The organism is Streptococcus sp. 32226D021BW (assembly GCF_053545015.1).
In genome coordinates this window covers 1-107,364 of sequence record NZ_JBPPVC010000008.1, presented here as the reverse complement: position 1 = coordinate 107,364, position 107,364 = coordinate 1, and the positions used below count along the sequence as shown (strand labels likewise).

The following is a 107,364-nucleotide window of genomic DNA, read 5'->3' as shown; positions in this document are numbered from 1 at the left end:
TCAAATTGACCTGCTTCAGCTGGTAGACTGATTTGCTTCACAATTTCAGCTTTTGTTTCCTCACTACTGCTTGCCGGTAGGACACGGGCTTCCCCATTAACCTGAGGCTGGTAGCGATCCGCTTTAGGAAGAACACCTTCTGGCAAGCTGTGTTTGACAACTTCTCCATTTTTTATTGTGAGAATATGAAGGGGAACTACAAGCTCTTCATGGCTGAGGTCGTCATAGACCACACGAACAGTCATGGAGTGGTCACCACTAGACTGTGGGATAGGAGTGACTACTACAACATCAAATTGACCTGCTTCAGCTGGTAGACTGATTTGCTTCACAATTTCAGCTTTTGTTTCCTCACTACTGCTTGCCGGCAGGACACGGGCTTCCCCATTAACGTGAGGCTGGTAGCGACTTGCTTTTGATAGAACCAAGACTACTGGAATCTCAATCGTTTTACTGCTAGTGATAGCTGTCAACGCCCTTCTGTCAAAGTTTGGATCCAACTGATAGGTTCCCTCTGTTGCTATAGGCAAATCGTTCTCCACACCTGTGATTGATTGCCCATTTTCAACTTGCACCTGTTTCGCTTTTAACAACTGACCTGACTGGGTGAAGTGCAAAGTTACTGTATGAGTTTGAACAGGCTGTTTTAGCTCTACCAAGCGATAAACAATTTCATCTTTGACCAGGTCAAAACGATTATAGCCTTTCTCCAAGGTAATACGAGCTGTAGGAGATAACAGTCCCTCAACCCTCACATATTCCTTGTCTATATTCTTGGTCAGATCTTGTTCAAAGCCTCTGACAAGAACCTGAACACTACCTTGAATATCTCCTGTCACTTGCAAATTAGAGCTAGCGGGGATAATCAATTGACCATCACCAGACAACTCACCCACTTGAAGATTCTGGTCCATATCCAGATTGAGAAGGCTACCTGTTTCCACTTCTAGTCGGGTGGAGATACTAGAAACTCGATTAGATAGGGTAATATTTGCTTGATCTCGCAAGGCCAATTCCTGAACATCTACTAAATCTAGCCCATAGATACGAGTTGCTTTCAGACTCACTTGGTTATCTGAACTATTAGTCGCCATAACTTTCTTGATATTGCCGGAATTACTCTCTAGGCTAACCCGACCAAGTGTTTGGTTACCATCTACACCACCTAAGTCAATCCCTTGATCAACCTTGGCAAATTCTGAGTCTATGAAAATCTCAACCGGAATCAAACTAGTCCCTTGGGCATGGCCCCCAAAAATTTGCTGGAAGCGAGTGTCTGAGGAACCGCCAATAATCGAGATCCGAGCATGCCTTCCTGAAGGGGTGTCAGTTGGAGAACCTGCAATCAAGGTAGGACGAAGATCGACCTGGGCCTGACTGATGGTCGTTGACACGTTATTAAAGCTCAGATGGTTACCATCCGCATAAATCTTCGGTTGCTGACCACCATCAGGAATCATCTCGAGCTTGAGATTGCTTAGGGTCACATCTTTTGTCGTTAGCAAATTAAGACCACGAAGGTTTAATTTATACCCACGACCATCAATTGTCACCGCCTTATCGATGACAAAATTCGTTGAAAAATTTTGTCCATCACGATGGATGATATCACTCACCAATTTAATTGTATCACCATCTTTAGCTTGGGAAATAGCATAGGACAAACTTTGATATGGATGAGTTTCTGTTCCCTGTCCCTCTTTAGATGTTTCAGCACCTTTGGTGACATAGAGCTCACGCGCCTTCGGTTGACTGTAAATACTTGTACGGAAGTCATCTGTATCCTTCAAATAAGCCTGGAAGATGCTCTTTTTCAATTCTTGAACAGCTGAAACTCTAGTTGACAAGGCTACCCTGGTGGTTGCATTAAGTTTCATCTGTTGCAAATCTTTGGCAATGGCTACATCCATCAAACTCTGAATAGCAGCGAAATCGCTAGCTACACTAGTGGATTTTAGCTCAGTAACCTTGGCGATGCGACGGTCAAACATAGCCTTCTTAAAGGTTGCTAGGTCTCCTCCATATTCTGGCATAATGGCATTCAAAGCTGCCTGATCATTGGCATATTGGCCAGAAACATAGGCTACCATTCCTTTTTCATAACCATACTCACCAAGAATATCATAGGCATTTCTTCTAAAGCTAATGTCACCTACTGTTCCTGCATTGTTTTGCAGACCTGCATAGATAGGCTCAAAGAGAGGAATGGTGTAGTAAGAATTGGTCCGAGCTGTTCCTGTGGTATTGAGACCGTCAAACTTGTAGCGACCTGAAATCAATTGCTTATCTACAAAATCATGGACAGATTGCAAACCTGCTGCTAAATCACTCGAGATTGGTTGAGCTTGATCTGTCTGACCACCATTAGCACTTGCGACAAGGCTCAATTGATTGAGCAGAACAGCTCTTTCTTCCGGCGTCTTCTTCAAGATAGACTGGGCCTCTGCATAGTCCAGAGTGTAAATCACATCCAAGATACCTTGCATATAGGTCTTGAGATCCTCGCTCGTTTGAAAGCGTTCTGGACTAGCATTTTGTGTCCGATTGTCACCTATGCGATAGGCTGTATTGATAATAAAGCTTGGGTCTTGATAGGGTGTTTTAGCAACATCCATAGACTCAAACATTCCTCTGGCAAAAACTTCTTGTAACTGGCCAGCTCGTCTATCATAGCCATTTAACCAAACGTTTTTATCAAACATATGGGTCAATTCATGGGTATAGACAGACTGACCTGCCTCAGACAGGGATTTTTTCAAGAAAAGATTAATGGAAGTCTTTCCATTGGCCTGACCATCAGCTTGTAAAAAGTTGGCATAAAGGTTGAGCGGTCTGATAAATTTCTCGACCCCTTCTAAAACACCTGAACCATATTTTGGTGAATAGAGTTCTTGTACTCGCTGATTGGCTGTCCCTAGTTTCTGCGGACTATCAACCACAATAATGGGTTCGTGATTGGCTAGAATATCCCTGTTTTGACTGATGCGATGCCAGAATTTCAAAAAGCTTTCCTGGTCATCAGCATAGGATTGTAAATTAGCTTTAAAGGTTGCCAAGCCGGTCTGGTCACCTGGTCGGACATAGGATTCCGTCAAACCATAGTTGACTGTGTTTGAAGTGCTAATGGCATACACAAGATCACTAGACAGGCTCAAGAGGGGAATAAAGTGATTATTCAGACGTGCATTGCTCTTTAATTTCTGATAGAGCGAGGAATTTCCATAAGGAGATTGGGACTCTGCCAGATGAGCCTTGCTAGTCTCCTTAAACCATTGCTCTCCTGTTTTGCCTGGCTCAAAAAGGCCAACGCCCTTCTCCACAAAGGAGAAAATATCAGCTTGATTTGTAATTGGAGCTAGTTTAGTTTGGTAAGTGGTCGCTGACTGACCCAAAGTCAAATCACGATAGGTTAAAGTGTTCAAAATACTAAGTGTATTTAAAGGGGTGCCCCCACCGCCGAACACCTGGGGATAATGTAAAATCAAATCCTTTGCCTGATATTGACCAAATTCAAAGGAATATTGGCGATCCAGATAGGATAAACCTGCTAAGATTCTCTCTTTATTACGACGGATATCCTCTACATTGACCTGACTTGATTTCTCAAAAATACCTGTAAGCGTCGTTTCAATCTTAGCCTTTTCTCGCTCAAAATTCTCTCTCATATCCAGCATATCCATATAGGCTGTCTGCTTGAGAGTTTGTAGCTGGTCAGCTGGTAAATTACTTCCACCATTTTCCTGACGAATAGCCTTTTCCAAATCTAATTTTTCAAAAAAATTTTCTTGATGAGACAAATGAGGATAGAGTGATTCGTAGGTCACAGCTGCAAAGTCATCTTTCAGCGAAGCGACCTGTTGAGCAACTGTTTCACTGGTCTGGCTTGTAATTGGCTGAGTCGTCGCAGGGACTATCTGACTACTACCATCCGAATAAACCACTTGAAACTGCTGAACTGTTTTTCCAGTGACAGAGGTCATAAGCTCCCCTTGGTCATCTAGTGGCAATTTAGCAACTTCATTGGCAGCTACACTACGAGACATTCGAGCTGAACGCAACACAGGCTGAACAGCTTCTACTACCGCTTGGTCTGTCGGAGTAGCTTCTTCTACTAATGTTACGGATGGTTGAACCAATTGACTAGCCTGGTTCGGCGAAGTTGCTACCGGTTGTTCTACTTGACTTAGATCCATTTCTGCATCCCCAGTAGCTGAAGAAGTGCTTGCAGTTGGCTCAATCAACAGAGCGAGTTCTCCAGCAACTTGCCCACTCTGTTCTCCCCCTACCGTCTGATTTTGCACTAGTTCCGCTTGACTTGGCGCAACTGTTTGACTGACTGCTAGCTCCTGATTAGTCAAACTATCTTGTACTGCTGGTTCTATTTCTACCAGTCCACTACCTTGAGATTGCGTTACTTGAGGACTAGTCGTAACCGATTGAGAACTAGCTACTTCCTCTACTACCTCAATCTGCCCACTAACAGATTGTACTTGTATGGCTTCCTCTGTCACTTCCGAACTAGTTTGACTGGTTGCAAGGCTACTAATAGGAGCTTGGCTTGCCTCTTGGGCCGCCGCAACCTGCCCTCCAGCAACACTAAAGCTAATTGCTAAGGCAACAGATACGACACCGATGGAAAACTTACGTATGCCAAAATGCTGCTTTTTTTGTAAAAAATGTAAATTCATTAAAATATAATCTCCTTTTTGAGACGAATAAAAAATCCACTATAATTATATAAGTAAAAAGTATGAAATGCAAAGAATACGCTGTCAATTTTATCGCAACAAAAAAATTTCCCAACAATGGGTGTTAGGAAACTAAATATTATCGTAGTTTTATTGTATATTCTTCAAAATTTACTCCTTCACCGTTTCAATCCGCCATTCCGTCCAGCCTCTAAAGCGAATGGCTCCTTGCTGGTCTGTACGATAGACTTGGATATTCCGACTGCCAAAGCGGTCCAAGGTTTCTTGATGGGGATGCTTGTAACGATTATTTTCTCCAGCAGATACCAGAGCAATCTTGGCTCCGATATGGTCTAAAAATTCAGGATAGGAAGAACCTTTGGATCCGTGGTGACCGGATTTAAGTACATCGACAGGCAGGTTGGGATAGGCTTTTATCAAGTCCAACTCCCCCTGCTCCAAGTCCCCTGTAAAGAGAAAATTGGTTTCCAACAAGCGACCGTAAAGAACAACAGAGTCGTTATTGCCACCGTCTCCTGTCCCAGCTGGATAGAGGACTTCCAGATAGGAGTCAAAAATTGGCAAGCGGTCGCCCACTTTGACCACATGAACAGGCACATTGATTTCTTTCAAGGTGGCTACAAAGTCAGGCACCGTCAGGCTTCCCGGCGACACGACAATCCGACCAATTTGCATCTGCTTAACCACTTCCAACATATCACCCACATGGTCTGTGTCGGTATGGGTCAGAACCAAGCTATCAATCCTATCCACACCCCGACTATGCAGATAGGGAATCAAGGTCCGCTCTGCATTTGCCTGCGAAGACCGCTCCTGCCACGCTTCCTTGGCCGCGAAATCGACCCGACCGCCCACATCAATCAGAACCGTCCGCCCCCGCATATCCCGCAAAAAGATGCTATCCCCCTGCCCGATGTCCACTACCGTCACCTCGTTTTCCAGCGGGTGTTTGGTGATGAAAAATAGCAGAGCGAGGATCAGGCTCAGTCCCAGGAGCCAGTTTTTCTTCCTGTGGAAATCGTAGAGCAAGAAAAGGCTGACCAGCAAAAGCAAGAGGACCAGCTCAGACGGCTTGCCCAGTATCCAAGGCCGCAATCCCAAATCCGCCACCCAGACAATGATTTTTTCCATAAAGACAAAAAATCCGTTGACCCAGGTCATCTTGACCAAGGGTGAGAGGAGAAAAATGACCGACAAACCTGGCAAAAGCAGGACATCAAAGACAAAGGAAAAGACAAAGGTCAAGAGAATAGACAAGGGCTGGAAGGCATAGAAATAGGTCATGAGAATCGGCAAAATTCCCAGCGAAATACTGAGGCTCTCCACCGCAGCCTTTTTGACCTGCCCCAAGTCCTCAAAATCAAAAACCGTCAGCAAGAAAGCATAGGTAAAAGTCAGTACTCCTCCTGCTGTCAGTAAAAATCGGGGCAGAACCAGCAGACAGACAAAAACTGTCACCGCAAAGTTATCCAACTTCCGCAAGCCCATATTGCCCAGAATTTTCTGGACCAAGGACCGCACAACCGACACAGAAAAGCCTGTCAAGCCCGCATAGACAAGGGAAAAGGGAATTTGCAGCTTATCAACCGTTTCCTTGGTCAAGCCCAAACGCAGTAAAATCCAGCGAAACTTATCGATAAAAAATCCAACCTGCATGCCAGACAGGGCGAAGAGATGAATGATGCCCAGACTAGAATAGAGGTCGCTCATCTGGTCAAACTCACTATCCAATTCCCCAAACAAGAGTCCTGTCATGTAGTGGCTCATTGGTGCTGGAAAATTGGTTTTGACATAGACCAAGGCCTGCCTCCGCCAAGTTGACAGCCAGTCAAAAACATTCCAAGACTGGCCAGGGACAATCTTCTTAATCGCCGTTAGCTTGACAGTCCGATAGATGCCCTGTGTTTTCAGATAGGCCTGATAGTCAAAGCCCTTGAAATTCCGCTGACCAGCTGGCAGGCTGACCTCTGCTTCCACTTCTAGCTGGACCAAATCTGTCAACTTTTGAAAATAGACCTGCTCCTCCTGACTGGCTAATTTGTAGAACACTTGATAGGTTTGTCCGTCAGACCGACCACGAAAAGACAGACTGTCCCCGTTGACTTCAATGGTATCTGGAATGACCTGCACAGTTGTGACTTGCTCTGGGGCTGACTGGTCTGCCCGCTCCCATTGGACCTTTTGGCATCCGAAAAACAGACCGCACAGGGCTAAAAGCGGCAGCGTTTTGAGGAGAACCGTCTTACCTTGCCGAACACCAAAGACAGTTAACACCAAACTGAGTAGGCCTATTGTCAAGAGGGAAAAAGAGTGGACTACAAAGTAAGCCGCCACCGCCAAGATTGCCAGGTGGATGGGCTGGCAGGGGAGCTTACTCAACCGTGACATAAGGCCGGATGCTTTCCATAGTCTTGTCGCCGATGCCTGAAACATTGTTGAGGTCGTCCACCGACTTGAAGCCGCCGTTAGCCTCACGATAGGCGATAATGTCCGCCGCCCGCTTGGCACCGATGCCCGAAATAGTCTGCAGGTCAGCCTCGGTCGCTGTGTTGAGATTGACAAGAGTGGTATTTTTTTCGTCTTGGGACATAGCAGAGCTGGCGGTCGTGCTGGTCACCACCGAGATATTTTCGTCCTTGCTGGCCACATAGACCACCGCCTCGTCGCTGAGCTTCTGAGCCAGATTGATAGACTTGGGGTCTGCCTGGCTGGTCAAGCCACCAGCTGCCTCAACTGCGTCATTGACACGCGCACCAGCCTCTAAAGTATACAGCCCTGGTTTTTCCACCGCTCCTTTGACATCAACAACCAGCTGGCTGAGCTCCTCACTCTCTTCTGTACTGGTTTCCTCCGTCTGCTCCTGACTGCTTGAAGCTTGCTCTGTTTGAGGAAAATCTGTCAGTCCTGTCTGATCAGACTTGGTTGGTTGACTGAAGATTAAAAATGTCGCCATAAGCAAGCCAGCCGCTGCTGGCAAGGCAATCTGCCATTTGTATTCTTTAAGCATTTCTAAATAAGTTTTAATCGTATCCATAAATAACCTCCACCTATATAGTGCGCAAAAGATACAAAAAAACTCGCAAATTTACGAGTTTCATCATATTATTTTTTATCCAACTGAGTACTTGGTTGCCAGAAAAAGCTGGCGATATAGCTAAAGACATAGGTCAAGCCTAGGACAAGCGCAACTAGTAAGAGTACAGGAACACGGTAAATGTAAGTCAAGATATTGGGTTTTTTCTTGGTTTGGAAAGATGCCGCATGGTCATCTAAGCGTTTGAACTCAGCCTCAATTCGGCCAGTTACTTCTGCTGTACCTGCATCGTCCATTCGCTTGATGTCTGAAACATCGATAGGATTTCCAAAAGCAACATCAATCCGCTCTCCAGCCAAAAGCCCCTTAATGGTTAAAGGCCCGACATAGGTAGCTGGCATGAGTTTGACCTTGGCAGACTTGGCGATGACTGCTACTCCACCTTTTAGTTCAGATGAATGACGGCTACCAGACGGGAACATGACCAGCGAACGGTCACTTTTTTTCAACATATTGACAGGATACTTGATGGCTGCCATGCCAGGATTTTCACGGTCAATGGGAAAGGCACCACACTTGCTAATCCACCAACCAAAGCCACGATCCTTGAAGAGCTCTTTCTTCGCCATGAAGATAAACTGCTTTGGTGCAGCCGCATAGCCCAGAAAAACAGGATCCCAGAAGGTCTTATGTGGGGCGATGAGGATATAATTTTCTTCCTTTGGCAAAATATTTTCTCTGTCATGATAATGAATATTACCATTGATAGCCCACAGTAAGAAAGTCAATAGCGTTCGTAGATAAGAATAAAACATATACTTCTCCTTTTCAATCTCCCCCATTATAGCATAAATAGATGGATAACCCCAGACCAAAGTTGTCAGGCTTTTTCAAAATCTTTTTCTTACAAACTAGACAGCACACTCTTACTAGGCTCGGGTTAAAACAGTCTATTCCTAGACTGTACCTCGCTCTCACATTTCAAGGCTCCGGTTAAAACAGTCTATTCCCAGACTGTTTTAATCAACCGACTTCAGGGCTTCTAGCATATCCACCTTTCTTAGATGATGGTTGACATAGATGCCAAGGGCTGCCAGAATGCCAATAATAGCCACCACTGGAATGATATACACTTCCAGTCCGACAGCGGGATTAAATCGAATGCTATCCGACCCAATCATTTCAAGGAGTAGCCTGTGCAGATATATCCCACCTACTAGTCCGACCACAATTCCGATAATGGAAAGGACAATGGTTTCCCGATAGATATACATAGTCACTTCCCGATTATGGAAGCCTAGGACTTTTATAGTAGACAGTTCTCGAATCCGCTCAGACATATTGATAATAGTGAGATTATAGAGAATAACCAGACCAAGCAAGATTGACAGAAGGACCAGAATGGTCATAATAGTCTGAAGAGAGCCTGCAATAGTGGTCAGCATAGCCATAAGTGAGGTATTTTGCACCAGACTTTTGACTGCTGGCATGGCTAGAAGCTGGCTAGCGAGCTTCTGAACGTGACTAGACTTATCATTTTTTAGCTGCACCAGATAGGCATTGGCAGTCTTTTGCTTGCCCGTCACTTGTTCATAATAACTTCTAGTCATATAGATGAAGTGCCCGGCATACATATCAGCAATAGCTGCGACCCTGACCTGCACTTCCTTATCTTCCAGAGTAAGTCCTATTTTATCCCCGACACTAACACCGTAGATTTGGGCGAGTTTTTCCGTGAGGACAATGCCCCTGCCACTCAGTTGGATAGCTTTACCAGAAGAATTTTCAAGACTGACTAGATTTCCCACATCCTTACGGTCTGAAATATACAATCCAATGGTAATATTTTTTCTCTGGTCGCCATCTTGCACTGTTTGACTGAGCTGTTCAAAAGCCACTGGCAAGGATTGACCAACCTGATCCGACTGGAGAAAGGCTGTTAATTTGTCTAAGTCCTCCTCATCTGCTCTGCTATTTTCCACTACCAACAAATCATAATGAATGAGTTCCCCAAACTGCCGTTGGACAACCCCTGAGATAGAGGAGCGAATGCCTAAGCCGCCGAAAAGGAGGGCGACTGTCCCTGCAACACCGAAGATGGTCATGAGCATGCGGAGCTTGTAACGAAAGATATTGCGGGCAGTCACCTTGTGGGTAAAGCTCAGGCGGGACCAAATAGCTGGCCATTTTTCTAGCCAAATACTAGAACCTGCTGCTGGAGGTTTTGGAAGGAGAAGTTGGGCTGGCTTCTCTTTCAATTCTCTCTGTGCCACCAGATAGGCAGGCAAAACGGAAGAAATCAATGAAAGCAATAGGGCTAGGCCTGTCCAAAGTGGATAAAAGTGTAGCTTGGCAGGGCCAATCACCGTCGTCTGCGTGATAATGCTCGAAATGATGGGTGATAGAACAAGGTTTCCGGCAAGAATGCCGACAAGAGTACCAACTAGGCCAGCTGCTAGGCCATATAGAAGGAACTTGGCCATGATTTGCCTATTGGTATAGCCAAGGGCCTTGAAAATGCCTGACTGGGTCCGCTCCTCATCGACAAAACGAGCCATGGTGGTAAAGGTAACTAGAGCAGCGACCAGATAGAGAACTAGTGGAAAGACATTGCCTACTGCCGCGATGGACTTGGTCGCATTGCTATAGGTCGTGTAGCCATCCCCACCTGGCAAACTGGACCTGGTGTAAATCTGATAAGGTGATTTTTCCAACTTGCTCAAGTCAGATTTGGCCTGGGCAATATCTGTTTGGGCCTGACTGATTTCTTGATTGGCTTGGGCCTGTTTTTCTGATAATTGAGTTTGGGCCTGGGCTAATTCCTTGTCTGCCGCTTCCAAGCGCAACTCTTCTTGACGAAGTTTCAAGTCAGAAGATTCCAGTTGGCTGACACCCCATTCATAATCAGAAACACCCTTATGATAGGCCGCAAGTCCTTGCTCATATTGAGCAAAACCAGCTTGGTACTGAGCCAAGCCTGTCTGGTATTCCTGGTTCCAAATGTTGTAGTCAGCTAGTTCAGACTCATAGGCACTCACCTTGCCCTGATAATAGTCATAATTCTTGAGGTAGGTCTGATGAGCTTGGTCATAACTAGCTTCAAGTTGGTCGAGACGAGCTTTTTCAGTATCCAAAACTTCCTGCCTGGCCAGTAAATCTGGATAGTCAGATAAGGTCTGTCCTGCCTGGACCTGACTAGCAATTTGCTGGTTGAGTGCTTCTTTTCCTTGGTACCAATTGGAACGACCGGTTGATATTTCTGAGGCAGATTGACTGAGTTGGGTATTCTGCCTATCTAGTTCTTGTTTGGCGCTCTCCAATTGTTGCGCCCTTTGAAGCAGTTCGGTATGACTTCCGTCCAAGAAGGATTTGGTTTGGTCCAGTTTGGCTTTCTGGCTATCCAATTCTTTCTTGCTTTCTTCTAATTGAAATTTGGTTTGCAACAATTGGGCAAGGACGGCTCGTAATTCTTCCTCTGATTGTAAGAGCTTAGCCCGTCCACGCGCAAATTCACTGCGACCACTTGCGACTTGTTCCTGACCAGTCGCTAGGTCTTCTGCTGCTTGATCCAGCTGAGATTGGGCTTGGGCAATGTCTTCTTCACCTTTAGCAATCTCTGTTTGCCCTTCTGCTTGAATGGCTTCCAACCGCTGTTCATCATTATCTGCTAATAGCTTTTCTAGGTCTTCTTGGTGTTGGTCCAGTTTCTCCTGATAGGCTTGACTAGAATAAGGCAGGTCTTTCAAATCATCATAAGCAAGCCGGGCGATTGTGTAGACTTCTGATTGGAAGCTGTCCTTGCTCACCACCCCATAGCCAGCCAGTTGTCCATCACCACTTGTGGCCAGTCCCATGGTTTCATTGTCCCAAATTTCTGACGAAGCCACAAAACCAACAACTGTAAAAGTAGTTTGAGTCAGAATAGTCCCATCCTTATCTGGCTCAGTCACCTGAAAGGTGTCACCCAATTTATAACTTGCTTGTAGCGAAGGAGCGAGAGCTATCTGGTCCTTCTTGCTCGGGAGTTTACCTTCTAATAATTTATAGGTGGAAATAGATTTTGGCGCTGAAAATAGTCGAACGGCCGTTAGATTTTTCTTGTCTACTACATCCTTAAAATGGCCAGCCTCTACTGTCGCACCTTTAATAGATGCCAATTCGTCCAGGTCAGCCTGACTGATACCCAGACCTGAAATGACAGCCAAATCCATTGTCCTATGGTCAGCGATATAGGTTTGGGCCGTCTTTTCCATATTGGGAGCCGTCACCTTGAGACCAGTCAATGCTAGAGCTCCCAACATCATCAGGCTAAAAATGGACAAAAAACGCCCCTTGGAAGAAAGCAGAGATTGCCTCATATCCTTCCAGTAGATTTTCTTTTTCATCATATCACCCACTAATATTCTAGGCTAGCAATATCCTGCGGTTCTGCATTCAGCTCAACAGAATGCACACGGGCGTCCCGCATCCGAATGACCCTATCTGCAATAGGAGCCAGAGAGCTATTGTGGGTCACGATAATCACCGTTGCCCCTTGTTTGCGGGACATATCTTGCAGGATTTGCAAGACCTGCTTACCTGTTTGGTAGTCCAGAGCGCCAGTTGGTTCATCGCAAAGCAAAATTTTAGGCTTTTTGGCAACAGCACGGGCAATGGCAACCCGTTGCTGCTCACCACCTGAAAGCTGAGCAGGGAAATTATTGATTCGATGGCCAAGTCCGACCTGTTCCAAGACTTCCTCGGCATCCAAGGCATCCTTGACGATTTCCGCAGCCAGTTCCACATTTTCCTTGGCGGTCAGATTGGCAACCAAATTGTAAAACTGGAAGACAAAACCTACATCATCTCTACGATAATTGGTCAGTTCATGACTTGACAGCTTGGCGATATCCACACCGTCAATCCAAACCTCCCCCTCGTCATTGCTATCCATGCCACCTAAGATATTGAGCAGAGTGGATTTGCCCGCACCAGATGAACCCAGAATGATGACCAACTCACCCTGCTCAATCTCAAAGGACACACCGTCATTGGCCACAATGGTCGCATCCCCCATTTGGTAGTATTTTGACGAATTGATTACTTGGATATAGGACATGGCACACCTCGCTTTTCTTAGTAATATTATAACATAAAGAGAGGGTGCTTACCCCCTCTTAACATCTATTATACTTGGGCAATAGCAGAGCCGCCATAGAGTTTCAATTCTTCTCTGATCGTTTGGTAGTAATATCGGTCAAAGGCCCGCCAAGCCAGCCTGCTGGTTTCACTCAATCGCAGATCGCCCAGTCCAACCAAAAAACTGGTCGAACGATAAAATTTCTCAATCGCAATCAGCTCAGAATTGGTGACCGACTTGGCCTCCGACAATATGCCTGTCATCTCTGTCAGATTATGTTGCAATCGCTGTTCATCAGCTGTTCCTCGTTTGTCTGCTTGGAAGGCCCGATTCAAGTCTTGAATGAGGGCCAAAACATCCTGAATAATCCGTGTCTTTTCCATAAAAGACCCTCCTTGTTTTTGATAAATTTAGTATATCAAATTAGACAAAGATATTCAAGTTGTTTGTGCAATCTCTTGATTTATATTTATGTTAACATTATAATTATAGATAATAACACATTTATTCATCTATCCCTTCACCATTTCTCCCCTGGAGGTATCTATGTTTCAAATTGAAGGAAAGCTATTTTTCCGTAGCAAGAAAAACTTGTTCGCTATCTTGGTCATGCTGATTGTAATCCTAGCTAGTTCCCTGCTAGCAGGTTATCACAATCGGCAGGCCAAATTAAAGGTCATCCAACACTATGAACAGTCTATCCAAAATTTTGAAAACATCATTCAAGATTTAGAAACACAGTATCAGACTCAAACTCTCAGTGAAGAGGATTACCAGGCTGAAAAAACATTCTTTACAAACTATATTGCCAACTACCAAAAGGAGATTGAGGCGGTCAAGAAGGAGGACTGGACCTATTTTTATGAGAAAAATATCCAGCACTATCAGCAGGATGGTCAATACATCAGCCTTTCCTACCAAAGCTATGATTTTACCCCACAAACCATCGAAAATACCTTCTTGATGTCCAAGTATCTGCTTGAAAAGGAGATACCCTCAGCCTTTCCAACTGAGCTTTACCTAACAGCCTTTGAGAATCCCCAAACACCAACAGATAGAGAAATCGTCAAGAGCCTGGGCCAGCAGGCCTTAAAGGGAACCAGTCATGAAATCTGGCAGGGTCAAAAACAGCTAGGCCTGGTCATCACCCTTCCTCTCTTTCTCTTAACTTTCACCAATTTTTTCATCAAAGACCAGCAGGGAACTAGCCGGCAGATTCGGCTTTTACAGACCCTGGGGCTGACTAGAATTCGAATTACAACCAATAAATACCTATCCTTCCTAACACTATATACTGCCCTCTTTCTCACCCTCTATCTGAGCCATTTTCTCATCGCTTTTTTGCTAAATGGAAATAGTAGCTGGATCTATCCCGTTACCACCTATAGCAGTAAGGGACTGACTTACAGTTTTATCACCACAGCTATCAAACCTATTTACCAAGTCATCTTTCTGGCATGTGGTATGCACTATCTCTACCTTCTATTTCTGCTGGGAGTGGCACAGACCTTGGCTAGAGTCTTAAAAAATGAACTGGCTGGACTGGTTGTCACACTGGGACTTGTCATCTCTGCCAACTTCTATCCCCATATCTTCAATCCATTCAGCCTTTGGAATGCAGGCAATCTGGCAGACGGAAGTGCTATCATCTACCATCAATTAACAGGATACAGCATTCCAAAAGTCTTTACGGTTCTTCTCATCAGCAACCTGCTCATCTATTGCCTGCAATTCTATCTCCTGACAAGAAAAAGTGAGGTTTAACCATGCGATTATCCATTCACAAGCTATGTAAATCCTACGGGAAAAAGAAAATACTAGACCAGCTAAACCTAGAACTGGTGGAACCTGGGATCTGGGCCTTGATTGGACCAAACGGTTCTGGAAAGACTACCCTCCTAGACTGCATTGCCAACCTGCAAACCTTTGATTCGGGAGAGATTTCTATAAACGGCAAGAAGCACAATGATCCAACTATCTACCGAACCTTTGCCTACCTGCAGGACAACCGGGTCCTCTACCCTGAATTGACTGGGCTGGAGCATTTACGATTGGTCCAAACTATCCAAGATTTACCAAAAGAGCGGATTGAGGAAGTCATCCAAGAAATCGGTATCCGTGATTATGTGAAGATCCCTGTCAAAAATTATTCCCTGGGAATGAAGCAACATCTCCTGCTGGCTATCGGTATTATGAACAAGCCCCAGGTTATGCTCTTGGATGAACCCTTGAACGGCTTGGACCCGACCAGCTACATCCAGACTAGAAAATTGCTCCAGAAACTAGCCAAGAATGGGTCAACCATTATCGTGTCTTCCCACCAATTAAATGAAGTGGATCAACTAACCGACCAACTGCTCTTTCTCAAACAAGGAAAAATCATTGAGCGAAAACTGGAACAGGGTGGGCGACAATATGCCGTTCAGACTAGTGACAATCAGACCGTTTATCAGAAACTTGGGCAAGTGGAGGGCCTGACTTTGGTCAATGATAGCATTCAGTTAGATACCAGTGTTCATAGTCTGCATTTCTACCTAGACCAAGTCATGACGTGTCAGGTGGAAATTCTGGAAATTACACTTCAGGAACACCAGTCCGAAGAGATTTATAAAGAACTATTTGAATAGGGAGGTCTGACCATGAAGCTACTGTCCCTTTTCATCCTACGACTGAGACGCAATGCTATTTTTCTATCCCTGATAACCGCTATCGCCCTTATCCCACTTGCCCTGTCCTATCAGAATGTCCTAGAGTCCGAAAACCTGCGCTTTGAGGATCGAGCCCGTATCATACAGGTCAAAAAAGAAGCTGAAATGGCCTTGTACTCTGACGATAAGGAAGCCCAAACCTTAGACCAGGAAAGCATGGATTATTATAAAAAACTATTGGAACTGGCGACCGCCTACTTAGAAAAGGAACATATCCAAGGCAAAAGTCAGGAGGTCTTGAAAACGGAGTTAGAACTCTATCAGACCTTGCAAAACTGGGAGGCACAGGGAAATAGAGTCAATCATTTTACGAGTAGCGAACTGGCAGAACGTATCACAGTCTATAAAAAAGTTCTAGAGCAAGCTCTTACTTTTCACTACTCTACTGCTCCCAAAGACTTTTATCTGACCTTGTTACAAGTTCTTCCAGCTAGTATCTATATGATTCCTCTTGTCATCTGCTGTCTCCTAACTTGGCTCCTCATGACCGACCTTTCCAAACATCGTGGTCTCCTCTTTATCAATGGACTATCCCCTGGTCAATATGCCACTAGCCTGACCTTGCTTGCTCTTCTCCTACAAGTTGCTATCTATACCCTCATCCTGTTCATGCTACTTCTATTGGCACATCAGTTCCAATTTACCTTCCAGAAAGACTATCCTCTACTAGTCGACACAAATCCTCTCTCTACCATATCTATCAGGGAACAATTACAGAAACTCCTGCTGGTAATGGCTGGTGTGACAGGTTTCTATCTGACCTTTATCCGATTAGCAACAGCTAAAGTCCTACAAAGATATAAGCGAAAATAAGCCACCTCGAAAATGGTGGTTTTTTGAACGCAAAAAACGATGCCATTACAGCATCGTCTTCCTCTTTATTTTGCAGCTGCTAGGGCTGCTTCATAGTTGGGATGTTCGTTGACATTGTCCAAGTATTCTACGTAGACGATCTCATTGTCGGCATTAAGGACAAAGACCGCACGCGCCAGCAAGTTCCACTCTCGCATGAGTACACCATAGGATTTACCAAAGGCATGATCATAGTAATCAGACAGGGTAACGGCATCTTCCAAACCTGCGGCGCCACACCAGCGTTTTTGGGCAAATGGCAGATCAGCCGAAATGGTGATGACAACCGTATTGCCACGATCAGCCAGTTCCTGATTGAAGCGACGGGTCTGGGTATCGCAAATCCCTGTGTCAATAGAAGGCACAATACTGATGACCTTAGTCTGCTTGCCAAAGTCTTTCAGACTTTTCAAGCTCAAGTCATTGGCCATGAGGACAAAGTCAGGAGCCGTGTCTCCCACTCGCAACTTCGGACCTACCAAGGTCACCGGTTTTCCAATAAAAGTTGTCATAAATATCTCCCTTGCACTTAATATATCTATTGTAAGCGTTTATGTAAAAAAATACCAGTTTTTTGACTGGTATTTTAGTTTATGTTCACCCTTTTCAATCGCAGAGCGTTCAAGAGTACGGAGACTGAGCTCAGGCTCATTGCTGCTCCTGCAAACATAGGATTGAGCAGGGGGCCGCCAAATAAATGAAGAATCCCCATGGCAACTGGAATGCCCAATACATTGTAGGCAAAAGCCCAGAAGAGATTTTGTTTAATAGTTCGCATGGTTGCTCGGCTGAGCGTGAGGGCTCGCGGCACGTCCAACAAGTCACTCCGCATCAAGACTACATCTGCAGACTCGATAGCAACATCGGTACCCGATCCGATGGCTAGACCCAAATCTGCCTGTGCCAAAGCAGGTGCGTCGTTAATGCCGTCTCCGACCATGGCCACTCGTTTGCCCTCTGCCTGCAAGACCTGGATCTGACGAGCCTTGTCTTCTGGTAGGACATCGCTAATCACGCGGTCAATGCCGACTTCTTGTGCAATAGCCTGAGCAGTTTTCTCGTTATCTCCTGTCAGCATGACCACTTCCACTCCTTGCTGACGCAGTTTGGCGATGGCTTGACGACTGGTGGGTTTTACCGTGTCGGCTACGGCGATGAGGGCCAAAAGCTGACCTGCTTCTGCTAGATACATAGGGGTTTTGCCTTGACTGGCTAGTCGCTCTGCCTGCTGGCTAGCAAGTGCCGCATCAACACCTGCCTCCACCATTAGTTTGGCATTGCCAAAGAAAATGGTCTGCTCTGCTATGGTCACCGACAAGCCTCGACCTGCATGGGCCTGGAAGTTGGTCGTCGGTAAGAGCTCCAAATCTGCCTGCTTGGCCGCATCCAGAATGGCCTGGCCTAGAGGGTGCTCCGAGTTCTGCTCGCTGCTGGCTGCCAGCTGGAGTAGTTCCTGCTCTGTCCGATCCGAGAAGGTAATCAGATCTGTCACCTGCGGCTGACCTTGGGTGATAGTGCCTGTCTTGTCAAAGACCATGACCTCAATCTTGGGCAGGATTTCCAAGGCCTGACCGGACTTGAAGAGGACGCCGTTCTCCGCACCCTTGCCCGTACCGACCATGATTGCCGTTGGTGTCGCTAGTCCCAGTGCACAAGGACAGGCGATGACCAAGACCGAAATGGTGATAGACAGAGAGAAAATCCAGGAATGTTGCCCCAAGAGCAACCAAGCTAGGCCTGAGAGAACCGCAAGACCCATGACAATAGGCACAAAGACCGCCGACACCTGATCAGCCAACTTGGCAATGGGGGCCTTAGAGCCCTGTGCTGCCTCAACCAGCTGGATAATCTGAGCCAGACTGGTATCCTGACCGACGCGAGTTGCCCGAAAGCGAAAGGCACCGGTTTTATTAAGGGAGGCACCGACCACCTGATCTCCGACAGACTTGCTGACGGGTAGACTTTCTCCTGTCAACATGGACTCATCGACAGTCGATTGTCCCTCAACTACAACACCGTCCACCGCAATTTTTTCACCCGGCCGGACGATGACAATGTCACCCACGACCACCTCTTCTAATGTCACCTGCACTTCCTGCTCATTACGCAGGACCTGAGCCGTCTTGGGTGCCAAGTCCATGAGGTGCTTAATAGCCTCTGACGTTCTCCCCTTGGACACGGCCTCCAGATACTTGCCTAGGGTAATCAGAGTCAAGATAACCGCCCCCGACTCAAAATAGAGTTCTGGATGTCCACCATGTCCCATCTCGACCGCATCTTGGGCGATTAAGGCAATCATGATAAGGCCTTGGGCAATAGCAGAGCTGGTACCAATAGCAATCAGGGAGTCCATATTGGGATGACCTGCTAGCAGGGTCTGAAAACCCTTGGTAAAGAAGCTCCGCCCTAGATAGACAATCGGTAGTAGCAAGATGAACTGAGCCAAGGCAAAAGTCATGGGCTCATGTAACCATTGGGGCAGGGGCAAGTTAACCATGGGACCCATAGCAATATAAAGTAAGGGGAGGGTGAAAACTACTGACCAAATAAAACGAGTCCAGAGACTGGCAATCTGCTCCCCTTGTCTGTCTGTCAAATCTGTCTGTCCCTTTCTTACTGGCTTGATAGCCTTGTAACCAGCCTGCTCAACGGCAGACAAAATTGCAGCCGCATTCAAGCGGTCCTTGTCATATGTCATCGTTGCATTTTCCGTTGCCAGATTGACAGCCACTTCTTCCATACCTGCCAGTTTTCCCAGAGTCTTTTCTACCGTCATGGCACAGGAAGCACAGGTCATGCCCTCAATAGCATAGGTTTCTGTGATAAGATTGCGAACCAAACCGTAACCCGCCTTTTCGACTGCCTGACCAATGTCGCTCAGGCTCAAGAGGTTTTCATCAAAACTGACACTCAATTTTTCAGTTGCCAAATTGACACTGGCTTCTTCTACTCCCGCCAATTTCCCAACAGCTTTTTCCACTGTCATAGCACAGGAAGCACAGGTCATGTCTGCTATTCTGACACTTTCTTTTTGCATGTTTCTCTCCTTTGACTACATCTGTAATTATATTATACAAAATCTGACTACATTTGTAAACGAATTTGTTTTGAAAAAAGAGAGGTCGCCCTCTACTTCTTTTTAGCCAACATGGTCGCAAATCGCATCTTAAGGAAATTACCATTCTCATCACGCTTATGAAGTTGACCAAAATCTTCATTGTACTTGACCAATTCCCAGTCACGATAGTATTCCTTCAACTCCCCTGCTCCAAAGGTAAAGGAGAAATTCATAGGACAAGGGGCATCTTCCGTATCCATGGCCGCCACAATCAAGTTATAGCCACCAGGTCGTGTCTGCTCCTGCATATTTTGGATAATGGCTGGCACCCGATCCCGCTCCAAAAACATAAAGACTACTGTTGAGATAATCCAGTCGTAGTTCTGCTCCAGACTGGCTGAATTGATGTCATAGGTCCCAGCCTGCAAGTCCAAGTCCTCCACTTCCTTGACCTGCAAGAGTGTCTGAATGCTGGGCACATGTTTATCAACTGCCGTCACCTCAAATCCCTGCTGAGCCAAGTAGAGACTGTTCCTGCCATGACCACAGCCCAAGTCCAAGACCTTGCAAGGCTCGATGATTTTCAAAGCCTCCAAGACCTCTGAATGCGTCCGCGTGTAGTCGTACTTTTTAGCAAAGTAATCCTCTGGCTGACAGAAAAATTCCAAGAAAAACTCCGTATCCTCTGTCAACAAGGTCACCCGATGCCAAGCCTGTGGCTCCACAAAAGGAATATCGTCTGTCGGACCATAGACAAATTCTCCCAAAATCTCATTATCATCTGAAATCGGCTCAAATTTGAGCTGACCTTTCAAGACCTTGATTTTGGCCCAAGTACCTACCTTGGTATTGTGCTTGGTCAAAAAATGCTGGGGAACCGTCTCCTGATTCCAAATGGGCATGCGTTTGTAAGGAACTAAAACTATCATTATCTCTCCTTTTTGTCAATAGTAGTTATAGTCTATCACAAAGAAAAATGGAATTCAAACTGCTTTTTTACTTGACTTGGAGTTGACTCCAAGGTGTATAATATAGAAAACTAGAAAGGTTGCTTACTAATAAATGTAGGTGTGTAGAAAATATGAAAACAGCTATTTATGAAAAATCCGGCAAGATGACCCTTGCCGAAGTCGAAAAACCAAGCCTTCAAGCCAAGGACGATGTCATTATCAAGGTCGTTAGGGCCTGTGTCTGTGGTTCTGACCTCTGGCGTTATGATGAGAGTGTTCCTCACGAACACGGTGATAGCAACTCCGGTCATGAGGCAATCGGGATTGTAGAGGAAGTTGGTGAGGACATTACGACACTTGTTCCTGGTGATTTCGTAATTGTACCCTTTACACACGGTTGCGGACACTGTGATGCCTGCCGTGCTGGTTTCGACGGTACCTGTGACAACCATCCAGGTGTACAAAATTTTGGCAATAATTACCAGTCACAATACATCCGTTTCCACTACGGGAATTGGGCCTTGATCAAGGTGCCTGGTCAGCCGAGTGATTATTCAGAAGGGATGATTAAATCCCTCTTGACCTTGGCAGATGTGATGCCAACTGGCTACCACGCAGCTCGCGTAGCAGATGTCAAACCTGGTGATAAGGTGGTTGTCATCGGTGACGGAGCAGTGGGACAATGTGCTGTCATTGCTGCAAAAATGCGCGGTGCTTCTCAGATTGTCATGATGAGCCGCCATGCAGACCGCCAGCAAATGGCTCTGGAATCAGGTGCCACCGCTGTTGTTGCTGAACGGGGCGAGGAAGGAATTGCCAAAGTCCGTGAAATTCTTGGCGGTGGTGCTGATGCTGCCCTTGAATGTGTCGGAACAGAAGCCTCTATTGACCAAGCCCTCGGCGTCCTTCACAATGGTGGTCGAATCGGCTTTGTCGGTATTCCACATTACAACAACCATGCCCTCGGTTCCACCTTCTCCACCAACATTATCATCGGTGGCGGGGCAGCTTCCGTTACAACCTATGTCAAAGATATTCTACTAGAGGCCATCCTCAAAGGCCACATCAATCCAGGTCGAGTTTTCACCCAAACATACAGACTAGACAATATCGACCAAGCCTACAAAGACATGGCCAACCGCAAAACTATTAAAGCAATGGTGACGGTGGATTAATACTCTTCGAAAATCAAAGTCAGACCTTGTTGAGTTGATTTGATGAGTGTAAAGTACCTATGGAGCTTTGCAGCCTACCACTTGAAAATGTGAAAGTAGTAGAGTTCTATCTGCTCTTGGAGATAGGCGAATTCTGATTTTAATTAAGTAAAATACAAAAAGCAACCTCTAGAAATCCTAGTACTCCTGGAGGTTCATATTTTATATACTACTCAACTGCCAACTCCCCCCACCAGTCAACTCTAATTGCTGATTACAAATCTCTAAAATTTTCTTTCGATGTGTAATGGCAATAAAAATAGCAGGGTTTTCATCTAGGTAGGATGCAATCGTGGCAACGACCGAGTCTTCAGTTGCTTGGTCCAAGGCTGAGGTCGGTTCATCGTAAATCAGTACATCAACTGATCGATTTAAACTTCTAGCGATTCCAATACGCTGTCTTTCTCCACCTGATAGAGAGTGTTTGCTGTCAACTTCTCGCCCCAACAAATCTTCCAGATGCAAGCCTGCAATGACCTGTTCTGAGAGTTCCCATCCTTGATCAAACTGAATATTCTCGCGTACCCCAGCCGCAAATAAAAAGACATCTTGAGGTAAATAGGATATACGAACCAAGAAATCTTCTGTCTCAAAATCGAATAGATTTTGTCCATTCACTAAAATATGACCACTAGTTGGATGAAGAATTCCTAGCAACAATTTTGACAAGGTTGACTTACCACTGCCTGTCTGTCCAACAACTGCCAAACGACTACCGACTTCTAACCTCAAATCTAACTCTTGAATCATATTCTGATTGGACTCATAAGCAAAGCAAACCTTCTGAAGTTCCAAGGTCTGAATTCTGCTTAATTCCTGCTTCAATACAGGCCTTTCTACTGACTCCTCATGCTTAAAAAATTCCTGTAATCGTGGCAAAGCGACATCAGCTTGTTGTTTTAACCGATTCAGCGTTGCGATACTAAAAACAGGATCTAAAATCCAATGTGTATAGGACTGCAAGGTAAATAAACTGCCTAAAGTCAACTTCCCTTGTAATACTAGATAGACACCAACTCCTAGAATCGTGATGGGAATAATGGAATAAAAGAAATTCATAAATGCACTATCTAAGGATGACACTCGCAATACTTGTGTTTTTGAAACCAGATAGCAATTTAAAGAATCTTGAAAACGTCTCTTAAAAAATATATCTTTCAGACCGAGTTTAATAGTTTCTCGACCTTGCAATAATTCGACTGTATCCTCCATTACCTTAGAATAAGATTCGCTTTCAATCTGAATTCTGGGCTTAATACTCTTATTGAGAGCTAAATAGATACAAGTATAAGCTACAAAAATACCAAAGATAATGACTGTCAGTTCAAAACTAGTTATAAAGAAAATACTATAGATGATCAGCAGGCGCGTCATAAAAATAATGATCTCTGGAATCAAATAGACCAAGTATTTTGCATAAGTCTCACTATCATTCAGAATTTTATTGAGTTTATCACCATTTTCCTGATGACTGAAGGAAGATAGAGGTTCTCCCAAAGCAGCTGACATGACATGATAACGCATGAGCATAATCCCTTTTGCCAGAGTCTGTTGAAAGAAGAAATCTTTTATATAATAGATTAGAAAATCTAAGATAGAAACTAGTACTAGCAGAAAGATTGTATGATAGATGGCATCCATTCTCCCCCCTTGATTGATTTGACTAATTTGGTCAATCAAGTAGCCAATCAAGACAGGTTGGCTAAGGGAAAAGAGAATCGATAGTAATTGAAAAAATAAGGTTACCAATCTCTGTATCCGAATCGGCTTTAAAGTCTGTTTAAAAGTAGTCATCGCTTCCTCCTTTTGGCTCTCTAATTTAATATATCAAAATCCACTATACATTTCTACCCCATTACTCCATGAAAAAATACTGAGACTTCTCCCAGTTTTAGCGACTATTGATAGCGGCAGGTGGGCATGACCTAGCTCGCTCTGTTTTGCGCTGGCGGAATCAACTCTGGGCTTTATCCCGCTCTATTTTCCTATAGATTGCCCTTAACAAGAAAAATAGTTGTCCAAATAGATAAAAAATAAACAGGATCGCCCCAATCCAAAATACCCATACCAAACCTAAAATATAAAAGCGTTCTATATTTTCTGAGAAATATCAAAAAGACCAGGATTTCTCCCAGTCTTAGCGACTATTAATCGCCTTCATGGTCCGTTTGATATCCCGGTCTTGTTCACGGCGTTTAATTGACTCCCGCTTGTCGTAGTCGTGCTTCCCTTTGGCAAGCCCAATCAAGACCTTGGCAAAGCCGTCCTTGATATAGACCTTGAGGGGCACCAGAGTCATCCCAGTTCCCTTGACTTCATTCCCCAAATCTACAATCTGCTTCTTCCGCAAGAGCAACTTGCGGGTCCGCGTTGGCTCCTGGTTCCAGATATTGCCCTCATCATAGGGAGCGATATGGACATTGACCAACCAAGCCTCTCCCTGCTTGATCTGGGCAAAGCCGTCCTTGAGGTTAATCCGCCCCGCACGAATAGACTTAATCTCCGTCCCCGTCAGGACCATCCCCGCCTCCACTGTATCGACAATGGTATAGTCGTGGCGGGCTTTTTTATTCTGTGCAATCACATTGCCCTCACCCTTGGCCATGCCTATCTCCTTTTCTTCTTGTTCTTTTTAGCTACTTCTTTGTAAAATGGTTTCTTTTTCTTGTCTTTTTTCCCACTTTTTGACTTGTGGTCTTTTCCAGACTTGTGATGTTTGCTGTCGCGACCAGCAGCTTCTTGTTTGTGGTGCTTGCCCCTTCCTCGCCCTGACCGATCATCACGGTCACGGTTGGAGTGACTAGCAGTTCTCCGCTTGGCTTTCAAAGCTTTTTCCACAATATCCAGCTCGGACGGCACGTGGGCAAAATCGATTTCCCCTGTCATCTTGTCCGCCCGCGTTAGCTTGATACGAATTGGCTGACCGACACGGAAGACTCGACCAGATTTCTCACCCTGCAAGGTCAGAGTCCGCTCGTGGAACTGGTAGTATTCGTTGAGGTTGGTGATATGAATCAGACCTTCAACCGTGTTTGGTAACTCGACAAAGAGACCAAACTTGACCACGCTAGACACGACACCATCAAACTCTTGCCCAACAAATTCTTGCATGAACTCTGCCTTCTTCATGGCTTCGACTTCCCGCTCTGCCTCAATGGCACGGCGTTCTAAACTGGACGAAGACTTGGCAAGCTCAGGAATAACCTGCTCAAAATGCTCTGCTTTTTCCGCAGGATTGTGACCATATTCCCGTACCATCCGGTGAACCAGCAGGTCGGGATAGCGGCGGATAGGGCTGGTGAAGTGGGTGTAGAACTCGGCACCCAGACCGTAGTGGCCGTGGTTGTGCTCTGAGTAACGTGCCTGCTGCATGGAGCGAAGCAACATCATGTTGAGGACGTCCGCATAGGGTTCATCCTTGACCCGCTCCATAAGATCTTGAAGGGCATCCTGACTGATAGAGCTGGCTGTACCATAGACCGTCAGACCAAAGCTAGTCGCATAGTCGATGAACTTCTGCAGCTTGTCCGACTTAGGCTCCTCGTGGATCCGATAGATGAAAGGCAGGTCTATCTTGGCAAAATGCTCAGCAACGCACTCGTTGGCAGCCAGCATGAAGGACTCAATCATCCGCTCGGCAATGCCCCGCTGACGCAGCTGGATATCGACTGGCAGACCGTCCTTGTTGACGATGATTTTGGCTTCAGCTGTATCAAAGTTGAGAGCCCCACGCTTGTAGCGCATGGTTTCCAGCGTCTCATGGAGTTTGACCATGAGCTCAACACTCGGCACGATTGCCTTGTATTTGTCCAGCTTTTCCTTGTTACCTGCAATCATATCATTGACATCGGAATAGGTCATACGGAAGGTGGTTTTGATGACCGTTTGGCCAATCCAGTGCTTGACAACCTTGCCCTTGCGGTTAATTTCCATAATGGCTGACTGGGTCAGGCGATCCACATTTGGATTGAGGGAGCAAATGCCGTTTGACAGGCGTTCTGGCAGCATTGGCACCACACGGTCGGTCACATAGACAGAGGTTCCACGTTTGACAGCTTCCTGATCCAAGGCTGAGCCTTCGGTCACATAGTAGCTGACATCGGCGATATGGACACCCAGTTCCAGATTGCCATTCTTGAGTTGCTTGATATGGACCGCATCATCCAAGTCCTTGGCATCCGCACCGTCGATAGTAAAGATGATTTCATCCCGCAGGTCCAAACGTCCTGCAAAGTCCTGTTCTGATGGACTTTCTGGTACCCGATTGGCCTCCGCCAAGACTTCATCTGGGAACTCCGACACGATGTCCATGGATTCCAAGACTTCTAAGACATCGATGCCCACATCGTCCTTATGGCCCACCACATCCCGAATGGTCGCAACAAAGTGGTCACGTTTCTTGTTAGGATAAGCTTCAATGTCGACTTTTAGGATTTCTGTTCCGGTCAATACCAAAGGTGATTTCTTGATGTAAATCTTCTGAGCGATTTTCTGGTTTTTAGACTTGATGTAGCCTGCATACTCAGGCCTGTCTTCGTCAAAAACAATCAAGCCCACCGCTGTTTTCAGGCTATGTTCCAAAATATCAATGACTTCCGCTTCCGCAGCCGTCCCCTTGAGTCTGTCCGCCACTTTCTTGATAGCAACTTCCACTCGATCGCCTTCAATAGCGAAGTTGACATCGTCACGGCTGACAAAGAGGTCATCTTCCTCTTCATCAATGGTCACAAAGCCAAAGCCTGACTTGTGGGCACGAAAAATACCCTGTAAGGTCACCTTGTTTTTGGATAATTTGGGTGCTGGCAGAGCAATTCGACCCGCATTGTCAAAGACAAGTTGACGACTGCCTTCCATGCTAGAAACCAGCTTGACCAAGTCTGTAAAGCTCTTAGCAGAACTAGCTCCAAACTGATCTGCCAGCTGGTCCATGGTCACAGGACCAACTTCTTTTATATAGTTAATAATATCGTTTTTCATTTTAATGTTTACCAAGTGCTAGATAAATTCCTAGCACAATTTCTCTTAACGTTACTTGTTTTTTCTTTTATTGGTTAGACAAGCGGAGAAACTGCATTTCCCAATGTCAACTATCAACCGTCGCCGCTATTTTAGCATTTCACAGTTCTGGTCTACTCCTAAAAAAATAGACTAAGAACAAGTCCCAGTCTGATTTATCTATTTACTTGAAATGATAACAAGTGCCAGCGCATCCAACATCCATAGGAAAATCAGAATAGCCGTAATACGTTGCATCACAGCCTCAAAACCACGCGCCTTAGTACGCTCAAACAAGGCTCCGCTCGTTGAATCAAAAACGTTGCTCGACTGGTTCTTGGCTGGTTGGATAAAAATCACCGCAATCAAAATAACAGATAAAATCAAAAGAATGGTTAATAATAGTTGATACATATGATTTCACTTTCTACAATAACTTAGCATATTATACCACAATACCTATTTGGTTTCAAGGTGAAGGGTTACTTTTCTTTCTTTTGGACAGTATTTCAAAACCTCGATCTTATCTGGATGGGTCTTGGAATTTTTACTGGTCAGATAATTCTTACTCCCGCATTCTGTACACTGTAAATTGATTTTAACTCTCACGAAACATCCCTTACTTTCAAGTAATTTCTAAAATTGGTCAAGGACCAAAGTAAATTGAACAAGACCAGGCCACTGGATAAGTAAAATACCCCGTCATAGCCCAGTTGAGCAGCCACCGCTGACCCCATCATTGGCCCCACAACAGAACCAAGATTATTAAATAGTTGGTTATAGGAAAAGATTCTGGAAATCCCTTCCTTGGGCGTCAGCTTGGTCAAGAGCGAATTGACTGAAGGCAAGAGGGCTCCAGTCCCAAAGCCATAGAGGAACCGTAAGAGACCCAGCTGAAATGGATTTTGGGCAAAAACACAGAGAACGTTGATTAGCAAGCTGTAAGCCAGAGCCATCAGCAAGAGCCTGTGGTTGCCAATCTTATCCCCCAACTTCCCTAAGGGGCCGGAGGTCACCAAGGAGGCCATACCGGGTAGAGAGATAATAAAACCAGCTACAAAGAGCAGATTATCCGTCTGACCCAAATGCCGTACATAAAGAGTCAAAATCGGCACCACTGCCTGAGCAGCCGCAATGATAATCATGGAAGTTATAAATAGCCCTACCAACATCTGCTTGTCCCTGACCTGACCAAAGACCTCTTGAACAGACATAGCATCACCTTTTTTGACAGGGACAAAATCTTCACGAATATAGAATACTGTCAGTACAACCACCAGAGCATAGAGCAAACCAACCAGCAGAAAGACATTGTGGACACCAAACATCTCTGCCAGAATACCGCCTAGCGTTGGCCCAATCAAGTTTCCCGCTACTGCCCCTGTTGACAAGGTCCCCAGAGCATAGCCTGTTTTGTCCTTGGGCACCTGACTAGCAATCAAGGCCGTCGCATTTGGAATGTAACCTGTAAACATCCCGTTCAAGACCCGCAGGACAATCAGCCAAAAGACATTAGGCACAAAGGCCATACCACCCATAGTAAAAATCATGGCAAAGGCTGCTCGCACCATCATGGGCTTGCGACCGTAGCGGTCTGCCAAACTCCCCCAGATAGGAGCCATAACCGCCGCCGAAAAGGCATTGGCCGACACCGCCAAGCCCGCATAGTATTCTACCTGACCAGCTCCCACTCCCAGCTCCTCCACGAAGACCGAGATAAAGGGCATGACCAGGGTAAAGCTAACTCCCGTCAAAAAGTTACCCAGCCAAGCCACTTTCATATTTCGCTGCCAGTAATGACTACCTTCGTCCATCCTTCATTTCCTCCAAACCTTTGGCCACCTGCATCAAGGTCGCCTCCACTGCTCCGCTATTGTCAATCACAAACTGGGCCTTGCTCCGCTTTTCCTCTAAAGAAAGCTGAGCAGCCAGTCGATTTTCTGCATCTTGAGCTGAATAACCATTGCGCTTCATCAGCCGATCCAACTGCTGCGCTCTATCGACATAAACTAGCCAAACTTCATCTACTTCCCCGCTATAATCCGCCTCGTAGAGCAAAGGAATATCCATGAAAATTACATCCTCAGTCTGCTTGAGCGCATCCCTTCTAGCCAACAATTCTTGCCTGATAATTTGGTCCTGCAAGACAGACAAACGAGCTCGCAACTTGCTATCCGCAAAAACAGCCTGACCCAGCTTGACCCTGTCTAAATTTCCATCTGCCGACAAGATGTCTTGACCAAACTCTTTCAGCAAAACCTGATAGAGCTTGCCACCCTTAGCCTGCAATTCATGAACAACCGCATCCGCATCAATGACTGGATAGCCTTGTTCTCTCAGAAAAGCTGTAACGGTTGATTTTCCAGAGGCGATGCCACCTGTTATTCCGATCACTTTAGCCATTTTTCACCTGACACTGAGGACAGAAATGTGTCCCCCGTCCGCCCAGCTGGATTTTGACAATCTCTGTCTGGCAACGGGGACAGGCCTGCCCTGTCTTTCCGTAAACTTGTAAATAATCCTGCATAGTCCCATCCATGCCCAAGGCATTTTTATAGGTCCGAATGGTTGAGCCGCCTTTTTCGATTCCCAGTTGCAGAACTGCTATGGTGGCTTGACGGAGGTCCGCCACCTGCTCTGCCGACAGCAGGTTACTCGTTTGAGCAGGATGGACGTGGGCCTTGAACAAGACCTCATCGACATAGATATTGCCCAAACCAGCCACTAAAGACTGGTCCAAAAGATGCGACTTAATGGGCTTTTTTGACTTGGCCAACTTAGCAGCAAAGGCTTCTAGGTCAAAATCTGCCTCCGTCGGCTCAGGACCAATTTTTCGACTGAGAAAATAGGCATCCACATCCGCCTTGCCCAGCAGCTCCATGGTCCCAAACTTGCGAACATCTTGGTAGACCAAGGTTGAACCGTCCGTAAAGGTGAAAAAGGCATGAAAGTGCTTGTTGGCAGGCACCTGGTCTGGAAAGAAATTGTACTTGCCCTCCATGCGTAAATGGGAAATGAGGACTTGGTCCGTCAGGTAAATCAAGAGATACTTGCCACGACGGTCCACATCTAAAATCTCCTGACCAAGCAAGTCTTGGCAGAAAGCATCAGCACCAGTCTTAATCATAGGAGCATAGGTTACTTCTACCTTGGAAATAACCTTACCTCTGACTAGCCGATTTAAACCACGACGAACCGTCTCAACCTCAGGCAATTCGGGCAATGTACGATACCAAGAGCGTAAAAAGCGACTGAAAATTAGGAGAGCGACGCTGTGTGGCTTGCACACAAGGAGCTCTATCTATTTTCCGAGCTTTTAGCTCGGGTTCAAGTACGCAAACACTCGTCCTTTCTAACAAAATTACAAAATAAAAGAAAAATAGGAACCTGACCGATGGTGCTTCGGAACCTAGGTCACAGTTGTGATTTTCAAAGAGGCCTAGGCGAATTCAAGACAACGCCTAATCGGCTTTCCTTTCTTAACTAAATTTTTGATAGACATACTTTTATTCACTATTCAAATCTCGAACATAGTGAACGGTTCGGCTAACTTCTCGGAAGCCATGTTTGATATGAAAATTCTGGCTCAGTAGATTATCCAGTTCCGCATCAGATCCTAGTTGGCATATCCCTTGACTTTTAGCCCAATGCTCAGCAAAATTCAACAGTTCTTTCGCAATCCCTTGACTACGGTAATTCGGGCTAATAAAAATCCCTTCTAAATAGGCAACTGGACTCACCTGGCATCCTTCTACATAGTCGTGGCGAAGCGACAAACTAATCCACGCTATCGGCTCCTCACTTTGAGAGTAATACAAAAACTCAAAAGGAAACCAATTATTTGAAAATTTTTCTATCAAAACTTGCTCTTTTGTCTGCCAAACCTGACTTGCAAAAGAAACCCAGATAGAAAGAGTCTGTTCATTAACTGCTCTAATCGTCATAATATCTCACCGTAACGACGGAAAACACCACAAAAGTGGTGCTTCACGCTTGAAATTAATTCATTTCTATTCTGGCGAGACAAGTCACACCAGGCTACCTCGCCCTCTGCTTTTCAAGCTCGGGTTTTCACATGGTCACTTTCGCATTTTTAGGTGACCAGCTGAAACAGTCTATTCCAGACTGTTTCACTCCCCGAACCTTCCTCGCTTTCCCATTTTCAAGCTCGGGTTAAAAACGTCCCCCGGACGTTTTTAATACTCTTTCTCATTATAGCCAAAATCGGCGAGGTCGAGTTTTTTGTCACGCCAGTTTTTCTTGACCTTGACCCAGGTTTCGAGGAAGACCTTGTCACCCAACATCAATTCAATATCACGACGGGCCATGGAGCCGATTTTCTTGAGCATGGCTCCTTGCTTGCCGATGATGATGCCTTTCTGGCTATCACGCTCCACCATAATCGTCGCTCGAATGTGAACCTTGTCGGTAAATTCATCACGTTTCATGGACTCGATGACAACGGCCACAGAGTGCGGAATTTCCTCACGAGTCAGGTGTAGAACCTTCTCCCGAATCATCTCAGATACCAAGAAACGTTCTGGGTGGTCAGTGATCTGATCCGCTGGGAAATATTGGAAACCTTCGTCCAGATTTTCTTTTAGAATTTCCATGAGTCGGTTGACATTGTTCCCTTGGGTAGCAGAAATAGGCACAATTTCCTTGAACTCCATCTGTTGACGGAAATCATCAATCTGTTCCAAAAGCTGTTCTGGATGAACCTTGTCAATCTTGTTGACAACGAGGATAACGGGAACCTTGGCCTGTTTAAGGCGTTCCATAATCATGTCGTCACCCTTGCCTCGTTTTTCATCGGCTGGCACCATAAAGAGGACCGTGTCCACTTCACGAAGGGTACTATAAGCAGACTCCACCATAAAATCGCCCAAAGCCGTCTTTGGCTTGTGAATTCCTGGTGTGTCAATGAAGACAATCTGCTCTTCTTCTGTCGTATAAATGCCCATAATCTTGTTACGGGTTGTTTGAGCCTTGTCGCTCATAATGGCAATTTTTTGCCCCATTACATAGTTGAGAAAGGTTGATTTCCCAACGTTTGGACGACCTAAAATCGCCACAAAACCTGACTTAAATGTCATGTATTCTCCTTATATTCTAAAAAATAAAGTCCCAAATTTTCGGCACAAAGATAATCAAACCTGTCAACAAGGCAAAGCCTGACACAAACAAGACTGCTCCTGCTGCCATATCTTTTGCATTCTTTGCCAACATAGAAAAATGATAGTCAGACGCCAAATCCACCACATTCTCAATAGCAGAATTCACAATTTCAAAAGCGATAACTAGACTAATACTGAGTAAGAGGAAGAGCCATTCTGTCACAGATACTTGGAAAATAAGTCCCGCAAGCACTACAAGAATAGCTGAAGCCAGGTGCTTCTTCATATTGCGTTCTTCCTTGAAAGCCGTCAACAAACCCGTTACTGCAAATTCTAGACTAGCAATCAATTCTCGGTTTTTCCAGCGATTTTTTGAATTATTCTCTTGTAAGTCCATAGGCCGTCAAAATTTCTTCTTGTAAACCAAACATTTCTGCCTCTTCTTCTGGCGTATAGTGATCATAGCCATTGATATGCAGAAAACCATGTACTGCCAAAAAGCCCATTTCGCGCTCGTAGCTATGACCATAATCTTCAGCTTGCTCACGCGCCTTATCGATAGAAATATACAATTCTCCGATATAGGCATCAAAATCTTCCATCATTTCAGCCAATTCTGGATTGTCCAGTAAGTCTTCCTCATCAAAAACAATCTCCGACTCTGGCTTATACTCTAGGCTAACGACATCTGTTGGACGGTCAATTCCTCGATACTCCAAGTTAACCTCATGGACACGCTTATTGTCCACAAAGGTCACAGCCATTTCCTTATTCTGCTTGCCAATTTTTTCGGCAGCAAACTGAAGCAATTCCGTAATCTGCTCCTGCATTTGAGCAGAAACTTGCCCTGTTTCATCTATCATTTCAATATACATAATATTACGTTCCTTTTACAGTACCATTATAACACAAAACCTATCAATGAGGAGTTTTAAGTGGTATAATATCCTCAGAAGCTATCAGAGGAATGAAGATGTTAGAAACAACCAAAAACATAACAGCAATTATTGAATCACATTTGGAACAGATGACAAGGCTCGAAAAACAGATTGCCAGCTACTTTACCCAACTGGACCCTGCCAGTGCTGATTTCAGCCTTGAAAACACCACTCAAACCCTGCATATTTCCCCTTCAGCTCTGACCAGATTTGCTAAAAAATGTGGATTTTCTGGCTACAGGGAATTTGTTTTCGCTTTTCAAAATAACCAGCAGTATTTGGATAAACATTTTGAAAAATTACAACGGAGCCTAACAAAAAAAGTCTTGGTAGACTATGAGGAAATCCTAACCGCCACTAATAATCTGGTAGATGAGGAAAAATTGGAAGAAATTGCCAAGCTCATTGACAGTAGCAAGCGTGTCTATTTCTACGGAATCGGCAGTTCTGGTTTAGTGGCCATGGAAATCAAGTCCCGTTTTATGCGACTGGGAGTCGTTTGTGATGCTATTACAGATAAAAACAACCTCATTTGGACAACCAATATCCTAGATCAGACCTGCTTGGTTATCGGTCTTTCTCTGTCTGGTCAGACAGAAGAGGTCATGGAGCATCTCCACCTGGCTGCTCAAAAGGGGATTCCTACCGCCCTGTTAACAACTAAGAGTTTTTCCCATCCGACTTTTGACCAAGTCATTCCAGTCGCCTCTGTCCGACACCTTAATTATGGCAACCGTATTTCCCCTCAAATTCCCCTCCTCATCATGCTTGATGTTATCTACGCCTATTTTTTGTCCATCGACAAGGACAGAAAAGAAAGTATTTTCAAACAAACCATCAAGGAATAAGCAGAAAAGGCACTACTGTATTTCAAGTAGTGCCTTTAATTAGTTAGCCGAAAAACGTGTCCCGATTAAATAATCATAGACATAGTCATTAACCTTTACATGCATGGCATCGTGGGCATATTCTGGTAAGATTTTCATTTCTTTTTCAACTTCCAGTCGATTGTAGATGGCAAATTGGGTTGATGGAGGACAAACGCCATCTTCTAAGCCCGTCACCAAAGCTACCGGGCATGAAATCAAGTGAGCCAGATTTTTTACATCAATATAGGATAGGGTTCGAAGAACCTCCTCTTCCCTTTCATGAAACGGATCTGAAAATTTGAAATAACGAAACAATTCGTCGTAGGCTTCACTGTTGTTGCCAAGTTCCAAGACCCGTTTAAAGTCAGATAGGAATGGATAGATGGCTACCGTTTTACTGATGTGGGGACTGAGAGCAGCAGCTACTAAAGCCAAGGCTCCTCCCTGTGAGGCACCGTAAGATACCAGGCGCTTCTGGTCAACAAAGTCCAAGCTGGCAATAATCTCAATCAGCTGATAGACATCCAGATAGACATCCTTATAAAACAAGTGGTCTGGTCCTTGAAGCATCCCTCGAATAACCTGCCCCTTAACAGTTATCCCATCAAATTGCCCCAAATCCTGAGAACGCCCCGCCTGACCACGGACATCCATAGCTACTACCCCATAACCAGCTGCTAAAAATTTCAAGTTCTCCGACCAATCTGGACCCTGACCCTGGTAACCATGAAAATAAAAGAGGACAGGAACTGGTTTGTCAGACTTGGGAAAGAGGCACTTGGCAAAAACCTTGGAGCCATTTGTACCCGTAAAGGTCAGTTCGTAGCAAGCTACATGAGGCAAGCCACATGCTTTTTCAAGTAATACATGGTCTGCTAGACCTGTCAGCTGATTTTTTTCATTCTGCCAGAAAGCATCAAAATCTGCAGGGACTTCCTGCCGACCACGATAGGTCAGCATATCCTGCAAGGTCATATTATCAATCATCATTCAACCTCTCTACAACTAGAAAAAAGACGGAAAGCTTCCAAATCTAAAGGAGAAGAGAAAGGGAAGGAAGCTCTCCATCTTATCGTATATTATAGTAGCCTCTGCTTCTGTTGGAAGTGATAGAAGGCTCCCAGCATACCAGCAGCATTCTCATGCTCTGCAAAGGCCAGCTTGGTCTTGTCTGCTAGACTTGAAACCAGGTTTGCCTTCAGAGCTGCTTGGATTTTCTCATAAAGATAATCTTTTTGCGCCATAATACCACCGCCAAGAATAACCACTTCTGGGTTGGCTACATAGCAGATATTGGCAATACCTTGACCAAGATAGTTGACCATTCGGTCAATGGCAGCAATACAGTGAGCATCTCCCGCCTTGGCTTCCTGGAAAATCTTATAGCCGTTCCAGTCTGCTGGATCCTGAGCATGTAAACGAGCCACCTCTTGGACAAGAGCCGTCGTTGAAGCCAGGTCTTGGAAAGCCCCATCTGAAAGGTGAAGATAGCCGACCTCACAGGCTGAATTACTAAAGCCATGGAAGATTTGACCGTCCACTAGCAAGCAACCACCGATACCCGTACCAATGGTCAAACAAATGGAAATCTGACTGCCCTGACCAGCACCTGAAATACCTTCTGCTAGGCCCGCACAATTCACATCATTTTCAATCTCGCAAGGAAGACCAAAAGCTGTTTCAATTTCAGACTTAAACTGGGTACCAGCATAGTTTGGAATTTGTGGTCCTGAGTAGAAAATCTCTCCCTTGTCAGGGTCAACCATCCCAGCTGATGAAATAGCTACACCTGAAAGGGGGGCTTGGGCATGAAAATCTTCCACAAGTTTTTTGACTGTCGCTAGGATATGGGGGCCGCCCTTGTAGGCTTCCGTATCCATCTTGTAACTTTCTAGGACCTGACCTGCTTCATCCAGACGACCATATTTAATCTGAGTTCCGCCAATATCAATAGCAAGATAGGTTTTCATAGACACCTCCTAGGCACCAAATCTTTCCTTAGCATCGCGAATGAGTTGGGCTGCTTCTTGAGCAATGACCAAGTCTGCTTCCGTCAAGGCTGTCAGAGGTTCACGAACAGAACCAATATCCAAGCCATCATTGATACGGATGACTTCCTTGATGACAGCGTACATATGACCATGACCGGATACCAGTTTACCAATAATAGTATTGATAGTCGCCTGCAATTGACGGGCTGTTTCCAAGTCCTTGTCCGCAATCAATTGGTTCAAACGCAGGAAGAGTTCTGGCATAGCACCATAGGTACCCCCAATTCCACCCTTAGCGCCCATGAGGCGACCACCTAAGAATTGCTCATCTGGACCATTGAATACCACATAGTCCTCGCCACCAAGGGTTACAAAAGTATCAATATCCTGAACTGGCATAGAGGAATTTTTCACACCGACCACGCGTGGATTTTTCAGCATTTCCTTATACAGACTTGGTGTCAAGGAAACACCAGCCAGTTGCGGAATATTGTAGATAATGAAATCAGTGTTTGGTGCAGCTGCACTAATACCGTTCCAGTAAGCAGCGATACTGTACTCTGGCAAACGGAAGTAAATAGGTGGGATGGCCGCAATAGCATCAACACCCAATTCTTCCGAATGACGAGCTAGCTCCACACTGTCCTTCAAATTGTTGCAGGCCACATGGTTGATGATGGTCAATTTGCCCTTGGCAACTTCCATGACCGCTTCAAGAATTTGCTTGCGGTCTTCTACACTTTGGTAAATACATTCACCAGACGAACCATTGACATATAGCCCTTGAACACCCTTGTCAATGAAATACTGAACCAGGGCTTTTACACGTTCTGAACTAATCTCACCAACCTCGTCATAACAAGCATAGAAGGCTGGGATAATTCCATGATATTTCGATAAATCTTTCATTCTAATTCCTTTTTAACTGTTTTTATTCTTGACCCAAATTCTCTAATGAATAGAAAGGATAGGCCCGCATAGGCAAAAAATAGTAGACAAACCAGACCGATCAAAAATGTCAGGTCTGAATAAAAGAGGATAGTAGCTACAAGTAGAAAGACCAGACCAACCATAGCGGTCAAGGACAACATATTCCCCAGGCATAAAATTCCTTTTAGGAATAAGTCTTTCAACTGCAAATCAAATCGACTGGCTAACGGGTAGATATAGACCCAAAGTAGCTGACTAAAGAGCAGGATGGCAATACAGCTTGCACGAAAACTATCAAATACCAGACCAGCCTGTCCCCAAATCAGATAAAGATCCAAGAGGCAAAATGTCGTTAGCCCAATTTCTACCAGCGACAAGACCAAGCCCTGTTTCCACTGGCGACCAAAATGACCCCAGTAGGTCGACCAGACCTTGACTTTCCCCACTTCATTCATGTCCCATAAACTCGCTTGGAGGGCTAGTTTGGCAATTCCCAAGGTAAAAAGAGGAAGACTTGCCAAAACAGTTAAGCCATTTAAGAGCATGAGATCAAAGAGTTTCTCTACCAGTTGCCATGCTGGATGATTGGCATCAAACAAGGACTGAACCAGTGTTCTACCACCCTTTCCTTTCATTTACACCTTCCCCTTTCTATTTTAGTTGAGAACTAATCGTCTAGTAAGACTTTAATGACAAACTTGCGGACAGTCTTTTGTCCACCTGCCCATTGGTTTGGCTGATGAACCTCACCAGGCAGGAAAATAGCAAAGTAATTCCCATCAAGTAGGCAATCCACCCATTTTTCACTCGGAACAAAACCGATATCACTTGCTGGATCAAAACCAGTATCTTCTCCAACCAGACGACAACCGTAAGAAATTTGTTCCTGTCCGCTGATAACAAAATGGATATCTGCGTAGGAACGATGGTATTCAAATTCCTCCTTGAACTCTTCAGATAGAGTATTTTCCTGAAGGAAATAATAGACAGCCTGACCAGCGATTTCATACCTACCTAGGTCCTGCTCGCGAAAATCACCCTTTTCCAGAACAGCCAAGGCAAGATCCAAGTTGGGATGTAGTCCCTTATATTGTGAACAATTGTCAATATGATCATAAATCATGTATCTTTCTCCACCAACTATCCGAATTCTTAGCCTTTAACCGCTCCCATGGTGATACCTTGAGTAAAGGATTTTTGGAAGACAAGGAAGACAGTAACGATTGGTACTGCAGCCATAGCAGCTCCCGCCATGATAACACCATAGTTGGTTGCCATTTCAGCCTGCATGGTCGCAACACCTAGCGAAATGGTCAAATTCTGACGAGAAGTCAGCATCACCAACTGCATGAAATAGTCATTCCAAGAGTTGATGAAGGTAAAGATAGCCAAGGCTGCAAAACCTGGTTTGACAATCGGAAAGGCAACATTCCAGAAGGTTGACAGCTCTCCACAACCATCAATCTTAGCAGATTCCAAGAGCTCTGTTGGAATATTTTCAGAGAATTGTTTCATCAAGAAAACACCGAATGGCCAGCCAACTAGCGGCAGAATCACCGCTGCTAAGGTATCATGAATACCCATAAAGTTGATAATCCGTACTAGAGGCACAAGGACAACCTGTTTAGGTAAAGCCATGGCTGCAATAAAGATTGAGAACAAAATCCGCTGTCCATAGAACCGTTTCTTAGCCAAGACATAACCCGCTAGAGAGGATGTTGAACAAACCAAAATCATGGTCGCCAAGGAAATAAAGACTGAGTTCCATAGCCACTGTAAGGCTGGGTTTTGGACTGTCAATTTAGTAAAGTTTTCCATGGTTGGCTGGGTTGGCCACCACTGAGGCGGAATCACAATGGTATGAGGTTGTGACTTAAATGCACCTGTCATAATCCAATAGAAAGGGAAAATGAAAAGGATGGTCAACAAGAGCAAGATGATCGTTGAAATAACACCAAAGGGTGTAATGGTTTTCTTTTTCATAAATTCCTCCTTTCTAGTATTCCACATCGTTACCCAAAATCTTGAATTGAGCAAAGGAAATCAGTGCAATCATAACTGCCAGGAAAACACCCATGGTGTTTGCATATCCATACTCAGACAACTTGAAGGCTTTTTCGTACAAGTAGTACATGAGGGTGGACGTTGAATAGTTAGGTCCACCTGAGGTCAAGAGCTGAATAAGGGCAAAACACTGGAAGGAGTTAATGGTTGTAATAACTGCGATGTAAAGAGTGGTTGGTAAGAGGCTTGGCCATTTGATTTGCCAGAAAACTTGATGTTCGTTGGCACCGTCCACACGCGCAGCTTCTACCAAGGAATTGTCAATATTTCCAAGAGCTGCAATGTAAAGAATAATTGGCTGACCAACTGAAGTTGTTAAGAGGATAATGATGATGGCTAACAAGGCCCACTGCTTATCCCCTAACCAACTGATGTTTTGTTCAATTAGGCCACCAGATTTCAAAACGAAGTTCAAAATACCTGATAGCGGATCATAAATCCATTTCCAAACAACCGTAACAGCAACCGATCCCGTTACAACAGGTAGGAAGAAAACTGCACGGTAGAAAGAACGTGCGATGACATTCTTTTCATAGGTCTGTGAAGCGACAAATACTGAAAAGAAAACAACAACTGGCACTGAGCCAACCACGATAATCAATGTGTTAATCAGAGATTTGATAAAGATCGGATCATTAAACATCCGTACATAGTTATCAAGTCCAACAAAGGTGAAATCTGTCATGGTATAGTTAAAGAAACTGGTGACAAATCCCATAATCATTGGAGCGAGTACAAAAATGGTGAAGAAAATGAGAATAGGAGCCAAGAAGGTATAGGATACAATGGTTTCCCGCATTCTAATCTTATTTATCTGCACTTAAAACACCTCCATTCAATTTGAAATTATTCTTTATGAAAATCAAAATACCTACTGAAAATATTTTTTTGATTTTCACAAAGCATGAAAGGAAGAGCTCCCTTTCCATATCTTTGTAGTAACTGACAGAGAAAAGGAGCCTCATTCAATTCATTTATTTAATCGTTGCGTTTGCTTGTTCAGTGAATTCTTTCAAAGCTGGTTCTGCTTCTTTTTCGCCATTTGACACAGCTTGAAGCATTGGGAACCAAAGAGTTCTCATTTCAGCAAATCCATCAATAGTGTTGTAGTATGGTGAGTAGTAGCCAGTCCACTTGTCAATCATAGCCATGCGTTCGTCATCATAGAGAGCACCAAATGAAGTACGAACTGGGAAGGCACCTGTACGAACAACGTTCTTAGGACCCCACTCTTTATCATCTGCGATGAACTGGATGAATTTCTTAGACGCTGCTACACGTGCTTCGTCGCCATTGTTGAAGACTGCAAAGCCGTTTACAAGGTATTCAAGAGCTGCTTTACCATCTTCAGATGGGAATGGTACTTCAAGAACTTCTACTTTAGATGCTTCTAGCAATTGTCCTTGGATACCATTTTGAGCAGGACCCCAAAGGATAGTGTAAGATGTTTGACCGTTTGCAAAGTTTTGAATATCATCGCCACCTGCGTATTGAGAGCCGTTCATCATGTAGCCGTCTTTAATCCAGCCAGCTGCCTTATCCAAGGCTTTGATCATTTGCTCTGAATCAGTTGTATACTTAGTTACGCCTTCGTCTGTGATGCTACCGCTGTAAAGGTTTGCCAAGAAGGCACGAGTACCTTGGTCACCACCTTGACCGTTAGAGAAGAGGGAACCTGGGTTGTAGCCTTTGTCTTTCAAAGCCTTGATAACTTTTTCAAAGTCGTCTGTAGTCCAGCCATCTTTGACAAGATCAAGCACACCTGCGTCTTCTAACATGGCTTTGTTGAAGGCCATATAGAATGGAGCAGAGCTGAGTGGGTACATGTAGGCAGTATCACCAGCCTTAGAGGCTTGAATGATGTTATCGTTGTTCACATCTTTGACAAATTCATCTGTGAAGAGATCATTCAACTCAGCCAATTTACCATTTTTTCCGTAGGTAATGATACGACCTGGTGCATCGAAGAGAACGTCTGGAGCAGTACCTGCTTCGATAGCAGTCGTGATTTTTTCTGGACCAGATGTAAAGTCAATGGTTTCCAGTTTGACAGTGATGTCTGGGTTAGCTTCCTCAAAAGCAGCAATAATTTTTTGCTCATAGGTACCAACACCGTCTTCTGTATTCTCTTGTGTGAATACTGGGAAGGCCCACCAAGTGATTTCTGTCTTACCAGAAGCACTTGATTCAGCTGTTTTTTCAGCAGTTGTATTACTGCTACCACCACTACATGCTGCGAGTGACAAAACTGCCACACCAGCTAACAATGAATGTATGATTTTTTTCATCATTCTTCTCCTTTATTTTTTTGCTTCCCCAGATGGGGTTATTAGACTATGTAACTATTTTTTCAGAGCCCGGATAAACCGCTCCGCTATTTCCTTAGGACGGGTAATGGCTCCGCCAACGACGATACCTGCCACACCTAAATCGTGAATGGTTCTAGCTTGATCTGGATAGTGGATTTTTCCTTCTGCGATGACATCAATCCCAGCACGGCAAAGTCGGTCAACCAACTCAATATCCGGTCCATCTTCTTGTCGGCTATAGGATGTATAGCCCGAAAGGGTCGTGCCAACAAAATCAATACCTGCCTCGTAGGCTGTCACACCTTCTTCATAGGTGGAAATATCTGCCATGAAGAGTTGATGTGGATATTTTTCCTTGATTTGTTTGATGAAATCAACGATGTCCAGACCATCATAACGCTCACGTTTGGTGCAATCCAGGGCAATAACTGCAATGTCTAGCTCAGCTAGCTCGTCCACCTCTCTCATCGTTGCCGTAATGAAAGGCTCCTGAGGAGGGTAATCTCTCTTGATAATTCCGATAATAGGTAAATCGGTTACTTCCTTGATTTCTTTAATATCTCGAACACTGTTTGCTCGAATACCTACAGCACCCGCTTCCTGGGCTGCCTTGACCAATAGAGGAATAACTCCGCCTTCTTCACTATATAAAGGCTCACCTGGTAAAGCTTGACAGGAAATAATAATGCCATCTTTAATTTGTTCTTTTAAGGCTTCTTTGCTGATGGTAGCCATTCATTTCTCCTTTCTATTACCGGATCCGAGTTAGCGCTTACATTATTATTATACAATATATTGACATCTTTTCAACAAACTTTTACATTTAAATTTTAATTTCTGTCTGAATAAAGAAAAGGGGATTTTTTGAAACTACTTTCTATTTTCTAACTTTTTTATAAAAATAGTTTCACTTGCTAAAATTGAAAAACCAGCCGGCTAGTTCGACTGGTTTTCAAATTCTATTCTTCATCTTTCAAAGCATAGGGCTGCAGTTCAGGATTGATTGGGGTGTTAATCAGGTTATTGGCATAATTACAGAGGGTCGCAAGGCTAACTCCCAGTACAACATCCAAAGCATTCTCTGCGGTATAGCCTGCTTGGAAAAATTCTTCTTGCAACTGGTCGCCTACTTTACCTTTTTCTTGGATGACTGCCAGAGTAAAACGAGCCAATGTATCCAATTTCGCATCTGCCTCAATAGGTGTCCCCTGACGAAGAGCCTGCAAAATCTCATCTGGCATCTTGATTTGTTTGATTGAAATGGCCGTATGACCAGCTACACAGAAGCCGCAACCATTAGCAACCGCTGCTGTAATTTATACTACTTCGCGTTCAGTCGGTGTCAGACTATTGCGACGGTTAATGCCTCCTACAGTTTGATAGGTTTCCAAGGCTGTTGGAGAGTTTGCTAAAAGTCCAATTAAATTAGGAATATAGCCCCCGTTATTTTTCTTGACCGTTTCCAAATTTTCTTTCAAATCAGGTCTAACAGTTTCCAAGGTATGAATAGTGAAAAAATCTTGTGTCATAGGATACTCCATTTCATGCTTTTTTTACATCAAGTCATCAATCCTGACTTCCATGATATAGCACTATCCTATCATACCTCTAAAAGGTTTGCTAATATATTTTAACTATCATTCCAATAAAGAAAAACTATAATTTATTGTTTCCTAAACCCTAGATTGAATGTCATGCATCTGGGCATAGACACCGCCCAAGGCAAGCAGCTCCTCATGTTTGCCACGTTCGATGATGCAACCTTGGTCCAAGACCAATATCTGATCTGCATTTTGAATGGTAGAGAGGCGGTGGGCGATGATAAAGGTGGTCCGCCCTTCCTTGACCACTTCCATAGCGTGCTGGATAATTTCTTCCGTTTCCGTATCGATGTGAGAAGTCGCCTCATCCAAAATCAAGATTTTGGGATTGGAGTAAAGGGTGCGGGCAAAAGCAATTAGCTGGCGTTCCCCACTAGAGAAGGTTGACCCCTTTTCAAATACTGGTTCATCGATACCTTGTTCCAAGCGAGCAAGCATGGGTCCTGCCCCAACTTTTTCCAGGGCCTCTATGACTGCCTGTCTATCCATCTTCTCCTTATCCATAGCCACGTTGCTAGCGATGGTCCCAGTGAAGAGATAGGGATCCTGAAGGACAATCCCCATGTGACTGCGCAGACTCTCACGAGAATATTCACGGATGTTTTTCCCATCAATCAAAACCCGTCCCTCCTGAGGATCATAGAAACGGTAGAGAAGGTTCATAATGGAGGACTTGCCTGATCCTGTGTGCCCCACCAGAGCAATGGTTTCTCCCTTGTCAGCCTGAATGGAGATATCCTTGAGAATAGGCTTGCCAACTTCGTAGGCAAAGGTCACTTGGTCAAAGACCACCTGGCCGTCTGTCATCGCCAATTCAGCACTACTATCGGGCTCCGTTTCTTCTTCCAGCAAGCCCATCAACCTCTTACCTGTTTCAATCGACCGAAGGAGATTGGGAAACTGCTTGACCAAGGCACCAAGGGACACAAAAATCCCTTCAATATAATCAATATAGACAAATAATTTACCCGGTGACAAGCTCGATTGACCTTGTAAAAATTGATAGCCAATAATGGTTAAAATCCCTGTCAAAACTAAAAATTTCAAAAACTCCAACAAGGTCCATGTCGAGCTGGATTGGGCCCAGATAATCTGGTTATCTGCACGGCGCATCTTATCTGCTGTCGCTTCAAACTCAGCTAGCACTCTCTCTTCCTGTCCATAGAGCTGGATCAAACTGGCACCATTCATGGTTTCATTGACCTGAGTATTGACCTCGCTTCGCGCATCGTAAAAATCCTTCATAGGCTTATCGGTCAACTTTTTATAGATAAATTGAATACCGATAAAGACTGGAATTAGTAGCAAGAGAGCAAAACCTAGACTAGGATTGATATAGAAAACAATCCCGTAGGTAAGAAGTAAGCGAACAAAACTATTAAAGACATTGACCAAGGTACCGTAAAACTGATTGCGCAAGGTTTCAGTATCGTTAACAATACGAGTGGCAATCTTTCCGGCAGGTTTGTCATCAAAATAAGAAATAGGCAGGCGCTGCATAACATCATAGGCCTGGTTGCGCAAATACTCTGCTATCCTATTGGCAGAGTGCATCAAAATCCGCATGGAAAGGTAATAACCAAGTGCACCCAAGAAAATCATGGCCACATATTGACTTGCCATCTGCAAGAAAAGGGATTCTTGGAAGGGTTGGCCTTCACTCAAGGCCCGTAAAGGTCCATCGATGGCTTTTTGAATAATAAGTGGGGCAAAACGCAAGAGGCTAGAAGCTGCTAAGTAACAGACTACAGCAAACGTAAAGAGCCACTTAACGCGACCAATTTGTTTCAATAAAAATCCTAAAACCTTCATTATTCTCCTCCTTCCTGACTTTGTTGGCGCTGGTATTGTTCATAGTACCAACCTTCTTGAGCTAGCAGGTCTGCCGGTCGTCCTTCTTCTACAATGCGACCTTCATCCAAGACTAGCACCCAGTCCGCATGGTTAACAGCAGACAGGCGGTGGGTCACAATGACATTGGTCTTGCCTGCACGTTCTTTCTGGATATTTTGGATAATCTGACCTTCTGTTCGAGCATCAACTGCTGACAGGGAATCATCTAAAATGAGCAAGTCTGGCTCTCGTAAAAAGGCACGCGCAATAGAAATCCGTTGTTTCTGACCACCAGAAATAGACACACCCCGCTCGCCAATCATGGTGTCCAGTCCATGACTCATCCGCTCCAAGTCCTGGCTAAAGGCTGCGGTTGCGATAGCCGCTTCAATTTCTTCCAAACTACTGTCACGCTTACCAAAGGCAATATTTTCCCCAACTGATTTTGAAAAGAGAATGTGTTCTTGGGGAACATAGCCGATTTTACGTTCTAGGCTAGAGCGTTTGAAGTCAAGGACAGACTGATGATTAACAAGAAATTCACCCTGACCTACTGGATACTGACGTAACAATTGTCTAACTAAGCTAGTCTTACCAGAACCCGTTTTCCCAACAATCCCGACTGTCTGACCGGCTTTCAAGGTCCAGTTAATCTCCTGCAAACTCGGACGGTCCGACTGAGGATAGCTAAAGCTGTAGTTCTTGAAAGAAATATTATCCAGCTCGGCGATTTCTACCGAGCCATCCACTTCCAAGTCATCACCTGTTTCAATCAGCTCCTGCAGTTTTTCAAATGAAGTTTTACCAGTCTGGTAAACCAGTATGAAATCCGCCAGGGTCCAGAAAGGCTCTAGGAGGGAACTGACATAGAGTTGGAGGGCGATGACCTGCCCCAGGCTGAGCTGACCAGACTTGACTGCCCCTGCTCCAAGCACCAAGACCAAGATAGTCGACAGACCCAGACCGACCGTAGCCAAGGGGTTATAAAGGGATTGTAGGGAGGTAATCCGGTCTCCACCATCCGCCAATTCCTTGGTTCGCTCCTGAAACTGAGCCTTTTGAGCTGCCTTTTTGCTATAGGCGCGGGTTACACGAATACCCTCGACAACTTCCAAAACCTCATTATTGAGCTGTGCAACTGCCTCACGGTTGGCATCAATAGCCAAATCCTGCTTACGACCAATGAAAAAGAAAGCAACTGCCATAAAAATCATCGGTAAAATAGCAAGGAAGGAAATCTTCCAGTCAATCAAAAGCATGGTAGGAATGATAAATGCTAACATACCCCCGGAATAGACCACAATCATGAGCCCGTATCCGACCATCTCCATCAGGCCATCAACATCCGTAGAAAAGCGGGTAATGACATCCCCAGATCGAAATTTTTCATAAAAAGGTGTCCGCATGGTCACCATCTTTTTAAAGGCTCGTTGTTGCATATCAAATTTGAAATTGACCGAGGCCTGAAAAAGCTTAAGATGCCAGATAAAGCCCATCCCATAATTGAGAAAGGTCACCAAAAGCAAGAGGACCATCTCTTGAACTAAAATCCGCTCAGTCAAGCCATTCTTGGTCAAAATATCCACCATCCGCTGAATGATTTGTGTAGGTATCAAGAGGGTGATATCGTAAATAATCAAGGTCACAACAACCACCAAGTAGAGCCACTTGTGTTGCTTGACGTAATCAAAAATCAATTTAAACATATTTCTCCTTTAAGTTAAAACTATTCCTTTCTAAGCACAAAAAAGCCTAGGTGTCTATCACTCCACCCAGGCATACCTCAGTCCACAAAAATAGACCAACCCTCGAATAGCCCTGAAAAGCCCACCTGACCATGATAAGACATGCTTGACTTTCCCACTATTCCAGAGTAGGGCCACGAAAACTTCAAAAGTCTTTCAATGAGCCCTGTTTTCCTGCTTAGAAAGGAGTGTATGATAAAAAATAGCTTGCTGAAATACAAGTTCCTTGTTCATTTAATTTACTCCTTTCTTTTTTCTAAGCCCTATTCTAACATAATAAACTGACAAGTCAAGATTTTTTTGATATCAGGGGAGAATTTGGGGCAGACATAACAAAAACCCTTGTGTTTCAAGGGTTTTTCAGCTTATTTATGCTAGTTGCCGGGATTGAACCGGCGACCTCATCCTTACCATGGATGCGCTCTACCGACTGAGCTAAACCAGCAGTACCTTATTAGTTTACCATATTTTACCTATTTGTCAACACTTATTTTAAAAAGTATCCCTCAATCCTGGAAGTTCTTCCTAGCTTTTAGTTAACAACACTACAGATGACCCGCGCCCACTAATAAAATATTCCTATAACTGCATAAGCAAGGAAGAAATGGATTTCCCTTCTCACCACTCGCACTCGTAATGACAAAAAAATATGGTCCGTCACTAGAACAAGTGCGGACCTTTTAATATCATTAAATTTTCAAATAACGGTTCATGGAAATAACTGAACCAAGCGAACCGATGAGGATACCAATGACAAATAGGGCACCAACCATACTTGGAATAAAAATATCCAAACTAATCAAGGACAAGTCTTGGCTAGCAAGACTAGCATTGACAGAATTATAAAACATCTGATACAAGAAATAGACCAAGGCAGATGGTAAAATAGCGCCAAGCAACCCTACCCAAGCACCTTCCCAAAGGAAAGGACCACGGATATAGCTATTTTTTGCACCAACCAATCGCATAATCTGAATTTCACGACTACGAGAAATGATGGTAATACGAATGGTATTAGAAATCAAGAATATAGCTGTAAACAAGAGCAATCCTGTCGCTGCAAGTCCCCACGTTCGTACTAAGGATGCCAACTTAAAGATTCGCTCGGTTTCTACCTCACCATCACGAACTTCCGTAACCCCATCAATTTTTGCAACTTCCGCCGCAACTGATTTTACGTACTGGGGATCAGTCGTATCAATGATATAGGCATCGTAAAGCGGGTTTGCATCTCCCTGAAATAAATTCCAAGTTTCACCAAGTGTATCAGTCAGCTTTTTCAACTGTTCATCCTTACTTGAATATGTAACAGATTGAACATTTGGCAGGGCTGTGATTTGGTTGTAAACTTTGTTGAAATCAGGGTTGGCTACTGTTTCACCTGCATCGTTTACAATCGTTTCTGCCTGATCTGTCGAATTGGCCCTCAAGTAAACATTAATACGAACATTGTGTTCCAAATCAGAAGCAAGCTTAGCGGTATTTAAAATTACAGATGTAAACAAACCAACCATAGCCAATGTAATCGTTACTGATGAAATAGCAGCGATTGTCATCCAACCATTTCGCTTCAAACTCTTGAGCGACTCAATAAAATGTCTAAAAAATCGTCTAATCATCGTATCCATACTCTCCTTGTTCTTCATCCCGTACCACTCGACCGTCTTCGATCGCAATAACGCGGTGGCGGAGGGTATTTACTATCTGGCTATTGTGGGTCGCCATCAAAACAGTTGTACCCTGTAAATTGATACGCTCTAAGAGGTTCATGATTTCCCAAGAGTTCTCTGGGTCCAAGTTACCAGTTGGCTCATCAGCAATCAATACCTTAGGATTGTTAACAATAGCACGGGCAATGGCGATACGTTGCTGCTCACCACCAGAAAGTTCATTTGGAAAAGAGCGAATCTTGTGCTTCAAACCAACTAAATCTAAAACTTCCATAACACGTTTTTTAATATTGCGTGGTTTTTCGCCGATAACTTCCATAGCATAGGCAATATTTTCATACACAGTCTTTTTCGGCAAGAGTTTATAATCTTGGAAGACCACTCCTACACTCCGACGTAGAAGAGGAACATCCCTTTTCTTAATTTTAGCCAGGTCAAACTTCCCAACTATCAAACTACCCTTATCAAGCTTTTCTTCACGGTATAACAGTTTGATAAAGGTTGACTTACCAGCACCCGAAGGTCCTACGATATAGGCAAATTCGCCAGCTTCAACAGATATAGACACTCCTCTAAGAGCAGTTGTCCCGTTCCCGTATTTTTTGGAAACATCTTTCATTTCAATAATTTTCATAAGATATTCTGTGCTAGACAGACCTTTCTTTAGATTTTAGCTAATTCGCCATTTTAAGTAAGCATCGATAAATCCGTCCAAATCCCCATCCATGACCTTATCTACCTGAGCCACTTCATGACCAGTACGATGGTCTTTTACCATTGTATAAGGTGTAAAGACATAAGAACGAATCTGACTTCCCCAAGTGATTTCTTTCTTGTCACCCTTGAGTGAGTCAACTTCTGCCGCTTTCTTCTCCTGCTCCAATTGATACAATTTAGCTTGCAAGAGTTTCATAGCTCGATCACGGTTACCATATTGGGTACGGTCAACGGTTGACTGAGTCACAATACCTGTCGGAATGTGCGTCAATCGAACACCCGTTGAAACCTTGTTGACGTTCTGTCCACCAGCACCTCCTGAACGGAAGGTATCCATCTTGACCTCATCATCTCTGATTTCAATCTCAATGGTATCGTCCAACTCAGGCATGACTTCTACAGATGTAAAGGAAGTATGACGACGTTTTGCTGAGTCAAATGGTGAGATACGCACCAAGCGATGAACACCCATTTCAGACTTGAGCAAGCCATAAGCATTTGGACCTGTAAAGCTTAGAGTCACGGACTTAATGCCAGCCTCATCTCCAGCTTGATAATCCAAAGTTTCTACTGTAAATCCTTTGGCATTCCCAAAACGCTGATACATCCGAAGGAGCATTTCTCCCCAGTCCTGAGCCTCTGTACCACCCGAACCTGGATGAATTTCCAAGATGGCATTATTGTGGTCATAAGGTTCTGACAAGAGCAAGGTCATTTCATAGGCAGTCATGGATTTGTCCAATTCTGCTAACTTTTCAACCAACTCATCCCGAACAGACTCGTCTTCTGCCAGGAAATCCAAAAGTATTTCAGATTCATCATATAAATCCAACATCTGATGGAAATTTCCATAAGTATTTTTTAATTCATTTAATTCTTGGGAAGTCTTTTGTGCCGCCAAATTATCATTCCAGAAATCTGGCTCCGTCATCTTATTCTCAAGAATGGCAATCTCTTCTTCCAGACCTTCTAAGTCAAAGAGACCCCCTAAAAGAAGTTAATTTTTTGCCAAGTTCTTCTATCTTTTGGCGAATTTCTGCTGTATCCATATACACCTCATTTTTTTATTTATCTTTGTATTATATCACATTTGCAGGCTATTTACCATGTTGAGAAATGCTCTCTGCTCCGCTAGGACATCCTCGTTATCCGATTTGATGCTCGCAATAAAGTCTACTATCTCCTCATTAGGCTGTTTGACCAATTGCCCCAAGGCCCAGATAGCCGTCGCCATGTGGACCGGATTTTGTTTTTTATCGATGATTTCTAAGAGTTTGGGAATGGCAGAGCGGTCATTGCTATTGGCTAAGGCAATGATGGCATTGCGTTGGAGAATATTTTTCCCCCGCCAAGAACCAGCAATCATACCAAATTTTTCCTTGAACTGCCCATTGGACAAGTCCAAGAATGGAATCAGCTCAGGCTCAGCCAAATCAGGGTCGATCTCCACCACTGGAGGACTGGAAATTCCCTTGTTATAAGGACAACAAATCTGGCAAATATCACAACCATAGATGACCGTCTTGATTTTCTTACGAAACTCCAAGTCCATCATACCCTTATCCTGTGTCTGAAAAGATAGACAGCGACGGGCGTTCATGGTCGTATCCCCTAACAAACAAGACGTCGGACAAGCTGCAACACAGCGATTGCAATCGCCACAGTCATAATCCACAGGCTGGTCCGGTTCAATTTCTAGGTTGGTCACCAACTCACCCAAAAACATATAGGAACCAAATTCCTTAGAAATGACCAGCCCATTCTTACCGATAAAGCCAATTCCAGCTCTTCTGGCAACAGCAGTATCCACCAAGGCTCCTGTATCCACCATGGCCTTATATTCCAAACCATCCATCAACTGCTCAATCCCACGAGCCAAACGTTCTAGCTTGTCCTGTATGACATAGTGGTAGTCCAAGCCCCAGGAATTCGGCGTTATTTTACCTCGTTTGAACTGAGTTTTCTGCGGTTTGACAGGTAAGTGACGAGGATAGGCTACCGCAATAGAAATAATGGTCTTGGCAGATGATAAAGACAGTTTAGGACGAATACGTTCTTCGATATTCTTATGTTCAAAGCCTGACGAACGCCCTTCTTCCTGACTAGCACGAAGTGATTTCTCCAAATAATCGAAATCATCCGCTGTGGTAAAGCCAATCTTGGAAATTCCTATTTCCTGAGATAATTTAATAATCTCTTCTTTGATATTCATTACATTCATTTTAGCAAAAAGATAATAGCTTTGGCAAGATTTACACAAAGAAATAAGTTGTTAACATAACAAATAAAGTGAATAATAGGCAAAAAACATTCATCCGAGCATAGGCCTTCTCATGCCAAATACTTGTCAATACATACATGATATTAATGCCGATTGCTCCTCCAAATCCATTTGCCAGAAGATCCGTTATGTCTGCAACACCAAGCAAAAGAGTGTATTGAGCGACTTCAAAAACCAAGCTAAGCAGCATGATGACAAATAGATTAACAATCCAGGAAGCCTTGCGAAATAAGATTTCCATGTAAATTCCAAAAGGAATGAAACTAATAATATTAAAGAAAATTTCTGGAAAGTTCAAAACTCCATTATAAACGGCTGTCCCTGCCAGAGGGATTAGATTGAACTGGGCTAAATCATACCGACCATACAAGATAGACATATCCATCTTAAAGACAATCATCCAGGTCAGTAAAAGGAGGTAGCTTAAGAATAAAAGAATACTCATTATTCTAGTCTGCATAAAAACTCCTCCTTTCCAGCATATTTTATCATTATATCACAAATAGGAACATGAAAAATGTCACTTTTGTGACAATACACAGGTCTTGTTACAAGTAGTTTACAAGGAGAGTGAAAAAAGAAGTTTTTTTGAAAACCTCCTCCCTCATTCTATTTGGAAAATGTTCGATTACCATACTGAAAGGCTTTGAATTGTTGGATTTGAGCCATGAGCCGTTGGTAATTGGCCTCCTTACAAGCCTTCATAATCAAAAAACAGTCAATGAATTTCCACACATATAAGCCCATAAATAATAAAATGCCTATTAAGATAAATAGCGTTACAAAAGAAATACCAAAGGTAATTAACTTGGCCGAGCCCATCCGCTTGTCCCCAATATAAAACCGGTCTATGCCAAACTCACCAAAAAAGATAGCTAAGATAAGGGCAATCACTGGCTGGCGCATTTCCACCATCATCAGCGCATTCAAAGCTCCCTCGTCCAAATCCTCTAGTTCTTTCTGAAGCAGAATTAACTTATCAGATGGTAAATAACTACTCTTACTAAACACATAATTTTGTAAATAATTCATATAAATCCCTCACTCACAGAAATTATAGCAGTTTCTTATTCTTCAAGCAAGCGTGTAGGGAAAAACAGCGGCGGAAATCGTTTACATTTTATATTTTTTTGCTATAATGAAACTAGATTACAAGGAGGTTCTTATGAGAGTTATTATTCATTATCCAAAACCTATCAAGCAAGTATCCTCCCAAAGACTTCCACTCCTGGTAGATGGAAAAATTGCTGGGACAATTACTCAAGTAAAAATTTTAAGCCTATCAATTACACAACCATCTGTTACACTAAGCGTTCGAGGGGATAAAAAGTCAGCCATTCAAGTTAAAGAAGGCGATAGAGTCTAAATAATATAGTCGAATGAATTAGCTTTCAGACAAGGAACTGAGGCGCAGGCTGTACTGAAGTACGGCAAGGCGAAAGTGACGATGTATCAAAGCTAATTCAGATGACTATGGAAAATAGCAGATACTTCACTCTCCACTATTTCAGCTTGGCAATCCTTCCAATTGTCTTTCTATTTGATTTACCAACTCTTATCAAAACCATCCTCCTCATACTAGCACTAGCCATCACTTTGTTGGGACAAGCAATCTTCCCAAAATACCTTATCAGTACAGAAAAAAGCTCAGACCACTAAATCTGAGCTTTTTCAAATGATATAGTCTTCAGTTTTCTTTTAGTACAAGGCAACGAGTCGCAGGCTGTACTGAAGTACGGCAAGGCGAGTTAACGAAGTAATAAAAGATAAGCTGAATAACTATATTAGATAGCTTTTTCATCCAATCCCATCTTACGTTGAACAAATTTAACAATTTCTACAACGACAACCATGAGGCCTGAACCAATAATTGCTACCAACCATTGAGTTGGTGTCAAGATTGAAACCTTGAAGAAGGTATTGAATCCTGGAATTACCAAAGTTGCCATCAAGAGCAAGAAGGCAGCTACGATAGACCAGTTAAAGAGTTTGTTCTTAAATGGACCAACTGTAAAGATAGATTGGTAAACAGACTTGACGTTGAAGGCATGCACCAACTGAATCAAACCAAGAGTCAAGTAAGACATAGTAAGAGCATCTGCGTGAATTTCTTCATAGGTGCTGTGTTCTGGGAATAACAAAGCATAGCCATAAACACCCAAAACAAGTGCAGTTTGAAGGATACCTTGGTAAACGATAGAGCTCAAGACACCACCTGAGAAGAAGCTTGAGTTACGTCCACGAGGTTTGTGGGTCATAACACCTGGTTCAGCCGGCTCGACACCAAGAGCGATAGCTGGAAGCGTATCTGTTACCAAGTTAATCCAAAGAAGATGAACTGGCTCCAATACATCCCAACCAAAGAGGGTTGCAAGGAAGATACACAATACCTCAGCCGTGTTAGCTGACAAGAGATACTGGATGGTTTTTTGGATGTTTGAGAAGACTTTACGTCCTTCTTCCACCGCCACGATAATAGTCGCAAAGTTGTCATCTGCAAGGACCATATCAGAAGCACCTTTCGAAACTTCCGTACCAGTAATACCCATACCGATACCAATGTCGGCAGTCTTAAGTGATGGCGCATCGTTAACACCGTCACCTGTCATGGCAACAACCTTGCCATCATTTTGCCAAGCCTTAACGATACGAACCTTGTGCTCTGGAGATACACGCGCATAAACTGAATATTGTTTGAAGACTTTTTGGAACTCTTCATCCGTCAATTCGTTGAGCTCTGCACCTGTAAATACATGGTCTTCTGTGTCATTTTCATCGATGATACCAAGACGTTTGGCAATAGCCTCAGCTGTATCCTGGTGGTCACCAGTAATCATGATTGGACGGATACCCGCTTCTTTGGCAACACGAACTGCTTCCGCCGCTTCAGGACGCTCAGGGTCAATCATACCAACCAAACCTGAGAAGATAAGATTATTTTCAACAATCTCAGACTCCAATTCAGGAATAGCATCCACATACTTGTAAGCCATCATGAGGACACGGAGGGCTTGTTTAGCCAACTCTTTGTTGGTTGCAAGGATAGCTTGCTTATCCGCATCAGTAATCGGACGAATTGTGCCGTTTTCTTCAATTTGCGTTACACGTTTGAGCAATTGGTCTGGAGCACCCTTAACAGCTACGAAGAAGTTTCCAGCAGCCTGCTGGTGAATAGTTGACATCAATTTACGTGTTGAGTCAAAAGGCAATTCAGCCACACGAGGCTCAGCTACCAAGACTTCACGAACGTCAAAGTTTTGATCCAAACCAAATTGAACAAGTGCCGTTTCAGTTGGATCACCGATCAATTTACCAGTTGGGTCAACTTTTGTATCGTTGGCAAAGTTCATAACACGAAGCGTCGTATTGCTTGCATCCAAAGCTACTTTAGCATCTACCAATTGACCGTTTGTATAAACTTTCTCAACCGTCATTTGGTTCATGGTCAAAGTACCAGTCTTATCGGATGCGATAATTTCAGTTGAGCCAAGTGTTTCAACCGCTGGCAACTTACGAATGATTGAGTTACGCTTAGCCAATACTTGAGTACCAAGTGAAAGAACAACTGTTACGATAGCTGGCAAACCTTCAGGAATTGCCGCAACGGCAAGTGCTACAGAAGTCATAAGAGCAGGCAAGATTCCTTCTCCACGAACAAAGACTGATACAGCCATTGTAATCACTGCGATAACCAATACTGCATAGGTCAAGACTTTAGACAACTGGTGCAAGTTCTGTTTCAATGGAGTATCTGTTTCATCTGCATTGGCAAGCATGCCTGCAATGTGACCTACTTCGGTAAACATACCAGTATTGGTAACTACACCAAGACCACGTCCGTAAGTAACGTTTGAGTTTTGGTAAGCCATGTTGACACGGTCACCGATTGGTGCATCCGCTTCAAGAACCTTGGAAAGATCCTTATCAACTGGTACAGACTCACCTGTAAGAGCTGCCTCTTCGATTTTGAGGGAGTTAGCTTCCAACAAGCGCATATCCGCAGGAACAACATCACCCGCTTCAAGCAAGACGATATCACCAGGAACCAAATCTTTTGAATCCACTTCCACAACGTGACTATCTCGAAGGGCCCGTGCAACAGGGCTCGACATGTTTTTCAGCGCCTCAATGGCTGCCTCAGCTTGACCTTCTTGATAAACACCAAAGGCAGCGTTCAAGACAACTACAGCCAAGATGATGATCGCATCTGTCAAACCATGAGAACCCTCAGTAATCACCGTCAAGATTGCTGCTGCAATCAAAATGATAATCATCAAGTCCTTAAACTGATCCAAGAATTTAGCCAAGAGTGTGCGTTTCTCACCCTCATCCAATTCATTACGACCATAGTCTGCCAGACGTTTGCTAGCTTCACTGCTAGACAAACCATCTAAAGAAGACTCCATGCTTGACAATACTTGCTCTTCGCTTTGTGTGTAAAACAAATCGCGTTTTTGTTCTTTTGACAATTTCCTTCTCCTTTTCGGCCTCTTTCCTACCTTTTACCAATAAAAAAGAGACCTGTTTTATTAAAACAAGTCTCGCTATTTAAGATAGTGCCGGAAACGATTTTCGGAATGACGACACTACCACGGAAAATTCCGTTAGCTACTCCCTCGATTTGCTAACTATTATAACAAATTTCTAAGGAATTTCAAAGAATATTTTCTATGAAAACGTTTTTTCATTTCCATTCAATATGCATCTTATAGCTAGCAAATTTCTGCTGATTTTCTAACCCATTTAAATCATAATGAAGGACCAGTTCTTGTTGCTCCAATGATAGCTCATAGAAACCAGTCTTGGTCACAAAATGCTGGATCCCCATCGGCGTTGGAATAGTCACAATAGCTTCCTTATGCTTGACAAATCGCATGATAGATTTGGGATTGGAAAAACGTGTCATAACCAGTTCGTTTTCATCACACTTGATGACAACTTTTTCTTCCTCATCATTCTGATAAATGAGATAGAGCTTCCCGTCTTTTTCCTTTACTTCTACTGGGAAAGTCTGATCGATCACTTCCAATTGGCCATCTAAATCAATTTCATTCCGTAGACGAATATTCATGCTTCCTCCTATGATGCTTTAATATTGGTAATGAATGATGAACGAAGCAGGGTTAGACCTGTAAAGGCTGCGATAAAGACAACTAAGATTTTCAAATTATTGATGTCCAAATTAGATAGGAAGAAGGCCGCTGTCAAGACACCCAAAATACCCCCTACAATAATGCCTGGAACTCCTGGCCAGTTTACGCGGCCCGACTGGATAAATTGCTTGGCCCCAGCAGACAACATCATAGCTGCATTCAGCATCATGACAGGAAGGGCCACCACTGGACTAATACCCATCAAGGAGAAGAAAATCAATTCTGGCGCGTAGTTGCCCAAGCCCATACTCAATAGCATACCGATAAGGAAGTCAAATACAATCCCAACAAGCAGCTTCCAACCTGTCAGACCACGAACATCATTGGCCAAGTCAGCACCAGGGTTGGTCACCATCCGATAGACCATAATACCCGCTGCGACAATAAGCAAAATCCCCAAGACGCTCTGTACTTTCTTGGTATCCCAATGTTGCGTCACACGGGCACCAACTGAGGCACCTGTAAATGCAGCAATAGCCAAAGAAATCAAGGTCGTCATTTCTACTTCTACAATGGTGATAAAGAGCAGGGCCTCCAACAAGATAGGAATGAGGTGAGCCGTCGTCATAGTTGCTGGAATCCGTCGGTCATCCTCTATCAATTTTGTCGCCTTCAGCAAACTTGTCGTTGTTGCGAAGGTACCAATCCCCAAGGTATCCAACAAGTCTGTTACATAACCAATAGCAAAGCCCGTCCAAAATCTGTCTTTCAAAGAAATCTTATTCTTCCGAGCATAGCTAACAATCAAGTAGAGCATCCAGACAATCATCCCCACAAGGATAAACTGGATAGCATGTAAAATAAGTTTATTTGTCATTCCTCCATTATACTTAAAAGATAGTATTTGGTACATAGCAATATCCTTGTTTTATGAGAAAAAAAGCCGAAATTCTGACAATTTTTGGTATAATAAATCTATGATAGAAAAAGTTTTTCGTGACCCCGTCCATAACTATGTTCATGTTGACCATGAATTGATTTACAAACTCATCAATACAAAGGAATTTCAGCGACTACGCCGCATCAAACAACTAGGAACCACTTCCTATACCTTCCATGGTGGAGAGCATAGCCGCTTTTCGCACTGCCTCGGTGTCTATGAAATTGCCCGACGAATAACAGAAAAATTTGAAGAAAAATATCCACATCTATGGCATCCTGCCGAGAGCTTAGTAACAATGGTTGCTGCTCTTTTACATGATATTGGACACGGAGCCTATTCCCATACCTTTGAGCGCCTCTTCGATACCGACCATGAAGAAATGACCTGTGCCATTATCACCAGTCCTGAAACGGAGGTCAATCAAATATTAAAACAGGTAGCTCCCGATTTTCCTGACAAAATTGACTCCGTCATCAACCATACCTATCCCAATAAACAGGTTGTCCAGCTGATTTCCAGCCAAATTGATGTCGACCGCATGGACTATCTACTCCGTGATTCCTACTTTACAGGTACCAACTATGGTGAATTTGACCTAACCAGAATATTACGAGTTATCCGTCCTACAGAAAATGGCATTGCCTTCAAAGAATCAGGTATGCACGCAGTTGAAGACTATGTCCTCAGTCGCTACCAAATGTACATGCAGGTTTACTTCCATCCAGCCAGTCGCTCCATGGAAGTTCTCTTACAAAATTTGCTCAATCGAGCAAAATTACTCTATAAGAGCGAACAAGATTTTTTTGCTCGAACCTCTCCACGCCTGGTTCCCTTTTTTGAACACCGTGTTAGCCTTTCTGACTACCTAGCACTGGATGATGGTGTCATGAATACCTATTTCCAGTCTTGGATTGACGGACCTGATCATATCTTATCTGACCTGGCCCAACGCTACATGAACCGTAAGGTCTTCAAATCCATCACCTTCAAGGCAGAGAATGAAGAAGACCTCAACCAACTGCGGAGTTTGGTAGCCGATGTCGGCTTTGATCCAGAATACTATACAGCTATTCATCATAATTTTGATCTGCCTTACGATATTTACCGTCCCAATGCCGAGAAGAAACGGACACAGATTGAAATCTATCGCAAGGATGATACCAAGGTCGAGCTTTCCACCCTATCACCAATTGTCCACTCTCTTTCTGGAACCATCCATGGTGATAGCCGTTTCTATTTCCCAAAAGAAATGCTGGAAGATACTGGTATTTTTAGCCAGCACACTACTGATTTTATCAGCCATATTCATAACGATCATTTTATTACTGGAGAAAAAGATGTCCATTAAACTTGTAGCCATCGACATTGATGGAACTTTATTAAATAGCCAACATGAAATTACCCCGGAGGTATTTTCAGCTATTCAAGATGCCAAAAAGGCTGGTGTAAAAATTGTTATTGCCACAGGTCGCCCCATCTCAGGAGTTCGTGCCATTTTGGAAGAACTCAATCTGACTGAAGTTGGCGACTACGTCATTACATTTAACGGTGGTCTAGTTCAAGACGCCTCAACTGGTGAAGATATTGTCAAAGATACCTTGACCTATGTCGATTATCTGGACATCGAACTAGCTGCCCGCAAACTCAAACTTCCTATGCATGCCAGTACCAAAGAAGGTATGTATACTGCCAACCGCGATATTGGAAAATATACCATTTATGAATCCATGTTAGTCAGCTCCCCTGTCTTCTACCGTACTCCAGAAGAGATGGCTGACAAAGAAATTATCAAGGTCATGATGGTGGATGAACCTGACGTTCTTGATGCTGCCATCCCTCAGCTTCCAACTAACCTGACTGACAAATACAATGTTGCCAAATCTGCACCCTTCTACTTGGAAATTACACCTAAAACTGTGAACAAAGGACAGGCTATCATCCAATTAGCTGAAAAACTAGGTCTGACAATGGATCAAACTATGGCTATTGGTGATCAGGAAAATGACCGTCCCATGCTTGAAGTCGTCGGTAATCCAGTTGTCATGGAAAATGGCAATCCAGAACTCAAGAAAATTGCTAAATACATCACCAAATCAAATGACGAGAGTGGCGTTGCCCATGCCTTGAGAGAATGGGTGCTGCAATAACCTCTTACAATCACAAAAAAGACATCAGATACAAACATCCGATGTCTTTTTCTATACTTTTATTAGAAGTTCAACAAAGCCAAGAAGCTTTCAGCTTCAAGTGAAGCACCACCAACAAGGGCACCGTCAACGTCTGGACAAGCCATGTATTCAGCAACGTTTGATGGGTTTACAGAACCACCATATTGAACACGAACCTTGTCTGCCACTTCTTGACCAAAGTCAGCAGCAACAACGTCACGAACAGCTTTACACATGTTTTGTGCATCATCTTTAGTAGCTGATTTACCAGTACCGATTGCCCAGATTGGCTCATAAGCAATAACAAGTGATGCAACTTGCTCAGCAGTCAAGTCTTTCAAGGCTGCAGAAACTTGAGCACCTACGAATTCAACTGCTTTACCAGCTTCGTAAGTTTCAAGTGACTCACCACAACAGATGATTGGTGTCAAACCATTACGGAAGATAGCGTGTGCTTTCTTGTTGATATCTTCATCCGTTTCATGGAAGTAATCACGGCGCTCTGAGTGACCAATAACCACATAGTTAACTCCCATTTCAGCCAATACTTTTGGAGAAGTTTCACCAGTGAAGGCGCCAGCATCTTCAAAGTAGCAGTTTTGAGCAGCAACTTTCAATTCAGAATCTTTAGCGAACCACAAAAGAGCGTTCAAATCTACAGCTGGAGCTGCGATAGCTGCTTCAATTTTGTCGCCAGCAGGCAATTTGCCTGCAATAGCCTCAACGAAAGCTTGTGCTTCTTGAGGATTTTTGTTCATTTTCCAGTTTCCTGCAATGATTGGTTTACGTGACATTTCACATACCTCTTCTTTTTTATTTTACAAAGCCCATTATAGCATAAAATCAGGCAAGGATAAAGCATTTCCGTGCATTTTATGAATACTTACAGAAAAACTCTCTACCCGAAAGTAGAGAGTTACAATTTAGTTGTCTGACTATAATTGTTATTTCTGGGAACTCAATCGAATTAAGCTTCGATTTCTGTAACCATACCTGAACCAACAGTACGTCCACCTTCACGGATAGAGAAAGTAGTACCTTGTTCAACGGCGATTGGGTGGATCAATTCAACGTCGATAGTAACGTTATCACCAGGCATTACCATTTCAGTACCTTCTGGCAATTTGATTGAACCAGTTACGTCAGTTGTACGGAAGTAGAACTGTGGACGGTAGTTGTCGAAGAATGGAGTGTGACGTCCACCTTCTTCTTTAGTAAGGATGTAAACTTCACCTTTGAATTTAGTGTGTGGGTTGATAGAACCTGGTTTAGAGATAACTTGACCACGTTCGATTTCATCACGTTGAACACCACGAAGAAGCACACCAACGTTATCGCCGGCAAGACCTTCGTCAAGTTGTTTACGGAACATTTCAACACCAGTTACAACTGCTTTAGATTTTTCTTCTTGAAGACCAACGATTTCGATTTCATCGTTGACACGAACAGTACCACGGTCGATACGTCCTGAAGCTACAGTACCACGACCAGTGATTGAGAATACGTCCTCGACTGGAAGAAGCAATGGCTTGTCAGTATCGCGTTCTGGTTCTGGAATGTACTCATCAACTGTGTTCATCAATTCCATAACGATGTCTTCGTACTTAGCATCACCTTCAAGGGCTTTAAGAGCTGAACCTTGGATAACTGGAAGATCGTCACCTGGGAAATCGTATTCTGAAAGAAGGTCACGGATTTCCATTTCAACCAACTCAAGCAATTCTTCGTCGTCTACCAAGTCAACTTTGTTCATGAAGACGATAAGGTGTTTAACACCAACCTGACGTGAAAGAAGGATGTGCTCACGAGTTTGTGGCATTGGACCGTCAGTAGAAGCTACTACAAGGATCGCACCGTCCATCTGAGCGGCACCAGTGATCATGTTTTTAACGTAGTCCGCGTGTCCTGGAGCGTCGATGTGAGCGTAGTGACGTTTTTCAGTTTCGTACTCAACGTGTGCAGTGTTGATTGTGATACCGCGCTCGCGCTCTTCTGGAGCAGCATCGATAGACGCATAGTCTTTAGGTTGGTTAACTGATGAAGGCAAGCGACGTGCCAATACAGTTGTGATAGCTGCAGTCAAAGTAGTTTTACCGTGGTCAACGTGTCCAATTGTACCAATGTTAACGTGTGGTTTACTACGATCGTATTTTTCTTTTGCCATTTTGGTAAAAGCCTCCAATAAAATATATTTTATAGATAGACAGTAGGCAATACGGTCTAACTTTACCTTACTATTCTATCAAATTGTGGCAGAAATGCAAGCATTTTCTATCGTTTTTGTTATTTATTGCCAGAAAGTCATGTTTTATCGCCTTCATTGAGCATTAAAAACTCGCCAACAGGTCCTGCTGACGAGTACCGGAATAATTTGGCCTATTTGGTTCTAATTATCAATTTTGATATAACGACGATGTCCAGAATAAGAAAGGTAAGAAATCCACTGATGCCCTTCCGCTTGAATAAGTTTATCATAGGTAATTGAACTACCACTTGTATAGTAGGTAATTTCAGCTGCCTGGATACTTGGTTGTGCTGTAACTGATACTCTCTTGGTCACTTGATAAACTCCTTGAGTTGCCAATCTTTGCTGTTCTGTCTCTGAGGAACCTAGATGTTGCTGAATGTGTGTAGAACGCAATGCTTCTGTTCGAACATAGCGACGAGTACCACTATAAGAAGGATAGGACAACCAACGGTAGCCATCTGCCTCAACAACTTGGTCGTAGTTGATTTTTTCACCTTTTGTAAACTCAAATTGAGTTGGAGCTTGATTTTCTGCCTTGTTTTTTACTGGGACAGTTTTCATAACGGTGTAGCTACCACTCTGGGAAAGAACTGTTTTCTGCTCATTCTTATTCTCGATTGGACCGGAAGCTAGTAGATTGGTTGTTGGGGCGGTCGCAGGTGAGCTTGCGACCTGACCCAAATCGACATAGCGACGGGTGCCACTATAGGATAGATAAGAAATCCATTGATGACCGTCTGCTACTAGCGTCTTATCGTAATTGACCTTGTCGCCCTTTTCGAATGTAAATTGAGTTGGAGCACTTGCCTTGGCTTCATTTTTCACCGCGACCTGTTTGCTAAAGTGATAACTACCACGGCTGGCTAGTTTTTCTGCCTGCGGAAATAGATTTGATTGACTAGCCACGGGAGTAGAGCTTGGGGCTGGTTGACTAGGGGCTGTCGCAGGTGAACTTGCGACCTGACCCAAATCTACATAGCGACGGGTACCACTATAGGATAGATAAGAAATCCACTGATGTCCGTCTGCTACTAGCGTCTTGTCGTAATTGACCTTGTCACCTTTTTCAAATGTAAATTGAGTTGCGGCGGTAGCCTTGGCTTCATTTTTCACCGCGACCTGTTTGCTAAAGTGATAACTACCACGGCTGGCTAGTTTTTCTGCCTGCAGAGCTGGATTTGACTGACTAGTTACTGGAGGGGTGCTTGTTACTGGTTGACTAGGGGCGATCGCAGGTGAGCTTGCGACCTGACCCAAATCTACATAGCGACGGGTACCACTATAAGATAGATAAGAAATCCACTGATGACCATCTGCTACTAGCGTCTTGTCGTAATTGACCTTGTCACCTTTTTCAAATGTAAATTGAGTTGGGGCAATTGCCTTGGCTTCATTTTTCACCGCGACCTGTTTGCTAAAGTGATAGCTACCACGGCTGGCTAGTTTTTCTGCCTGCGGAGATAGATTTGATTGACTAGCCACGGGAGTAGAGCTTGGGGCTGGTTGACTAGGGGCTGTCGCAGGTGAACTTGCGACCTGACCCAAATCTACATAGCGACGGGTACCACTATAAGATAGATAAGAAATCCACTGATGACCATCTACCTCTAGTTTTTTATCATAATTAACTTTGTCACCCACCTGTGCATAAAAGGCTACTGGAGCAGTTTTACTTGGTTGATTTCTGACAGCTGTTTCTTTTTCGTAGACATATTGTCCTTGAGGTGCTAAATTGACAGCTGGTTCCTCTACAACTACTACTGTAGTTTGCGGAATCTCCATTGCAGGACTTAACTGAACAGCTACTTCCTGTTTAGTAGGAGTTACTGCTTGTTCTGTACGCGCTTCTTTTGAAGATGATTGACTGTTCGAAGATTGTTCTTCACCCATCTGACTTGTGAGAACCTCCGGAACCTGCTCGCTCTCCACCTTACTTGTCTGAGCGATCACTTCCTGTGTTTCTACGGCGACTTGATTTGAAAGAGAGTTTATCCTATCAACCTGACTACTCTCTTGGACTTGTACCAATGGTAGGTTACTTGACGCAACCACCCCTGCCTGTTCATCCGCTTTCACTTCCTGCAAACCGAAGACCAGACTAGTTCCAATCAATACTGAAGCAGCACCTAGAGAATACTTGCGAATAGAAAAATTTTGTTTTTCCTGACCAAATCTTGTGCGACGCATAAATCATATCCTACCTTTCTGTTATCCTTTTCACTTATATTATATACTTATCCATGTCATAAAACAAGTAAAAATTGTAACATTCGTAATATTTTTGTAACATTTGTATCGATAAAGAAATATTCATCTCTCCTATCTATACTATTCGCAAAAAATACAAAAAAATGATGAAAAATAAGATATTTTTAAAATTTTTTCAAAATATAAAAACCTTGTCTGAATACACTTCAAACAAGGTACTAGCCATCTGCTATTCGAAATCTAATCGATAGTAGGGTTGATTTGGAGTTGAAGCACCAATACTTGACGCATAAATCCAGTCCTTGCCTTCTAGCTGTGCAAAGTCTTCCGCCCGCCCAGTTAGGATAATCCCAGCGAACTCCAAGGTATCAATCTCTTCTTGTTTAGAAAAGTCCGTGTCACCAAATTTTTCCAAGAAAGTTTTCACATCTGTGACGAGTGCGTACTCTCCTAAATAATGATTATACTGTTCCGCCATTTTTTTCATTGGTGTCAAAGGATTCCAAGTTTCTGCTTCTTTTGGTAGATTGTAATCTGGCTTATAAACCTGCAAGACCTCTCCATCTAACCCAAACAACTGATCAATGCGAAAATCAGCCGTGTTCATCTTGGAAGCTGTTCCAATCCAGTACCAATTCTTTTTCAAATTTTGGGGCAACATGGTCTGCAACTCACCAAAACTATATTTTTTGTCAAAAGTGATGGCTACTTCTACTAACTGATTGGGCATGTCTTTCACTAAGGAAAGTTCCTGACTTGGAACAGTCGCAAGGTCATCTGTGTCAATTTTCTCCGTATTGTAGAAGAGTGGCAATTTTGACCAGGTTTGACGATCATAGGCAATCTCCCCTTTATAAGAAGGACCATCCTGTGAAAAATCCTGATATCTTCCTAGCCAATCATAGTGGTATTCATAGTCACCATAGGCGACTGGAACCCCAGCCAAATCTTTGTAGCGATCAGCATGAATCGCACCAGCAAACATAGACGTAGCCTTGTAATAGTAGGTTGAGTATTCAATGTTTGGATAGGCAACTTGTGACAATAATTCATGTTCTTGATAGATTTTTTCACCATTATTGGCAGTCAAGATTTGCAAGGTCTTCAAGGTTGCTCCTGTAATCAATAAGAGTCCTAATGTAGATAGACCAACTGTTTTCCATAATTGTTTTTTCTTACTTTTCTTTGTTGCAATTTCAAAAGTTTTCATATTCATACCCTTTCTCTTTTAACAATTTCCCTAGAAGTTTTCGACCTCGGTAAAGATTAATCTTCACCAAACTCTGACTATATCCTAAGATATGGGCAATCTCTTTGACACTCATATCCTGAAAATAATAAAGGTCAATGACATGCTGATACTTGGCTGGCAGGTCTGCGACCGCCTGATAGAGTTCTTCATAACCTTCTTTGTCATAAACCAAAACCTTTTCGCTGGCAAAAAATTCCCTTTGGAGAATGTCATGATAGTGCTTATCCCTCCTGTATTTGTCGATGTAGGCTCTAACTGCCGAACGATAAAGCCAGGCTCGTAATTTGTCAAAAGGAAGGACAAGTTCTGCTTCTAAGATTTTCACCAGTACATCCTGGGCTATATCCTGGCTGTCTGCAAATGTGGCGCCTGATTTTTGCAGGTAGTAGGAAATCTCCTCGGCAATGCCGATGACTTCTTTTTCATATTCATCCAATTTGATGCTCATCTCCTCCTTTCACTAATATAACGAATGGAATTCTATTTGGTTACACATTTTTTAAAAATATTATATCCTTTACCGTATTAAAAAAGCAACCTCCGAAGAAGTTGCTTAAATAAGATTAACCAGAATTTCGCAAACCTGTTGCCACACCGTTGATAGTGATGTGAATGAGATTTTCTTGTTCCTTGCTGAGTTCTCCACGACGAAGGCGGTTAATCAGTTCAATCTGAATATAGTTGAGGACGTTGAAATATGGCATACGGTAGTCTAGACTGGCTTTGAGGAAAGGAAGTTCTGCCAGTAGCGCATCATTTTGCTCAATAGACAGGATAACATCCTTGGTCAACTGCCATTCATCTAAGATAATATGGAAGATATTGCGCACCTCTTCACTCTCACACATTTTTGCATACTCAAAGGCAATGTTCATGTTGGATTTGGACAGAACCATGTCCACATTCGATAGAAGTGAACGGAAGAATGGCCAGCTTTCGTACATTTTCTGTAATTTTGCTAAGTTGGCTGGATTTTTATCAATAAAGCGTTTGAAACTGGAACCTACACCATACCAACCTGGAAGCATGACACGGTTTTGCGACCATGAAAATACCCAAGGAATAGCACGAAGTCCACCAATTTCTGTAATAGTTTTACGAGCAGCTGGACGAGAACCGATATTTAGACTAGATACCTCACGAATTGGACTAGCCGCAAAGAAGTAATCGTAGAAATGAGGATTATTAAAAACTAAATCACGATAAATAGAATAGCTATCTGCTACGATTTCGTCCATGGTCTCACGGTAACCATCAATCTCGTTTGCATCTGTAATCATCTGTGTCGTCATTCGGTCAAGCGTAGCCGAAACAAGCATTTCCAAGTTATAATAGGCAGCATCTTTATTTCCGTATTTATTACCAATTACCTCACCTTGCTCAGTCAAACGAATTCTATCTTTGATTGAGCCAAAAGGTTGTGAAGTAATGGCATCATAAGATGGTCCACCACCACGACCAACTGTTCCACCTCGACCATGGAAGAAGGTAATATGAACACCGAATTCTTGACCAATCTGAGTCAATTCATTTTGAGCCTTATAGAGTGTCCAACCTGATGAAAGATAGCCGCCATCCTTGTTGGAATCAGAATACCCAAGCATGATTTCTTGGTAATATTTGTTGCCAGCAATCCAACGTTTAGCCAAGTCAAGTTGCAAGTATTGACGCATGGTTGCTGAAGCATTATCTAAGTCCTCGATGGTTTCAAACAATGGTACAATTTGCACACGCGCCTTGTCCATATCCACCAAACCAACTTCTTTCAAAAGGACGGCAAGCTCAAGTAAATCAGAAACACTTTCTGAATGGGAGATGATGTGTTGTTTGATGACTTCCTCACCCAGTTTATCCTTCAATTCACGGGCTGCTGCAAAAATAGCCAGTTCTTTTTGCAATTGTTCTGATTTTGGAACATGAGTAGCTGAGAGAATGCGTGGATCTGTTTCTAATTGTTTTAAAAGAACGTGACATTTCGCTTCTTCTGACAAGCTAGAGTAATTCTCAACAATACGAGCAGATGCCAAAAGCTCTGCAACACTTGCTTCATGAATAGACGAATCTTGACGCATATCGATGCTGGCTAGGTAGAAACCAAAGGCCTCAACTGCTTCCAGCAATTCTGTCAAATCACCCTTGATCAAGGCGTTTGCCTTATTGTCAATCAAGGACTGTTTAATCGCAAGCAAGTCTTCTTTAAATTCAGTGACATTGGCGTAGCGGACATCAGAAAGCTTATTATCCACCAAGTAAGCGCGCGTATTGGCCAATTTCATTTGAATATAATGAAAGGCACGACGGTAAGGTTCATTTTCGCGATAGACTGAACTATCCTCTGATTTTTCAGCCAATAGTTTGACAGCTGTCGAAACCTTCACGATGGAAGTTGAGAGAGAGAAATTACGGTAGAGTTTATGGAGTTGCTCATCGTAGTAGTTCATGATGACTTGGCACTGGGTTAAGGCTGACAATTTCAGTGTTTCTGCCGTTACAAATGGATTGCCATCTCGGTCACCACCGATCCACATGCCCATGGTAATAGGACGAGGATTGTTAAGCTCAATGCCCTTTTCTGCAGCCAAGCGCTTGTACTCACCTTGTAACTTGGTCACAGCCTTGATAAAGGAAGAATTATAGTATTCCATAACGTTGGTGATTTCGTTGGTTACCTTCAGCTTCTTCTCGCGAATCATATCCGTTTGCATGATGATTTCAATGTAGCAACGAAGTTGGTCTTCCCACTTAGTTTTGTTCAGCAAGCCCATTTTCACATCACGGTAGCGACGAAGCAACTCATGAATATGCTTGGTCAAGTCCAACATAGATTGACGTTGCACCTGGGTTGGATGGGCTGTCAAAACGGGAACAACATTGAGTTTTTCCAAAATTTCTGCCGCATTTTCCTGCTTGGCCACCATATCAATCGTCGTTGAAATTTTCCCAAGGTAATCTTGGTCAACGTTGTTCTGGTGGTTGATTTCATAGGCCAAATCCACATCTTCTGAAATGTTAATCAACAAAGGAAGGACAGCGAAGTAACGAGAAATGACTGCTAATTCTTCGTTATTTAATTGACCAATAATCGCAATTAAGGACTGGTAATCATCCTCACGAGAAAGCTGGGACAATTCAATAATCTTCTTGAAGGTTTCCTGGGGCATCATCTGGGCCGCTACTTCTTCAAGGATAGTCGTTAAAATCGCAATTTCTTCTTGAATGGTTTCTTTGTTGTTATAGTTTTCTAGTTTTTGGATAGACATTTCTACTCTCTTTCCTTTATTTAGCCGATTGTCCGTTCAATCTCTTCTTCAATCAATTTACGCTTCTCGTTGGCATCGATATTGAGGACAAAGGCAATGCCAATCGAAATAATGAGTAGGCTAGACCCTCCTTGCGATAGGAAGGGGAAGGTCACTCCCGTCGCAGGGATAATACCTGCAATTCCACCAATATTGACAAAGGTCTGAATGAGGAGCATTCCTGCCACCCCCAAGGCCATCATGGAATTAAATGGACTGCGGGCACGAACACCTACAATGATAATGCGAATGATGAGGAAGAAAAGCAGGGCCAAAATCAAGCTAGCACCCACAAATCCCAACTCTTCAATCACAATGGAAAACACAAAGTCTGTCTGCGCTTCTGGTAGATATCCCTTTTTCTCAATGGAGTTACCCAAACCGCGACCCAACCAGCCACCATTACTCATGGCATAGAAGGAATGGGTCAACTGCAACCCTGCCCCCGTGGCATTGCCAAAAGGGTCAAAAAAGGCTGCGAAACGACGGGCGATATAGCCAAACAGAGGAATTTTCTCAACTGTTTCAACACCAAGAACAAAGATTGTTCCTAGAACAAAGCCTGACACTGCAACGATACTCAAAACCGCTGTCAAAAACCACCGATAAGCAATACCACTGACACTAATCATAATCACCATAATCAAGACGACAATGGTTGCATTTCCCAGATCAGGCAAGGTTGCCACCATAGCTAACAAGAGGAGACTGACCACACGCCAATCAGTGAATTCTCTAGGAATCCAGCTTCCCTGTATTAAAGCCTGGTAGTCATAGGTCCGAATATCAGCCTGCTGTTTGGCAAATTCGTGAGCCAAATACCAGATGATAATCAACTTGAGGTATTCGGCAGGCTGCAAATTACCAGCTCCAGGCAAGGGAATCCAACCGTGGGCCCCATTGATAGGTGGAAACAATCGAGAAATGGCTAAGAGAAGCACCTCGAATAAAATAACTGAGTAAATGACAGCCTTCCTTCTCAAAAAGCTTAATTTCATACGGTAAATCGTGTAAATTGCAAAGAGGCTGACACCCCAGAAAAGCGACTGGTTAATCACCGTTCTAAAAGGGTTCCCTCCATTGATAATTTGCGTGGCACTGGTTGTTGAATAGACGATTATCAACCCTATCACAGATAAAATTAGATAGGGAATGAGAATGGAATAGTTCAATAACTGCCGTTTGTCAATCTTCATTTCTAATCCAACCTTCTTTCGAGTACTGGGTTCTATTATAGCATACTTTACTATAAATTACCCAGTAGGGTCTATAAAGTAAAGACATCTTTCGGAAATCTACCTTAGCACAAAAAAGAGGGGACCTCCCCTCCTTCCATTATTCAAATGTTTCAAGATAAAATTCAATCTTATCGCCAGCAGCTAGTTTCAGCTCTTCTGCCCCCTTGTCTGCCATCTGATCATTGATTTTATACATCCAGTAGGTATTGGTACTTGGATCTTGACTAACACCATCAATAGCTGTTACCATGCCATTATCTTCTTCTACTTGATGGTAGTCCTCTAAAACATCCATGACACTATCGCCTTGCTCAGCCTCTACTTCCTGGCTAGTTGTTTTACCGTCTTTGGTAATTTGCAAAGTGACTGTCATCTTGGTTTCAGCTTGTTCGACAGGATTTGCTTGACAAGCAGCCAGAACCATTGTCATAAGAAATGTAACTAAAAGAAATATTCGTTTCATTTATAAAATCTCCTAAAAATATAGTCAATAATGGGATAGAACAAGAAAGTCGAAATCGCATGAAGGCTATCAAAGAATAAACCATTGAACCAGAAGATAAGGGGTGACAGACCAAATTGCCAAGCAGACAAGATACTAATAAGCATGCCATAAACATAGACCAATAGAGTAGCAAGCAATGACTGTAGCCAAATAGACAATCGCGCCTTGTTCACCAAAGGCCTCACCAAGCACCACCATAGCAGCTGGACTAGACCGAAGCTAAGCACTTGCCACAAGACTACCGGTCCAAAACCAAAGAGAAGACCACTTCCAACCATGGTTAAGGTCATAACCAGCCAAGCATCCATCAATCCCATAAAAGAAAGACTGACAAGGAATATTGCTGTCAAAGGTTTAATATTTGGAAAAGCACCAAAAACAATCCGTAACACGATGGTTAAGGAAGTTAATAGTACTATTCTACTCAAGCGTTTCACTGTATCATGATATTTACCCATATAACTTTAGACTACCCTATTATAGCTCATTTGTCAATAGTATCTACCTCACATCCTCTTTTCAATATTATTTTTTTGATTTTTTTTGCTATTTGAGATAAAATAATAGGGATGAGAAAGAAAATAAATCCAATGGTTGTTATTGGTTTTTTCCTATCTTTTTTTATTCTAATTTCCATAACTGGTGTTCTGGGAAATACTGCCAATAAGAAAGAAACCGTAACAACCCAATCAAGTACAACTGCTAGCTCCAGCTCGAAAAAATCAGGAACAAAGCCTAGCTATCATATCACCAATGCCCTAGAAATGAAACCAATCATTGACGTTTCAGCCTGGCAAAGACCATCCGAGATTGATTACGACACACTAAGCCAAAATATTTCTGGTGCTATCGTCCGTATTCAGAGTGGCTCACATACCAAGAGTGAAAATACAGCCACTGACAAGAATGGACTAGATAAGTCTTTTGCAACCCATATCAAAGAGTTTCAAGCTCGCAATATCCCAGTTGCAGTCTATGCCTATGTAACAGGTAACAGCATTGAAAATATGAAGGAAGAGGCCCGTAGTTTCTATAAGGCTGCCAACCAATACAATCCTACATTTTACTGGTTAGACGTAGAAGAATACACCATGAATGATATGAATGCTGGGGTAGAAGCCTTCCGCAAGGAGTTGGAAACCCTAGGTGCTAAGAATATCGGTATCTATATCGGGACCTATTTCATGGAGGACCACAGTATTAATGTGGACAAGTTTGATGCCATCTGGATACCAACTTATGGGGACGACTCGGGCTACTACAATGCTGCTCCAAATACTGATCTCGACTACGACTTACACCAATATACATCTCGAGGTTATGTCAATGGCTTTGCCCATCATCTAGACCTCAATCTTATCACAACCCTAAAAGATCCTAATGAAGTTTATCAAAAACTATTTACAACCCCGTAATAAAATGATAGACTGTTAGTAATTTCATATACACAAAGGAGTGCTTCGGCTGAGATCGCTTTTGCGAAATCCTCGAACCTGATCTAGTTAGAACTAGCGTAGGGATTGTGTGCTTTATAGACGGTTACTCTGTCCACTATAAACACTCCTTTGTCCACTAAACAAAGGAGTATTTTTATGTTTCCATCCAAAATGCGTGTGTTAGCTGAAGTAGCTATTTTCTCTGCCATTGCTCTGGTCTTTGACAAGTTCCCACTCTTTACCATGCCCCAAGGTGGTTCAGTTTCTCTGGTCATGTTACCCATCCTACTCCTTTCTCTTCGCCACGGTTGGCAAATTGGTTTACTAACTGGTGGAATTGTGGGAACCATCCAACTCTTCTATGGCGGTTACTTTTTGAATATCTTTCAAGTTTTTCTGGACTACGCACTTTCCTACGTTGGAATTGGTTTAGCAGGATTAGTGGCACCACTCCTAACCAAACAAAAAGACCTCAGACAAGCTGCCCTCATCATTAGTCTTTCTGGTTTACTTGGTGGTAGCATTCGCTTACTTGCTACCTTCCTATCTGGTATCATCTTCTATGCTGACTACGCTACACCTGGTATGCCTGTCTGGCTCTATTCTTTTACCTATAATATCAGCTATATTCTCCCTTCAACTATCATCGCTTGTGTCCTACTCATTTTACTCTATAAAGCAAGACCAAATTTTTACAAGAAATAAGCCCTCCTTTTAAGGGCCTTTTTCATTTTTGTGTTATAATGAAGCGTTAAAAAAATTTTTGGAGGTCTTATGTCATCTTGGATTTCTCGTATCATCAAAGGGATGATTATTGCTCTAGGTTTCATTCTGCCAGGTGTCTCTGGCGGGGTTTTGGCTGCTATTTTGGGAATATATGAACGACTGATTGGATTTTTGGCAAATATTCGCAAGGATTTTAAGGAAAACTTTCTTTTCTTTGTACCTGTTGGTATCGGTGGAATTCTAGGGATTGCTCTCTTTTCTTTCCCTGTAGAATTTCTCTTACAGCATTTTCAAGTTCCTGTTTTATGGGCATTTGCAGGAGCAATCATTGGAACCATTCCTAGCTTGGTCAAGGAAGCGACACTAAAAAGCCAACGAGATGCGATTGACTGGGCTTGGTTGATTGGAACCTTTATCATTTCTGGACTTTTACTTTATAATCTCAATAGTCTAGTTGGAACCCTTCCAGCAAACTTCGTAAGCTTTGTATTGGCAGGTGCCTTGATTGCTTTGGGTATTCTAGTACCTGGTCTTAGCCCTTCAAACTTACTCTTGATTTTAGGTATCTACACGCCAATGCTCAATGGTTTCAAGTCACTTGATTTGTTGGGGACCTTCTTGCCAATCGCTATTGGTGGAGCCTTAGCAATGGTCGCATTCTCAAAAGCCATGGATCATGCTTTGAAGGTTTACCATTCACGTGTTTACCACTTCATCATCGGAATTGTTTTATCATCTACCCTCTTGATTTTAATTCCGCAAGCTGGCAATGAAGAAGCTATTTCCTATGCTGGTGCAGGATTTGGTACATGGATTTCCGCTGTGGTACTCTTCATTTTAGGAACATGGCTAGGACTTTGGATGAGTAAACTTGAGGAAAAGTATAAATAATGGCTAAAAAGGTTAAAATAAAGAAAACCTTGGTGGACCAAATATTAGACAAGGCTAAGATCGATCATGATAGCCTTGTTTTAAATGCCTTCGAAGGTCAACTTCCACTAGGAATTGAAGAAGACGAAATTTACAAAACGCTGGCGTTGACAGGAGATAAGACTGGACCAATTATCGGTATTGTGCCTATTACTGAGCACCTGTCTGAGAAAAAATTAGCCAAAATTTCTGGCAATAAAAAAGTCAGCATGATTCCACAAAAAGACTTGGAAAAGACAACTGGCTACGTCCATGGTGCCAACAATCCCGTGGGCATTCGTCAGAAGCATAATTTCCCAATCTACATTGATCAATCTGCCCTTGAACTCGGTCACTTGATTGTCTCTGCAGGAGAAATTGGTCGGTCAATTCGAATTGACAGTCAAGTTTTGGCTGACTTTGTTAGAGCGAGTTTTGCTGATATTATTGAAGGGAGGGACTAGACTTGAAAATCTACTTTGTCCGTCACGGTAAGACCGAATGGAATTTGGAGGGACGCTTTCAAGGCTATTCTGGAGATTCAGCTCTCTTGCCCGAATCTTATCAGGATTTAGAAAAACTAGGCAAATACCTTGCTGAAATCCCCTTTGATGCTATTTATTCTAGTGATTTGCAGCGCGCACATAGTACTGCCGTAGAAATTGCTAAAGCCAATCACCATTGCCAAACCGTTCTAACCACGCAACAATTACGTGAATGGAATTTTGGAACGCTAGAAGGAAGCAAGATGGCAATTTTTCGTGCCATCTACCCCAAACAAGCCTGGGCACTCAAACATAATCTAGCACTTTTTAACAATGACTTATTTGAAGCTGAGAGCGTTCGCCAGGTAACTCAACGAATGGTGGACTTTGTCCAATCGCTGAAAGGGCAAGACATGGAAACAGTCCTCATCGTCAGCCATGGTGCCTTTCTAACCGCTTCTATCCATCGCCTACTTGGTTTTCCACCAGCCCAACTGCATCACCGAGGTGGTTTGGATAATGCTTCCATAAGCATTTTGGAAACAACTGACTTTGAACACTTTACTGAACTAGCTTGGAATGACACCAGCTATAAATCTCACTAAGAAAGCAGTTTCCTGCTTTCTTTTTTGCTGATTTTTTCCCTATTCTATGATAGAATAGAAGGAACAGACTTTGGAGGAATGAAATTTTTATGTCAACTGAACATTTTGAAGAATTAAATGACCAACAGATTGTCCGTCGTGAGAAAATGACGGCTCTTGCCGAACAGGGCATTGACCCATTTGGAAAACGTTTTGAGCGTTCTGCCAACTCAGCTGAATTGAAGGCACAGTACGAAGACAAATCAAAAGAAGACTTGGAAGAATTAGGGCAATCAGCAATCATCGCTGGTCGTATCATGACCAAGCGTGGTAAGGGTAAGGCAGGTTTCGCTCACATTCAAGACCGCGAAGGCCAGATTCAAATCTACGTTCGTAAGGATGATGTTGGCGAAGAAAATTATGAAATCTTCAAAAAAGCAGACCTTGGTGACTTTATCGGTGTCGAGGGAGATGTCTTCAAGACAAACGTTGGTGAGTTGTCTATCCATGCTCGCAAGTTGACTCACTTATCTAAAGCGCTCCGTCCATTGCCAGAAAAATTCCACGGTTTGACAGACATCGAAACCCGCTACCGCAAGCGTTATTTGGACTTGATTACCAACCGTGAAAGCTTTGACCGCTTTGTGACCCGCTCAAAAATTATCTCAGAAATCCGCCGTTACCTTGACGGACTTGGTTTCTTGGAAGTGGAAACACCAGTCCTTCACAACGAAGCTGGTGGTGCGGCAGCTCGTCCATTCATCACCCACCACAATGCCCAAAACATTGACATGGTGCTTCGTATCGCGACCGAACTCCACCTCAAACGCTTGATTGTAGGCGGTATGGAACGCGTTTATGAAATCGGACGTATCTTCCGTAACGAAGGTATGGATGCGACTCACAACCCTGAGTTCACGTCGATTGAGGTCTACCAAGCCTACGCAGATTACTTGGACATCATGGACTTGACCGAAGGTATTATCCAGCATACTGCCAAGGCTGTTGTCGGCGATGGTCCTGTGACTTATCAGGGCACTGAAATTGCTATCCATGAGCCATTCAAGCGTATCCATATGGTTGATGCCATTAAGGAACAAACTGGCGTGGACTTCTGGCAAGAGATGAGCTTCGAGGAAGCAAAAGCCCTTGCAGCTGAGCACAAGGTCCCTGTGGAAAAACACCACACAGAAGTTGGTCAAATCATCAACAGCTTCTTTGAAGAATACGTTGAAGCAACTCTTATCCAACCAACCTTTGTCTATGGTCACCCAGTAGCCGTATCTCCACTGGCTAAGAAAAATGATGAAGACCCACGCTTCACAGATCGCTTCGAGCTCTTCATCATGACCAAGGAATACGGAAACGCCTTTACAGAATTGAACGACCCAATCGACCAATTGGAACGCTTCGAAGCCCAAGCCAAGGCAAAAGAACTCGGTGACGACGAAGCGACAGGCGTTGACTACGACTACATCGAAGCCCTCGAATACGGTATGCCACCAACAGGTGGACTCGGAATCGGTATCGACCGCCTCTGCATGCTTTTGACAGATACTACTACTATTCGAGATGTACTCCTATTTCCGACTATGAAATAAGCAAGAGTAGCTTGCTAGGATTGTTTTCACTAGAATGTACCAATCGATCTCCAGTTTCTTAGCGATTGGCTGAAAATGTCTGCTAGACTTTGTCACTCCCTACAATGAAGTAAGAAACAGTAGCTTGCTCATTCAAATTCAATAATTCAAAATGCTCTTGGAATCTCCAGGAGCATTTTTGTATGCAAAAAATCCCGACCAGATGGTCAGGATTTTCAGGAGATTATGAAAAATATTTAGGATTGACTATAGTATAACCTAATCGCTTCCTTCTCTCATCAGTCTTAGGACTGATTTTATTTTTTCATCATAAAATTATCTAAACAATTAAAATAATTGAATTGCTAGAAAATCTAATTTTTATCAATGGAGATTGATTTGCAATTCTTACAATAGGGACGAATGAATATTTTATCACTTCTTGCCTTCCATTCAAATTGGCATTGACAACATTTATAATGGACAGGAGTTTTTGAATCAATATATTCTAAAACCTGAATATTTGGATTTTTTGAGAAAACTTTATCCAAATATCTCTGCCTCCTTTTTTCTACCGAAGATTTTTGGGGATGATTTCTTACTACTGTTTTCGGCGTTAATTTTACTGTCTTTTGTTTAGCTCTTTTGTTAATAAAAATAGTTCGTTGCTTTGATTTTTCTATCTTAGAATATATTTTTTCCAAAAGAGTATTTGGAGCATCTTCATTCTGGAGAATATCAAACAATTGCTCTGAGTCAAGTGAAGAAGAAAACGCTTCAAATAGAAGTTTACTGCCAACATTTGAATTTATAATAAATTGAGTATCCTCATTAGTAGAACTTTCAAGCTTAGCAATAATTTCCTCTAATGGGATCAAAGTTGCATTTTGAATGACACTATCATTTAATCCTGTATTTTTTTCAACAGAAAGAGTAATCATAGTTGTTGAGAGGTGCCCATTAGGATAAGCTAAAATAGGTTGAAAAGGAATCTTTCTAAACAATGGAGGTATCATAATATCTTTTTCAACATAGGTAAAACCTGATTGAATTTCATCTGTCAAATCATTTTTAATAATATATTCAACAGTATCAATTATTTCATTTTTATTTGTCTGAGTTACTCTTACCGATACGACATAAGCAAAATCAGAAAAGAATGAGCTTTTACTTTTACCATATGTATTAGAAATAAAATCTATATATACCGTGTTTTCGATAGGAATTGGCGCCGCATAGTATCTTATTTCTCGATGACCTAGTTCGAATGGATGAAAGTTTTTGTGGGGTAAAATAAATTCAAGCAATGGTTTTTTTAACGTAACAATTTGAGAAATCTGCTCACTTATCAATTTATCATATTCTTGTTTTTCTTTTTTTACTTTGGAGTGTTCTTTTAGCAACAAATTACTATTATTTTTTAATTCCTCCAAATTAATATGAGGTATATTACTAACTTGACCAGTTGTAATATAGTCTTGACAAGCTTGTGATAATACTTCCGATTTCAAACGTTTGGAGCTAGACTTACGAATAATTTCTTTTATATTTTCTTTTATTCCCTCCAGAGCATAACTGTGTCCTCTTGAAAGTTGACGATATGTGGTAAGTTTCTCTTTTAATTGTGAGATAATTTCTTGACTTGGTCTTATTGAATACCTTTTCTCTAAATTATTTTCTCTATAGTCACTATAACTTTCATCCATATTTTCAAAGATTTTCTTTATAATTGGTAAAATTGTTAAGAAAGTGTAATTGTAGTTAAATAATGTATAACCAGTATTCTCTTGTAAATAGTATGAAATGGTATCTAATTCCCAAAAATATTCTTGAAAATACCTATTTATTATATCTCTATTTTCTTTGGGATTGCATATAGAAGGTTGAATGGCATTTAGTAATGTTCGAGAGTTAAGCTGATTGAATCCAACAAATTGTGATTTAAAGTAATTTATATAATATAGTTCTTTAGATTCTAACTCTTCAAACGAACAAAATTCGACTACTTTCATTTTGAAATCTGTTAAAGTACATTGATGGTCAATCATATACTGAAAAATTTTACAGTAGAAAAAACTTCCATCATAAAAAGGATCTTCTCTCTCAAAAAAATAAGATAAATAAGTTGATTCTGATAATCTATTTAGAAACATAATTTTTTTTAAATGACTATCGAATCGTTTTTGAACATCTTTTGATTTTCCGATATAGATTGGCAGGATACTATTATCACCAAAAAAGTCTATGTAGAGCATATAAATTCCACATTCGTTTATTGTTGTATCTTCATTTACTTCTTCTAAAAATGGAAAGTCTAGAATCTTATTTTTGATAGTAAATATATTTTCCATATTAATCTCCATAATGATTTTTTTATATTATAGCACAAATCATTTATAGAATACTTATATAAATATTCACTTTAAAAGAATAAACAAATCATCTAAGTTAACTTTCAACTATGAAACAATTTACATACCAGTCACTATCTAATCATGCAAAAAATCCCAACCACATGGTCAGGATTTTCAGGAGATTATGAAAAATATTTAGGATTGGGAGTGGGACAGAACTCAAATAATCATAGAGAGTTCCCCCTCACTTCCAAGCAGTAGTTCGGGCTAAAATAGTCCACTGGACTATTTTAGTCCCACCTCCGCATAGCTCCAAAGGTTTGGGGAACCTTTGGAGGTCGGAGATAGAGCGAACAGAGTTCGCTACAGAACAGTCAGAATAGTGACTGTTGGAGGTCGGAAATAAAGCGAACACCGTTCGCATCAGTCGTAGAGGTCAGATGTGGAGTGTAAAACACGAATTGCTGAGATTTGCTTCGCAAATCTTATCTCCAACCTTTAACAGTCCACTGGACTGTTAAACCCAATCAACCACTGCGCTGAGATGTTGACTCCACTTTAGAGAAGTGAGGCTATTATAACGTCCCCTCCTTTTTATCTCATCAGTCTTGGGACTGATTTTCTTCTTTCTTAGCAAAGTATTCTCGGACAATTGGCGCGACTTCTTTTCCGTAGAGTTCAATGGCACGGAGGACATCCTCGTGTGGCATGGAGCCGATTGGGAGATGGAGGAAGAAACGATCCAAGTCAAGTGTTTCAATAGTCTTGATAATTTTTTCAGCGACTCGTTTTGGATCTCCGACGATGGTTGCTCCTTCGTCTGTCAGAGAGTAGAGATATTGCGCCTTGGTCATCTCGCTCCAATGTGGGCGGTCTTTGGCAATGTTATCTGTCAAAACCTTGGTTGGGTAGAAATATTCTTCCACAGCCTTGTCATGGTCGTCTGCAATCCAACCCCAAGAATGAGCTGCAACTTTCGTTTTCTTTGGATCATGACCAGAGTTACGGGCTACCTTACGGTAGGCATCTGCCAGTGGTTTAAAGCGATGGGCGCCTGCTCCAATGACTGCATAAACGATTGGCAGACCTTTCTTGGCAATCTTGATGGTGGACTCTACATTGCCCCCAGTTGCAACCCAAATGGGAAAATCTTCCTGAACAGGACGTGGATAGACAGGTTTATTATCGACTGACTGGGTAAAATGGCCATCCCACTTGAGATTGGTTTCCTTGTCGATTTCTAGAAGCATATCCAACTTTTCATCGAAGAGTTCTTCATAGTCGTGGAGATCATAGCCAAACAAGGGGAAGGACTCAGTAAAGGAACCACGACCCGCCATGATTTCCGCTCTGCCATTTGACAAAGCATCAATGGTGGTGTACTGCTGATAGAGCCTTACAGGGTCCATGGAGGAAAGGATTGAAACTGCTGATGTTAGTTTGATATGCTTGGTATTGACGGCACCAGCTGCCAGCACAATCTCAGGTGCAGAAACCGCAAAATCTTCGCGGTGATGTTCACCAATCCCATAAACATCAAGACCCACCGCATCAGCTAGTTCGATTTCTTTGACTAGCTGGCGAATCCGCTCGTCGTGACTGTAAGTTTCCCCTGTTTTTTCTAGTGGAGTTGTTTCTCCAAATGTTGAAATACCTAATTCTACCATGATGTGTTCTCCTTTGAAATCACTATTTCTTAATTGATGCGTTTATTTTATCCCTAATTAGTGATAAAGTCAATCAATTTGCTCACAAAATAAAACGACTAGGAAAACCTAATCGTTTTACATCTTATTCGTAACGTAAGGCCTCAATCGGATCCAACTTAGAAGCCTTGTTGGCTGGTAGGACACCAAAGACAATACCGACCACTGCTGAAAATGCCAGACTTCCCAGAACAACTGGAATTGAAATTTCAGCCGTCATTTCTCCCATTACCTTTGTGGCGTTGAGAGTAAACACAATGGCTTGAGCGATAGCTAAGCCGATTGCTCCACCTAAAGTAGTCAATACCATGGCTTCAATCAAGAACTGCATAAGGATATTTCCACGGGTTGCACCCAAGGCTTTTCGAAGACCGATCTCGCGAGTTCGCTCAGTTACCGATACCAACATGATGTTCATAACACCGATACCACCTACAAGAAGTGAAATCCCTGCAACAGCACCGATAAACGTAGTGACACCTGACATTTGGTTCTTAAAATCATCTAACATAGCTGACATATCATAGATATCATAGCGGGCTTCTTTTAGACCTGTTATGTTGGTCAAGTATGCTGCGGCAGCCTGACCAACCTCGGCAGCTCTACTCACATCTTCTACATGGACATAAAGGCCACTATTTTCCTTGGTACCCATTTCAGCAGCCAGCTGCGTATTGGTCATAATGGCATTTCCACCTGAGTTGAAACCATAGAGGGAAGTACCTGCTTTGGGATCTTTGTAAACACCAACTACAAGATAAGAATTAGCATTGACACTGACGATTTGGTTGAGGGCTGCATCGATTGAACCGAAGAGTTTCTCTGCCAGGGCTACATCCAACATAATGATGCGCGAAAAACGGCTATAGTCATTGACTGTAAAGCGACGACCAGCCAAGATTTCTAATGCCTTTATGTCAAAATAGGATTGACTAACACCAGTAATAAAGACATTATCAGCTTGCGCATTGCCCGCTGCTACAGTAGAGGTACTTGAAGCACTAATGTAGTAGCCACTGAGCCCATCGATTTCCAAAAGCCCCTTTAACATTGTGTCCGTTACATCTGGCTCCTGTTCTTCAGAAGCCTCGCCAGGAACTGTGTACGTAAATGCACCCTGGGTTCGTTCTTCAGTTCCAACAAAAGGCGTAAAATAGACCTGAACATTATTCTGATCACCAGCCAAGGACTTTTCAATACTACGGGACATCCCCGTTCCCATAGCAACGATAATCACAACAGCTGCCACACCGATGATAATACCTAACATAGTTAAGAGAGAACGCATCTTATGGGCTAGGATAGATTTTAGGGCAAATTTCCAGTTTTCCATCTAGACTTCCTCCCTTCTACTATCTTCAGTAATGATACCGTCACGCAAAACGATTTTACGTTTGGCATAGGCAGCAATTTCAGGTTCATGGGTGACCATAATAATGGTCTTACCTTCATTATTCAACTCTGTTAAGAGTTCCATAATTTGTTGGCCTGTCTTGGTATCCAAGGCACCTGTTGGCTCATCCGCCAAGATAATAGCTGGTGTATTGACCAAGGCACGCGCAATAGCCACCCTTTGTTTCTGTCCACCTGATAGCTCAGATGGCAGGTGGGTCATCCGCTCAGCCAACTCCACTTTTTCCAAATAACGTTTGGCTAATTTTTTCCGTTGATTGGCTGGAACCCCTGCATAAATCAAAGGTAACTCGACATTTTGAAGGGCATTGAGTTTGGATAAGAGAAAGAATTGTTGGAAGACGAAACCAATCTGGTCATTACGAACGGAAGCTAATTTCTTCTCAGACAGTTGACTGACTTCTTCTCCCTCCAACCAATAATTACCGGTTGTAGACCGATCCAAAAGCCCGATAATATTCATCAGGGTGGATTTCCCTGAACCAGATGGTCCCATTATAGCAAGAAACTCACCTTCTTCCACCTCTAAATCGATATCTTTGAGGACACGAAGTTCTTGGTCACCGTTTTTATAGGATTTATTTATATTGGTTAATCTAATTAGCTGGTTCTTCATAGGCTTCAACCTCTTTTCCTTCTTCAAGGTCTGGAGTTGGAATGGTGATGACCTGATCTCCTACTGCAATACCTGCTGTCACCTCTTGATTAAGAGCATCCGCATTTCCCAACGTTACTTCCACTTTTTTAGCCTTCCCTTCCACAATTGTCCATACAAAGTTTTTATCGCCTTCTGGAACAACTGCTGTTACAGGAATTAAAATATGGTTGGTAGTATTAACAACTTCAATATTAACAGTAAAACCTTGCTTCAATTCACCCAATTCACTGGTTAAGGCAGCCTTGAAAGGATACTTGGCACCTGAACCACCACCTGCACCTGCTACTGCACTTGTAGCTTGTTCTGTCGATGGATAGTTAGAAATGTAGGTAATCTTACCAGTCCATGTCTTATCTGGATAAACCTTACTGGTCAATTTTACTTCTTGGTCAACTGCAATGTTAGCCAAATCATATTCTGTTAAATTACCTGTCACCTGTAAGCTACCTTGGTTAACGATATGAACAACGGTCTGGCTAGTTGTCGAGCTTTTGGCAACCGATTTATTGACCTCAACCACTGTACCTGCGACAGTGCTGTAAATAGTTGCTTCTGTCAATGCTGTGTAGGCCTTGTCCACAGCTGCTTGGGCATCAGCATAGGAATCATTCAAATCTGCTAATTGAGAATCTACGGAGCGTTGTGCTGCTGCAGTGGCTGCTTCATCAGACACCGCGTCACCTGTTTCTTGAACAGTTTGACCATTATTTTTCAAATCGTAAATCTGACGCCCAATCTTATCCCGACCACGCACAGCTGTATCTAGGGCTGCCTGTAATTCTGTCGCATCATAACTAACCAAAGGAGTTCCGACTTCTACTTGAGTGCCTGGCTCAACCAAGACCTCACTCAAATCACCCTTGGACGCATCATAGTAAACATACTGTTCTTCCGCAGCTGATATGGTTCCTGTCAAGAGGGTAGATGAAGCAATTGATCCCTCTTGAGCAATCCGATAAGTCAAACTGGTCGCTGTCTGTTCCACGCTAGGAGATGAGCCATCTAGCACGCCTCCAAATACCAAGGCACCACCAATTAAGGCAACAGCCGCAACACTGATACCACTGAACAAAGCAATTTTAGCCTTCTTTGTCTTTAACATATGACACTCCTTTTCTAATTCAAAACATATTTATTTTGTATTGTCTTTATAATACACAAATACACGTTTTTTTGCAAGTGTTTTCTTAATCATTTTACAAAAAGTTCGGTATTTTTCCTACTTACAATTTTGTAAGAGAACGTAGCGGATTTTTGATTGATAACTAAAAAAACGATAGAATGAAGATAATGATCATTTAGAGGAGAAAAACTCATGAAAGAATTTGATATTATTGCCATTGGTGGAGGGAGCGGCGGTATTGCGACTATGAACCGTGCTGCTATCTATGGGGCTAAGGCTGCTGTGATTGAAGGGAGCAATCTTGGCGGAACCTGTGTTAACCTTGGCTGTGTTCCTAAAAAAATCATGTGGTACGGTTCTCAAGTGGCTGAAGCTATTCATCACTATGGACCTGAGTATGGTTTTACCAGCCAGGATGTGACATTTGATTTTGCTACCTTGCGAAAAAACCGTGAAGCCTATATCGAACGTTCTCGTACTTCTTATGGAAATACTTTTAACAATAATGGTGTTGAAGTAATCAAAGGTTTTGCCCAGTTTGTCGATGCTCAAACGGTGGAAGTCAATGGTGAACTCATTCGTGCCAAACACATCGTCATTGCAACCGGAGCCCAGCCTGCTGTGCCAAACATTCCAGGAAGTGAACTAGGCATTGTATCTGATGATGTCTTTGCCTGGGAAGAATTACCTACTTCTGTGGCAGTTATCGGAGCTGGCTATATCGCTGTAGAAATGGCAGGACTACTCCACGGACTGGGTGTCCAAACTGACCTCTTTGTTCGTGGCAATCGACCTCTTCGCAACTTTGATAGCTACATCATCCAAGCTTTAATGAAAGAAATGGAGCGAACCAATCTTCCTCTCCATACAGGAAAAACACCCGTCAGCCTTGAAAAAACAGAGGACGGTCTCATTCAAATTAACTTTGAAGATGGAAGTAGCCATACTGCCCAAGAGATTCTCTGGGCAATTGGTCGTAAACCAAATGTGGAGCAGCTCAATCTTGAAGCAGCTGGTGTGCAACTAACACCGTCTGGGCATATCGCTGTGGATGAATACCAAGAAACTGGTGTCCCTGGCATCTATGCTCTTGGTGATGTGACAGGCGAAAAAGAGTTGACCCCCGTAGCCATCAAGGCTGGTCGCTTATTGGCCGAACGACTCTTCAACAATAAACCGACTGCTAAAATGGATTATACGAATATCCCGACTGTTGTCTTTTCTCATCCTGCTATCGGAACAGTTGGTTTAACCGAAGAAGAAGCCATCGCCCAATACGGCCGAGAAGAGGTAAAAGTCTATACTTCAGCCTTTACTTCCATGTACACAGCCCTAGCAAACAATCGCCAAATGGCTAAGTTTAAGTTAGTCACAGTTGGTGAGAATAAACAGGTCGTCGGTTTACACGGAATTGGCTATGGTGTCGATGAAATGATTCAAGGTTTCTCAGTTGCCATTAAGATGGGAGCAACCAAGGAAGAATTTGATGCCGTTGTGGCCATCCACCCGACAGGGGCGGAAGAATTTGTCACCATGCGTTAATACTCTTCGAAAATCAAAAGCAAACGTTGTTGACTTGATTTGATGAACTTCAGTTCTATCTGCATCTGCGTCGCCTAGTCTGCTTTTGATTTTCATTGAGTATAAGAAAAAAAGGCCAGACAAGTGTAGGTAAGTACACTATCCGGCTTTTTCTCTAAGGTAAAATAGCAACGGCACGCACTGGCGAACCTGAGGCCTTTTCCCAATGCGGAAAGGCAATGGAAATCAAGGCTCCTGTTGCTGGCACCTGGTCCAAATTATTCAACACTTCCAACTGATAGATGTCTTTGGACAAGAGATAGTATTCTTCTGGCAAGCTACCACCATTCCTAGCTGCAGACAGACCAGAATCCGTATCCAAGGTTTCATGTCCAACGGCCTTTACCTTGCGCTCCTCAATCAAATATTCTAGCGCTTCATGGCTCCAACCTGGTGTGTGTTGTACCCCTTGGTCATCCAAGTTTCGCACAGCATCCTGACTTGGCCAACGTTTTGACCAATCCGAGCGAAAAGCAACAAAAGATTCAGGTGCAATTGGACCATGCTCAACCTCAAAATCCAGAATATCTTGCTTGCTAATCTCGTAGTCATTATTGGCTGCAACTGCCTCCGACTTATCAATCACATAGAGAGGTAAGAGCAAGTCTTTCAAGTCAATTTCATCTAGATAGCGAGCCCCTTCTACAAAGTGGATAGGCGGATCGATATGGGTACCGTATTGGCCGACAACCGTAAATTGTTCAACAAAGAATCCGTCCTTGTGAGTAAACAAGGCCTTTTTCTCCAAGGCTGGGAGAGCTGGAAAATGCGGGCTATTCTCATTGATTTGATGGGTCAAGTCCACCCAGGTTTTAGATTTAAGGGTACGGTAAATTTCAAGTAGTTCTGACATGGCAATTCTCGCTTTCTTTTTTTTATTATTCTAACATGAAAGAAGTAAGTCTACTAATATATATTTTCTATCTACTCCCATAAATAAAAACTATAACCCTGTTACATCCGATGGCAGAAGCATTGACTTTCACGACTAGAATGTCTATAATTTTGTTAACCTAGAAAAATAAAAAGGATAACAAAATGACAAACCATTCTACGAAATCTCTTGTTTACATCGCTATCGGAACAGCTATAATTGCTGCCCTGTCACAAGTCAGCCTTTCTATTGGCCCTGTTCCCTTTACTCTACAAACCTTGGCTATCGGCTTAGTAGCTTGTTTATACAAGCCGAAAGAAGCCATTGCAAGTTTAGCCCTTTATCTAACTCTAGGCGCTATCGGCCTTCCCGTCTTTGCTGGATTTTCAGGTGGATTTGCTGCTCTCGTGGGACCAACTGCAGGCTTTTTATGGGGCTTCTTAGTCTATGCTGCTATTACTTCTGTCCTCACCAAGCCAACTTCCTCACCTGTGACTGTTTTCTCAGCCTGCCTTCTCGGAACAGCAAGTTGCTTCCTCTTAGGCTGTTTGGTCTTTAACTTTGTTTCAGGAGCGAGCTGGTCAGATACCTTAGCCTGGACAGTCCTTCCCTTTATCCTGCCAGACTTGGTCAAAATTTCCATAGTTACTCTATGCCACCGCCTATTGCAACCTATCACCAAAAAAGAAGCCTTTTTCACCTAGGCTCCTTTCATTTATTTATTAGCAAAGGCATCCAAGAGAACTTGGAATTCTTCATTGCTGAGCGTAATCCCCTTGCCCATCTTAGTGTGGTCAGGGCTCCAGGTACGGATATCATACTTGGCTGGTGCGCCATTAAATGATACACGATTGAGTTCCTTGGTCCAGCCCTTATCATTTTCAGATAGGACCAAGAGTTTTTCTTCAATTTCAAATGTAAATTCTGCCATTTGTTACCTCCTTCACTTATTTGTTCGAAAAAACTTGTCATTTTTGCGAAAATTGGATACTATAATTATAACAAGTTTGAAAGGATAATGCCATGAAGAGATTTTTGGAAGTTATTTTAGAGCAGGTCAATATCTTTTTGGGCAATAGCAAAGCTCCTAAGACCATTGAGCCTGATAGTAAGGAAGATATTAAAAATAATTTGGAGCTAGCCCTCTACAAGAAAGCCGCTATTCATGTTATCTACAACGACCGCAGTTTTACAGGCGATATTGTCAAATACGATAAGGAACGCCAACGGATCATCATGAAAAATTTCAAACGTCGGGTAACCAGCATTATCAATATCCAAGATATTAAGAAGCTTACCCTGGTTCCAGAAAGTGTAAAAACCTCTCAAAAACAAATAAAAGGCTGAATTTCCAGCCTTTTATTTTATGCTCTAATAGTCAATGATTGACCATCTTCTTGGTAGAGGTTGATGAGGCCTGATTTGCAGGCACGAACCATATCACCAGGATAGATTTCACGGTCTAGTTTGATCGTCAAGAGTTCCATTGGCTTGTTGGCACGTTCAATTTTCTCACCTGTCGAATCACGAAGGTCTTGAATGGTCGTCTCAAAGTGACGGAAACCTGGTCCGTAGAACTCCACTTGGTCACCTTCGTTGATGACATTGCGTTGGCGGATAGTGGCAGTCATAGTATCCTTGTCAAAGGCCACTACTTCTGCGATAAATTTGTATTCTGGAATTTTACGGCGGGCACCGAAAAGCTGTTCGTTTTCGCTCGGTGGGCTGTAGTAGAAACCTGTCGCCAATTCCCGTTGAGCAACCTTCCACATTTCGTCAATCAGGTCTTGTTTGATTGCTTCAAACTTTTCTGGACTTTCTAGATAGGCATCGACCGCAGCCTTATAGCAGTTGGTTACGGTTGATACGTAGTGAACAGATTTCATACGGCCTTCGATTTTTAGGCTATCGACCCCGTTTTCAATCATATCTGGGATATGGTCAATCATACACATATCCACCGCAGACATGGAGAACTCCTCTGGGATTTCCCCCTTAATGGAACGGCGTTCTTCACCAAATGGGAGGTCGTAGAGGTTGTACTTCCAGCGGCAAGACTGAGAGCAGCCGCCGCGGTTGGCATCGCGTTTGCTCATGTGGTTAGAGAGAACGCAGCGGCCTGAGTAGGAGATACACATTGCTCCGTGAACAAAGGCTTCGATTTCAACATCGGTCCGTTTGCGGATTTCAGCTACTTCTTCCATGGTCACTTCGCGAGCCAGGACAACTCGGGTCAAGCCCAATTCCTTCCAGAACTCGAAGGTTTCATAGTTGGTCGATGAGGCCTGGGTTGACAGGTGGATTTCAAGGCCTGGTGCTTCAGTAGCACAGATAACGATGAGAGCCGGGTCAGATACGATAACCGCATCCAAGCCCATGTCACGCAATTCGCGGAACCAGGCTCCTGCTCCTTCTTCATTACCCTCATGGGTAACCATGTTGGCAGCTACATAGACCTTGGCACCACGGGCATGGGCATATTCAATCCCTTCCCGCATCTCGTCCATGGTAAAGTTCCCTGCACGGCTACGCAGACCGTAGGCCTGACCACCGACAAAGACTGCATCAGCACCATAATCAATGGCTACCTTCAATTTTTCCAATGTCCCAGCAGGCGACAAGACCTCAGGACGCTTTAATGTTTTTGACATAATAAACTTCTTTCTGTTTACAACGGTTTCCACGTGAAAACAACATTTTTTCACTCAGAAAACTAGGACAGATCTTACTCCACCTGGATAGAATAAGTAAACTGATTATGCTAAAAATATAGTTATTTGACTGTATTGCGGTCAAATTCGTAGAAACCTGTATCCAAGCCACGTTGTACTGGATGGAGCTTACGCACTTGCTCATCTAGCAAAAAGGCCTGATCATAGGTGAGCTCCCCTTTTTCAATCAAGTCTCTAGCTTGAACAAAGAGCTTGGCAATTGCTACAAAGTTTTGACCTGGACAATAGATACCATCCAACTTCCAGTTACGATAGCCATGTTCATTCAACTCCGACAACTTGGTCATCATATTGATGTCATTGTTGATAAAGATATGGGTGCCGTGCTTATCCTCAAAAATAGAGTAGTGACTATCTGGATCACTCGGCTCTGCTAAGAACAGCCCGCGTCCACGTGACAAGTCCGTTTCGTCAGCCTTGGTAAAATTGTAGTAATTCTGTAACAAAGTTCGCTTGGAATGGTGGATAACTGAAGCTCCGTAAACCAAGATTTCCGCAGGAATTTCCAAGTTTTTAGCAATATCAAATAGTTCTTCCGACGGAATTTCTCGTGCCAAAACAGCTTCGACAGCCCCATGTTCTTTCCAGAAGTTGATTTGGCGACTTGAAGTCACAAAGACAGAGGTATCGTAAATCAGCTTAAAATTGTAACCATCTCGCTTGTTGACATAAAAAATACCAGTATCGCCTACAACCAGATAATCCACCTTGATTTCCTTCATCAAGTCCATAAATGGCTTGATGTTATCCATCATGTCTTGGTGCATAAGGGCGTTTGCGGCAACGGTCAGTTCCTTGCCTGCACCATGAACCAGCTCTGCTATTTCCCTTAACTCATCATAAGTAAAGTTTGTCGGAATGCGAAGGGCATGGTCGGCTTCTCCAACATAGATGCGATCAACCCCTGCCGCAAGCAGTTCCTTGACCTGTTCAATACTTTCAGCTGTTGCTGTAATGATAATTTTTCCCATAAAGTTAATTATATCACAAAGTTTTTAGCGAAATGTAGAATACCATAAAATTTAATGTTCAGACTTTTCTCATTTTCTCTTGTAACCATATTGTAATATTGCTGACATAAAATTTCATAAATGTTATGTTATTCTTAAAAGGCAGAAAAGGAGACGATATGGCATTAAGACACTATCAGTCCCAAGAATACCAGTACGAAGAGTATATCCCGAAAGAGAAAAACACAACTGTTCAAGCCTATCAGGTAAAAAATGCAAAAAAAGAACGCATCAATGAACTCTTGTTCTTTGTGAATATTGTTCTATTTAGCCTAATTACAGTTATTGCTAGCTATATCTATCTAGCTTTAGATATCCCTGTTTTTCCCGCCCTCGCATTAGCAAGTGCTACAGGCCTCATCGGTTTTCGTTTGGTTCAAGTTGGACTTAAAAAAAGAATATTGTACAAAGTAAAAAAATAGGCAGAGAAGTCATTCTCAGCCTTTTTTATTTTCCTAAACTTTCTATGACCACCTTATAGATAGTTACCCTTGACCACAAAGAAGGTTCCACGGATTTCGCCTGCCAGTTTGGAGCGTTGGCGGGCAAACTTGAATTTTCCTTCAAATTCTTTAGGAATGTCAATCCCGTCTGACAATTTGAAACCGACCGCTCGTTTGCCTCCTTCTTCCAGCGTATAAAGAACATTGACAGCCAGACCATTGTCATAAAAGACAAATGACCAGAGAATGCCATCTACTTCAAACTGAGCGACATTGAGCGGACTGTAAGGAAAAACCATGTCCCGCTCTGCCAAGACCTGCTCGATGAAGGGCAGGATTTCAGGTTTCTCTTCTGGTGTATAGACCACGAACTCCTGCTTATATTTGTTCCAGAAATAGCGGGCTTCATTGGCACGCAGACCGGCCAAGACAGCTGCGACAGGGCTGGTTTCCAAGCCTGTCGTTTCGACTTCTTTGAAATTTACTGTATAAGACATTGTTTCTCCTTTAGTGAAAAAAAGCACCCGAAGGTGCTAGATAAGGCCTTCCTACCGACTTCAGGTTCGAGGTGGGTAAAAAAATTCATTAAGCGTTGAAAGCATCTGTCAATTGTGGCACCACTTGTTTCTTACGTGAAACGGCACCAGCAAGGAAAGCGTGGTTGTTTTCCAGCTTGAAGTTGAAGGCCGCTTCCACCTTGTCCATGTTGCTACCAAGCGCAAGGATTTCAGAGTTTGAGTTAACGATGTCTGTAATCATCAAAACAAAGTCAGAGTAGCCATTTGCTGCTGATGCTGCTGTCATAGCTGCTTCGATTTCTGCTTGACGTTCCATGACTTCTGCAATGTCCACTGTGTTGACTTGGGCTACACGCACGTCATTTCCATTCAAGCCAAATGTTTTGGCATCGATGTCAATCAATTCTTCTGCTGACTTGCTGGCAAGGTTAGTACCAGCTTTCAAAAGTGCCAAACCGTATTCTTCTAAGTTAACCCCAGCCAATTCTGCCAATTCTGCGGCTACCTGTGGGTCAGAAGCATGAGTGGTTGGTGATTTGAGCAAGAGGGTATCTGAAATCAAGCCAGACAAGAGCAGACCTGCCACTTCTTTTGGAAGGGTGATACCATTTTCCTTAGCAGCACGGTAAACGATAGAAGAAGCTGAACCAACTGGCTCCAAACGCATATAAAGTGGGTTTGCAGTTTCAAAGTTGGCAACACGGTGGTGGTCGATAACCGCCGCCACTTCAACCTCCTTGATGTCTGCGATAGACTGTTGGAATTCATTGTGGTCAGTCAAGATAACTTGGCTAACGCCTTCTGCCTTAGCTGATTCAACCACACGCGGTGCTGTCACACCGAAATAGTCCAGAGCAAAGGCTGTTTCTTCATTAGGAGTTCCGAGGGCAACTGCTTCCGCATCGCGACCGAAAGCCTCACGCTCCAAGTAGGCCCAACCGTATGAAGATGCGATAGCATCCGTGTCAGGATTTTGGTGACCAAAAACTAAGAATTTTGACATTTCTAAAACCTCATTTTTCTAATAATCTTCTACATTTTACCATAAATAAAAGGACTTGTGAACATGGACGGGTCAGGATTTGCCAAACGTTTTCAAAAAGAGTATGATAGTAACATACAAAAACAAAAGGAGACCAATATGAAATTTTCAGACTATACCTATGTCCGTCCAGATTATGAAGCCATCAAGGCTCAATTTTCTGACTTGACAGACCAGTTGGCTCAAGCAAGTAGCCTCGAAACCACACGCACACTGGTTACTGCCATTACCAAATTGCTCAACTTGGTTGACACCCAGTACAATCTCTGGATGATCCGTCACACCATCGACATGAACGATGAGTTTTACAATGAAGAAACTAAGTTTTGGAATGAGTATTCTCCACTTTTTGAAGAATTGACCACCAACTACTACCGTGTCATTGTCCAGACACCTTACAAGGCTGAGCTTTCAGACATTTTACCAGAAACTTTCTTCATGCAGGCTGAGAACAAGCTCAAGACCTTCTCATCAGCTGTCATTCCCTTGTTCCAAAAGGAAAATGAATTGACCGATGAATACAGCAAACTGATTGCGGGTGCAGAGATTGATTTCCAAGGACAGACTTACAACTTGGCACAAATGGGGCCATTCGGTCAATCAACAGACCGTGACGTCCGCAAGGCTGCTTCTGCTGCCACAACTGCCTTCTTTGAAAGCAAGGAAGCTGACTTTGACCGTGTTTACGATGAGTTGGTCAAGGTCCGCACGGAAATCGCCCACAAACTCGGCTTCAAGGATTATGTGGAATACGGCTACCTCAAGATGAACCGTTTTGATTACAATCGTGACATGGTCAAGGTTTACCGTGAGGAAATCCTCAAGCATATCGTACCGATTGTGCAAAATCTTCGTGAACGCCAAGCCAAACGCTTGCAGGTACCAAGCCTGAAACACTACGACCTCAATCTTGAGTTCTTAGACGGCAATGCGGTACCACAGGGTGACCCTGACTTTATCGTCAGCCAGGCCCAAGACATGTACCGCGAATTATCCGCAGAAACAGGCGAGTTCTTCGATTTCATGATAGAGCATGAACTCTTGGACTTGGTCGCAAAACCAGGCAAAAACAGCGGTGGCTACTGTACCTATATCCCTGACTTCAAGAGCCCATTCATCTTCTCTAACTTCAACGGAACCAGCGGTGATATTGATGTTTTGACCCACGAAGCAGGTCACGCTTTCCAAGTCTATCGTTCCCGTTGGATCCAAAGTCCAGAAGTTGTCTGGCCAACCTATGAAACCTGTGAAATCCACTCCATGTCTATGGAATTTATGACCTGGCCATGGATGGACCGTTTCTTCAAGGAACAGGTGGATAAGTACAAATTCACCCACTTGGCAAGTGCCCTTCTCTTCTTGCCTTACGGTGTCTTGGTAGACCACTTCCAGCACGAAGTCTATGAACACCCCGAGATGACACCAGCAGAACGCAAGGCGACTTGGAAGAAACTCCAAGACCTCTACTTGCCAGACCGTGATTATTCTGAGTCAGAAGCCCTCAACCGTGGTATCTTCTGGTACCGTCAAGGTCATATCTTTGCTAGCCCATTCTACTACATCGACTATACCTTGGCCCAAGTCTGTGCCCTCCAATTCTGGAAACGCACGCAGGTGGACCACGATGAAACAGCTTGGGCAGACTACATCCGCATCTGTGATTTGGGTGGCACCAAGTCCTTCTTGCAAGTGGTTGAAGCCGCAAACCTCCAATCACCGTTCAAAGAAGGTGCCCTTGAAAGCACAGCCAAGGCTGCTGCCGATTGGTTAAATGCAGTTAAGGATGACCAACTATAAAAGACAAAAATCTGAATGAGATTCAAACTCATTCAGATTTTTTTGCTTTGACAAATTCGATGTACTTATCCCCAAAAACTTCAATTTGCTCCAAAACCAACTTAAATTCCTGACCAATCTCACTCAGTTCATACTCCACTTTTGGTGGAACCTGTGCATAAACCTTCCGAGTGATTAAACCATCATCTTCTAGCTGACGCAACTGCTTGGTCAAGGTTGCTTGGGAAATCCCTGTCAATCGACGGTGCATTTCATTAAACCGAATGGGACCTTCTTCGATATGATGTAGTAATAAGATACTCCATTTCCCAGATAAAACACTCTGAGTGGTCACATAAGGACACTCCGGAACCGTATGTTGTGTGAAAGTTGCCATAATTTCTCCTTTATTTTCCCTTGATATTACACATTACTTCACAAAAAGATAGTGACTATTCAAAAAAATCGTACTTGTTTTATTTTTAGTACCTGTTACAATAATACCATAAACTGCGAAAGCAGGAAAGTATTTTCTCAAAAGGAGCGATACAATGAACATCAATTGCACTATATAATATAAAGGAGTCCCTATGTCACTAATCTCAGTTTTCAAAAATATATTTACAAAAAAGGAAGAAAAAAACATGAAAAACATTTTATTTATCGTCGGTTCACTACGTGAGGGTTCATTCAACCACCAAATGGCTAAACAGGCTGAAAGCATCTTAGAAGGTCAAGCAACTGTATCTTATCTTAACTATAAAGAAATCCCGCTCATGAACCAAGATCTTGAAACACCAGTCTTGCCAGCTGTCCAAGCTGCACGCGATGCGATTATGGCTGCAGATGCTATTTGGATTTTCTCACCAGTTTACAACTTTGCTATTCCAGGTACTGTGAAGAACTTGATTGACTGGCTCAGCCGTGCCCTAGACTTGTCAGAAACACGTGGCCCATCTGCACTACAAGACAAAATTGTTACTGTATCATCTGTTGCCAATGCTGGACACGAGCCAATGTTCGCTAGCTACCATGCACTCCTACCGTTTGTTCGTATGCAAGTGGTTGGTGAATTTACAGGTACAACTGTCAATCCAGAAGCATGGGGAACTGGACAGTTGGTATTGTCAGAAGAAGCCATCGCTGGTCTGCAAGCTCAAGCTCAAGCTTTGTTAGAAGCTTAGATTCTACAGGTCAATATACATCCTTCTATGATCTTTATCGAGTTGAAGTTGATAAAATTGCAGAACTCTGAGATGTTGTTGTACCAATCGAGGAAGATTCCAAAACTTCCAATAGCAATGCTAAATTCTAATCAAAAACCAAGAAATCGAAATGAAAGAAATTTAATATGAAACTATATTACATCATCGATGCTTATTGTGGTTGGACCTACGGCTTTAACCACATTTTCACAAAATTCATGCAAGACCATCCTGACATAGAAATAGAGGTCATTAACGGAGGCTTGTTTGTCGGAGATAACAAAAAGAAAATGGTTGATTTCCAGCAGGCACAGACCATCAACAAACAAATCGAAGCCTATTACCAAATGTCTTTTGGCGATAACTACAATCAATTGTTTAAGGAAAAGGACTTTACCATGGATTCCCTTGGTCCTGCTAGGGCTTACTCCGTTTTGAAAAACTATGTTGAACCATACCAGCTTGCTCAGCTGACATTAGACATTCAAGCCTTATTTTTTGAAGATGGGTTAGACCTCAGTCAAGCAGACAGTTACACCAGCCTAATCGGTAGCTATCAGTTACCTACAAAGGCTATGGAAGAACTATCAAGCATCTTGAATCAACCAGAAAATCTACACCCAGACTTTATCAAGGCATATGAAATGGGGGTAACCTCTTTCCCAACCTTGTTGCTTGAAAAAGACGGGAACTTCTTTAATCTTATTAACCAAGTTCGCACAGTAGACGATTTGGAAAAAAATTTCCAAACAGCTATTACGCAATAGAAAGGGCAACTATTTATGGAAAAACATTATAAGCTACAAAATGGAACAGAATTACACATCTTTACAAATGACGAATCAAGTTTTATGGTTACGGCGACCTTAATCATTAAAAATGGCAAGGCTCTCCTGGTAGGTTCAGGGTTTAAACAATCAGAAGGAGAGCGAATTGTTCGCTATCTACAAGACGTGCAACTGACATTAGAAAAAATCTTTATCATTCAAGGGGATCCAGACTATTATTTTGCTCTTGAGCCTATCAAAAAATCATTCCCAGAAGTCATTGTCTATGCAACGTCTTATGTTATCGACCATATTTTAAAAACAGTATCAAAAAAATTACAGGTATGGGGAGGCTCTTTAGGTGACCAAGCTCCGAAAAATATTATTTTACCAGCGCTCATTCAAGAATCTACATTAGAATTTGAAGGTGATAAATGGGAATTTTTCGGTAGTGAACCAAGTCAAATCAATCTTTGGAATGCGGAAACCAAAACCATTATTGGCGGTATCAATACATTTAATCAAATTCACCTCTTCTTAGCAGATTCACAAACTACCGAGAAATTGAAAGCCTGGCAAGATCGATTAAAAGATATGAAGGCACTGGATGCCTCTCTCATTATTCCAGGTCATGCAGATAGTGAAAGTTCATTTGATTCTCAAGCACTTGATTTTTCAATCGCCTATATTGAAGTAGCAATCAAATTAAAAAAAGAAGTCAAAGACTCAGCTACCTTTGTCGCTAAAATGAAAGAAAAATTCCCTAATCTTCGTAACGAGGCAGTCTTAGAATTGAGTGCTAAAGTCTTAACCGGTGAAATACCATGGGGGTAATGTATGTCAAAAAATCAATTATATAAAAATATTTTAGAAGAAACTTATCTAGCTACTGCTCAAGGTCGAATAGAAGATTTCAAAAGCCATTTAGCTGCTGAAATCTCTTGGACAGAAGCTGCAGGCTTTCCCTATGCTGGTACCTATATCGGTCCAGATGCAGTGATCGAAAACGTCCATGCAAGACTAGGTTCTGAATGGACCAATTATAGTGCCACACCTGTTGATTACGCCTTTTCAGGAAACCGTGTCATGGTTTATGGCTACTACAAGGGGACCTACAACCTTACTGAGAAATCCTTTCAAGCAGACTTTGTCCATATTTACGATTTTAATGCTGAAAATAGAATTACACACTTTATCCAAATCGTAGATAGCGCACTTGTTGAGAAAGCTATGAGATAAAAATCAATTTTCAAAAGTCTATTCGTCACACATTACTTCACCAAAAGATACTAAGTAACTCGAAAATTCCTATAAATTGTATCAGAAAGTTAGGTACCTCTATGTACAATTCCCAATTTGAACTGGGTTATGTCGCCCTCAACGTCCGCAATCTAGAACTTCAAAGCCTATTTTACCAGCAGGTTTTGGGTCTCCAAGTTCTCTCCCAAAGTCCTAACCAGACTGACCTAGGCGTTGGAAAAAACATCCTTATTCGCCTGATTCAAACAGAGCAGAAAGGCGAAGTTAGCCACAGCTACGGACTCTATCACTTGGCCATTGTCCTACCTAGCCGTGAAGATCTCGGCAACATTTTCCGCCACTTTATCGATAACAAAGTTCCCCTCCAAGGCGCCAGCGACCACGGTTACAGCGAAGCCATTTACCTAGCCGACACCGAAGGCAACGGCATCGAAATTTACCGCGACCTGCCTCAAGACACTTGGGATGTCCGCCCAGATGGACAAATTGTTGGCATCACTGAGCCTATGGATGCTGAAACGATCTATGCTTTAGGGAAAAAAGCTGACGCAGCCTATCAGATGCCGCTTGGCAGTCGCATGGGCCATATTCACCTATCTGTCCGAGAAAGCGCTGCTTCTAGCCGTTTTTACCAAGAAGTCCTAGCTGTCGAGGATAAATTCTCCGTCCCATCTGCAGCCTGGCTAGCCTCGGGCGACTACCATCACCACCTAGCTGTCAACGAATGGGGAGGAAAAAATCTGAAAACCAGACAAGAAGGCATGCCAGGACTTGCCTATTATACTGTTATCTACTCTAGCCCAGCAGATTTTGAAGCAACCTTGGAACGCGCCACAGCTGCGAACCTAAACCTTCAAAGACTAGACAATAGCGCAGCCTTTATTGATGTGGATGGTATAAAAACACAATTCAAATTAGAATAACTAAAATAGAAAGAAAAGCCTCCACATGTCACAAGGAAATAAAAAGAAAAGAAAAAGCGCACTGTTATGGAACATATTAACCGTTCTACTTGTTATAATATCGTTAGCTTTAATTTTCAACACATCCATCAGGAATTACATCATCGGCTGGAATACAAATAAATACCAAATTACTAAAGTTTCAGCTGGTGATATTGCGAAAAATAAACAAGCAGAAACGACATTTGATTTTGAACAAGTACAGTCTATTTCAACTGAAGAAGTTTTGTCAGCACAGTGGGATGATCAACAATTACCTGTAATCGGTGGTATCTCAATTCCAGAACTCGGTATTAATTTACCAATTTTTAAGGGTTTATCCAACGTTTCCCTAATGTATGGTGCTGGGACTATGAAAGAGAACCAAGAAATGGGGAAAGGAAATTATTCCTTAGCCAGCCATCATATCTTCGGTGTTGCCGGTGCAGCAGATGTCCTATTCTCACCATTGGATCGAGCACAAAATGGAATAAAAATCTATATAACGGATAAAAATAATGTCTATACCTATGTCATTGACAGTGTAGAAATTGTATCACCCGAAAGTGTCTATGTAATTGATGACGTAGAGGGCAGAACAGAAGTTACCTTGGTAACTTGTACAGATATTAATGCAACTGAACGTATCATCGTAAAAGGTATACTCGAATCAACGACACCATATAATGATACGCCCGAAGATGTTTTAGATTCATTTTCAAAAAGTTATAACCAATATGATTATGGACAATAAGAACAAAAGTGAGTATTAAAGTCCCTTAGTTCCATTTTTGTACTAGTAAAACTACATATCAGTTCCAAATCTGACCTACTATAGCATAACCGAACTTCAGTAATAAAAAATACAGACAGTTTCAGGCTGAGCTAAAAATCAGCATAAATCTGTCTGTATTTTTTTTGTAAAAATCTATTGTTCCGTATTTTATTGAATCAAACCAAGATCGTATTTCATACCCAAAATACGTTTGACGGATTGGTTGATCCGTTCCTCTGTAATGGTTCCATTCTTAACTTGTTCGATAATATAAGGAATTTGACTAGCATAGCTTGAAGATAAAATCATATCTGTCCCAGCTTGAATGGTCTGCAAGGCACCTGTATCTTGATCTACAAATTGGACCAAACCCTGCATATCAAAATCATCCGTCATTATGACACCCTCAAAACCAAGCTCATTCCGAAGGATTTTATTGATTTCAGGTGAAATGGATGACGGGACATCATCAATGGCAGACACGATATTGTGGCTAACCATGATAGAGTCAGCTCCTGCTTCAATACCAGCCTTAAAGGGAAGAAAATCATTGGCTCGCAATTCTTCTAAACTACGATTGTCATATACCAAATCTGTATGTGAATCAGCATTGTTCCCATAGCCTGGGAAATGTTTCAAAGTCGAAGCAAATTGCTCTTGTTTCAGGAGCTGGACCTCTTGGCCGATATAAGCAGATGTTGTAGCAGCATCTTGACCAATAGTCCGATCATAGATAAATGACCATGGTTCTGTGGATAAGTCCGCAACTGGAAAGAAACCGGCATGAATACCTATCCCTTTCAAAAGACTGGTTTTATGCTTGCTATCTTCTAAAACAGCCTCCAGCCCCCCTGACTGATACAATTCCAAGGGGGAAGCAAGGGGAGTTTCTAATAACTGACTAACCCGCGTTACCGTTCCACCTTCTTCATCAGAAGCCATTAAAAGTGGTAGCTTGGAATTAGCTTGATAACTTGCAATGTCTTCCTCGACTTGCTCTAAGGTCTTTCCTTCAAAGTCCCGTGAAAATAAGATATAACCACCAAATTGATAGGAAACAAGGTCTTCCAACTGATTTTCAGCAGGTATACGTGCAAAAATCATCTGACCAACTTTTTCTTCCAGGGTCATTTGCTGTAGGTAATCAGAGATTCGTTTCTCTTTGACAGAAATCTCTCGAACAGGCACAAAAGAAGGACTGTTGCTGGACTGTCCTTCTCTTTTATTAAACACATAATATGCTAGGGATGCACAGACAGCAACCAACAAACCTGCCAAAAGCGGTCCGACTACACCTAGACTTTTATTTACTCTAGCTCTACGCACTACTATCCCTTTATTCGATTCATATAGTCTTGATAGGATTCGGTTTCCATCAAGGTCTTAGCATTTAAAACGCGTTCCTTACTTGGTGGCTTGGTCCCTTCAAGTGGATAAGGTCTACCTAGCTCACGCCACTTAAATTCTCCAAGATTATGGTAAGGCAAGACTTCAAAACGCTCGACATTATTCAAGGTCTTGACAAACTTTCCTAGCTCAATCAAGTCATCATCACGGTCTGTCAGTCCTGGTACCAAGACATGGCGGATCCAAACAGGTTTGCCAATATCCGATAGGTAACGGGCACACTCTAAAATAGTCTTATTGCTATGTCCCGTTACAATACGGTGCTGGTCTGGATTGATTTCCTTAATATCCAAGAGCACCAAATCTGTCACTTCCATCAAACGATTGTATTTTTCCAGATAACGCTCGGTCGAACGGAAGGTCAGAGCACAGGTGTCCAAGGTTGTGTGGATACCTTTTTCTTTTGCCAAGGTAAAGAGGGCAATCAAAAAGTCAATCTGAATAGTAGCTTCACCACCAGATACCGTTATCCCACCTTCTTTCCCCCAGAACATACGAAAACGCAAGGCTTCATTGAGAACATCCTCTGCAGTTCGTTCTTTGGCCGCAGGATTGACCAGTTCCCAAGTATCAGGGTTATGGCAATACTGGCAACGCATATGACAACCTTGCATAAAGACCACAAAACGTACACCTGGTCCATCCACAGAGCCAAAACTCTCAGTCGAATGAACAAGCCCTGTTACTTTTCGGTAATCTACTTCTTCCATCATCTCATCCTCATTTTCTTAATATAGTTATTATATCATAAAAATGAAAACGCTTCTATACTTGTATTTTATTGTTTTTAACTAACTATTTGAATCGCTATGAAAAACCAGCTACCTTAAAGCAACTGGTCTTATCCTATTCTTTTTCAACTTCCTCTTCCAGAGTAGTCATCATCATTTTAAGCTTGGTCACTCGACCATTTTTCACCTTATCATTGATAAAGACTAAATGATGGTCCTTACTGTCCACTTCAAAGGTCACCTTTTCTTCCTGACTTGGAATAGTGCCGACTCCCGTCAAATAATAACCTGCAATGGTATCCACATCATCACTTTCTAGCTCCGTATCAAAATGCTCATTGAAGTCATTCAGAGTCATATTCCCTTGGACAATATAGGTATTCTCTGCAATTTCACGGACAAAAATCTCTGTCTTGTCCGTTTCATCATCGATTTCCCCGACAATTTCTTCCAACAAATCTTCTAAAGTAACCAGACCTGCAACTCCACCATACTCATCTAACAAGATGGCCATTTGATTTTGGGTATTGCGTAAGGATTTTAACAAATCATCCACGAAAATGGTTTCTGGAACAAAGAGAGGTTCCTGCATAATACGTCGGATATTGAGATTGTCGAAACCATTGCTAAAAGCTGCAGATAAAATTTTCTTGGTGTGAATAAGGCCGATGATGTTATCCTTATCCCCATCATAGACGGGAACGCGAGAAAAATTCTGTTTGAGAATGGCCGCCATAATGGTTTCCGTATCGTCTTCAATATCCACCATGAAGGCATCCGTACGGGGAACCATTACTTCACGTGCCATCAGCTCATCCAAGGAGAATACACCTTGCAACATCTCGATTTCTTCCGCATCCAAAGTCTGCTCGCTCTTGGTCAAGATATACTCAATCTCATCCCGGGTCATCTGCTCGTCCGCATCGTCAAAGTTCATAGGTGTAATGCGACTGATGAGATTGGTCGCGGCTGATAAGAGCCAAACGAAAGGACTGACAACCTTTCCTAGGAAAATAATCACTGGCGCCGTAACTACTGCCAGATTTTCCTTCATATTCATGGCAATTCGCTTAGGATACAATTCTCCAAGCACAATGGATACAAAGGTCAACATCGCTAAAGCCAACCAGTAACCAGCAGTTTGAGCTGTTGTTGAATTACCCATCCACTTGGCAAAAACAGCACCTAAATCATTGGCCAAGCTGGCACCCGAAAGGATAGAAATAAAGGTAATTCCAACCTGAATAGTAGAAAGGAAATTATTGGGATTTTCTAAAACTTGTAGTAAGCGAATATACTTCCTCTCTCCCTCAGCGGCCTTTTGCTCCACCCGTGAACGATTGAGGGAAACAAGGGCCATTTCTGAAGCTGAAAAGAAGGCATTGAGCAAGGTCAACAATAAAAGTAATAATAATTGTAAATGAATGGTCTGACTACCAGGGTCTTCCATGATATTCTCCTATAATAAAATCTATAACATTCCCATTATACCATATTCTTTTCATTTTGGTATAATCGAGGTGACATTCGGCAAAAATATCTGTAAATCTACACTTCTGTGATAAAATAGTCAAAAAGAAAAGTGAGGTCCATATGATTTTATCCATGAAAGAACTGTCCTACAAAAGACAGGGGAAGTACCTATTAAAAGACATCAACTGGGAATTTAAAAAAGGGGATCGTTGGGCTATTTTAGGCCTTAACGGTGCTGGAAAATCGACACTGCTGCGCATTTTAATGGCTGAGTTTTGGAAAACCTCTGGTAGCCTGACTGTTCTTGGAGTGGAGTTTGGTAAGGGTGATATTCCTAGCCTACGCACCAAGATTGGGGTCGTTGGTTCTTTCCTTGCAGAACGCTTTCCCATTGATTTGACAGCTGAGCAGATTGTCTTAACAGGAAAATATAAGTCATCTATCTTATACAGGGAATATGGTCAGGCAGAATTGGACCAGGCTATTGAAATGCTGAAAACAATTAAGGCTGACCACTTGATTGGCAGGACCTATGTTAGTTTGTCACAGGGCGAACGCCAACTCCTGCTGATTGCCCGAAGTTTGATGGAAGAGCCGGCTATTTTGATTTTGGACGAGGCTACTGTGGGCTTAGACCTTTTGGCTCGCGAACGCCTGCTCCACCACATCGACCATATCTGCCAACTCCCAACGGCTCCTGCCATTATCTACGTCACCCATCACGCCGAAGAAATCACTGATAATTTCACCCATGTCCTACTGCTCAAAGATGGCATGGTCTTGGCACAGGGACCCAAAGAAGACATCCTGACACCTGAACTCCTCAGCGATTTTTATGGCAATCAGGTGGAATTGATTGACTTGGGTGAGGGAAGATTGTTCATTAAGCCGATATTATAAAAAACAAATCCAGCCCTAGTTTGAGCTGGATTTTAATCGTTCCACCATCACCAAAAACGGTGGGGTATTAACTTGATTGAGCGGTTTGTAGAGCATGGCTGTAAAGACTGTTTGGTCTAGCTGGCTGATAAAGTCTAAAACTGCATCCTTCTCAAGAGCTCCACCCTCGTGACCATAGTAAATCATGATAGCCAAGCGACCTCCAACCACCAGACGGTCTAGGACTTTCTCAATGGCTTGAAGGGTGGTTGCAGGCAGGGTGATGACTGACTTGTCCGCCGAAGGTAGATAACCCAGATTGAAAATGGCTGCCTTGCATTCATCCACATATTGGTCTAAATTTTCGTGCCCAGCCAAAACCAACTGGGCATTGGTCAATCCAGCTTTTTCTAGTTTTTCAGCCGTTGTGGTCAGGGCTTGTTCCTGAATATCAAAGGCCACCACTTTTCCTGCTCGCTGGGCTAAAAATAGCGTGTCATGACCATTTCCCATAGTCGCATCGACCGCTAGGTCCTGGTCAGTTAAAATCTCGTCTAAAAAGGCATGGGCCATGTGTAAAGGTCTAAGCATTTTCACTCCTTAAGCTAATAATCTTACATAATATTCGGTCAAGGTGGCTTCGTCCACCTTTTTGCGTTGCTGCAACCACCAGCTGACCGTCTCCACAAAAGTGGTCACAACAAAATGTACCAGCAAATCCTCTGGAAGATTTCCCTTGCCCTGCATGTAGTCTTCAACCACTTTTGGAAAAATGTCGTGTTTCAGCTCCGCTTCCAGTTCTCTTAGAAAATAGGCATTGCGGGACAATAAAAGGCTGGCAACTCGGTCTTGATTGGTTCGAAAGTGTTTGAAAATATGAGCCAACAAAGTCTTCACATCCGCATCTTCACGACCTGTAAATAAGTGGTGAAAGAGGTCATGACAAAGTTCTTCCAAAAGAGCCTCTTTACTGGCATAGTGGGCATAGAAAGTGGAACGCCCCACATCTGCCAGGTCAATAACATCCTGCACGCGCATGTCATCATAACCTTTATCATTTAATAAGGTCAAAAAAGCCTGAAAAATAGCTCTTTTTGTTTTTGCAATTCGTCTATCCATTTTTCGTACATTTCAAACAATTTGTTCAGAAAAAGACAAACCGTTTCTCTTGTTTCTAGTTTTTCGGCTCATTACAGTACATAATAAACCTATAAACAGTATAACACAGAAAGGGAATCTCATGTCATCTTCTAAAAATACATTTATCGCTTTTCTCCTCAATCTCAGCTTTTCTATCATCGAGTTTATCTTTGGCTGGCTCTTTGGTTCCAGCGCCATCTTAGCAGATGCTGTTCATGATTTGGGTGACGCCCTCGCCATCGGAAGCTCTGCCATCATGCAAACCTATGCCAATAAACCTGCTGACAAGTTCTATCCTTTTGGCTACAAGAGATGGAATATTTTGGCTGCTCTCTTGACTTCCAGCATTCTGATTATCGGCTCCAGCTTGATCCTTGTAGAAAACATTCCCAATCTTTTCCATCCCCAGCCTGTCAATCAGGATGGGATGCTGATACTTGGGATTATCGCTGTCATCATCAATTTCTTTGCTTCTCGTATTGTAAAAAATGGCCATAGCCATAATGAATCCATTCTCAGCTTACACTTTTTAGAGGATATTTTGGGATGGCTGGCGGTCATCCTTGTTTCCATCATTCTTCAATTCACTGATTGGTACTTTCTAGACCCATTACTCTCACTCGGTATTGCTATCTTCATCCTCTCCAAAGCCCTGCCAAAAGCTTGGAACAATGTTAAGATTTTACTTGAAACCAGTCCGCAAGGAGTAAATCTTGAAGAAGTTAAAGGAGTCCTCCTGGCTCTTGAAAATGTTCACGAAATCACTCAGCTAAATGTCTGGACCATGGATGGATATGACCATTGTGCGACTGTGACGGTCAAACTGACAAATCCTGCTGTAGCAGACAAGACCAAAGCAAAAATACGGAATTCTCTCCATTCCTTTGGCATTATCCAGAGTACCATCGAAATTTTGTAAAAAAATTTTAAAAAATATCTCATTTTCCTCTCCCATTTGCGAATAAATAGGTATGAAGACAATTATCCTATTTTTCCTTGGAGCTTCTATCGGCTCCTTCTTGGGATTGGTCATCGACCGTTTCCCTGAACAGTCCATTATCGCCCCCTCTAGTCACTGCAATGCCTGCAAACGACGGCTCAAGGCCTGGGACTTAATTCCAATCCTGTCCCAACTTTCGACAAAATCCAAATGCCGTTACTGCAAGGCAAAAATTCCTTATTGGTATCTGGGACTAGAGTTCTTAGCTGGTCTAGTCGTTCTGCTCTGCTATTTTCAAGTCCTAAACCTAACCGAAACCATTCTCATCTTGTCTGGACTTGTTTTGACTATTTACGACATCAAGCATCAGGAATATCCCTTCGCTGTCTGGCTACTTTTTACCTTTGTAGCCCTCATTCTCTCTCAGCTCAACTGGCTCTTCTGTGGCTTTTTGCTCTTGGCCTATCTGACTGAAAAATGGCAACTCAATATTGGTTCTGGCGATTTTCTCTATCTGGCAAGTCTGTCACTTTTGTTTGGCTTTACAGAAATTCTCTGGATTATTCAGCTTAGTTCCATCCTAGGTCTGGCCATCTTTTTCATCTTTAAACCTAAATCCCTACCCTATGTGCCTTTTCTATTTTTGGCCAGCCTGATTATCAATATCACTCTCTAAATCGAGCCTAGCTCGATTTTTTTGGTATAATAGAAAGAATAAAGGAGAAAGCTATGACAGTTTTTACAGATGACAGTTTAACCCTGCATACCGACCTTTACCAGATCAATATGATGCAGGTCTATTTTAATCAAAACATCCATAATAAACACGCTGTATTTGAAGTCTATTTCCGTTCTCAGCCCTTTAAAAATGGCTATGCCGTCTTTGCTGGTCTGGAGCGTGTGGTAGAATATCTCAATAATCTCAGCTTCAGCCAGACAGATATTGACTATCTGACTGAATTAGGCTATCCCAAGGATTTCCTGGATTATTTGGCAAACCTTGAAATGAACTTGACCGTTCGTTCTGCCAAGGAAGGCGACCTAGTCTATGCCAACGAGCCCATTATGCAGATTGAAGGCCCACTTGCCCAGTGCCAGTTGATTGAAACTGCAATTCTCAATATTGTCAACTACCAAACCCTGATTGCTACCAAAGCTCGTCGTATCAAGGCAGTCATTGAAGAAGAGGCGCTTATGGAATTTGGTACCCGTCGTGCACAAGAAATGGATGCTGCCATTTGGGGCACCCGCGCAGCCTATATCGGCGGCGCGTCTGCCACTTCCAATGTCCGAGCAGGAAAAATCTTCGGCATCCCAGTCGCTGGTACCCATGCCCACGCCTTGGTCCAAGCCTATGGCGATGATTACAAGGCTTTCAAGGCCTACGCTGAAACCCATCATGATTGTGTCTTCCTAGTGGATACCTATGACACCCTACGAATCGGTGTCCCTGCAGCCATCAAAGTTGCCAAGGAAATGGGTGATAAAATAAACTTTAAAGGCGTTCGGATTGACTCTGGCGACATGGCCTATATTTCCAAAAAGGTCCGTCAACAGTTGGATGAAGCTGGCTTTACGGAAGCAAAAATCTACGCGTCCAATGACCTGGATGAAAATACCATCCTCAACCTCAAAATGCAAAAGGCCAAGATTGATGTCTGGGGAGTGGGGACTAAGTTGATTACTGCTTATGACCAACCTGCCTTGGGAGCTGTCTATAAGATTGTGTCCATTGAAGAAGAAAATGGAAAGATGCGAGACACCATCAAATTGTCTTCCAACGTTGAAAAAGTATCAACGCCAGGTAAAAAACAAGTTTGGCGGATTACATCCAAAGAAAAAGGTAAGTCTGAGGGCGACTATATCACCTTTGCGGATACGGATGTCAGCCAAATGGACAGCATTTATATGTTCCATCCAACCTACACCTACATCAACAAGACCATTGAAAACTTCGATGCCCGTCCCCTCCTCATTCCGATTTTTGAAGAGGGCAAGCAAGTCTATGAATTACCAAGTCTAGCGGAAATTCAAGCCTATGCCAACCAAGAATTTGACAAGCTCTGGGACGAATACAAACGTGTGCTCAACCCACAACTCTATCCAGTTGACCTGGCCCAAGATGTATGGGATAACAAGATGAACATCATCAATCGCATTCGAAAACAAAGCCAGGCCAAATCCATCTAAGAGAGGTAGCCAATGACCCTACAAGAAACCATTATCAAGGAACTAGGTGTCAAGCCAAGCATTGACCCAAATGAAGAAATCCGTCGCTCCATCGACTTTCTCAAAGACTATCTGAAAAAACATCCCTTTTTGAAGACCTATGTCTTGGGGATTTCAGGTGGACAAGACTCGACCTTGGCTGGTCGTTTGGCCCAGCTGACTATGGAAGAAATGCGAGCGGAAACAGGTGACGATTCTTATCAATTTATCGCTATCCGTCTACCTTACGGTGTGCAAGCTGATGAGTCCGATGCCCAAGCAGCCCTAGCCTTTATTCAACCAGATGTCAGCCTAACCATCAACATCAAGGAATCTACAGATGCTATGGCGGCGGCTGTCAATGCAAATGGACTTTCTATGTCTGATTTTAATAAGGGAAATGCTAAAGCCCGCATGCGCATGATTGCCCAATACGCCATTGCTGGTGAACGCAAGGGGGCTGTGATTGGAACCGACCATGCCGCCGAGAATATTACCGGCTTCTTCACCAAGCACGGTGATGGTGGTGCAGACATCCTGCCCCTCTTCCGCCTTAATAAGCGTCAAGGTAAGCAACTTCTAGCTGAACTGGGGTCAGATGAAAAACTCTACCTAAAAGTCCCTACTGCGGACTTGGAAGAAGACAAGCCAGGCCTGGCGGATGAAGTCGCTCTTGGTGTTACCTATAACCAAATTGACGACTATCTAGAAGGCAAAACCATCGACCCTCAAGCCCAAACCATTATCGAAGGATGGTGGAATAAAACAGCCCACAAACGCCACCTGCCAATCACAATTTTTGATGACTTCTGGAAATAATACTCTTCGAAAATCAAAATCAGACGTTGTTGACTTGATTTGATGACTGAAAAGCTCCTGTGGAGGTTTTCAGCCTGTACCCTTGAAATATAAAAGGAACAGCGTTCTATCTGCATCATATCGATACGAACTATGTTCGCTCTATCTCCAACCTACAAAGATTCCCCGAACCTTGTTGTAGCGAACAGGTTCGCTCTATCTCCAACCTACA

Annotated in this window: 99 protein-coding genes, 1 tRNA gene, 1 pseudogene and 1 riboswitch; of the genes and pseudogenes, 31 read left to right on the top strand and 70 right to left on the bottom strand. The window is 42.9% G+C overall.

Annotated elements, in window-relative coordinates; translation table 11 throughout:
- From ACEE44_RS06745 to ACEE44_RS06715, 7 genes are all read right to left on the bottom strand, one after another.
- Positions 1 to 4,688: ZmpA/ZmpB/ZmpC family metallo-endopeptidase (locus tag ACEE44_RS06745; protein ID WP_449171711.1), on the bottom strand; the 4,688-nt coding region annotated here is incomplete at its 3' end.
- A gap of 171 nt (positions 4,689 to 4,859) precedes the next feature.
- Positions 4,860 to 7,097, bottom strand: a complete 2,238-nt coding sequence (locus ACEE44_RS06740; RefSeq protein WP_449171710.1) for a DNA internalization-related competence protein ComEC/Rec2 — start codon at positions 7,095 to 7,097, stop codon at positions 4,860 to 4,862.
- Positions 7,081 to 7,743, bottom strand: coding sequence for a helix-hairpin-helix domain-containing protein (locus ACEE44_RS06735; protein ID WP_449171709.1), 663 nt, complete (start codon positions 7,741 to 7,743; stop codon positions 7,081 to 7,083). The genes ACEE44_RS06740 and ACEE44_RS06735 overlap by 17 nt, the downstream gene beginning before the upstream one ends.
- 68 nt (positions 7,744 to 7,811) lie before the next feature.
- Positions 7,812 to 8,558, bottom strand: coding sequence for a lysophospholipid acyltransferase family protein (locus tag ACEE44_RS06730; RefSeq protein WP_449171708.1), 747 nt, complete (start codon positions 8,556 to 8,558; stop codon positions 7,812 to 7,814).
- 204 nt (positions 8,559 to 8,762) lie between these two features.
- Positions 8,763 to 12,128, bottom strand: coding sequence for an FtsX-like permease family protein (locus ACEE44_RS06725; RefSeq protein WP_449171707.1), 3,366 nt, complete (start codon positions 12,126 to 12,128; stop codon positions 8,763 to 8,765).
- 11 nt (positions 12,129 to 12,139) lie between these two features.
- Positions 12,140 to 12,841, bottom strand: coding sequence for an ATP-binding cassette domain-containing protein (locus ACEE44_RS06720; RefSeq protein WP_172023649.1), 702 nt, complete (start codon positions 12,839 to 12,841; stop codon positions 12,140 to 12,142).
- A 68-nt stretch (positions 12,842 to 12,909) separates the two neighbouring features.
- On the bottom strand, positions 12,910 to 13,245 hold the full coding sequence (locus ACEE44_RS06715; protein WP_449171706.1) for a helicase BlpT: 336 nt from the start codon (positions 13,243 to 13,245) through the stop codon (positions 12,910 to 12,912).
- A gap of 163 nt (positions 13,246 to 13,408) precedes the next feature.
- Between ACEE44_RS06715 and ACEE44_RS06710 the strand changes: the two genes are divergently transcribed.
- The 3 genes from ACEE44_RS06710 to ACEE44_RS06700 are packed head-to-tail and all read left to right on the top strand — an operon-like array spanning position 13,409 to position 16,383.
- Entirely contained in the window at positions 13,409 to 14,626 is a 1,218-nt protein-coding gene (locus ACEE44_RS06710) for a hypothetical protein (RefSeq protein WP_449171705.1), read from the top strand.
- A 2-nt stretch (positions 14,627 to 14,628) separates the two neighbouring features.
- On the top strand, positions 14,629 to 15,489 hold the full coding sequence (locus tag ACEE44_RS06705) for an ABC transporter ATP-binding protein (RefSeq protein ID WP_449171704.1): 861 nt from the start codon (positions 14,629 to 14,631) through the stop codon (positions 15,487 to 15,489).
- Between the two features lie 12 nt (positions 15,490 to 15,501).
- A complete protein-coding gene (locus ACEE44_RS06700; protein ID WP_449171703.1) occupies positions 15,502 to 16,383 on the top strand; it encodes a hypothetical protein in 882 nt (293 codons plus the stop codon).
- Between the two features lie 65 nt (positions 16,384 to 16,448).
- On the opposite strand, the gene tpx is transcribed toward ACEE44_RS06700, so the two are convergent.
- The 3 genes from tpx to tehB form a co-directional block, all read right to left on the bottom strand.
- Complete coding sequence (gene tpx, locus ACEE44_RS06695; RefSeq protein WP_449171702.1) at positions 16,449 to 16,934, bottom strand: thiol peroxidase; 486 nt, start codon at positions 16,932 to 16,934, stop codon at positions 16,449 to 16,451.
- A gap of 74 nt (positions 16,935 to 17,008) precedes the next feature.
- Positions 17,009 to 19,459, bottom strand: coding sequence for a heavy metal translocating P-type ATPase (locus ACEE44_RS06690; RefSeq protein ID WP_449171701.1), 2,451 nt, complete (start codon positions 19,457 to 19,459; stop codon positions 17,009 to 17,011).
- 92 nt (positions 19,460 to 19,551) lie between these two features.
- Positions 19,552 to 20,409, bottom strand: coding sequence for an SAM-dependent methyltransferase TehB (gene tehB, locus ACEE44_RS06685; protein ID WP_449171700.1), 858 nt, complete (start codon positions 20,407 to 20,409; stop codon positions 19,552 to 19,554).
- Positions 20,410 to 20,561: 152 nt separating this feature from the next.
- On the opposite strand from tehB, the gene ACEE44_RS06680 reads away from it, so the two are divergent.
- Positions 20,562 to 21,605, top strand: a complete 1,044-nt coding sequence (locus ACEE44_RS06680) for a zinc-binding dehydrogenase (RefSeq protein ID WP_449171699.1) — start codon at positions 20,562 to 20,564, stop codon at positions 21,603 to 21,605.
- A gap of 201 nt (positions 21,606 to 21,806) precedes the next feature.
- On the opposite strand, the gene ACEE44_RS06675 is transcribed toward ACEE44_RS06680, so the two are convergent.
- The 12 genes from ACEE44_RS06675 to ybeY all read right to left on the bottom strand — a co-directional run bounded on the left by ACEE44_RS06675 (position 21,807) and on the right by ybeY (position 32,631).
- Positions 21,807 to 23,438: an ABC transporter ATP-binding protein gene (locus tag ACEE44_RS06675; RefSeq protein WP_449171698.1), complete on the bottom strand. Its 1,632-nt coding sequence runs from the start codon at positions 23,436 to 23,438 to the stop codon at positions 21,807 to 21,809.
- Between the two features lie 343 nt (positions 23,439 to 23,781).
- On the bottom strand, positions 23,782 to 24,249 hold the full coding sequence (smpB, locus tag ACEE44_RS06670; protein ID WP_449171697.1) for an SsrA-binding protein SmpB: 468 nt from the start codon (positions 24,247 to 24,249) through the stop codon (positions 23,782 to 23,784).
- 2 nt (positions 24,250 to 24,251) lie between these two features.
- On the bottom strand, positions 24,252 to 26,621 hold the full coding sequence (gene rnr, locus ACEE44_RS06665) for a ribonuclease R (protein ID WP_449171696.1): 2,370 nt from the start codon (positions 26,619 to 26,621) through the stop codon (positions 24,252 to 24,254).
- Between the two features lie 198 nt (positions 26,622 to 26,819).
- Positions 26,820 to 27,053 (bottom strand): preprotein translocase subunit SecG, encoded by a 234-nt coding sequence (gene secG / locus ACEE44_RS06660; RefSeq protein ID WP_029943597.1) that lies wholly within the window; start codon positions 27,051 to 27,053, stop codon positions 26,820 to 26,822.
- Between the two features lie 45 nt (positions 27,054 to 27,098).
- Complete coding sequence (gene rpmG / locus ACEE44_RS06655; protein ID WP_222330293.1) at positions 27,099 to 27,248, bottom strand: 50S ribosomal protein L33; 150 nt, start codon at positions 27,246 to 27,248, stop codon at positions 27,099 to 27,101.
- Complete coding sequence (locus ACEE44_RS06650) at positions 27,245 to 28,453, bottom strand: multidrug efflux MFS transporter (protein ID WP_222330295.1); 1,209 nt, start codon at positions 28,451 to 28,453, stop codon at positions 27,245 to 27,247. Before ACEE44_RS06650 ends, rpmG begins: the two co-directional genes overlap by 4 nt.
- Entirely contained in the window at positions 28,440 to 29,042 is a 603-nt protein-coding gene (coaE, locus tag ACEE44_RS06645; protein ID WP_222330297.1) for a dephospho-CoA kinase, read from the bottom strand. The genes ACEE44_RS06650 and coaE overlap by 14 nt, the downstream gene beginning before the upstream one ends.
- Positions 29,035 to 29,862: a DNA-formamidopyrimidine glycosylase gene (gene mutM / locus ACEE44_RS06640; RefSeq protein ID WP_222330299.1), complete on the bottom strand. Its 828-nt coding sequence runs from the start codon at positions 29,860 to 29,862 to the stop codon at positions 29,035 to 29,037. Before mutM ends, coaE begins: the two co-directional genes overlap by 8 nt.
- A 283-nt stretch (positions 29,863 to 30,145) precedes the next feature.
- Positions 30,146 to 30,583: a GNAT family N-acetyltransferase gene (locus ACEE44_RS06635; protein WP_449171695.1), complete on the bottom strand. Its 438-nt coding sequence runs from the start codon at positions 30,581 to 30,583 to the stop codon at positions 30,146 to 30,148.
- A 252-nt stretch (positions 30,584 to 30,835) separates the two neighbouring features.
- Complete coding sequence (era, locus tag ACEE44_RS06630; RefSeq protein WP_248045359.1) at positions 30,836 to 31,735, bottom strand: GTPase Era; 900 nt, start codon at positions 31,733 to 31,735, stop codon at positions 30,836 to 30,838.
- A 16-nt stretch (positions 31,736 to 31,751) separates the two neighbouring features.
- Positions 31,752 to 32,153, bottom strand: coding sequence for a diacylglycerol kinase family protein (locus tag ACEE44_RS06625; RefSeq protein WP_002935751.1), 402 nt, complete (start codon positions 32,151 to 32,153; stop codon positions 31,752 to 31,754).
- Entirely contained in the window at positions 32,134 to 32,631 is a 498-nt protein-coding gene (gene ybeY / locus ACEE44_RS06620) for an rRNA maturation RNase YbeY (RefSeq protein ID WP_002935749.1), read from the bottom strand. Before ybeY ends, ACEE44_RS06625 begins: the two co-directional genes overlap by 20 nt.
- A gap of 98 nt (positions 32,632 to 32,729) precedes the next feature.
- Between ybeY and ACEE44_RS06615 the strand changes: the two genes are divergently transcribed.
- Positions 32,730 to 33,542 carry a MurR/RpiR family transcriptional regulator gene (locus ACEE44_RS06615; RefSeq protein ID WP_449171694.1) on the top strand — a complete coding sequence of 271 codons (813 nt, stop codon included), beginning with the start codon at positions 32,730 to 32,732 and terminating at the stop codon, positions 33,540 to 33,542.
- Positions 33,543 to 33,581: 39 nt separating this feature from the next.
- Here the strand turns inward: ACEE44_RS06615 and ACEE44_RS06610 are convergent, their stop codons facing one another.
- From ACEE44_RS06610 to ACEE44_RS06520, 19 genes and pseudogenes are all read right to left on the bottom strand, one after another.
- On the bottom strand, positions 33,582 to 34,550 hold the full coding sequence (locus ACEE44_RS06610; RefSeq protein WP_449171713.1) for an alpha/beta fold hydrolase: 969 nt from the start codon (positions 34,548 to 34,550) through the stop codon (positions 33,582 to 33,584).
- Positions 34,551 to 34,642: 92 nt separating this feature from the next.
- Entirely contained in the window at positions 34,643 to 35,533 is an 891-nt protein-coding gene (locus ACEE44_RS06605; protein ID WP_449171693.1) for an ROK family protein, read from the bottom strand.
- Between the two features lie 9 nt (positions 35,534 to 35,542).
- Positions 35,543 to 36,463 (bottom strand): dihydrodipicolinate synthase family protein, encoded by a 921-nt coding sequence (locus ACEE44_RS06600; RefSeq protein ID WP_449171692.1) that lies wholly within the window; start codon positions 36,461 to 36,463, stop codon positions 35,543 to 35,545.
- Positions 36,460 to 37,119, bottom strand: coding sequence for a DUF624 domain-containing protein (locus ACEE44_RS06595; RefSeq protein WP_449171691.1), 660 nt, complete (start codon positions 37,117 to 37,119; stop codon positions 36,460 to 36,462). Before ACEE44_RS06595 ends, ACEE44_RS06600 begins: the two co-directional genes overlap by 4 nt.
- Before the next feature lie 32 nt (positions 37,120 to 37,151).
- Positions 37,152 to 37,607 carry a YhcH/YjgK/YiaL family protein gene (locus ACEE44_RS06590; protein ID WP_024418985.1) on the bottom strand — a complete coding sequence of 152 codons (456 nt, stop codon included), beginning with the start codon at positions 37,605 to 37,607 and terminating at the stop codon, positions 37,152 to 37,154.
- 29 nt (positions 37,608 to 37,636) lie between these two features.
- Positions 37,637 to 38,467 carry a carbohydrate ABC transporter permease gene (locus tag ACEE44_RS06585; RefSeq protein ID WP_024378605.1) on the bottom strand — a complete coding sequence of 277 codons (831 nt, stop codon included), beginning with the start codon at positions 38,465 to 38,467 and terminating at the stop codon, positions 37,637 to 37,639.
- A gap of 13 nt (positions 38,468 to 38,480) precedes the next feature.
- Positions 38,481 to 39,368 carry a carbohydrate ABC transporter permease gene (locus ACEE44_RS06580; RefSeq protein WP_024380549.1) on the bottom strand — a complete coding sequence of 296 codons (888 nt, stop codon included), beginning with the start codon at positions 39,366 to 39,368 and terminating at the stop codon, positions 38,481 to 38,483.
- A 154-nt stretch (positions 39,369 to 39,522) separates the two neighbouring features.
- Complete coding sequence (locus ACEE44_RS06575) at positions 39,523 to 40,836, bottom strand: ABC transporter substrate-binding protein (RefSeq protein ID WP_222330307.1); 1,314 nt, start codon at positions 40,834 to 40,836, stop codon at positions 39,523 to 39,525.
- Positions 40,837 to 40,890: 54 nt separating this feature from the next.
- Positions 40,891 to 41,592: an N-acetylmannosamine-6-phosphate 2-epimerase gene (locus ACEE44_RS06570; RefSeq protein WP_449171690.1), complete on the bottom strand. Its 702-nt coding sequence runs from the start codon at positions 41,590 to 41,592 to the stop codon at positions 40,891 to 40,893.
- Between the two features lie 224 nt (positions 41,593 to 41,816).
- Positions 41,817 to 42,386: pseudogene (locus ACEE44_RS06565) on the bottom strand (carboxymuconolactone decarboxylase family protein).
- Between the two features lie 144 nt (positions 42,387 to 42,530).
- Complete coding sequence (locus tag ACEE44_RS06560) at positions 42,531 to 44,270, bottom strand: ABC transporter ATP-binding protein (protein WP_449171689.1); 1,740 nt, start codon at positions 44,268 to 44,270, stop codon at positions 42,531 to 42,533.
- Positions 44,270 to 45,997, bottom strand: a complete 1,728-nt coding sequence (locus ACEE44_RS06555) for an ABC transporter ATP-binding protein (protein ID WP_449171688.1) — start codon at positions 45,995 to 45,997, stop codon at positions 44,270 to 44,272. Before ACEE44_RS06555 ends, ACEE44_RS06560 begins: the two co-directional genes overlap by 1 nt.
- A gap of 411 nt (positions 45,998 to 46,408) precedes the next feature.
- Positions 46,409 to 46,481 (bottom strand) — tRNA-Thr (locus tag ACEE44_RS06550).
- Between the two features lie 244 nt (positions 46,482 to 46,725).
- A complete protein-coding gene (ftsX, locus tag ACEE44_RS06545) occupies positions 46,726 to 47,655 on the bottom strand; it encodes a permease-like cell division protein FtsX (protein WP_449171687.1) in 930 nt (309 codons plus the stop codon).
- Positions 47,648 to 48,340, bottom strand: coding sequence for a cell division ATP-binding protein FtsE (gene ftsE, locus ACEE44_RS06540; protein ID WP_105144727.1), 693 nt, complete (start codon positions 48,338 to 48,340; stop codon positions 47,648 to 47,650). The genes ftsX and ftsE overlap by 8 nt, the downstream gene beginning before the upstream one ends.
- 36 nt (positions 48,341 to 48,376) lie before the next feature.
- Positions 48,377 to 49,472, bottom strand: a protein-coding gene (gene prfB / locus ACEE44_RS06535) for a peptide chain release factor 2 (RefSeq protein WP_105108366.1) whose coding sequence is annotated in 2 segments (ribosomal slippage) — positions 48,377 to 49,399 and positions 49,401 to 49,472 — 1,095 coding nt in all. Because the reading frame shifts where the segments join, the coding sequence is not laid out codon by codon here.
- A 35-nt stretch (positions 49,473 to 49,507) separates the two neighbouring features.
- Positions 49,508 to 50,635 (bottom strand): tRNA epoxyqueuosine(34) reductase QueG, encoded by a 1,128-nt coding sequence (queG, locus tag ACEE44_RS06530; RefSeq protein ID WP_449171686.1) that lies wholly within the window; start codon positions 50,633 to 50,635, stop codon positions 49,508 to 49,510.
- Positions 50,636 to 50,675: 40 nt separating this feature from the next.
- Positions 50,676 to 51,164, bottom strand: a complete 489-nt coding sequence (locus ACEE44_RS06525) for a VanZ family protein (protein WP_449171685.1) — start codon at positions 51,162 to 51,164, stop codon at positions 50,676 to 50,678.
- Between the two features lie 149 nt (positions 51,165 to 51,313).
- A complete protein-coding gene (locus tag ACEE44_RS06520; protein ID WP_449171684.1) occupies positions 51,314 to 51,736 on the bottom strand; it encodes a TM2 domain-containing protein in 423 nt (140 codons plus the stop codon).
- Positions 51,737 to 51,869: 133 nt separating this feature from the next.
- Here ACEE44_RS06520 and ACEE44_RS06515 point away from each other — a divergent pair, with 133 nt between their 5' ends.
- Positions 51,870 to 52,070: a hypothetical protein gene (locus ACEE44_RS06515; protein ID WP_172101709.1), complete on the top strand. Its 201-nt coding sequence runs from the start codon at positions 51,870 to 51,872 to the stop codon at positions 52,068 to 52,070.
- Positions 52,071 to 52,177: 107 nt separating this feature from the next.
- Complete coding sequence (locus ACEE44_RS06510) at positions 52,178 to 52,363, top strand: hypothetical protein (protein WP_172101708.1); 186 nt, start codon at positions 52,178 to 52,180, stop codon at positions 52,361 to 52,363.
- Between the two features lie 125 nt (positions 52,364 to 52,488).
- Here the strand turns inward: ACEE44_RS06510 and ACEE44_RS06505 are convergent, their stop codons facing one another.
- The 3 genes from ACEE44_RS06505 to ACEE44_RS06495 form a co-directional block, all read right to left on the bottom strand.
- The gene (locus ACEE44_RS06505; protein ID WP_449171683.1) at positions 52,489 to 55,173 is read right to left on the bottom strand and encodes a cation-translocating P-type ATPase; all 2,685 of its coding nucleotides are present in this window, start codon (positions 55,171 to 55,173) and stop codon (positions 52,489 to 52,491) included.
- A gap of 215 nt (positions 55,174 to 55,388) precedes the next feature.
- Entirely contained in the window at positions 55,389 to 55,775 is a 387-nt protein-coding gene (locus tag ACEE44_RS06500; RefSeq protein ID WP_449171682.1) for a DUF1934 domain-containing protein, read from the bottom strand.
- A gap of 8 nt (positions 55,776 to 55,783) precedes the next feature.
- On the bottom strand, positions 55,784 to 56,674 hold the full coding sequence (locus tag ACEE44_RS06495) for a sodium:solute symporter (protein WP_449171681.1): 891 nt from the start codon (positions 56,672 to 56,674) through the stop codon (positions 55,784 to 55,786).
- 100 nt (positions 56,675 to 56,774) lie between these two features.
- On the opposite strand from ACEE44_RS06495, the gene ACEE44_RS06490 reads away from it, so the two are divergent.
- Both ACEE44_RS06490 and yidA read left to right on the top strand, forming a co-directional pair.
- Positions 56,775 to 58,088 (top strand): HD domain-containing protein, encoded by a 1,314-nt coding sequence (locus tag ACEE44_RS06490; RefSeq protein WP_449171680.1) that lies wholly within the window; start codon positions 56,775 to 56,777, stop codon positions 58,086 to 58,088.
- On the top strand, positions 58,078 to 58,887 hold the full coding sequence (gene yidA, locus ACEE44_RS06485) for a sugar-phosphatase (RefSeq protein ID WP_449171679.1): 810 nt from the start codon (positions 58,078 to 58,080) through the stop codon (positions 58,885 to 58,887). The genes ACEE44_RS06490 and yidA overlap by 11 nt, the downstream gene beginning before the upstream one ends.
- A gap of 62 nt (positions 58,888 to 58,949) precedes the next feature.
- On the opposite strand, the gene tpiA is transcribed toward yidA, so the two are convergent.
- The 9 genes from tpiA to ACEE44_RS06440 form a co-directional block, all read right to left on the bottom strand.
- Complete coding sequence (gene tpiA / locus ACEE44_RS06480) at positions 58,950 to 59,702, bottom strand: triose-phosphate isomerase (protein WP_004298713.1); 753 nt, start codon at positions 59,700 to 59,702, stop codon at positions 58,950 to 58,952.
- Between the two features lie 173 nt (positions 59,703 to 59,875).
- The gene (gene tuf / locus ACEE44_RS06475; protein WP_024531546.1) at positions 59,876 to 61,072 is read right to left on the bottom strand and encodes an elongation factor Tu; all 1,197 of its coding nucleotides are present in this window, start codon (positions 61,070 to 61,072) and stop codon (positions 59,876 to 59,878) included.
- Positions 61,073 to 61,294: 222 nt separating this feature from the next.
- Positions 61,295 to 63,343, bottom strand: coding sequence for an SH3 domain-containing protein (locus ACEE44_RS06470; protein ID WP_449171678.1), 2,049 nt, complete (start codon positions 63,341 to 63,343; stop codon positions 61,295 to 61,297).
- A gap of 250 nt (positions 63,344 to 63,593) precedes the next feature.
- Positions 63,594 to 64,580: an anti sigma factor C-terminal domain-containing protein gene (locus ACEE44_RS06465; RefSeq protein WP_449171677.1), complete on the bottom strand. Its 987-nt coding sequence runs from the start codon at positions 64,578 to 64,580 to the stop codon at positions 63,594 to 63,596.
- Complete coding sequence (locus tag ACEE44_RS06460; RefSeq protein ID WP_449171676.1) at positions 64,561 to 65,064, bottom strand: RNA polymerase sigma factor; 504 nt, start codon at positions 65,062 to 65,064, stop codon at positions 64,561 to 64,563. The genes ACEE44_RS06465 and ACEE44_RS06460 overlap by 20 nt, the downstream gene beginning before the upstream one ends.
- Before the next feature lie 115 nt (positions 65,065 to 65,179).
- Positions 65,180 to 67,876 (bottom strand): phosphoenolpyruvate carboxylase, encoded by a 2,697-nt coding sequence (gene ppc / locus ACEE44_RS06455; protein ID WP_449171675.1) that lies wholly within the window; start codon positions 67,874 to 67,876, stop codon positions 65,180 to 65,182.
- A gap of 20 nt (positions 67,877 to 67,896) precedes the next feature.
- Positions 67,897 to 69,111 (bottom strand): cell division peptidoglycan polymerase FtsW, encoded by a 1,215-nt coding sequence (ftsW, locus tag ACEE44_RS06450; protein WP_332411044.1) that lies wholly within the window; start codon positions 69,109 to 69,111, stop codon positions 67,897 to 67,899.
- Positions 69,112 to 69,250: 139 nt separating this feature from the next.
- Positions 69,251 to 69,616: a DUF4430 domain-containing protein gene (locus tag ACEE44_RS06445; protein WP_449171674.1), complete on the bottom strand. Its 366-nt coding sequence runs from the start codon at positions 69,614 to 69,616 to the stop codon at positions 69,251 to 69,253.
- A complete protein-coding gene (locus ACEE44_RS06440) occupies positions 69,613 to 70,116 on the bottom strand; it encodes a hypothetical protein (protein ID WP_449171673.1) in 504 nt (167 codons plus the stop codon). The genes ACEE44_RS06445 and ACEE44_RS06440 overlap by 4 nt, the downstream gene beginning before the upstream one ends.
- 111 nt (positions 70,117 to 70,227) lie before the next feature.
- Here ACEE44_RS06440 and ACEE44_RS06435 point away from each other — a divergent pair, with 111 nt between their 5' ends.
- The 6 genes from ACEE44_RS06435 to lysS all read left to right on the top strand — a co-directional run bounded on the left by ACEE44_RS06435 (position 70,228) and on the right by lysS (position 75,399).
- Entirely contained in the window at positions 70,228 to 71,073 is an 846-nt protein-coding gene (locus ACEE44_RS06435) for a glycoside hydrolase family 25 protein (protein WP_172024325.1), read from the top strand.
- 26 nt (positions 71,074 to 71,099) lie between these two features.
- Positions 71,100 to 71,195: riboswitch (TPP riboswitch) on the top strand.
- Positions 71,196 to 71,250: 55 nt separating this feature from the next.
- Complete coding sequence (gene thiT / locus ACEE44_RS06430; RefSeq protein ID WP_449171672.1) at positions 71,251 to 71,799, top strand: energy-coupled thiamine transporter ThiT; 549 nt, start codon at positions 71,251 to 71,253, stop codon at positions 71,797 to 71,799.
- A 69-nt stretch (positions 71,800 to 71,868) separates the two neighbouring features.
- On the top strand, positions 71,869 to 72,711 hold the full coding sequence (locus tag ACEE44_RS06425; protein ID WP_449171671.1) for a DUF368 domain-containing protein: 843 nt from the start codon (positions 71,869 to 71,871) through the stop codon (positions 72,709 to 72,711).
- Complete coding sequence (locus ACEE44_RS06420; protein ID WP_449171670.1) at positions 72,711 to 73,193, top strand: aminoacyl-tRNA deacylase; 483 nt, start codon at positions 72,711 to 72,713, stop codon at positions 73,191 to 73,193. The genes ACEE44_RS06425 and ACEE44_RS06420 overlap by 1 nt, the downstream gene beginning before the upstream one ends.
- 2 nt (positions 73,194 to 73,195) lie before the next feature.
- Complete coding sequence (locus tag ACEE44_RS06415; RefSeq protein ID WP_449171669.1) at positions 73,196 to 73,819, top strand: histidine phosphatase family protein; 624 nt, start codon at positions 73,196 to 73,198, stop codon at positions 73,817 to 73,819.
- Between the two features lie 89 nt (positions 73,820 to 73,908).
- Positions 73,909 to 75,399 (top strand): lysine--tRNA ligase, encoded by a 1,491-nt coding sequence (gene lysS / locus ACEE44_RS06410; protein WP_449171668.1) that lies wholly within the window; start codon positions 73,909 to 73,911, stop codon positions 75,397 to 75,399.
- A 353-nt stretch (positions 75,400 to 75,752) separates the two neighbouring features.
- Here the strand turns inward: lysS and ACEE44_RS06405 are convergent, their stop codons facing one another.
- The 5 genes from ACEE44_RS06405 to ACEE44_RS06385 all read right to left on the bottom strand — a co-directional run bounded on the left by ACEE44_RS06405 (position 75,753) and on the right by ACEE44_RS06385 (position 82,611).
- Entirely contained in the window at positions 75,753 to 77,729 is a 1,977-nt protein-coding gene (locus ACEE44_RS06405) for a GIY-YIG nuclease family protein (protein ID WP_321991655.1), read from the bottom strand.
- 605 nt (positions 77,730 to 78,334) lie between these two features.
- Positions 78,335 to 79,399 (bottom strand): LLM class flavin-dependent oxidoreductase, encoded by a 1,065-nt coding sequence (locus tag ACEE44_RS06400; protein ID WP_449171667.1) that lies wholly within the window; start codon positions 79,397 to 79,399, stop codon positions 78,335 to 78,337.
- A 124-nt stretch (positions 79,400 to 79,523) separates the two neighbouring features.
- The gene (locus tag ACEE44_RS06395; protein WP_332411057.1) at positions 79,524 to 80,771 is read right to left on the bottom strand and encodes an ABC transporter permease; all 1,248 of its coding nucleotides are present in this window, start codon (positions 80,769 to 80,771) and stop codon (positions 79,524 to 79,526) included.
- A complete protein-coding gene (locus ACEE44_RS06390; protein WP_172024333.1) occupies positions 80,772 to 81,467 on the bottom strand; it encodes an ATP-binding cassette domain-containing protein in 696 nt (231 codons plus the stop codon). It lies immediately after the preceding gene.
- Complete coding sequence (locus ACEE44_RS06385; RefSeq protein ID WP_449171666.1) at positions 81,448 to 82,611, bottom strand: efflux RND transporter periplasmic adaptor subunit; 1,164 nt, start codon at positions 82,609 to 82,611, stop codon at positions 81,448 to 81,450. Before ACEE44_RS06385 ends, ACEE44_RS06390 begins: the two co-directional genes overlap by 20 nt.
- Positions 82,612 to 82,824: 213 nt before the next feature.
- On the opposite strand from ACEE44_RS06385, the gene gorA reads away from it, so the two are divergent.
- Complete coding sequence (gene gorA, locus ACEE44_RS06380) at positions 82,825 to 84,174, top strand: glutathione-disulfide reductase (RefSeq protein ID WP_449171665.1); 1,350 nt, start codon at positions 82,825 to 82,827, stop codon at positions 84,172 to 84,174.
- A gap of 154 nt (positions 84,175 to 84,328) precedes the next feature.
- On the opposite strand, the gene ACEE44_RS06375 is transcribed toward gorA, so the two are convergent.
- A complete protein-coding gene (locus tag ACEE44_RS06375) occupies positions 84,329 to 85,066 on the bottom strand; it encodes a cyclase family protein (protein WP_449171664.1) in 738 nt (245 codons plus the stop codon).
- A 185-nt stretch (positions 85,067 to 85,251) separates the two neighbouring features.
- Here ACEE44_RS06375 and ACEE44_RS06370 point away from each other — a divergent pair, with 185 nt between their 5' ends.
- On the top strand, positions 85,252 to 85,791 hold the full coding sequence (locus ACEE44_RS06370; RefSeq protein ID WP_449171663.1) for a biotin transporter BioY: 540 nt from the start codon (positions 85,252 to 85,254) through the stop codon (positions 85,789 to 85,791).
- An 11-nt stretch (positions 85,792 to 85,802) separates the two neighbouring features.
- On the opposite strand, the gene ACEE44_RS06365 is transcribed toward ACEE44_RS06370, so the two are convergent.
- Positions 85,803 to 86,018, bottom strand: a complete 216-nt coding sequence (locus ACEE44_RS06365) for a YdbC family protein (protein ID WP_004194749.1) — start codon at positions 86,016 to 86,018, stop codon at positions 85,803 to 85,805.
- 92 nt (positions 86,019 to 86,110) lie between these two features.
- Here ACEE44_RS06365 and ACEE44_RS06360 point away from each other — a divergent pair, with 92 nt between their 5' ends.
- Positions 86,111 to 86,434: a hypothetical protein gene (locus ACEE44_RS06360; protein WP_441200898.1), complete on the top strand. Its 324-nt coding sequence runs from the start codon at positions 86,111 to 86,113 to the stop codon at positions 86,432 to 86,434.
- A 17-nt stretch (positions 86,435 to 86,451) separates the two neighbouring features.
- On the opposite strand, the gene ACEE44_RS06355 is transcribed toward ACEE44_RS06360, so the two are convergent.
- Together ACEE44_RS06355 and ACEE44_RS06350 are read right to left on the bottom strand one after the other, a co-directional pair.
- Positions 86,452 to 87,738 carry a peptidase U32 family protein gene (locus ACEE44_RS06355; protein WP_449171662.1) on the bottom strand — a complete coding sequence of 429 codons (1,287 nt, stop codon included), beginning with the start codon at positions 87,736 to 87,738 and terminating at the stop codon, positions 86,452 to 86,454.
- Between the two features lie 122 nt (positions 87,739 to 87,860).
- On the bottom strand, positions 87,861 to 88,790 hold the full coding sequence (locus ACEE44_RS06350; protein WP_449171661.1) for a peptidase U32 family protein: 930 nt from the start codon (positions 88,788 to 88,790) through the stop codon (positions 87,861 to 87,863).
- A 158-nt stretch (positions 88,791 to 88,948) separates the two neighbouring features.
- Between ACEE44_RS06350 and ACEE44_RS06345 the strand changes: the two genes are divergently transcribed.
- Positions 88,949 to 89,251: a DUF3270 domain-containing protein gene (locus ACEE44_RS06345; protein WP_172091044.1), complete on the top strand. Its 303-nt coding sequence runs from the start codon at positions 88,949 to 88,951 to the stop codon at positions 89,249 to 89,251.
- A 53-nt stretch (positions 89,252 to 89,304) separates the two neighbouring features.
- Here ACEE44_RS06345 and ACEE44_RS06340 read toward each other — a convergent pair whose 3' ends face one another.
- Entirely contained in the window at positions 89,305 to 89,769 is a 465-nt protein-coding gene (locus tag ACEE44_RS06340) for a phage tail protein (protein WP_449171660.1), read from the bottom strand.
- An 88-nt stretch (positions 89,770 to 89,857) separates the two neighbouring features.
- Complete coding sequence (locus ACEE44_RS06335) at positions 89,858 to 90,793, bottom strand: manganese-dependent inorganic pyrophosphatase (RefSeq protein ID WP_449171659.1); 936 nt, start codon at positions 90,791 to 90,793, stop codon at positions 89,858 to 89,860.
- Positions 90,794 to 90,931: 138 nt separating this feature from the next.
- Here ACEE44_RS06335 and ACEE44_RS06330 point away from each other — a divergent pair, with 138 nt between their 5' ends.
- Positions 90,932 to 92,629, top strand: a complete 1,698-nt coding sequence (locus ACEE44_RS06330) for a M3 family oligoendopeptidase (RefSeq protein ID WP_449171658.1) — start codon at positions 90,932 to 90,934, stop codon at positions 92,627 to 92,629.
- Positions 92,630 to 92,657: 28 nt separating this feature from the next.
- Here ACEE44_RS06330 and ACEE44_RS06325 read toward each other — a convergent pair whose 3' ends face one another.
- The gene (locus ACEE44_RS06325) at positions 92,658 to 93,005 is read right to left on the bottom strand and encodes a winged helix-turn-helix transcriptional regulator (protein WP_167786328.1); all 348 of its coding nucleotides are present in this window, start codon (positions 93,003 to 93,005) and stop codon (positions 92,658 to 92,660) included.
- 247 nt (positions 93,006 to 93,252) lie between these two features.
- Between ACEE44_RS06325 and ACEE44_RS06320 the strand changes: the two genes are divergently transcribed.
- The 6 genes from ACEE44_RS06320 (at position 93,253) to ACEE44_RS06295 (ending at position 97,535) form a co-directional block, all read left to right on the top strand.
- A complete protein-coding gene (locus ACEE44_RS06320) occupies positions 93,253 to 93,792 on the top strand; it encodes an NADPH-dependent FMN reductase (RefSeq protein ID WP_029176262.1) in 540 nt (179 codons plus the stop codon).
- Positions 93,793 to 93,959: 167 nt separating this feature from the next.
- Entirely contained in the window at positions 93,960 to 94,580 is a 621-nt protein-coding gene (locus ACEE44_RS06315) for a thioredoxin (RefSeq protein WP_449171657.1), read from the top strand.
- A gap of 15 nt (positions 94,581 to 94,595) precedes the next feature.
- Positions 94,596 to 95,414, top strand: coding sequence for a cytoplasmic protein (locus ACEE44_RS06310; protein WP_449171656.1), 819 nt, complete (start codon positions 94,596 to 94,598; stop codon positions 95,412 to 95,414).
- A 3-nt stretch (positions 95,415 to 95,417) separates the two neighbouring features.
- Complete coding sequence (locus ACEE44_RS06305; protein ID WP_449171655.1) at positions 95,418 to 95,819, top strand: nuclear transport factor 2 family protein; 402 nt, start codon at positions 95,418 to 95,420, stop codon at positions 95,817 to 95,819.
- Between the two features lie 101 nt (positions 95,820 to 95,920).
- Positions 95,921 to 96,763, top strand: a complete 843-nt coding sequence (locus ACEE44_RS06300) for a VOC family protein (RefSeq protein WP_449171654.1) — start codon at positions 95,921 to 95,923, stop codon at positions 96,761 to 96,763.
- A 25-nt stretch (positions 96,764 to 96,788) separates the two neighbouring features.
- On the top strand, positions 96,789 to 97,535 hold the full coding sequence (locus ACEE44_RS06295) for a class A sortase (RefSeq protein WP_449171653.1): 747 nt from the start codon (positions 96,789 to 96,791) through the stop codon (positions 97,533 to 97,535).
- A gap of 189 nt (positions 97,536 to 97,724) precedes the next feature.
- Here the strand turns inward: ACEE44_RS06295 and ACEE44_RS06290 are convergent, their stop codons facing one another.
- The 3 genes from ACEE44_RS06290 to ACEE44_RS06280 form a co-directional block, all read right to left on the bottom strand.
- Positions 97,725 to 98,744, bottom strand: a complete 1,020-nt coding sequence (locus ACEE44_RS06290) for a glycoside hydrolase family 3 protein (protein ID WP_449171712.1) — start codon at positions 98,742 to 98,744, stop codon at positions 97,725 to 97,727.
- Between the two features lie 140 nt (positions 98,745 to 98,884).
- The gene (gene pflA, locus ACEE44_RS06285; protein WP_024380338.1) at positions 98,885 to 99,676 is read right to left on the bottom strand and encodes a pyruvate formate-lyase-activating protein; all 792 of its coding nucleotides are present in this window, start codon (positions 99,674 to 99,676) and stop codon (positions 98,885 to 98,887) included.
- A gap of 133 nt (positions 99,677 to 99,809) precedes the next feature.
- The gene (locus ACEE44_RS06280; RefSeq protein ID WP_449171652.1) at positions 99,810 to 101,144 is read right to left on the bottom strand and encodes a hemolysin family protein; all 1,335 of its coding nucleotides are present in this window, start codon (positions 101,142 to 101,144) and stop codon (positions 99,810 to 99,812) included.
- Between the two features lie 143 nt (positions 101,145 to 101,287).
- Between ACEE44_RS06280 and ACEE44_RS06275 the strand changes: the two genes are divergently transcribed.
- Positions 101,288 to 102,067 carry an ABC transporter ATP-binding protein gene (locus tag ACEE44_RS06275; RefSeq protein ID WP_449171651.1) on the top strand — a complete coding sequence of 260 codons (780 nt, stop codon included), beginning with the start codon at positions 101,288 to 101,290 and terminating at the stop codon, positions 102,065 to 102,067.
- A 15-nt stretch (positions 102,068 to 102,082) separates the two neighbouring features.
- On the opposite strand, the gene ACEE44_RS06270 is transcribed toward ACEE44_RS06275, so the two are convergent.
- Positions 102,083 to 102,637, bottom strand: a complete 555-nt coding sequence (locus ACEE44_RS06270) for a tRNA (mnm(5)s(2)U34)-methyltransferase (protein WP_248026222.1) — start codon at positions 102,635 to 102,637, stop codon at positions 102,083 to 102,085.
- Between the two features lie 9 nt (positions 102,638 to 102,646).
- A complete protein-coding gene (locus ACEE44_RS06265; protein WP_024419426.1) occupies positions 102,647 to 103,165 on the bottom strand; it encodes a TetR/AcrR family transcriptional regulator in 519 nt (172 codons plus the stop codon).
- Between the two features lie 121 nt (positions 103,166 to 103,286).
- Between ACEE44_RS06265 and ACEE44_RS06260 the strand changes: the two genes are divergently transcribed.
- From ACEE44_RS06260 to nadE, 4 genes are read left to right on the top strand one after another with little or no spacing between them, the layout of a single operon-like run.
- Positions 103,287 to 104,105, top strand: coding sequence for a cation diffusion facilitator family transporter (locus ACEE44_RS06260; protein WP_105110446.1), 819 nt, complete (start codon positions 103,287 to 103,289; stop codon positions 104,103 to 104,105).
- A gap of 52 nt (positions 104,106 to 104,157) precedes the next feature.
- A complete protein-coding gene (locus ACEE44_RS06255; RefSeq protein WP_449171650.1) occupies positions 104,158 to 104,802 on the top strand; it encodes a prepilin peptidase in 645 nt (214 codons plus the stop codon).
- A 53-nt stretch (positions 104,803 to 104,855) separates the two neighbouring features.
- Entirely contained in the window at positions 104,856 to 106,316 is a 1,461-nt protein-coding gene (locus ACEE44_RS06250; protein ID WP_449171649.1) for a nicotinate phosphoribosyltransferase, read from the top strand.
- A gap of 12 nt (positions 106,317 to 106,328) precedes the next feature.
- Complete coding sequence (gene nadE, locus ACEE44_RS06245) at positions 106,329 to 107,153, top strand: ammonia-dependent NAD(+) synthetase (RefSeq protein WP_449171648.1); 825 nt, start codon at positions 106,329 to 106,331, stop codon at positions 107,151 to 107,153.
- The last annotated feature ends 211 nt before the right edge of the window (positions 107,154 to 107,364 follow it).

What these genes read in the sequence shown, in the direction of transcription:
- ACEE44_RS06575 (WP_222330307.1), bottom strand. Translation starts at nt 40,836, where the DNA reads ATGAAAAAAATCATACATTCATTGTTAGCTGGTGTGGCAGTTTTGTCA.
- ACEE44_RS06355 (WP_449171662.1), bottom strand. Translation starts at nt 87,738, where the DNA reads ATGTCAAAAACATTAAAGCGTCCTGAGGTCTTGTCGCCTGCTGGGACA.
- ACEE44_RS06490 (WP_449171680.1), top strand. Translation starts at nt 56,775, where the DNA reads ATGATAGAAAAAGTTTTTCGTGACCCCGTCCATAACTATGTTCATGTT.
- ACEE44_RS06295 (WP_449171653.1), top strand. Translation starts at nt 96,789, where the DNA reads ATGTCACAAGGAAATAAAAAGAAAAGAAAAAGCGCACTGTTATGGAAC.
- ftsE (WP_105144727.1), bottom strand. Translation starts at nt 48,340, where the DNA reads ATGAAAATTATTGAAATGAAAGATGTTTCCAAAAAATACGGGAACGGG.
- ACEE44_RS06300 (WP_449171654.1), top strand. Translation starts at nt 95,921, where the DNA reads ATGTACAATTCCCAATTTGAACTGGGTTATGTCGCCCTCAACGTCCGC.
- ACEE44_RS06275 (WP_449171651.1), top strand. Translation starts at nt 101,288, where the DNA reads ATGATTTTATCCATGAAAGAACTGTCCTACAAAAGACAGGGGAAGTAC.
- coaE (WP_222330297.1), bottom strand. Translation starts at nt 29,042, where the DNA reads ATGGCTAAAGTGATCGGAATAACAGGTGGCATCGCCTCTGGAAAATCA.
- ACEE44_RS06320 (WP_029176262.1), top strand. Translation starts at nt 93,253, where the DNA reads ATGAAAAACATTTTATTTATCGTCGGTTCACTACGTGAGGGTTCATTC.
- ACEE44_RS06305 (WP_449171655.1), top strand. Translation starts at nt 95,418, where the DNA reads ATGTCAAAAAATCAATTATATAAAAATATTTTAGAAGAAACTTATCTA.
- ACEE44_RS06470 (WP_449171678.1), bottom strand. Translation starts at nt 63,343, where the DNA reads ATGCGTCGCACAAGATTTGGTCAGGAAAAACAAAATTTTTCTATTCGC.
- ftsW (WP_332411044.1), bottom strand. Translation starts at nt 69,111, where the DNA reads ATGAAGATTGACAAACGGCAGTTATTGAACTATTCCATTCTCATTCCC.
- ACEE44_RS06335 (WP_449171659.1), bottom strand. Translation starts at nt 90,793, where the DNA reads ATGTCAAAATTCTTAGTTTTTGGTCACCAAAATCCTGACACGGATGCT.
- ACEE44_RS06255 (WP_449171650.1), top strand. Translation starts at nt 104,158, where the DNA reads ATGAAGACAATTATCCTATTTTTCCTTGGAGCTTCTATCGGCTCCTTC.
- ACEE44_RS06385 (WP_449171666.1), bottom strand. Translation starts at nt 82,611, where the DNA reads ATGTTAAAGACAAAGAAGGCTAAAATTGCTTTGTTCAGTGGTATCAGT.
- ACEE44_RS06345 (WP_172091044.1), top strand. Translation starts at nt 88,949, where the DNA reads ATGGCATTAAGACACTATCAGTCCCAAGAATACCAGTACGAAGAGTAT.
- ACEE44_RS06610 (WP_449171713.1), bottom strand. Translation starts at nt 34,550, where the DNA reads ATGATTGATAATATGACCTTGCAGGATATGCTGACCTATCGTGGTCGG.
- tuf (WP_024531546.1), bottom strand. Translation starts at nt 61,072, where the DNA reads ATGGCAAAAGAAAAATACGATCGTAGTAAACCACACGTTAACATTGGT.
- ACEE44_RS06330 (WP_449171658.1), top strand. Translation starts at nt 90,932, where the DNA reads ATGAAATTTTCAGACTATACCTATGTCCGTCCAGATTATGAAGCCATC.
- ACEE44_RS06405 (WP_321991655.1), bottom strand. Translation starts at nt 77,729, where the DNA reads ATGGAAAATATATTTACTATCAAAAATAAGATTCTAGACTTTCCATTT.
- ACEE44_RS06400 (WP_449171667.1), bottom strand. Translation starts at nt 79,399, where the DNA reads ATGGTAGAATTAGGTATTTCAACATTTGGAGAAACAACTCCACTAGAA.
- tpiA (WP_004298713.1), bottom strand. Translation starts at nt 59,702, where the DNA reads ATGTCACGTAAACCAATCATTGCAGGAAACTGGAAAATGAACAAAAAT.
- ACEE44_RS06465 (WP_449171677.1), bottom strand. Translation starts at nt 64,580, where the DNA reads ATGAATATGAAAACTTTTGAAATTGCAACAAAGAAAAGTAAGAAAAAA.
- ACEE44_RS06675 (WP_449171698.1), bottom strand. Translation starts at nt 23,438, where the DNA reads ATGACTACTTTTAAACAGACTTTAAAGCCGATTCGGATACAGAGATTG.
- ACEE44_RS06720 (WP_172023649.1), bottom strand. Translation starts at nt 12,841, where the DNA reads ATGTCCTATATCCAAGTAATCAATTCGTCAAAATACTACCAAATGGGG.
- ybeY (WP_002935749.1), bottom strand. Translation starts at nt 32,631, where the DNA reads ATGTATATTGAAATGATAGATGAAACAGGGCAAGTTTCTGCTCAAATG.
- ACEE44_RS06595 (WP_449171691.1), bottom strand. Translation starts at nt 37,119, where the DNA reads ATGAAAGGAAAGGGTGGTAGAACACTGGTTCAGTCCTTGTTTGATGCC.
- secG (WP_029943597.1), bottom strand. Translation starts at nt 27,053, where the DNA reads ATGTATCAACTATTATTAACCATTCTTTTGATTTTATCTGTTATTTTG.
- ACEE44_RS06520 (WP_449171684.1), bottom strand. Translation starts at nt 51,736, where the DNA reads ATGAATTATTTACAAAATTATGTGTTTAGTAAGAGTAGTTATTTACCA.
- ACEE44_RS06315 (WP_449171657.1), top strand. Translation starts at nt 93,960, where the DNA reads ATGAAACTATATTACATCATCGATGCTTATTGTGGTTGGACCTACGGC.
- ACEE44_RS06725 (WP_449171707.1), bottom strand. Translation starts at nt 12,128, where the DNA reads ATGAAAAAGAAAATCTACTGGAAGGATATGAGGCAATCTCTGCTTTCT.
- ACEE44_RS06635 (WP_449171695.1), bottom strand. Translation starts at nt 30,583, where the DNA reads ATGACGATTAGAGCAGTTAATGAACAGACTCTTTCTATCTGGGTTTCT.
- smpB (WP_449171697.1), bottom strand. Translation starts at nt 24,249, where the DNA reads ATGGCCAAGGGTGAGGGCAATGTGATTGCACAGAATAAAAAAGCCCGC.
- ACEE44_RS06280 (WP_449171652.1), bottom strand. Translation starts at nt 101,144, where the DNA reads ATGGAAGACCCTGGTAGTCAGACCATTCATTTACAATTATTATTACTT.
- ACEE44_RS06600 (WP_449171692.1), bottom strand. Translation starts at nt 36,463, where the DNA reads ATGAAAGATTTATCGAAATATCATGGAATTATCCCAGCCTTCTATGCT.
- ACEE44_RS06715 (WP_449171706.1), bottom strand. Translation starts at nt 13,245, where the DNA reads ATGGAAAAGACACGGATTATTCAGGATGTTTTGGCCCTCATTCAAGAC.
- ACEE44_RS06560 (WP_449171689.1), bottom strand. Translation starts at nt 44,270, where the DNA reads ATGAAGGTTTTAGGATTTTTATTGAAACAAATTGGTCGCGTTAAGTGG.
- ACEE44_RS06425 (WP_449171671.1), top strand. Translation starts at nt 71,869, where the DNA reads ATGTCATCTTGGATTTCTCGTATCATCAAAGGGATGATTATTGCTCTA.
- ACEE44_RS06390 (WP_172024333.1), bottom strand. Translation starts at nt 81,467, where the DNA reads ATGAAGAACCAGCTAATTAGATTAACCAATATAAATAAATCCTATAAA.
- ACEE44_RS06435 (WP_172024325.1), top strand. Translation starts at nt 70,228, where the DNA reads ATGAGAAAGAAAATAAATCCAATGGTTGTTATTGGTTTTTTCCTATCT.
- tpx (WP_449171702.1), bottom strand. Translation starts at nt 16,934, where the DNA reads ATGACAACTTTTATTGGAAAACCGGTGACCTTGGTAGGTCCGAAGTTG.
- ACEE44_RS06265 (WP_024419426.1), bottom strand. Translation starts at nt 103,165, where the DNA reads ATGGATAGACGAATTGCAAAAACAAAAAGAGCTATTTTTCAGGCTTTT.
- ACEE44_RS06650 (WP_222330295.1), bottom strand. Translation starts at nt 28,453, where the DNA reads ATGGACGAAGGTAGTCATTACTGGCAGCGAAATATGAAAGTGGCTTGG.
- nadE (WP_449171648.1), top strand. Translation starts at nt 106,329, where the DNA reads ATGACCCTACAAGAAACCATTATCAAGGAACTAGGTGTCAAGCCAAGC.
- ACEE44_RS06395 (WP_332411057.1), bottom strand. Translation starts at nt 80,771, where the DNA reads ATGGAAAACTGGAAATTTGCCCTAAAATCTATCCTAGCCCATAAGATG.
- ACEE44_RS06570 (WP_449171690.1), bottom strand. Translation starts at nt 41,592, where the DNA reads ATGGCTACCATCAGCAAAGAAGCCTTAAAAGAACAAATTAAAGATGGC.
- ACEE44_RS06360 (WP_441200898.1), top strand. Translation starts at nt 86,111, where the DNA reads ATGAAGAGATTTTTGGAAGTTATTTTAGAGCAGGTCAATATCTTTTTG.
- ACEE44_RS06700 (WP_449171703.1), top strand. Translation starts at nt 15,502, where the DNA reads ATGAAGCTACTGTCCCTTTTCATCCTACGACTGAGACGCAATGCTATT.
- ACEE44_RS06440 (WP_449171673.1), bottom strand. Translation starts at nt 70,116, where the DNA reads ATGGGTAAATATCATGATACAGTGAAACGCTTGAGTAGAATAGTACTA.
- ACEE44_RS06370 (WP_449171663.1), top strand. Translation starts at nt 85,252, where the DNA reads ATGACAAACCATTCTACGAAATCTCTTGTTTACATCGCTATCGGAACA.
- ACEE44_RS06690 (WP_449171701.1), bottom strand. Translation starts at nt 19,459, where the DNA reads ATGCAAAAAGAAAGTGTCAGAATAGCAGACATGACCTGTGCTTCCTGT.
- ACEE44_RS06730 (WP_449171708.1), bottom strand. Translation starts at nt 8,558, where the DNA reads ATGTTTTATTCTTATCTACGAACGCTATTGACTTTCTTACTGTGGGCT.
- ACEE44_RS06460 (WP_449171676.1), bottom strand. Translation starts at nt 65,064, where the DNA reads ATGAGCATCAAATTGGATGAATATGAAAAAGAAGTCATCGGCATTGCC.
- ACEE44_RS06260 (WP_105110446.1), top strand. Translation starts at nt 103,287, where the DNA reads ATGTCATCTTCTAAAAATACATTTATCGCTTTTCTCCTCAATCTCAGC.
- ACEE44_RS06605 (WP_449171693.1), bottom strand. Translation starts at nt 35,533, where the DNA reads ATGAAAACCTATCTTGCTATTGATATTGGCGGAACTCAGATTAAATAT.
- ACEE44_RS06515 (WP_172101709.1), top strand. Translation starts at nt 51,870, where the DNA reads ATGAGAGTTATTATTCATTATCCAAAACCTATCAAGCAAGTATCCTCC.
- tehB (WP_449171700.1), bottom strand. Translation starts at nt 20,409, where the DNA reads ATGATAGTTTTAGTTCCTTACAAACGCATGCCCATTTGGAATCAGGAG.
- pflA (WP_024380338.1), bottom strand. Translation starts at nt 99,676, where the DNA reads ATGATGGAAGAAGTAGATTACCGAAAAGTAACAGGGCTTGTTCATTCG.
- ACEE44_RS06705 (WP_449171704.1), top strand. Translation starts at nt 14,629, where the DNA reads ATGCGATTATCCATTCACAAGCTATGTAAATCCTACGGGAAAAAGAAA.
- ACEE44_RS06590 (WP_024418985.1), bottom strand. Translation starts at nt 37,607, where the DNA reads ATGATTTATGATCATATTGACAATTGTTCACAATATAAGGGACTACAT.
- ppc (WP_449171675.1), bottom strand. Translation starts at nt 67,876, where the DNA reads ATGTCTATCCAAAAACTAGAAAACTATAACAACAAAGAAACCATTCAA.
- ACEE44_RS06310 (WP_449171656.1), top strand. Translation starts at nt 94,596, where the DNA reads ATGGAAAAACATTATAAGCTACAAAATGGAACAGAATTACACATCTTT.
- yidA (WP_449171679.1), top strand. Translation starts at nt 58,078, where the DNA reads ATGTCCATTAAACTTGTAGCCATCGACATTGATGGAACTTTATTAAAT.
- ACEE44_RS06525 (WP_449171685.1), bottom strand. Translation starts at nt 51,164, where the DNA reads ATGCAGACTAGAATAATGAGTATTCTTTTATTCTTAAGCTACCTCCTT.
- thiT (WP_449171672.1), top strand. Translation starts at nt 71,251, where the DNA reads ATGTTTCCATCCAAAATGCGTGTGTTAGCTGAAGTAGCTATTTTCTCT.
- ACEE44_RS06680 (WP_449171699.1), top strand. Translation starts at nt 20,562, where the DNA reads ATGAAAACAGCTATTTATGAAAAATCCGGCAAGATGACCCTTGCCGAA.
- ACEE44_RS06555 (WP_449171688.1), bottom strand. Translation starts at nt 45,997, where the DNA reads ATGTTTAAATTGATTTTTGATTACGTCAAGCAACACAAGTGGCTCTAC.
- ACEE44_RS06495 (WP_449171681.1), bottom strand. Translation starts at nt 56,674, where the DNA reads ATGACAAATAAACTTATTTTACATGCTATCCAGTTTATCCTTGTGGGG.
- ACEE44_RS06250 (WP_449171649.1), top strand. Translation starts at nt 104,856, where the DNA reads ATGACAGTTTTTACAGATGACAGTTTAACCCTGCATACCGACCTTTAC.
- ACEE44_RS06350 (WP_449171661.1), bottom strand. Translation starts at nt 88,790, where the DNA reads ATGGGAAAAATTATCATTACAGCAACAGCTGAAAGTATTGAACAGGTC.
- ftsX (WP_449171687.1), bottom strand. Translation starts at nt 47,655, where the DNA reads ATGATTAGACGATTTTTTAGACATTTTATTGAGTCGCTCAAGAGTTTG.
- ACEE44_RS06340 (WP_449171660.1), bottom strand. Translation starts at nt 89,769, where the DNA reads ATGTCTTATACAGTAAATTTCAAAGAAGTCGAAACGACAGGCTTGGAA.
- ACEE44_RS06510 (WP_172101708.1), top strand. Translation starts at nt 52,178, where the DNA reads ATGGAAAATAGCAGATACTTCACTCTCCACTATTTCAGCTTGGCAATC.
- ACEE44_RS06625 (WP_002935751.1), bottom strand. Translation starts at nt 32,153, where the DNA reads ATGGACTTACAAGAGAATAATTCAAAAAATCGCTGGAAAAACCGAGAA.
- ACEE44_RS06500 (WP_449171682.1), bottom strand. Translation starts at nt 55,775, where the DNA reads ATGAATATTCGTCTACGGAATGAAATTGATTTAGATGGCCAATTGGAA.
- gorA (WP_449171665.1), top strand. Translation starts at nt 82,825, where the DNA reads ATGAAAGAATTTGATATTATTGCCATTGGTGGAGGGAGCGGCGGTATT.
- ACEE44_RS06740 (WP_449171710.1), bottom strand. Translation starts at nt 7,097, where the DNA reads ATGTCACGGTTGAGTAAGCTCCCCTGCCAGCCCATCCACCTGGCAATC.
- ACEE44_RS06445 (WP_449171674.1), bottom strand. Translation starts at nt 69,616, where the DNA reads ATGAAACGAATATTTCTTTTAGTTACATTTCTTATGACAATGGTTCTG.
- ACEE44_RS06325 (WP_167786328.1), bottom strand. Translation starts at nt 93,005, where the DNA reads ATGGCAACTTTCACACAACATACGGTTCCGGAGTGTCCTTATGTGACC.
- ACEE44_RS06735 (WP_449171709.1), bottom strand. Translation starts at nt 7,743, where the DNA reads ATGGATACGATTAAAACTTATTTAGAAATGCTTAAAGAATACAAATGG.
- ACEE44_RS06420 (WP_449171670.1), top strand. Translation starts at nt 72,711, where the DNA reads ATGGCTAAAAAGGTTAAAATAAAGAAAACCTTGGTGGACCAAATATTA.
- queG (WP_449171686.1), bottom strand. Translation starts at nt 50,635, where the DNA reads ATGAATATCAAAGAAGAGATTATTAAATTATCTCAGGAAATAGGAATT.
- ACEE44_RS06710 (WP_449171705.1), top strand. Translation starts at nt 13,409, where the DNA reads ATGTTTCAAATTGAAGGAAAGCTATTTTTCCGTAGCAAGAAAAACTTG.
- era (WP_248045359.1), bottom strand. Translation starts at nt 31,735, where the DNA reads ATGACATTTAAGTCAGGTTTTGTGGCGATTTTAGGTCGTCCAAACGTT.
- ACEE44_RS06615 (WP_449171694.1), top strand. Translation starts at nt 32,730, where the DNA reads ATGTTAGAAACAACCAAAAACATAACAGCAATTATTGAATCACATTTG.
- rnr (WP_449171696.1), bottom strand. Translation starts at nt 26,621, where the DNA reads ATGAAAAACGATATTATTAACTATATAAAAGAAGTTGGTCCTGTGACC.
- ACEE44_RS06270 (WP_248026222.1), bottom strand. Translation starts at nt 102,637, where the DNA reads ATGCTTAGACCTTTACACATGGCCCATGCCTTTTTAGACGAGATTTTA.
- ACEE44_RS06375 (WP_449171664.1), bottom strand. Translation starts at nt 85,066, where the DNA reads ATGTCAGAACTACTTGAAATTTACCGTACCCTTAAATCTAAAACCTGG.
- lysS (WP_449171668.1), top strand. Translation starts at nt 73,909, where the DNA reads ATGTCAACTGAACATTTTGAAGAATTAAATGACCAACAGATTGTCCGT.
- ACEE44_RS06585 (WP_024378605.1), bottom strand. Translation starts at nt 38,467, where the DNA reads ATGAAAAAGAAAACCATTACACCCTTTGGTGTTATTTCAACGATCATC.
- ACEE44_RS06365 (WP_004194749.1), bottom strand. Translation starts at nt 86,018, where the DNA reads ATGGCAGAATTTACATTTGAAATTGAAGAAAAACTCTTGGTCCTATCT.